Raw genomic sequence first — 115,343 nt, forward strand, 5'->3', positions numbered from 1 at the left:
CCAGGCCGTCCCGACGATCTTCGGCGTGTGGTCCGCGATCTTCGGCGTGTGGTCCGCGACCATCTCAACCACCGTCCCGCGCGCGGAAGGTGCTGCCCGCGTCCTGCTGGTACGGCGTGCCCTGCCACTGCCCGAAGTCGAGCACCCGGCTCGGATCGTGGGCCACGAACTTCCACGGTCCGAGGTAGACGTTGTCATGCCAGCGGTTGTGCTGCTTGCGGGTGATCGCCTCGGCCACCCGCTCGCCCTTGTACGGCGACCAGCGCGGATAGGTGCCGTAGTTGGCCAGCACCGCCATCCGGTCGCACTTCGCCGTGCAGTCGACGACGGACTTGTCCAGCACGAAGCGGTTGTCGTGGATGTCCACTCGCTGGGTCTTCCACCGGCAGTCGGCGTACAGCGGTGCGGTGGCGATCGCCGGCTGTGCGCAGCGGGCGGTGTTCTTCACCAGCAACGTGCAGTCACCGGACGAGGTGTTGGCCGGGCTGTTGCAGAACCGGTCGGCGTTCTCCCACAGGGTGATCCCGGACCAGTTGTTCTCCAGCACGTTCCGGTAGATCTCGATCTTGTCCGTGCGGGCGCGGATCCGTGGTTCGCCGCCGGACTCGGACAGGTAGACGGTCGCGTACGGGAAGTTGTCGCCGCCGTCGGCGGCCCTGCGGCCCTCGACCCAGTTGTTCCGCCGGATCGTGTTCTTCCGGATGACCGCGTTGTAGCTGGTCTCGTAGATCAGCGCGGCGCCGTCGTTGGCCTCGATCACGTTGTTCTCGATACGGAAGTCGTTGTTGTTGGTGTCCGCCCACAACCCGGTTCCGCGGTTGTCGTGCACCCAGTTGCCGCGTACGTCGGCGCCGTTCACGGCCCAGAACTTGATGCCTCCGGTGCAGCCGCAGCCCTCACGCCTGCGTTCCCAGTCGTCGGTGTTGTTGCCCACGATCTCGTTGCCCTCGACCACCAGGTCGGTGATGGTGTCGCCGGACTTGTACGCGTTCAGGCCGTACTGACCGTTGCCGCGCAGGCAGCTGGCGCGGACCTGCTGGCGGGCACCGGCCATCAGCCCGGCACCGGAGTTGTTCTGGATCGTCGCGTGCTCGATCACCCACCCGTCGGCCGAGTCATGGTTGACCACGCCTTCGTTGTGCGGCGGCACGAAACCCTGCACGGTCAGATGGCGGACCGTGACGTCGGCCGCGGTACCGCCGAACGCGTACTGGTTCTTCTTCCGGCCGTCGAGCACCGCGTCGGGCGCGCCGAGGTAGCGGTTCCCCTTCTTCGGGATGACCTGGGCGTAGCGGTCCGGGTCGAGCCGGTGCTTGCCCGGTCGAAGCCAGAACGTGGTGTTCGGGGGACTGCTCTTGGTCTTCGCGGCCAGGTCACCGACCACCGCGGGGTCGACCGTCACCGCGCCGGCCGGTGCTTTCGCCGGCCCGGCCGCGGGCTTGGCACACACCCGGGCCACGGACGTGGACGGCGCCCCGGACATCGAGGGCGCACCGGTCGGCTCCGCCCGGGCATCCGCCGTGCTCGTACAGCCGGTGGTCGCCAGCAGGGCCAGCGCCAGCGGTGCCGCCGCCAACGCCCAGTTCCGCCTCTTGATCCCCACGCGCCCCCCTAGCCGCGGAACCTGAGCAGGGTGGTGAACTCCTCCGTGCCGTCGGCGAAGCCGGTGCCGATCAGCGTGGTGGCGGGTTCCTTGCGCCCGAAGCCGGGGGAGTACCAGCCCAGCGGCGGGTCGGTCTCGCCGCGATGGGCCCGCCAGCTCAGCTGCCCGGGCAGATCGAGCACCGCGGAGCGGTCCTCGCCGTCCCGCGTCCAGGTCAGCACGGCTCGGTTCCCCACCAGGTCCGCGGCGATCGCCGGGCCGAGGTGGAACGCCAGGCGCGCGGCCCGGCGCGCCCCGCGCACCTCGTCGACCACCCTCAACTCCTGGCTCGCAGCGGTCAGTTCCACCCGGCGGCGGTGCACGGAGCCCTGGTAGCCGTCGTGCTCGGCGCTCCAGCGGCCCACACCCTCGTCGGATGTGTCCGCGACCAGGACACGGCTGCGGGCCTGCCGGGTCCACAGGAACGGGCCGCCGGAGACCGACTGGTCAACGCCGTCCAACTGCAGGGTGTTGTGGCCGAGGGTCGACCGGAAGTACTGCCGCCACTGGGGCTGCCCGTGGTAGCAGTACGTCCCCGGGTCGGCGAGCACGTCGACCCCGTCGTGCCGGACCTCCACGGACAGCGCGTCCGCGTGGGCATGCGCGGCGATGGACAGGAAGCCGTGCGGTCCGCCGTCGCAGCGGCACCAGATCTCTCCCGCCCCTTCCGAACCGCGCAGGATGGTCATGCCCGCGTCGGCGAAATGGCCCGGTCGGCTCGCCGGGCGGGACACGGCCGGCGCGGTTGCGTTCTTCGAGTACGGCCGGATGAGCGCGGCCAGCAGCGGGGTGCGTACATCGGTGCCGGTCACCTCCGGCCACCAGGCGAGCCGGCCGAACACGGCGTCCCCGGTGGCCAGCAGCGAGCCCCAGCGGTCGGTGCCCGCGCCGTCCACGACCAGACCGTGCCCGTCGTCCGCGTCCCCTTGGCGCGGCGGCCGTAACCGGCCGTCCACGACGGCCGCGAGGGCGTCGGTCATCCGCAGCAGCACCAGCCGGATCGACGCGGGGACCGGCACGGCGGCGGCATCCGCCTCGGCCACCGCGGCCAGGCCGAGCTCCAGCACCAGCCCGTGGTACTCGGTGGCCAGCTCGCGGTTGAGGCCGGAGCCGAAGGTGTTGCCGCGCAGATGCCGCTCCAGCGACCGCAGCGCGTCGGCCTGCCAACGCGCCGAGGAGGGGAACCACCCGAACGCGCAGGCCGCGGCGAACTGCCCGGCGGCCTCCGCGATGACGTGGTTGTTCGCCGAGGACCCCCGGCTGGGGAAGGCGGCCAGCCAGCGCTGGTGGTGCCAGATCTGTTTCACCGCCACCGGGTTGCCCTCGAACAGCCCGGCCGCGCCCGGCCAGCCGTCGAGCAGCCGGCGGATCCACACCCAGGACAGCAGCCGGATGCCCAGCTCGATGCCGCTGATCCAGTGCACGCCGCGCAGCGGTGGGTTGGCCGCCCACCACGACCGCAGATGCTCGGCCACGCGCTCGGCGTACCGCTCGTTCCCGGTGATCGCGTAGGCGGCGGCGAGCACGGTGAGGTACTGATGCCGGGACAGCTCCCAGATCTGCTTGATGTCCCCGACCGCGTCCTCGCTGCGGTACGGCACGTCGAAGGCGTAGCCCCACGGAGCCCGGCGCCCGGTCTTCGGGTCGCTCCACCAGTCCGGGTCGGTCAGGTCGTCGCGGACCACCCCGAAGTACTCGGCGTGCCCGTACATCAGCCGGTCCGCCTCGGCGACGAGACGCTTCGCGGCGTCCGGGGGGATGGCGGCGATCGTCCCGGCGGGCAGTACCGCGGTGAACCGGGCGCCGGTCACCGTCGGGCAGTTGGGCCGCGCCGACCGCCACCGCCGCCTGCGCACGGCGTCGCTCACCCGGCCCGCGACCTCCTGCGGTCCCATCCGGGAAAGGCGCCGCAGGTACCAGCCCGCGCTCATGGTCATCGCGCCCGCTCCAACGTCACCGGCGCGCCACCGGCCAACCCGGCCTGCACGGCGAGGGTGGCCGCCGTGGTGGCGACCAGCGACTCCAGCGGCACCGGCATCGGCCCGCCGGTCCGCACGGCCTTGATGAACGCGGCCAGTTCGGCGTTCTGCCCCTTGTCCCGGGCCTTGGGCAGCCGCGAACTGACCCACTTCTTGGAGCTGTACACCGAGGCCCGGACGAAGTCGTCGAGCCGCAGCACCTTGCCGTCCGCGACCAGGTCCAGCGTCTCCTTGGGGAAGCCGGGCGCACCGGTGGTGACGTAGCTGATGGTGGCGGTGGACCCGTCGGGGTAGCGCAGGACGACCTGGAGGTCCTCGTTTCCGGACGGGGCGACCGCGTACACCGACACCGGGTCGGCCCCCAGCAGCCAGCTCGCCGTGTCGATGAAGTGCCCGCCCTCGCCGGCGAACCTCGAGCCCTCGGTGCCCTGTTGGAGGTACCAGCTGCCGTGCTGCAGCCTGCCCGCGTTGACCAGGTAGCGCAGGCTCGCGGGACCGGTCCGGGCGCCGAACCGCTTCTTGGCCTCGGTCAGCAGCGGCGCGAACCGGCGGTTGAAGCCCACCTGCAGCCGGTCGTTGCCGGACTCCTCCACCGCGGCGAGCACACCGGCCAGATCGTCCTCGGTGAGCGCCAACGGCTTCTCCACGAACACCGCCTTGCCGGCCCGCAGTGCCCTTTGGGTCAGTTCGGCGTGCGAGCTGTGGCGGGTGACCACGAACACCGCGTCGATGGACTTGTCGCCGAGTACGGCGTCGAGATCGGTGGTCGCCTCGGCGAAGCCGAACTTCCGCTTGGCGTTGGCCGCGGACAGCGCGGTCGTGGTGACGACGGTCGCCAACTCGACGCCGTCGCGCCCGGTCAGGTGCGGTAGCAGCATCGACGTCGCGTAGTTTCCCGCTCCGACGAAGGCGAGGCGCACCGACGCGTTGGCCAACCGGGCCGGGGCGGGCACTTTGCCGCTGCTGCGCACGTTCACCGCGGGCACGGCCACCGCCGGGGCCTTGGCTCCCCCTTCCACCACCTGTTCGGGGTACCGGAACAGCACGGCCACGGCCTTCAACTCGCCGTCCTTCAGGCGCTGGTACGTCTCCACGGCGTCGTCGAAGTCGGCGATGTGCGAGATCAAGGGCTCCACGTCGACGCTGCCGCGGGCGACGAGATCGAGGAAGCACGCCAGGTTGCGGCGCTCGGTCCAGCGCACGTAGCCGATCGGGTAGTCCCGGCCCTCCAGCTCGTACTCCGGGTCGTATCGCCCGGGGCCGTAGGACCGCGAGAACCGGACGTCGAGCTCCTTCTCGTAGTACGCGTTCCACGGCAGGTCCAGGCGGCACTTGCCGATGTCGACGACCCGGCCGCGGTCCCGGCAGAGCCGCGCGGCCAGCTCGACGGGCTGGTTGCTGCCGCCGCCGGCGGCCAGATACACCTGGTCCACGCCGTGACCGCCGGTGAGCTCGGCGACGGCGGCTTCCACGGCCGCGGACGCGGGATCGCCGCAGGCCGCGGCGCCCAGGCGCTCGGCGAGCTCGCAGCGCACCGGGTCGGGGTCGGCCCCGACGACGCGGACCCCCGAGGCGGTGAGGAGCTGCACCACCAGCTGCCCGATCAGACCGAGGCCGATGACCAGCGCCACCTCGCCGAGCTGGGGCTCGCCCTGGCGGACGCCCTGCATAGCGATCGACCCGACGGTGCCGAAGGCGGCGTGCCGCGGAGCCAGGCCGTCCGGCACCGGGACGTAGAGGTTCTTGGGCACCCAGTTCAGCTCGGCGTGCAACGCGTGCTCGTTGCCGGCGCAGGCCACGAGGTCGCCGACCTTCACGTCGTCGATCCCGGTGCCGACCTGCTCGACCACCCCGCACAGCGAGTAGCCCAGCGGCGTGTAGGAGTCCAGCTTGCCCATCACCTTGCGGTAGGTGGCGGGCACCCCGTTGGTGGCCACGCTCTGCATGACCTTGGCCACCTGGTCCGGCCGGGAGCGGGCCTTGCCCAGCATCGACATGCCGGCCTCGGACACCTTCATGAGCTCGGTCCCGGTGGAGATCAGCGAGAAGGCGCTGCGGACCAGCACACCGCCCGGCTTGCACCCCGGCACCGGCACGTCGAGCACCGCCAGCTCGCCGCTCTTGTAGTTCTGCACGACCTGCTTCACCCAAACTCCTCTGAATTTCCTAAGCCGTTGACCGAGTGCGCTGGCCGGACCCGGAGGTCGCGTCGCGATACCAGTACTCGAGGGTCAGCACATGCCACAGATGCTTGGAGAAGTCCCGCTGCCCGGCGGCGTCCTCGGCGACCATCCGCGCCAGCGCGTCGCGCCGCAGGAGCCCGGAGCTGACGAGCACACCGTCGTTGACCACCTCGCGCACCAGCGGTGCCAGATCCCGGCTCATCCAGGCGCGCAGCGGGGCGCTGAACAGGCCCTTGGGCCGGTAGACGATCTCCCGGGGCAGGATCGAGGTGGCCGCCTCCTTCAGGACCGCCTTGCCCTGCCGTCCGACGATCTTGCGATCACCGGGCACGGCGAACGCCGCCTTGACCACCTCGACGTCCACGTACGGCACCCGCACCTCGGTCGAGGCGGCCATGCTGGAGCGGTCCGTGTAGGTGAGGTTCAGACCCGGCAGGAACATCCGGGCGTCGCCCAGGCACATGCGGTTGACGAAGTCGTCGAGGTCGTTGTCCCGGTAGATGTCGGCATGCTCGGTCAGCACGTCGTCGACCGTGCCGGCCAGGTCCGGATCGACCAGGGCGAGCAGCTCGTCCTGGTCGTACATGGTGTAGCTGCGCCGGAACGCGGTCTCCTCCGGCAGATCGGCGAAGGAGAGGAACCGCTTCGCGAACCGCACCGACCGGTACCCCCGGCGGGCCGTGGCGACCGGCAGCCGGTCCACCGCCGCGGACAGGCCGCGCCGCAGGGGCCGTGGGACGCGCTGGTAGCGCAGCGCGAGCAGGTTGGCCAGGTGCTTGCGGTACCCGGCGAAGAGCTCGTCGGCACCCATCCCCGAGAGCATCACCTTGACCCCGGCCTCCCGGGCGGCCGAGCAGATCAGGAACGTGTTGATCGCGGCGGGGTCGCCGATCGGCTCGTCCAGGTGGTACGTCATCTGCGGCAGCAGGTCGAGCACGTTCGGGGCGATCTCGATCTCGTGCAGGTCGACGCCGAACCGCCCGGCCACCTGCCGGGCGTAGCGCAGGTCGTCCGGCATCGCCTCGAACTTCGCGTCCTCGGCCCGGAACCCGATCGTGTAGGCGGAGATCCCGGGCTGGTGACGGGCCGCCAGCGCGGTCAGGTAGCTGGAGTCGAGACCGCCGGAGAGGAAGGTCGCCACGGGTACGTCCGAGAGCATGTGCTGCCGGGTCGACTCCTCGACGATGGCGGCCAGGTCCGGCCGCTCGCCGCTGCGGGCCCGCTCCCGGCCTTCGGCGGCGACGTCCTTCAGATGCCAGTACCGGCCGCGCTCCACCCGGCCGTCGGGCCGGATCCGCAGCCAGCTCCCCGGCGGCAGCTTCTCCGCCTCGCGGAACGCGCACCGCGAGTCCGGCACCCAGTAGTAAAGGAGCGAGGCCACCAGCGCCGCCTGGTCCACCTCCAGCGACCCACCGGTGGCGGTGGCGAGCGCCTTGAGCTCGGAGGCGAACACCAGGCCCTCGCCGCGCCGGAGCAGGAACAGCGGCTTGATGCCCAACTGGTCGCGGGCCAGCACCAGTTCACCGGTCCGCTCGTCGAAGATCCCGAACGCGAACATGCCGCGCAGCCGCGGCAGGCAGTCCGTGCCCCAGCGCCGCCACGCTTCAAGGAGCACTTCGGTGTCGGAAGTACCGCGGAAGCGCACCCCGGCGGCCGCCAACTCGGCTCGCAGCTCGGGCGCGTTGTACAGCTCGCCGTTGTACGTCAGGACGAGGCCGTCCGAGGCCATCGGCTGGGCGCCGGTCTCGGACAGGTCGATGATGGCCAGCCGACGGTGCCCGAGGTGCACTTCGCCGTCACCGGCGGGGTGGCTGTACCGGCCGGCCCCGTCCGGACCGCGGTGGGCGAGGGTGTCGGTGAGCCGGTCGGTCACGACCTTCCCGTCCGGCCATAAGTAGGTGCCTGCAATGCCACACACGTCTTACCGCGCCTCCTGGTCGCTGTCGGGGATTCGTACGGCCCACGACGGCTGCTCCGCCTTCGGCCGGCCCGCAGCCGTGGCGGTCCCGTTCTGCCGGGTCGGCCGCTCGCTCCGGCCGCGCAGCGCGGTGTGCGGCCCGTCCCACAGCGTGCCGTCGGTCCGGTCACGCGGATCGGGGTCGATCAGCACCACACCGATCACCGGGATGCGCTGGTCCGCGAGCTGCCGCGCCACGGTGTGCAGCCATGCGGCGTTGCCGTGTCCGGCACGCACGACGAGCACGGTCCGGGTGCCGAGGTACTGCAGGTCGGTCCACGCCGTGCCGGGCGCCACCGAGCCGACGCCGATCCGGCGCTCCTGATGCGACATGTCCGCGGCACGCTCGCCGCTGACCACGGTCGGGTCTGCGGGCTTCGGGCGGCGGCCTGCGAGCTGCAGACGGGGCAGGCCGTCGATGATGACCACCGGCCCGTCCGCCGTCAGTGCCCGGGCGAGGTCCAGGGCGATCACACTCGCGCTGCGCGCACAGCCCAGTTCCAGCAGCGACAGCCCTTCCGCGGAGCCGCGCACGGTGCGGGCCAGGGACGTGGTGAGCCGTTCGCGTGCCGCCCGGGTCCGTCGGCGCTGCCACAGCCCGGCCGGCCGACGGGGCGTGCGGCGCAGCTCGGCGATGACTGAGGCGCCCAGGTTCGCCGCGATCTCCCGGCGCAGCACGGGGCGGTCCGCCACCACCGAGCCGACGGCGGCCAGCGCGAGCCCGAGAACGAGCCCGAGGACGAGCCCGATCGCGGCGTTGGTGGCAGCGGCCCTGGGCAGGGAGTGCCGCACCGCGCGCGGAGCGTCCACGATCTGTGTGCCGGCGACGAGCCGGGGTGTGCCCGTGCGCGCCTCTGCCGCGCGCTGGTCGAAATCGCTGATCCGCGAGGTGAGTTCGGCCCGGCGGGCGAAGAGCGACTCGAGGTTCGCCGAGCTCTCCGGGCCGCTCTGCGGCGCCCCGTCCTCGATCGCCCTGTTGACCTCGGCGAGTTCGTCCCGCATGCGGTCACGCTGGTCGAGCAGGGTCTTGGCCTCGGCGTCCGCGGCTTCCCGTATCCGCCGCACATGGTCCGCGACGAACGCGTCGGCCAGCGCCTTGGCCCGGGCCACCGCTTCCGCGTCGCTGGCACCTGTCGCATTGATCTGCAGCAGGTTGTTGGTCAAGCCGGTCCCCCCGTAGTCCTCCATGAAGTCCTCAGGTTTTTCCCGGGACTTGAGGGACCGCAGGGCCTTGTCGGCGATCCGCGTGGTCTGCAGCAGCGCGACATCGGTGCGGATCAGCGTTCCGGGGTCGTTCGGCTGGTCCTCCTGATGCGCCACCAGCACCTTGGTCACCGCGGTGGGCGGCGGGGGCATCAGGACCGCCAGCGCCGCGCCGACGAGCAGCCCCAGCAGCGCCATGGAACACCACAGGCGGCGGCGCCTGCGCACCGCGACCACCAGTGCCTGCAGATCGATCAGCGGAGCGGCGGCCGACGACTGCGACGTCGTACTCGTCGTCACCCTGAACCTCCCCTCGCGTCGACGCCGACCGCGATCGGCGGCGCGGCGCCCTCCGGAAGCCGGCCGGCGGACCGCGTCGGACGGGCCCGGACCGAGCCGGCGACGACAGCGCCGACGACCTCATGCCCCGCGTCCGCACACGCCTCGGCGATGCCGGCGAGCTCCTCCGCGGTCCAGCTGCCCGCGCTGAGCGCTACCAGGACACCGGACTCGTTGTCGCGGTCCGGCACCATCGGCTGGGACACCGAAACACCCACGACCCGCAGCAGCGGATCTCTCTCGGCCTCGACGGCGAGCTGCCCCGCGGCCCGGCGGGCGATCTCGTCGCCGTCGGGGACGACGACCAGCAGTCGCCGGGGGGCAGGCAGTTGGTCCCGAAGGCGGGCGCACACCCGCCGGTAGCGGATCTGCCTGCCGGCCTCGTCGCCGGAGAACTGCGGGGTCGGTATGTCCCATCGGATGTCGACGCCCAGCAGCCGGCGGATCCGGGCCGCCCGCGGGTCACGGTCTTCCGGCCGGTGCGCGGTCCGTTCATCGAGTACGTCGACGGTACCCAGCAGCGCCGAGCCCAGTGCCGCGGCGATCTCCGGTTCGGTGCGCAGTCGGCGGCTCACCCGCGCGGCGGCGAGATGACCGACGACCGCGACCAGGAAGAACAGCAGCGCCCCGGCGACGATGAGCTGCGTCCTCGTCGGCGGTGCCTCGCCGGTCGGCCGCGCCGCCGGGCCCATCACGACCATGTTGGCCTCGTTGGTAGCCGGGTCGGCCTGCTCCAGCTTGTCCATGGCCTCCTGCAGGGTGGTGCGCAGCTTCGCGAGCTCGGCGCGGCCCTGCACGCTCTCCACGGTCCGCCCCGGATCGGCCGCCTCCGCGAGGTCGGTGATACGGCGGCTGGTCTCCTCCACCCTCTTGCGCAGCGCCTCGGGCGCCTCCGCTTCGGGGTCGGTGCCGTCGCCCGCGATCCGCGCGGCGAATGCGACGAACTCCTTGGCCACCTGGTCGGAGAGCTGCTGCGCGCGCTTCGGGGTGTCGGCGGTACCCGAGATCTTGATGATGTTCCCGTCGGCGGCCTCGGCGCTCACCCGGTCCCGCAGCTCGCTGCCGCCGACCCCGGTCCAGCCGAGCGTGGCGGCCGCGCGGTCGACCACCACAGAACTGGTCGCGACCTCCGCCTGGGTCAGCAGCTCGCGTTCCTCCCACGCCCCTGGCAGCAGTACCGATGCCGACGTCGTGTAACGCGGGGGGAACAGCAAAGAGGTGCCGTAGCCGACGAGCGCACCCACCAGAGCGAGGATGGTGAGCAGCCGTCGGCGCCGACGGATAATCCGGCCGATCGTGACCAGCCGTATCGTGTCATCGCTCAACGACGCGGCCTCTTCCCTGCCCGTTTCGGGTCGCCCGCCGACACCGCGGCGCGGTCACGGCAGGCGGCGGCGTAGGCGGCGAGCAGCGCAGCCTGCGAGTTCCGCCAGGAGAGCGGCCCGCTGATCCGCTCCTGGCCGATCTTGCCCATCCGGGCCCGCTCCTCCGGATCGTCCAGCAACAGCGCGACGAGCCGGGCGAATTCGGCCTCGTCGTTGGCGGGCGCGTAGACGGCGGCGTCACCGGCGGAGACCCGCGCCTCCCGCAGGTCGAACGAGACGATCGGCCGGCCCATCACCATGTACTCCAGGACCTTGTTCATGGTCGACACGTCGTTGAGCGGATTGCGCGGGTCGGGGGAGAGGCACACGTCCGCGGTGGACAGGTAGCGCACCAGGTCGGCGTCCGGGATGCGCCCGGTGAACTGCACCCGGTCCGCGAGCCCGAGCCGCCGGGACAGCTCCACCATCGCGTCGAACGCGTCGCCGGCGCCGACGAACACCGCATGCCAGTCGGTCCGCCCGAGTTCGTCGCGCAGCTTCGCCAGGGCCCGCAAGGCGTAGTCGACACCGTCCTGCGGTCCCATGACGCCGAGGTAGCACAGCAGATGAGGCTTGCCGCGCTTCAACTCCGGCTCGGGCGGCACCGGATGGAAGCGGTCGATGTCGGGCGCGCTGCGTACGACGAAGACGTCCTCCGGCCGAAGACCGCCCCGGTGCAGTGCGACGTCCCGGTAGCTCTCGTTCGTGGCGAGCACGACGTCCGCGGCCCGGTAGGTCCGCCGCTCCAGCGCGCACACGGCCCGGTAGAGCAGATCCTTGCCCCGGCCGAACCGGGAGAGATACAGCTCGGGCACCAGGTCGTGCTGGTCGAACACGAACCGCGCGCCGCGCCGCTTCATCCACAGCGCGGGCAGGAACAGCAGGTCGGGCGGATTGCAGGCGTGGACCACGTCGACCGGGCCGACCTTGCGGGCCAGCCGGACCGTGTGCCACAACGCCGAACCGTACTCCCGCAGGTAGCCGCGCGGCCCTCCGGTGGCCGCGCGCAACGGGTAGCGGTGGATCCGCACCCCGTCGATCACCGCCTCCGACTCCGTGTCCCGCTTCTCCCCCCGGGGACAGATGACGTGCACCTCCCAGCCCGCGTCGCGCAGCGTCGTGCACTCCTGCCACACCCGCCGGTCGAACGGCACCGACAGGTTCTCCACCAGAATCAGCGCGCGACGGGCAGGCCCGTCGCCGCCGGCTGTCTCACCAAGCAAGGCCCACGTACCCCGGTTCGGCCCGGCGCGCATCGGCGTCGGGAAGGTGGATGAGGTCGACGATCACCGGGCCGTCGCCGTGCGGCAGCGCCGACAGGACGGCCGGATCCCTGGTCCCGACCAGGCACACCTCGGCGTGCTCGAGCACCTCGTCGACGGAGTCCGCGAGCAGTTGCGCGAGGTGTGGCAGCCGGGTCTCGATGTACTCGCGGTTCGCGCCCATCAGCCGGGAGAGGCTCACGTTGGCGTCGTGGATCCGCAGGTCGTACCCCTTGCCGAAGAGCCTCTCCGCCAGCTCGACGAGCGGGCTCTCGCGCAGGTCGTCGGTGCCGGGTTTGAAGGACAGCCCGAACATTCCCACCCGGCGCTTGCCGGTGCGCTCGACCAGCTCCACCGCGCGCTGCAGATGGTCGGAGTTGGAGGGCAGCACGTGGGAGAGGATGGGCACCGAGACGTCGGCCCGCTGTGCCGCGTGGACCAGGCTGCGCAGGTCCTTGGGCAGGCAGGAGCCACCGAAGGCGAAGCCGGGCCGCAGATAGGCGGGGCTGATGTTCAGCTTGCGGTCGGCCAGGAACACGTCCATCACCTGGTGCGAGTCCACCCCGAGCGCCTGGCACACCGCGCCCAGCTCGTTCGCGAAGCCGATCTTGAGGCCGTGGAACGCGTTGTCCGCGTACTTGATCGCCTCGGCCGTCGGGATCGGCACCCGGAACACCTCGCCGGGCAGGCCCTCGTAGAGCGCCGCCACCACATCGCCGCTTGCCGCGTCGAGTTCGCCGATGACGGTCTTGGGCGGGTCGAAGAAGTCCCGCACGCTCGTGCCCTCGCGCAGGAACTCCGGATTGACCGCGACCCCGATGTCCACCCCGGCCGTGCCGCCGACGGACTTCTCCAGGATCGGCACCAGCAGGTTCAGACAGGTGCCCGGGAGCATGGTGCTGCGGAACACGACGGTGTGCCGGCCCCCCTGCGCGGCCTTCTCGGCCAGCGCGGCGCCGATCTGCTCGGTGACCCGCTCCAAGTACGTGGTGCACAGACTGCCGTTGGGCTCCGACGGCGTGCCCACGCATATCAGCGACACCTCGCTGCCCATGACCGCCTCGCGGACGTCCCCGGTGGCGCGTAACGCTCCGGTCCGCACGACGTCGGCGATGAGCTCGCCGATCCGCTCCTCGACCACCGGGGCCAAGCCGCCGTTGACCAGGTCGACCTTCACCTGGTTCACGTCCACCCCGATGACTTCGTGACCCAGGCTCGCCAGGCACGCGGCCGACACGCAGCCCACGTAACCGAGCCCGAAAACGCTGACTCTCATGACCCGTTCCTCCCCCCAGGCAGACCCTTGCGGCCTGCCGTCCGCGCGCCGACCCGACGGCGCCCCCCGCACATCAGTAGGCCCCCTGCCCGTAGAGCACCGCACGCAGCGTCTTCCACAAGATCACTGTGTCCAGGGCGAGCGACCAGTCCTCCACGTACCGCAGGTCCAGCCGGACCGCCTCCTCCCACGACAGGTCGCTGCGTCCGCTGATCTGCCACAGGCCGGTGAGTCCGGGCTTGACCAGCAGCCGCCGCCGGATGTCCGGGCCGTACGCGGCAGACTCCTCCGGTAACGGAGGCCGCGGGCCGACGAGCGACATCGATCCGGTGAGTACGTTGAAAAGCTGCGGGAGTTCGTCGATCGAGTACCGGCGCAGCACTGCTCCCACCCGGGTCACCCGCGGATCCCGGCGGAGCTTGAACAGCAGCCCTGCGCCCTCGTTGCGGTCGGCCAGCTCAGCACGTGCCCCGTGAGCACCGGCGACCATGGTGCGGAACTTGAGAATGGTGAACTCGCGGCCGCCCTTGCCGACCCTGCGCTGGCGGTAGAACACCCCGCCCCGACTGTCCATCAGCACGAGCAGCCCCACGAGCACCATCAGGGGCGCGAACAGCATCAGCAGGATCGCCGCGCCCATCCGGTCGACGACCGCCTTGACCGCCCGGCGGCCCCCGGTGAAGGTCGGCATGCTGACCCGCAGCAGCGGGATCCCGAGCACCGCGTCGATGTGCAGCCGAGGGCCGGCCACCTCCATCAGTACGGGGGCCACGACCATCTCGGTGTCGCTGCCTTCGAGGTTCCAGGCCAGCCGCTGCAGCCGGTCCGGCGACCAGTGCGCGTCCGGGGTGACCGCGACGACACGGTAGCCGTCGTGGCGGACGTGCTTGGCGACGTCCGTCAGTCGGCCGACGACCCGCACTCCCTCCAGTTTGTCCCCGTCGACGCCGCGACCGTCCGTCGTGCACACCCCGTCCACCCGCCAGCCGAGGTGCGGGAACTTGCGGGTCCGGATGATCAGGTCGCGCACGGTGGCCGGGCTACCGGCAGCGAGCACCGGTCTCAAGCACCGTCCTTCCTTGCGCTGTTTGTGCAGCCAGAGGCGGAGCAGATACCGCTCGGTCATGGTGACCAGCGCGATCGCGGGAATCGCGACGAAGATCCAGAGCTTGATGTTGCGCGAAGTGAGGGCGATCCCGCCGAGCGCCAGCACGACGGTCGCCGCGAACAGTGAGCGTCCGAGCCGACGGAATTCCTCGGCGCCCTGGCCGAGAACGGCCGGAGCCCACGCCCGGCCCACCGCAAGAGCCCCCAGCACCAGCAGCTCGGTGCAGAAGGCGAGAATCACCCACTTCTCATGCCAGTTGGCCGCGTCCCGGGCCCCGAAGAAGTTGCCGATCGCCGCCACCACGGTGGCGGTGGCCACGGTGTCGCTGATGATCACGGTACGGCGGTACCGCTGCTCCCAGTCGATCGCGGGCCGGCTGATCGCCCCGTTCGCCAGATGCCCGCGCTCCGACGGAAACGGGCTGACTAATCCCCCTTGCCGCACAGAACCCCCCAGGTTCCCAGTGGTTCGACGTGTTCGCCCAACCCTGTTTCTCCCGACAGGAGGCCCCCGCCCCCCGCGCCGCGCTGTTCCTCCCCGTGGGATGCCCCCGCCTCCCCGCGTATGGCGTCCCGGCTACTTCAGACCTACTGGACACCCCACCCTGGCGGCAGCACGAACATGGCCGGCCAGGCCCTCGAGGTGCGTGGGAACCCGTCGAAACCCCGGATGCTCCCCGCATCCAAGGCCCCTCCCGGGCCAAGAATTGATCACCCCCACGTCTGGCGCCGGGGGTGCGACTGCTGGCTTTCCGTAGCGCCGGACCTATAGATCATTAATGGTCGCCTCGTGATCGAACAGCTGAAGCACGGTCAATCTAGAGCATCGGGGCCAGTGTGTAGAGAGGGTGTGTGTAATTTGTGCTTAACCTTTGAGAATTGATCCATCGATCGGCCACCACCCAGGGGCGCAATGTCGCCACCACCCGCTCCAACAGCCCGCCCGACCCCGGGCACGGCCCGGTAGAACCGGTGTCACACGGCGGGGGAGGGGGTGAGGGCTGCCGCTTCGGCGCATGGGTCCGGCTGGTCCGCCGAGGCCGACGGGCAAGGCGACTACGGTGTTTTGAGGACATGTAAGGGCAGGCACGCGCGTTACGCGTCCTGCCCTTGGCCGACGGTGCGAGCAGTACCGCCGTGTCGTCGGCGACCTGTCCGAAAACATCGGCGAACGGATCTACGTCGAGGTCGTCGACAATGCGACGGGCGGCTGGGGCCGAGGGACAGGGCCGGACTTCAACCGGTCGCCCCCGCGCCGTCGCCGCTTGCGGTGACCCCGCCCGGACGGAGCATCTGGCTCGCGGCCAGCTCGCGATAGAGGGCGCTGCCGGTCAGCAGTTCCTCGTGGCGGCCGGCGGCGGTGGTGCGGCCGTCGTGCAGCACCACGATGTGGTCGGCGTGCTGCACGGTCGACAGGCGGTGCGCGATGACCAGCAGGGCGCATTCCTGGGCGACGTCCTTCATGACGCCGATGAGCGCCGATTCATTGATCGCGTCGAGGTGGGAGGTGGGCTCGTCCAGCAGGAGCAGCGAGGGGCGCGCCAGCAACGCGCGGGCGACGGCGACACGTTGGCGTTCGCCACCGGAGAGGGTGCTGCCGTGTTCGCCGACGACGGTGTCCAGACCGCCGGGCAACCGGGCGACGACCTCTTCGAGCCGGGCCAGTTCCATGACGCGCCGGATCTCCGCTTCCGTGGCGTCGGGCACGGCGTAGGCGATGTTGTCGCGCAGGGTGCCGTGGACGACGTGGGCGTTCTGGTCGACGACGGCGATGCGTCGGCGGCAGGCGTCACGGGTGAGTTCGGTGGCGGGCCGCCCGTCGAAGAGCACGGTGCCGGCGTCCGGCTCGTAGAACCTCGCCACCAGGGCGAACACGGTGCTCTTGCCAGCTCCCGACCGGCCCACCAGTGCCACGTGCTGACGGTGCGCCACGGTGAACGAAACGCCGCGCAGGACCGGCCGTTCGGGGTCGTAGCCGAAGCGGACGTCGCGCAGGGCGAGGGCGGCCTGCTCAGGGGTGGGCTGATCAGAGGCGGACTGTTCGGGGGTGGCGGACGGCCTTGCCGGCTGCGGCGTGTGTGCGTGAACTCCCGGCACCAGCGGTGCACTCGGCTCCACCGGCAGGCCGAGCGCCTCCTCGATGCGCCGGTAGGCGCCCATCCCGCGTTGGATGAGGCCCACGGCACGGAACACGGAGGACAGCGGCAGGACGAGGTACGAGGCGTACAGCAGGAAGGCGACCAGGTCGCCGAGGGAGCCGGCGTGGCCGTTGACGCGCAGACCGCCCACCACCAGGACGATGAGGAAGGAGCCCTGCACGGCGAGTTCCACGGCGGGGCTCATGACCGAGGCGAGCTTCGCGGTGCGTACCCCCGCGCCGTAGGCAGCCTCGACACGTGCGCCGATACCCGCCGCCTCGCGCTCCTCGGCACGATGCACGCGGACCATCGGCAGGGCGTCGAGGGCGCGTGCGAGGTCGGCGGCGATGGCACCGACCGAGTCCTGCATACGTTCGGAAGCGCATCGGATTCCCGTGAGCAGCGAGGCGACGACCACGGACGCCGCGGCCACGGTGCCGGCGACCAGGAGCAGCAGCAGAGGGTCGAGCCACGCCATGAGGACGATCGCCCCGGCGGCGACAAGGCTTCCCGTCACCAGATCGACGAGGGCCTGCGACACGACCTCCCGGAGCACGGTGGTGTCGGTGGTCACCCGGGAGATGAGGTCGCCGCCCCGGTGACGGCCGTACTCCCTCATCTCCAGCCGGAGCAGCCGCCCCACCAGCCCGTGCCGGAGCTGTCGTACGACGCCTTCGCCCATCCGCTCCAGAAGGAAGCGCCCCACGGATCCCGTCGCCGCCTCTGCGACGAACAGCGCCCCGAGGAGCGCCAGCAGCGGCCAGATGACCTGCCCGCGGCCGCTCGCGTCCACGACGTGCTTGGCCACGAGCGGCTGGGCCAGTCCCAGGGCGGAGGCCACGAGGGTCAGCACGGTGGCGACGGCGATGGCACCCCGGTGCCCGGCGGTGAGCCGGTACATCGTGGCCACCGCCGCCCGGGTGGACCTGTCACCGTCGGCGACCGCGGCTCGGCCGTCGTGCGGTTCGGTGGGGCCGGTCGGATGAGTCGTGCCGTGGGGATCGGTCGTGGCGGTCATCGGTCCGACGGTCGGGACAGCGCGCCGACGGTCACCAGCGGGGTGAAGTAGCCCTCCGGCACACCCTCGCCGACGGGCCGGCCTTCGGCCTCGATCCAGGCGTGCGCGGTGAAGGGCGGTACGACGCGTACGCCGGTGCACCAGGTCGGCCAGGTCCCGCCGAGCCGGCACAGCAACGCGGCCCCCAGCGAGCGCGGCAGGCACCCCTTCGGTCCGGCGCAGCGCAGGCTGGCCGCGCACATGGCGTCGCGGGCGGCCTGGGCCTGCGCGGTGGTGGCGGGTGCGGCACCGCGCCGCAGGACGCCGAGGACGGTGCGGATGTGACGGGGCGGCAGGAGGGCGAGGGCGACGGCGGGCAACAGGACGAGGTGGGCGGCCAGGCGTCGGGCCAGGGGCACACCGGTGGGCCGCTCCAGCGCGCTGGGTGTCGTCATGAGGCGAGCCCCGACCTGCGCAGCTCCCCCACGAGCGTCTCGACATCCTGCAACGCCTGCGCCTGGTCGATGTCGAACTCCCGGACCAGGGCGGCGGCCGCCTCCGACTCCTCGCCGCCGGCGAGCAGCGTCCGCACCACCAAGGTGGCGGTCGGATTCAACTCCCAGTATTCGCCGGCGCGTTCGTCCAGCAGCACCGTGCCGTAGTCGGTCTCGGCCGTGGAGACGTTGTCACCGAACCGCAGGGGCATATGAGGGCCTTTCTGACGTGCCTGACGTGCCTGACGTGGCTGACGTGTGTGACGTGTCTGACGTCTTCTGACGAGGGGACGTGGTTGGTCAGGGTTGTGGGACTCGGGCGGGACCGCGGGCCGTTCCCCGCAGCCACACCTCGGCGGCGATCGTGGAGTAGAGGATGGCGTCGGACAGCCCCTTGGAGGCGGGCCGCCGGGCCAGGCGGCGCAACTCGGCGCCGTCGACCAGGCCCAGTGCCGCCAGCCGCGAGTCCTCCCACAGGGCCAACAGGTCGGCGCGGTGTTCGCGCAGTCCGTTGGAGGCGTCCATGGAGGCCGCGGCCTTGTTGGTCCGCCGCAGGCAGGCATCGGGCACGATCCCGCGCATCGCGGCGCCCAGGACGGGCTTGTACCGCCAGGGCGTGACGCGCTCGCTCGGACGTACGGCGAGGCACGCCTCGATGACGCGATCGTCGAGGAAGGGAGAGGCCATGGGCAGGCCGACGCGGGCGGCCATCCGATCCCACTGCCGGATGATGCGGGTGCACGAGCGGATCTGCTCCAGGTCGCTGTGCAGACCACGGTCCGGATGCAGGGGCGAGGCGGTCGCCGCGGCGTCGAGCAGGGCCTGGCGGGCGAGCCGTTCGGCCTCGGGGGTCACCCAGTCGAACAGGCGCGGAGCCATGCCCCAGCCGAGCCCCGTCGCGACGGTCGCGGGCGACGGGCACCGCAGATGGTCGGCGGTGTCGGCGAGCCACTTCCGGTACGGCCGGCAGTCGGAGAGCGCGCGGACCGTGCCGCCGAGCGGCCACTGCCACAGCGCCCGGAATCCCCGCAATTGACGCAGCGCGAACAGCGGCTGGGTGCGCAGCAGTCGGTGGTAGTACGCCTCGGAGCACCATGCCACGTGGTCTCCGCCGATGCCGGTCAGATGCAGTCGGCTGCCGCGCTCGGCGAGGCCGGGCAGATGGTGCAGGACCCGGGAGCGGTCCATGACGCCGATGGTGGGCTCGTCGAGGAGGTCGTCGATGTCGAGCAGATCCTCGTAGACCAGCGGCGAGTCGTCGGCGTCCCAGACCACGTGCTCGACCTCGGGGAGGTGCTCGATCGCCCGCTCGGCCCAGTGCAGGTCGGTGTCCGCCGGATCGCGTCCCGGCCAGGTACTGGCCACCACACGGGCGGGGGAGCGGTCGGCGAGGAAGCAGACGGAGGTCGAGTCCAGGCCGCCGGACAGGTCGCAGCTGACGACGCCGCCCTGTCGGGTACGCGCGTCGACGGCCTCCTGAAGCGCCGTCCGGATCAGGGGCGCCGCCTCGGCGAGCGGCCGGACCGGCTCTGGCGGCGTCCACCACCGGGTGTGCCGTACGGTGCGCCCGTCGGCGGACACGACCAGGGCGTCCTGCGGAGGAACGGCGGTGACCGCACGCCACAGGGACGTCTCGAACAGCGGATACGGGGCGGGCCACAGCAGCCTTACGGCCAACTCCTCGACGTCGGGGTCGAGTCCCAGGGCGGCGGCGAGCGTGTCGGCACGGGTGGCGGCCACTCGTACGCCGTCGATCTCCGCGTGGAAGACCAGTCGCAGTCCGGAGGCCGTGCCCTGGACCCTGATCCGTCCGTCGAGAGCGCCGACGAGGTGGAAACTGCCGGGCAGGGACCGGGCCAGAGCGTCGAGCTCCGCGAGATCACGCAACCGTGCCGCCCGGCGCCGCAGTTCGTCGGCGTCGACGGGACAGCAGCCGACGACGGCAAGGGCCGCGGTGCCGGCGTTCGCCGTGACGACCTCGTCGTCGTGCCAGTGGCCGATCAGCCAGGGCCGTCCCGACGCATGCGTGAGGCTCCGGCTTCCGGGGCGGGCGAAGGAGCGGGCCACGGCGGCCGCGTCCGCACGGTCGGTGAAGACCGTGAAGTGCGCGTCGCCGGGGCCCGTCCCCGCACTTTCGTGCAGTTCAGTCATGACGTCGGGTCAAGGACCGCCGGCCGTCAGTTCTTGCTCAGGATCAGACGGTCGTTGCCGTGGCGCCCGAGGAGCCCCGTCTCCTTCCGGAACGTACCGAGCCGGACGAGCGTCGGCGACTCATATGCCTTCTTCATGACCACTCCTCACATGCGGGTCCCGACCACCTCCCTGACGGCCTCAGGGTTCATCGGGAACCCGGGCCAGGAAGTGGGCGTGGCATTCAGCTAGCTGCAGAACGTGAGCCCATGGCAAGAGCGTTTACGAAGCTCAGATAATATGGAAACTTCCATTTCATGGGGTTGTGCGCCCCCCGCCTTGTGGTTGCTTTTGGCGCTGCGTTCGTTCTGAACCCGTGTATGCGCTCATTGAAAGAAACGTTTTGATGTGTGCCGTAGCAGCGGCCTGCCACGTGTCCCGGGCGCGTTCGGCGACGACCACAGGCGGCGCCGCCAGGCGCACTCCCAGCCCGTGGACATGCGCCGTTTCCTGGAGGAGTCGGGCCCGGCCTGGTTCGGTCTACAGCCAGTCCCGCCGCTTGAAATCACGTACAGGCTGATGCAGACCACGCCCATCAAGCCGACGGCGAACGGGTATCCGAAGCTCCAACTCGGCCTAGGCATGTGCTTGAAGTTCATGCCGTAAATGGCGCTCCCCGGAGGGGCGGCCGCTCCGGGCCCTGGAGCTGTCCTGTAGTCCACGAGGCTGAGGGTCATGCTGTGTCAGGGTCGGTGCCGATCGCACCGGCCGAGCGAAGCGAACGCCCGAGGTCCCCGGTGAGGATTCGGGGATGTCGTCGCCACCACCACAGATCGGGGCCGGGCAGCCTGTGGAACTGGCCGAGTGCTTGGCCGTCGTCGTCGACGGTCACGGCCTTGTACCGTTCGTCCAGAGCTTTGATCTGCGGGGTCCAGAGCGGGCGGGAGGCTCTCATGCCGATTCCGTCCGGGCGACCGAGATATGTCCCGCCGGACCGCATTGCGGCGGGAGGAAACCGATCTGGTGCGCAGAGGTCGCCCCGAGCCTGCCGTTGGAGGGCAGAGTCCTGCTGGTGAACGCGCGGGAGCCTCACAGGGGTGGCTGGCGAGGGATCCGAGATCCGATGAAATACAGGTCCTGGGCGGGGTCGGCCTGTGCCAGGTCGCGGTGCACCTGTCCTACGTGACCACGGACGGCACGCGCTGATCAACCGTCGCCTGTACCTGGGCGAGGACTGGGCCGGTGACGACGAGCGTCGCGAGGTGACCAGGCCATGGTGCCCGTCAGCCCGCGTGAACTCCTCGCCCTGCTCCGGGTCTTCGTCCTTTACCGGCCCGCCAGGACGCCCGATCCCGCGCACGCGCTCAGCCGTCACCTGACAGGACAGGAACCTCACTCCTCACCAACTACAGCTGCCATGTCGGAACTCGAACGAATTGCCCAGTTATGTGCACGTCGGCCTCGATGTGAGCAGCCGTGGCCCGCAGTTCCGGCAAGATGGTCGTGACGCACTCCGCGGCGGGGCGGCGACCGCTGTGCATGGTGACGTTGATCGCCGCCATGAGGCCGCCGTCGCGGTCATGTACCGGTACGGCGATCGAGCGAAGCCCTTCTTCCAGTTCCTCATCGACCAGGGCATAACCGTCCTCACGGACTCGGTCGAGAATCAGCTCGAGGTCGGTGGGCCGGGTGACCGTGCGAGCGGTCAGCGCCCCCATCCGCACGCGCGCCAGCCGGGCAGTGCGCTCCTCGGCCGGCAGCCCCGCCAACAGCACCCGGCCCGTGGAGGTCGCATAGGCGGGCACGCGCGCGCCCACGGCGATATCAGCGTCCATGATGCGTCCCGCGGCGATCGAGGCCGCGCACTGGACATCGTCACCGGCGAGCACTGCCAGGGACGTCGAGTCCTCCACCTTGCGGGTGAGGGCGGCGAGGTGGGGGTGCGCGATCCGGGTGAGTGTCGTCTTGGACAGCGGCGGGAAACCGAGGGCGAGGACGCGTGGAGTGAGCCGGAAGACCCGCCCGTGCCGCGTGACGTGACCGAGGTGTCCCAGGGTTATCAGGGCACGGCGAGCCGTGGCGCGGGACAGCCCCGTGGCTTCGGCGACCTCGGTGAGGGTCAGCTCCGCACGGCCCTCACCGAACGCGGTGACCACGGTCAGGCCGCGGGCCAGGGATTCGATGAACTCCCCGCCCAGTTCCTGTTTGGACGCGCTCGTCCAGGTGGCGAGCCCGACGGCAGTGCTCTTGCTCGGCGGCTCCGGAGGCGGAGCGTCGGCCAACTTCCGCTCCATGACGGTCACGGCAGTACGGAGCCTGGGGAGAAGGGCGTCGCGCAGCGAGTCCGCGCTGTGCCGACTGGTATGGCTCACGACGCTCGCCACACAGGCGATCCGGCCGTCGGGGGCGCGAACCGGAACGGCTGCGGCGACGAGCCCCGGCTCGATCAACTGGTCGTCCATCGCCCAGCCATGGGCGCGCGCCCGTTCCACCCGTTCTTCGAAGTCTGTCGTGGCGGTACGGTGCGATCGAGGGGGGACCGCCGGGAAGCCGAGGTCCTCGGGGTCGGCGTCCTGCCGCTTGTGCCACCGCGCCCAGTCGTCCGTGCTCCACTCGGTTGCCAGCAGCGGGCCTGGCGCGGTGCGTTCGGCGGGCAGCAGGTCGCCGATGCGGAAGCTCAGCGACAGGGCGCGGCGGCGGATCGCTTGGTGGATGAAGCGGATGCCGTCACCGTCCGCCACCGCGAGGGACACCGACTCGTCGAGTTCCTCAGCGAGGGTATCGGCGTGCGCACTCAGCAGCGCGGGAAGGCGCAGGGCGGCCAGGTATGCGTTCCCCAGCTCCATCAGGCGGGGGGCAAGGACGGCGTTGCTGCCGTCCATCCGCATGTACCCCATGCGAGCGAGAGTTCCGGTGACCCGGTCGATGGTGGCGCGGGCCAGGCCGGTGGCCCGTCCCAGATCGCTGAGGCCGGCCGTCCCTCCGGCGTCGGTGAGCTCGCGCAGCACGGCGATACCCCGGATGAGAGGGGCCACGGCTTCCTCGGGTGGCGCGGGAGCCGCCATGGGGTCGGTAGACGTCAGGGCGTGGGGCGATGTCATGGGCTCTCCGCGGCGACTGTCTCAGCACTGCAGTGAATGATGCCTGGTGGGGGCAGAGAGCCGACAGGTCTGGGTGGCCGTGACGAGCCCACGGCAACGCCCGTCGCGCGGGGCGGTGTGTTCCGGCCGGTCGCCAAGGCCGGTGCTGCTCCGTGCTGCCGTCGCGGGGGCACGGCATCAGGACCGGCTAGCCGGGGACCTTCAGCTCGGCCTCGATGTCGGCGGCGGTGGCCAGGAGCGGCGGCAGCAGATCGTGGCGTATCGAGTCCGGCGTTCGCCGGCTGACGTGGGTGGAGAGGTTGATGCCTGCCACCACCCGTCGTGCTTCGTTCCGGATGGGTACGCCGATCGATATCAGGCCCTGTTCCAGTTCCTGGTCCACCAGACACCAGCCCTGTGCCCGCACGTGTTCCAGTTCGGCGGCGAGTGCCTCCCTTGAGGTGATGGTGCGGGGGGTGAGCGGCTTGAGGGAGGCGGTGTCCAGGTAGTGCCGCAGCCGGGGCTCGTCGAGGTGGGCGAGCAGGACCCGGCCGAGGGAGGTGGCATGGGCGGGGAAGCGGGTCCCGATGCTGATGGAGACCGTCATGATCCGCCGGGTGGGTACCCGGCTGACGTACACCACGTCTTCGTCGTCGAGCACCGCCACCGACGAGGACTCGTGGACCTCGGCGACCAGTTGCTCCAGGTGGGGCTGGGCGATCTCCGCCAGGGACATGCTGGACAGGTAGGCGTAGCCCAGTTCCAGGACCCGGGGCGTGAGGCGGAAGTGGCGGCCGTCGGTGGCCACGTACCCCAGGTCGGCGAAGGTGAGCAGGAAGCGCCGTGCGGTGGCACGGCTCGTGCCGGTGATCCTGGCGACCTCCGAGAGGGTCATTTCGGGTGTGTCGGCGGTGAACGCACGGATGACGGCCAGCCCTCGTTCGAGGGACTGCACGAAGTACCGCCCGGGTTCGTTGTCGTCCATGTGCTACGGCCCTTGTGTCGGACGGTGTGTCAGGACTCGGACTTGTGCAGGGCGAGCTCGTCGCTGCGGTCGGCCACTGCTGCATGCGTGTCGCCGTTGTGGTGCTTGGCGCGCTGGATCTGCTCGTAGACGTGGGCGCGCAGTTCGGCGAAGCGGGTGCTGGAGCGGGTGTGCAACTGGTCGCGCTCGTCGGGGAGATCGATCGTCAGATCCTCCAGCACCACGGTCGGTGAGGTGGACAGGATGATGGTGCGCTGGCCGAGATAGACGGCTTCGTCGATGTCGTGGGTGACGAACAGGACGGTGACGCCCAGTTCGCGCCACAACCGCCGGATGAGGTCCTCCAGTTCGGCGCGGGTCTGCGCGTCGACGGCGGCGAACGGCTCGTCCATGAGCAGCACCTTCGGCTCGAAGGCCACGGCGCGGGCGATGGCGACGCGCTGCTGCATTCCGCCGGACAACTGCCACGGGTAGGCCTGGTGGGCGTCGGCGAGCCCGACCACCTCCAGCGCGTGGTCGACCAGTTCCTTCTCGCGGGCCTTGCCGAGCTTCTTGCGGCGCAGGGGCAGGGCGACGTTGTCGCGTACGTTCATCCAGGCGAACAGGGAGCGGCCGTACTCCTGGAAGACGACCGCCATGCCGGGCGGGGGCCCGTCCACCGGGCGGCCGTCCAGGCGCACTTCGCCGTCGGTCGGGTCGATCAGTCCCGCCATGCACTTCAGCAGCGTGGTCTTGCCGCACCCGGACGGGCCGACCAGGCACACGAGTTCGCCGGCACCGATATGGAATGTGAGATTCCGCAGTGCTTCGACGCTGCGGTTACGTCCGGTGTAGATCTTCTGCAGGTTGCGTACGTCGAGCATCGACGTCTCCTTGTCAGGGGTTGCGCTGGGCCCGGCGCAGGCCGTGATACCAGGCCAGAACCCGGTTCTCGGCGACGCGGAAGAGCAGGGAGAGGGCGAATCCGAGCAGGCCGAGCAGCAGCACGCCGCTCCACATCTCGGGGATGGCGAAGGACCGCTGGAACTGCACGATGGTGAAGCCGAGCCCGTTGCTGGCCGCGAACATCTCGCTGATGACCATGAGGATGATGGCAATGGAGAGGGCCTGGCGCATGCCGGTGACGATCTGAGGGCTGGCCGAGCGCAGCACCAGGTGCCACAGCCGGGAGGGCCCGGTGATGCCGTAGGAGCGGCAGGTGTCGCTGAGCACTTCGTCGACGGCTCGGACGCCTTCGACGGTGTTGAGCAGGATCGGCCACATGCAGCCGCTGACGATGACGATGACCTTCATGGTGTCGCCGATGCCCGCGAACAGCATGATGACGGGTACGAGCACCGGGGGCGGGATGGCCCGGAAGAGTTCCAGGACCGGCTCCAGTACGTCGCGCACGCCACGGTGCATGCCGACCACCAGGCCGAGTCCGACACCGACGGCGACGGCGAGGAGATAGCCGGTGAGCAGGCGGACCAGGCTGGGTACGACGTCCGAGAGCAGTCGTTCGCCCGTCCATACCTCCCCGAACTTGCCCAGGATGGTGGACAGGGGGGGAACATAGAAGTCGGTGCTGCCCGCGGTGGCGAACCACCATATGGCGAACAGGACCGCGGGCAGGCCCAGGACCAGCCCGGTCCGCCGGGCGAGTGTGAGGACGGTCATCGCTGTCCCTCCCTGCGCATCGATTGGTGCCAGTGCAGTGCCCGCCGCTCGATCGCCCGGGCCACCAGGTTGACCGCGACCCCGAGGAGTCCGGTGACCAGGACCAGGGCGTAGACCCGCGGTACGGCGCCGGAGGTCTGCGCGACCGCGAGCTGGTTGCCCAGGCCGGGCGAACCGATGACGAGTTCGGCGGTGATCGTCAGGACGAGTGCCACGGTCGCGGCCAGCCGCACGCCGGTCATCACGTACGGCAGCGCGGTGGGCCACAGGACGTACCGAACCCGTCCCCAACTACCCATCCGGTAGCTGCGGGCGGTGTCCTCGGCCACCGGGTCGACGTCCTGCATGCCCGCCAGGACCTGGACGAGCACCTGCCAGAAGGAGGCGTACACGACCAGCAGCAGCTTCGACTCCAGGTCGGTGCCGTACAGCAGCACCGCCACCGGGATGAGCGCCACCGACGGGATGGGGCGCAGGAACTCGATGGTGGAGGCGGTCACCGCCCGCAGCACCGGCGCCGATCCGATCACCACGCCGGCCACCACCCCGGCCACCACCGCGATGGCCAGGCCCAGGCCCCAACCGGTGAGGGTGTCACCGAGCGCGGTCCAGAACGCGTCTTCGCCGAGCAGCTGCCACAGGGCCCGGCCCATCTCGGAGGCGGGCGGAAGGTAGTCGGCGGAGACCACACCGATGTGCGGCAGCACCTCGAGCAACACCACCAGCCCGGCCAGGCCTGCCAGTCCGCGCAACGGGGTGCGCGCTCTGTCCAGAGTGCGCCGCACGCGGCCACCGCCCACCCCGCCGGGACCTGTCGCGGTCCCGGCGGGCTTCGTCAGCACAGGAGTGCTCCCGGACGCGCTCATGAGAACAGGGCATCCAGGTCGGGCTTCTGACCGCCGAAGATGCCGTCCTGCTCGCCGAGCGAGGCCAGCTTCTCCAGGGAGGCCATGTCGTACTCGGCCGGCCAGGTCGGCAGCGTCAGCTTCTTCAGCACCTCGCCGTCGATCTTGGTGTAGGTCGTGACGATCTGACGTGCCTCGTCCGGGTGCTCGGAGGCGTAATTCAGTGACTCGGTCACGGCCTCGGTGAACTTCTTCACCAGGTCGGGGTTCTCCTGGGCCAGCTTGGTGGAGGCGAAGTACGTCGCGATGGTGAGGTTCGGGTCGGTCTCGGCGAACGGCGACGCCACGACGCGGGCGCCCTGGCCCTTGGCGATGGTCAGCGCGGGCTCGCCCACCCACGCGGCGTCCACCTGCCCGCCGTCCAGCGCGGCCGGCATCTGGTCGAACGGCATCTCGACGAACTTGACCTTCGAGGGGTCGCCGCCGTCCTTGCGCACCACCTCACGGACCGTGGTGTCCCCGATGTTCTGCAGGGTGTTGACCGCCACCGTCTTGCCGGCAAGTTCCTTGGCCGACTTGATGGGGCTGTCCTCCTTGACGGCCACCCCGCTGATGTCCTTTCCGGTGTCACCGGTGGAGGCGGTCCCGTTGACCACTGACTTGATCGGCACACCCTTGGTCTGGGCGATCATCAACGACGTGACGTTGCTGAATCCGAACTGGAACTGGCCGCTCACCACGCCGGGGATGATCGCGGCGCCGCCCTGGGCGGTCTCCATTTTCAGGTCGATGCCGCGGCTGCTGAAGAACCCCTTCTGCTGCCCCAGATACAGGGGGGCCACATCGACGATCGGGATGATCCCGACTTTGACCTGGGTGGTCTTGTCCCCGGCCGCGGAGGACGCACCACCGGTCCCGGAAGAAGATCCGCATCCGGCCGCGGCTGCGACCGTCACTACCGCTATGGCAAGCCCGAGAACGCGCCTTTGCATGGGGGCCTCCTGAACAGGAACGAGTGCGTGCGCATTGCGAACATTCGTCCGCGTGCCGAACAAATGCAAGCGGAGATTATGTCCCTGCCCGAATCGCGTCAATGGGTTGCGTCGAGGCTCCTCCCGGAACCGCGCCCTGCCGCCTTCTCCAGATCCAGACATGTTCCGACGGGTGCACCCCGGCAGCAGCAAGCCTGAGGCGCGGACGCGTCCAGCGAAGACCCAGGAGTCCTGCTCCGCGCCGCGGTCGACCACCTTGGTCACCCGCTCGTGGGGGTCCTCGCCCCGGTAGCGGGGTACTTGTCGGCGTGGTGCACGCCCGCGCCGAGGACGTTCGTCACGGCGTCGGAGTTGTCGAGCCGCACCTTGGTGTTCGTGCCCCCCGACCGAGCCGCCCTCGGCGGTCACGTAGAGCTGGGACTCGAAGCGCATCTGGTTGTCGTTCAGGTTGCCCGGGACCGTCACCCGTGCGCCCTCGCGGGTCAGGCGCTGCGCACCGCACACGTCGCCGACTACCGGGGGCTCTTCGACCGGTTTTCCCTGGACCTCGGCCAGTGCCTCCCCGACGCCGCGCGCTCGTCTCCCGCGCCGACAAGGTGATCGTCCACGAAGCCGTCCCCGCTCCCCGGCCGGACGATCGGCACCATGCTGAGCGATGGCACCGCCCTCGACGGCCTGCCTTCGAGTGTGGGCTTCACGACCAGGGCCACCGTCGCGAGCGGCTCTGCCACCTCCATCTCGGGCGCCTTCCAGTCCATGGCCCGAGTGGGATCGTGCTTCGACTGTGAGGATGCTCAGGTGCCGCTCCGGGCGGTGGCCTGACCCGGGTGGTGGTGGCCGACGTCGGCTACGGGCAGAACGCCGACTTCCGCGACGGCCCGCACGGCCGGGGCATCGGCTATGTGGTGGCGATCCGGTCGGACGTGACCGTCCACCCCCTCGACGTGCGGTCCACCGCCCTGGCGTGGGTCCGGAACCGGCCGCAAGCGCAGATCCTTCGAGGTCGTACGCGCCAAGCGGTGGGTCGGCACCGGCAGCCTCCACGTGACCGGCCTCTCCGACCGCGACCCGCAGTACAAACTGCCGGTCGTCGAGCAGCTGCTGGGGGCCGCGCTCCGCACCGACGCCCTGGTCACCCTCGCCGCCACGCGCACCTTCCCGGTGAAGCGGCCGCCCTCGGGGACACTGATGAGCGCCATGCATCACGGCGTCCCCAACCGGCATTGGACCGCCCCGGAGCCGATCACCAATAGTGCTGGGCATGGGCGCAGACGCCGTGACGGAGGTTCGCCGATGACCATCTCCCCACCACCCGCAACCGCCGAGCCGGCCCGTGCCGCCTCGCCGTTGACGATCAGCGAGCAAGGCGCTTTCTGGGTCGGTGTCGGGCGCAAGCCGACCGAGGCCGGGACCGCCGCCCAGGCCGCGATGTACGCCCAGTACCAGATCCCGGCCGATCTCCGGCATCCGCTGCCCGTGGTGATGGTCCACGGGGGCGGCGGCCAGGGCTCGGACTATCTGTCGACGCCGGACGGGCGCCCCGGCTGGGCCACCCGGTTCCTCCAGGCCGGTTACGCCGTGTACGTGGTCGACCGTCCAGGTCACGGGCGCTCCCCGTACCACCCCGATGTCCTCGGGCCCATCGAGGGCGCGGCGCCGACGTACGAGTTCATCCGCTGGCTGTTCTGCGAGGGGGCGGGACGACCGGGCAGCCAGTGGCCCGGCAGCGGCGAGGTCGGCGACGACTCCGCGTTGGACCAGTTGATGGCGAGCCAGGGCCCGACGCTGCCCACCTTCGCCGAGAACGAGGAGCAGATGCGGCGCTGCGGGGCCGAGTTGCTGGACCGTATCGGACCGGCCGTGCTGATCACCCACTCCATGGGTGGGCCGTTCGGCTGGCTGGTCGCCGATGCCCGGCCCGGGCTGGTGAAGGCCGTTGTCTCCATCGAGCCGATCGGGCCGCCGTTCACCGAACTGCCCGGCCTCGGAAAGCTGGAGTGGGGGCTCACCGCCGCCCCGATCACTTACGAGCCGCCGGTAACGACCCCCGACGAACTGCGCCTTCGGCTGCGCGAGGCGGGGGGCGACGGGCTGCAGGACTGTCTCGTCCAGGACGAAGAGGCAGGCGCCGTGCGGTCCCTGCCAGGGCTCCAGGGCTTCCCGATCGCCGTGGTCGCGACCGACCACTCGCCGTTCGCGGCGTTCCAGCACGGTGTCGCCGACTACCTCGTCCAGGCCGGTGCCGACGCCGAGTTGCTGCGCCTGGCGGACCTGGGGCTCACGGGCAACGGTCACCTGCCCATGGGCGAGAAGAACTCCGACGACGTGGCCGAGGCACTGATGGCCTGGCTGAACAAGCGGCTGGCGGCTGTGGAGGAAACGTCCCGATGACAACCGCGACAACCGTGCCGACCGTCGAGACCGATGTGCTCATCGTGGGAAGCGGGCCCGCGGGAGCGAGCGCCGCACTGGCGCTGAGCACCTATGGCGTGCCGAACGTCATGGTCACCCGCTACTCGCGCCTCGCGGACACGCCCCGGGCGCACATCACCAACCAGCGCACCATGGAAGTGCTGCGTGACCTGGGTGTCGAAGAGGATGTGATCGCCCAGGCCACCCCGCAGCATCTGATGGGCAACACCGTCTTCTGCACCGCCCTCGCGGGCGAGGAGCTCGGCCGGCTGAGGTCCTGGGGCAACGAACCGCTCGTGCAGGCCGCGCACGAGCTGGCGAGCCCCACCCGCATGTGCGACATGCCGCAGCACCTCATGGAGCCGGTGCTCGTGAACGCGGCCATAGCACGCGGAAGCCGACTGCGGTTCGGCACCGAGTACTTGTCGCACGAGCAGGACGCGGACGGCGTGACCGCCACGGTCCGCGACCGGCTGCGCGGCGACACGTACACCATCCGCGCCAAGTACCTGATCGGCGCGGACGGCGGCCGCAGCAAGGTGGCCGAGGACGCCGGGCTGCCGATGGGCGGCCAGATGGGCGTGGCCGGCAGCATCAACATCGTCTTCGACGCGGACCTCAGCAAGTACGTGGCGCACCGACCCGCCACCCTCTACTGGGTGCTGGCGCCCGGCGCGACCGTGGGCGGCATCGGCGCCGGCCTGGTGCGCTGCGTACGGACGTGGAACGAGTGGCTGATCGTGTGGGGCTACGACGTCGACGCCGGGCCGCCGGACCTCACCGAGGAGTACGCCCTGTCCGTCGTCCGCAAGCTGATCGGCGACGACGAGATCCCGGTGACCATCAAGTCGTCCTCCGCGTGGACGGTCAACGAGATGTACGCCGAGACCTACTCCAACGGCCGTGTCTTCTGCGCCGGTGACGCCACGCACCGCCACCCGCCGTCCAACGGCCTCGGCTCCAACACCTCCATCCAGGACTCCTACAACCTCGCCTGGAAGCTCAAGCTCGTCCTCGACGGCACCGCCTCCCCGAAGCTCCTCGACACCTACACCGCCGAACGCGCCCCGATCGGCCGCCAGATCGTCACCCGCGCCAACAAGTCCATCGGCGAGACGGCACCCGTCTTCGAGGCGCTCGGCGGCCTGGCGCCGCAGACCCCCGAGCAGCTGTGGCGGAACATCGCCGCCCGCAAGGACGCCACCACGGAGGCCGAGGAGCAGCGGGCGCGGCTGCGGGAGGCGATCGCCTTCAAGGCGTACGAGTTCAACGCCCACGGCGTGGACCTCAACCAGCGCTACACCTCCGCCGCGATCGTCCCGGACGGCACCGAGGACCCCGGCTTCGCACGCGACCCCGAGCTGCACTCCCAGCCGAGCACCCGCCCCGGCGCCAAACTCCCGCACGCCTGGCTCTGCGCGGGCATCCGCAACCTGTCCACCTTGGACCTGGGCGGAAACGGCCGGTTCACCCTGGTCACCGGCATCGGCGGCGAGCCCTGGACGGAGGCCGCCCGCATCCTCGGCAAGGAGTTCGGCCTGGAGATCGCCACGGCGCTCATCGGCCCCGGCCAGGAGTACGAGGACCCGTACGGGGACTGGGCCCGGCTGCGGGAGATCGGCGACTCGGGCGCGCTGCTGGTGCGGCCGGACAACCATGTGGCCTTCCGCCGCCAGGACGCCACCGGTGACGTCACGGCCGCACTGGGCGACGCGCTGCGGCAGATTCTCGGATGGGGCTGAGCGGCCATGGACCTCACCGCGAAGACCGGGACGACCGAGAAGACCGCGACGACGACGTCGGTGCTGGAAAGCTTCGCCCACACCTCCGATCCCCGACTGCGCGAGGTGCTGGCCTCCCTGACGCGTCACCTGCACGATTTCGTACGGGACATCGAGCCGACCCAGGCCGAGTGGGAGCGGGCGATCGACTTCCTCACCGCAACCGGGCACATGTGCGACGACACCCGGCAGGAGTTCATCCTGCTGTCGGACGTCCTGGGTGTGTCGATGCTCGTCGAGACGATCAACGACCACAAGGCCGCCGCCGCGACCGACTCGACGGTGCTCGGCCCCTTCCACATGACCGAGTCCCCGGTCCGTGAACTCGGGGCGAACATCGATCTGGTCGGCGGCGGCGAGCCCTGCGTGATCAGCGGACGGGTCGTCTCCGTCGACGGCACCCCGCTGCCCGGCGCGACGCTGGACGTGTGGCAGGCCGACGACCAGGGCTTCTACGACGTCCAGCAGCCGGAGAAGCAGCCGCCGGGTAATGGGCGCGGGCTGTTCACAGCGGACGCGGAAGGGCGGTTCTGGTTCCGCTCGTGCGTTCCGAGCCCGTATCCGATTCCGACGGACGGACCGGTCGGCTCGCTGCTGGAGGCGACCGGCCGCCACCCCTACCGTCCGGCCCATGTCCACTTCATCGTGGGCGCCGAGGGGTACAGCCCGGTGACGACGCACATCTTCGTGGCGGGCAGCGACTATCTGGAGTCGGACGCCGTCTTCGCCGTGAAGGAGAGCCTGGTCGAGGAGTTCGTCGAGGTGGACTCCCCCGAGGAGGCCGCGGAGTTGGGCCTGGCCAACCCCTTCCGCCGGGCGCGCTTCGACATCGTGCTGCAACCGGTGATCGCGTGAGGGAACGCGCCCTGGACTTCACCCACCAGGCCCAGCCGATGCGCGTCCTCTTCCGGTCGGGTGCCGTCCCGGACGCGGTGCCCGACGAGGTCGCGCTTCTCGGCCTGCGCCGCGTCCTCGTGCTGTGCGACCACCATGGCCTGGACACGGCCCGTGCCGTCGCCGCGTCTCTAGGCGACGCCTGCGCCGGGCTGCACGCGGGGGCGGTGACGCACGTCCCGGTGGAGGTCGCCGACCTGGCCGTCGAAGCGGCTCGCGAAGCCCAGGCGGACGGCTGCGTGGCGGTCGGCGGCGGTTCCGTGACCGGCCTGGCCAAGGCCGTCGCGCTCAGGACCGGCCTGCCCATCGTCGCCGTCCCGACGACGTACGCCGGATCGGAGATGACACCCGTCTGGGGCCTGACCGAGGGCGCGGTCAAACGCACCGGGCGCGACCCGAAGGTGTTGCCGCGCAGCGTCGTGTACGACCCGCTGCTCACGCTCACCATGCCGCCCGTGGGGTCCGCGACGAGCGGCATGAACGCGATCGCGCACGCCGTCGAGGCTCTGTACGCCCCGGACTCCACTCCGATCGTCTCCCTCATGGCGGAGGAGGGTGTGCGGGCGCTGGCCGCGGCCCTTCCCGAGATCGTCGCCGACCCCTCGGGGCATGACGCGCGCAGCCGCGCGCTGTACGGGGCGTGGCTGTGCGGTGCCTGTCTCGGCGCCACCACCATGGGGCTGCACCACAAGCTCTGCCATGTGCTCGGCGGCACCTTCGACCTGCCGCACGCCGAGACACACGCCGTCGTCCTGCCCCATGTGCTGGCCTTCAACGCGCCGGCGGTTCCCGAGACACTGTTGGCGCTGCGCCGGGCGCTCGATGTCCCGGATCCGGTACGGGAGTTGCACGAGCTGGGCGAGCGTCTTGGCATCCCGCGATCGCTCGCCGAGCTGGGCCTGACCGCCGCCGACGTGGACCGTGCGGTCGATGTCGCTCTCGGGGCGCCGTACGCGAATCCCCGCCCGGCCTCCGCCGACGATCTGCGCGCCGTCCTGCACGCGGCCTGGGCGGGCGAGCCGCCGTACGGCGGCTGACCGCTTCTACCGGGCGAGTTCGGCGTACGGAACGCCGCTCGCACGTCGGGCCACCCGGCGTGCGACCTCGGCGAACGCCGGGGCGGCGGGCGAGTGACCGGCCTCCGGAAAGGCGACGGCGGCCACCAAGCCGAGGGTCTCCTTCGGAGCGACGTTCTCCACTCCCGGGTGCGGGAACATCCGGGTGGCCGACAGCGGCATCAGTCCCACCATGTGCTGGTAGGCGATCTTCAAGGACACGTCCTGGGCCGAGCGGGCGTGGAAGCCGACCGTCGGGGCGTCGTCCCCGTTTCGTCCGCCCAGCCAGAAGTCGAGGCCCGGCTCGGGGGTGACCCAGGGCTGATCGAAGACCTCGGTCACGTCCACCGCGGCTGCCCCAGCCAGCGGATGCCCCTTCCACAGCGCGAGGGAAGCGGGCTCGGTGAAGATCGGTACGCGTGTCACGCCCGGCATGTCGACGTTCAGGGGCAACAGCGCCACGTCGTGCTCGCCGGCCAGCAGCGGGTCGAGCCCCTGGTGGAAGTCCGCTTCGTGCACCCGGATCGTGGCTCTGGGATACCGCTCGCAGAACGCCTCGATGACCGGATGCGTCAGCTCCGCGAGAGCCACCCCGTAGAGCGCGACCCGCACCTCGTCCCGTTGCCTGGCCCTGATGGCGTCCGCGGCGGCGGCGAGCCGCTCGGCATCGGCCAGCACGTCGCCCGCCCGTTCGAGCAGTTCCGCGCCGTCGGCGGTGAGCGCCACATGCCGTTTGTCGCGGTCGAACAGCTGGACGCCCAGCTCACGCTCGAGGGCGGCGATCGATCGCGTCAGCGCGGGCTGGGTGAGGTGCAGACGCTCGGCGGCGACCCGGTAATTCAAGATCTCGGCGAGCGCCGAGAAATGGCGCAGGTTCCGGAGTTCCACTCAGCCCTCCAGAAAGGCGGGGTCCACGACGTTGTGGTCCGCGCCAGGTTACAGCGCGCTTCCCCGCACGTCACCAGGCAGAAATGTGCGGCATTCCCGTCACCTCCTCCGACCTGCTGTGATGCACGACACTCATCAAGCCCCGGGTTACCGGCATTGGACGGTCCTTCGCCGCGCTGCCAACACTCCTTTCAGGCCGACCCAGAACACCAGCGGATGGGGTGCGAATTGTCCGAGACAACCGAGACAACCGAGGCAGCCGAGAAAATCATCGAGATTCCGCAGCCGGAGCCGGACCTGACACCGGAGGAACTCGTGCGCCGGGCCGCCGGCATGAGGACCTGGCTTCGTGATCACCAGGACGAGACCGAACAGCGGACCGGTATCCCCGAGGACACGCACAAGGCGTTCCTGGAGGCGGGTTTCTACCGGTCCCTCCAGCCACGCCGCTTCGGCGGCTACGAGTTCGACCTGCGGACCTACTCCCGGATGGTCACCGAGCTGGCCCGCGGCTGCCCGTCCAGCGGCTGGAACCTGTGTCTGGCCGCCTCCCACAGCCTGGTGGTGGCCGGCCGCTTCCCCGAGAGCACCCAGCGCGAGGTGTTCGGGCCGGACGGTGACTTCCGGGCCCCGCTGCCGATCGCCCCGAGCGCCACCGCGACGAGGACCCCCGACGGGTACCTGGTCAACGGCCGCTGGGACTACTCCTCCGGAGTCAACGTCTCCACGCACTTCCTGGGTGGCGTACTCATCATCGACGAAGAGGGCGGCATCCCCACGCCGGGCATGGTGCTCGTGCCCTCCGGCTGGCGGATGCTCGACAACTGGGGCGAGATCCTGGGCTTCCGCGGCAGCGGCTCCAACAGCGTCGTGGCCGAGGACGTCCTCGTACCGTACGAGTACGTGTCCAGGACCCACCTCGCGGCGAGCGACGTCACCGACGGGCCGGGTGTGGAACTGCACGGCAACCCGCTGTACGCGGGCCGGCTGATGTCGTTCTTCAACATCCAGCTGTGTTCGATCGTGGCGGGCACCGCCTGGGCCGCGGTCGACGAGTACCGGCGGATCATCACCACCAAGAACACCACGCTGCCGCCCTTCAAGCCACGCAGCCACGATCCGGAACACCAGCGCAACCTCGGCCTGGCCACGGCCCTGGCCGACAGCGCGCAGCGGATCATCCTGTCGGTCGCCGACGACTACATCGCGTACGCCGCCCGGGGCCTGGCAGGGGGCGAGCCCTTCTCCGAACTGGACGACCAGGCCCTCTCCGTCACGGCCCGGCAGTCCGGCCAACTCGCCTGCCAGGCCGTCGAGATGCTGGCCTTCGCCAGTGGCTCCAGCGCGCTGGCGAACGGCGAGCGCATGCAGCGGTACCTGCGCGACGTCGCCACGTACAAGACACACATCAACGCGCAGCACGGCTCGTGGGCCACGGGGTACGCCCGTTCTCTGCTCGGGCTGGAGACCGCGGCGTGAACCGGCAGACGCCCGCCGCGACGGCGCCCGGCGGTGGCCCGGCGGACGACCCCGGCCAGTTCCGGCACGTGCTCGGCCACTACCCGACGGGTGTCACGGTGGTCACCGCGAAGGAACCCGACGGCACCCCGGTCGGCATGGTGATCGGCTCGTTCACCTCGGTGTCCCTGGACCCTCCGCTCGTCGCGTTCCTCCCCGGCCGCTCCTCCACGACCTGGCCCAGGATCATGGCCGGCGGCGCCTTCTGCGTGAACGTGCTGGCCGCCGTCCAGGAGGACCTCTGCCGGGACGTCAGCGCCAAGGCACCCGACGTCTTCGACCGCCACCCGTGGCGCGGCGCGGCCTCGGGCAGCCCCGTCCTGGCGGGCGTCGCCGCCTGGATCGACTGCGACATCGCCGACGTGTGGACCCTCGGCGACCACTACTTCGTCCTCGGCCGCGTCCGGGAACTCGGGGTGGAGAAGACCGGCACCGCACCGCTGGTCTTCTCCCGGGGGCGGCTCACCCCGTTGCCGCCCCGCCGGGACCACGACGACTCGGCCGCCTACACCTGGCCCGACTGGTTCTGAGAGCTTTGAGAGCTTTGAGAGAGGAGAGGCGCACCATGCGCGATCAAGGGCTCGGCTCGTGGCCCGCGCGGCGTGCCCGCATGGCACCGGAGGCCACCGCCGTCGTGCACGACGGTGGATCCCTGTCCTACGGAGAGCTGGCGGCGCGCGTGACGCGGCTCGCGCACGCCCTGCGTGCCCTGGGGGTCGGCCACGGCGACCGGGTGGCCTACCTCGGCGCGAACCATCCGGCCCTGGCGGAGACGCTGTTCGCCGCGAACGCGCTGGGCGCCGTCTTCGTCCCGCTCAACACCCGCCTCGCGGCACCCGAGTTGGCCTTCATCCTGGGCGACTCGGGAGCGACGGTGCTGGTTTTCGGGGCCGAACTCACCGACACCGTCGACGCGTTCAGGGACGACGTCGAGGTGAAGCACTACGTCGAGGTGGGGAGCGCGTACGAGGAGCTGCTCGCGAACGCACCCGACGACCCCCTGGACGAGACGGTCGGCCTCGACGAGGTGTGCATGATCCAGTACACCTCCGGCACCAGCGGCCGTCCCAAGGGGGTCATGCTCACCCACGCCAACATCGCCTGGAACTGCTTCAACATCCTGCTGGAGGTGGACATCACCTCCGACGACGTCGCTCTGGTGGTGGCACCGATGTTCCACACCGCCGCCCTCAACGCCGTCTTCCTGCCGGGCTTCCTCAAAGGAGGGACGTCGGTGCTGATGCGCGGTTTCGACCCGGAACGGGTGCTCGACGTCATCGCCGAGCACCGGGTGACGAGGATGTTCGGCGTGCCCGCGATGTACCAGGCCATGACCCGGTCGTCGCGGTGGGCGACGGCCGACCTGTCGTCGATCCGGATCCTGATGTGCGCGGCGGCACCCGTACCCAAGGCCCTCATCCACACCTACCAGGACCGTGGCCTGACCTTCCTCCAGGAGTACGGCCTGACCGAGACCGCTCCCGCCGCGCTGGGCCTGCGCGCACAGGACAGCATCCGCAAGGCCGGCTCGGCCGGCAAACCCTGCTTCTTCACCGACGTACGCGTGGTGCGGCCCGACCTCACCGATGTCGCACCGGGCGAGGTCGGCGAGGTGATCATCGAGGGCCTCAACGTGATGAAGGGCTACTGGCAGTGGCCCGAAGCGACCGAGGACGCCTTCGTCGAAGGAAGCTGGTTCCGCTCCGGAGACGCGGCCACGGTCGACGAGGAGGGGTACGTCACGATCGTCGACCGCATCAAGGACATGTACATCTCCGGCGGGGAGAACGTTTATCCGGCCGAGGTCGAGCAACTCCTCTACCAGCATCCCGCGGTCGCCGAATGCGCGGTGATCGGCGTACCCGACGAACGATGGGGCGAAGTGGGCAGAGCGCTGGTCGTGCCCCGCGCGGGCGCCGACGTGTCGCCCGACGACATCATGGACTCCCTGTCCGGCCGACTCGCCAAGTACAAGCTCCCCAAGTCGGTCGTCCTCGTCGACGCCCTGCCCCGCAACGCCACCGGCAAGATCCTCAAGGCCCGCCTGCGCAGCCAGTACGGCTCCGTGCCGGCCCGCGGCGCCGAGGAGGCATGACGCCAGGCTCCGTGCGTAGGACGCGGGCCCAGCCCCGGCCCACCGCACGGGATCTTCTCGATGCCTCCCAGCGCGTGCAGCTCACCAGCGGAGACCACGGCGGGCCGAAGGACAAAAGTCGAAAGGCCGGTGTAAGACCAGCAGCCTCGACGGCAAGGCCTCACGCGCCGCCCGGCTGCGCAGGGCACCGAACTTGCCCAGCTCAGGAGCCTTCGGGTTCTTGTAGAAGTCGGTCGTGTCCCGGAGTCGAATGCGGTCAGCATGAGCACCCGTGGTGGCGCCGGCCGGGTGAGGACGTGCTGTGGGAGTTCGGCTTGGCGACGCTCGCCGTCCAGGTGGCCTTGTGGACCGTCTTCGGGCTCGTCCTCGGGGTGTTCGCGGAGCGGGTACTGGTTCCCCGGGCGGCAGCCGCCGTGGAGCAGGCTGGGCGTGCGGCTCCCGTACCGCACTGAGAACATCCGCTCCGAAGGCCCCGACCGGCAAGCTCCGGCGGGGCCTGGCGGAAGCCTTCTGAGAGGTCAAGCCCCCTTCGCGAAGACGAGTACTTCCGTGGAGGCGACGCCCATGGGCGCCAGGAAGCTGGCCTCCAGGCTGCAGCCGAGGGTCGCGAAGAGGTCCACGCATGTCCGGCGAGGCATGGCGGCGGGGTAGGAGTCGTGCCCCGCGCCGCCCTTCGTCGCCCAGGCCTGCACCGCGGCCGGGTCCAGGCAGGTCTCCGTCATGACGTCGAAGACGATCCGACCACCGGGTCGCGTGACACGCGCCATCTCGAAGAAGTAGCGGGAGGCGCAGAGGAAGGTCACGGTGTTGAAGACCTTGTGGGCCTGAACGAGATCGATGCTGCCGTCGGGTGTCGGAGCGAGACTGGATCCCGCGGTCGGTTGGGCGACCACGCCGAATGTGTCCACCAGGTAGTCGGCCCAGGGCGCCGCCGTCTCGTAGATCTCGTAGCGGCCCGGTGAGCACTCCTTCAGCGTCTTCTCCAGGTACCGTCCGGACCCCGGGCCGATCTCCAGCACCGTGTGCGGGTTGGCGGCGAAGACGCCCACCGCGCGTAGTTCATCGACGGTGGACTGGGTTGCGCCAGGCGTCCCGTTCATGACCTCGTCGATGTGGTCACCGACCGACAGACCGGACGCGCGGGCAGCCCGCATCGTTGCCTCGAAGGGAAGGAAGTCGTCTACGCCCCCCAGGTTGTTGGTGCTGCGCACGATGTCGAATCCAGCACGTCCCAAGAGCCGCTTGACCCCCGACTTCACTACGGACGTTCCCCTGCCGACTGCCCCCATCAGGCATGACCCCCCCAGGTCGTCTCCACCCTGGATATCAGCATAGGACCGCGGACACGGAGACGCAGCGGGACGGCGACAAGGCTGCTGTTCTCGTCCTCCTGGCCATCACAGCGGGTATGGTGCGCGGCAACCTGACCCGAGAGGCCACCGGCCCCGCCCTGGACGCGGATGCGGGCAAGGGTGCCCTCAGGATGGGGATCGAAGGGGTAGGTGACGTGCATCGGCATCGGGCCCACCACCGAGATCATGTCCCCACGCGATATCCCCCGTTGTCTGCCTCCCGCCTTCCTCGCTCCCGCCCTGCGTCACCACCCGGTGAGCAGCAGATGGTTGAGGAGCAGCGCGAGTACCGCCTGGGCGGCGAGCCAGGGACGGGGTCGGGTGAGGAACGCGCAGGCAGGCAGCAGCCACACGGCAAAGGGGAGCCAGATGCGCTCCGTCTCCGCCTTGCTCATGCCGGACAGGTCGGCGACCAGGAGAGCGAGGAGGGCCGCGGACACGAGAAGGGCAAGGTCGACGTGGCCGGGGGGTTCGGAGTGCCGCCGGAGCAGCACGGCACCCGTCCGCCGTAGCCCCGGTGCCGTCGCCAGGCCCGTGATCATCACCGCGCAGGCGAGGTTCGCCCATACCCAGTAGCCGTAGGGGCGGATGCCGCCCACGCCCTGGTGGTAGCGCGTGACCAGCAGGCGGTACGCCTCCCACCAGTCGAACCCGGCGAGGGTGAAGGCCGTCGGCACCACGGCCAGGCCTGCGAGCAGTGCCGCGAGCAGCATGGGGCGTGCCCGGACATGTCGTCGGCCGAGCAGCAGCACCGCCGCGCCGATGAGGGCGACGAGGGTGAGGCCGTACGAGAGGTAGCAGGTGAGCCCGAAGAGGAGTCCGGCTGCTGCCGCCCACCACAACGACCGGCCGGTGACCGCGAGTGCCAGCAGCGCAACCGCCCACGCCGCGACCGCCGCGAAGTACGCGTCGGCCGAGGTGCCCATCCACACCGCGGCCGGGGCCAGGACCAGGAAGGGCGCCGCTCGTCGCGCGAGGCTCTCACCGGCCAGTGCCCGCAGCGCGACCAGCACGGCCACGCATGCCGTCGCGCCGACGGCGATGCACCACACCCCTGCCCAGCCGCCGCCCCGCAGGCCGATCCGGTCGAGGAGGACGAAGGTGAGCGTCGCCGCCGGGGGGTGCCCGGCGACATGGGCGGGCCAGTTGTCGGGGGACTCCAGAAGGATGTGGTGAGTGAAGTCCCGCAGGGTTGCCGGAATGTCGTCGAAGCGGTCGATGACCTGGAGGTACTCGTGGGGGGTGGTGAGGCGGCCCGCGATGCCTCGCTGCCAGCCGTCGATCAGTGCGAGGGAGGCGATCCAGGCCGTTGCCGTCGCCCAGGCCGTCGCCAGCAGGGCCCGCCAGGGCAGCCGGGCGGCGAGGACGGGGCCGTATGCCACCACGGCCGCCGACACAAGGAGGGCGGTCGGTGTGCCGGGGCCGACGTGCGGGGACCAAGTGGCCAGCAACGGTGGCCAGTTGACGAACAGTGTGTGGTGGGAGCTCTGGATGTGCCGTCCGACCAGTACGGCCGCCGTGACGAGGAGGGCGGCGGCCAGGGCGGCGTACAGATCGCGCAGGAGGGGGCGGGTCACATCCGCACGCTAGGCCGGGCGATGGGTTGAAGTACCTCCGTCCGGGCCGGACGTCAGCGTTTCGTCATGGGTCGTGGGGCCGTTCCGGGGGTGTCCCGGACCTACGGTCGAGCCATGACACGGTCTCCTTCCTCGCCGGGTTTCTGGCGCAGTCCCCTGCGCGGCCCCTGGCTGACCTCGGTGCTGGGTGTCGTCCTGCTCGGCGGGATCACGGTGCTGTTCGTGACCGGGCTGGTGTCCTACGCCGCCTACAACCCGAATCTGGCGCCGGTGAACGACAAGACCCCGGACAAGGGGATCCTCGGCTTCTATCTCTTCCCCTGGCCCACCGATCCGCACTGGCTGTACCGGCTCAACCAGGGTGTCCACGTCACGCTCGGCATCACCCTGATCCCCGTGCTGCTGGCCAAGCTGTGGTCGGTGATCCCGAGGCTGTTCGCCCTGCCGCCGGCCCGCTCGCTCGCGCACGCGCTGGAGCGGATCTCGCTGCTGTTGCTGGTCGGCGGCGCGCTGTTCGAGTTCGTGACGGGCGTGCTCAACATCCAGCTGGACTACATTTTCCCGGGGTCCTTCTACACCCTGCACTTCTACGGGGCGTGGGTGTTCTTCGCCGCGTTCATCGTCCACCTCGTACTGAAGACGCCCATGGCGCTGCGCAATCTGCGGCACCTGCGGGAGGAGAAGGACGACCTGGTCTCCCCACGCCCGGATCCGCCGACCGTCTCGCGGCGCGGTGCCCTGTGGTTCGTCGGCGGCGGCTCGCTGCTGCTTTTCGTGACCACGGTCGGGCAGAGCTTCGACGGGCTGCTGCGGCGCACCGCCCTGCTGGCCCCGCACGGTGGGGGCGACCCGGGCAGCGGTCCGAACGGCTTCCAGATCAACAAGACGGCCCGGTACGCCGGAATCGATACGGCGGAGACGGCCGAGGACGCCTGGCGCCTCGTCGTGACCGGACGCACCGGCACCGTCCGCCTGAGCCGCGCCGAACTGGCCCGACTTCCCCTGCACAGCGCGGCGTTGCCCATCGCCTGCGTCGAGGGCTGGTCGACCTCCGACCAGTGGTGGCGCGGGGTGCGGCTGCGTGATCTCGCCGCGCTCGTCGGGTACGACGACGATCCGCCGGACGTGCTCGTAGAGTCCCTCCAGCGGCGCGGAGCCTTCCGCCGCGCCGCCCTGCGGGCCAACCAGGTCGCCGACCCGCGCTCCCTGCTCGCCCTGTACGTCAACGGCGAGGATCTGTCCCCCGACCACGGCTTCCCGGCGCGGATCATCGTGCCGGCGGCGCCCGGCGTGCTGAACACCAAGTGGGTGGTCCGTATGACGTTCGGAGATCTCTGATGCGCCGACCGATGCCTCGACCGACGCTCCGATCGCGGATCCCTGTCGGAAGTCCGTTCCAGCTTCTGCTGCTCGCCGCCTCGTTCGCCCTCGCCGGCTACGCGGGCGTCCGCCTCCTCGCCGACGACTGGTTCGGGGTGGCGGTGTGGTTCGTGGGGGCGGCGCTGCTGCACGACCTCGTCCTGCTGCCGCTGTACGCGCTGGCGGACCGGTCCGTCGTGCAGGGGCTCGGCGCGACAGGACGACGGGACTGGGCGATGTACGTCCGGGTCCCGGCAGCGCTGTCCGGCCTGCTCCTGCTCGTGTGGTTCCCGCTGATCAGCGGCATGGTGGACCGGCGTTACCGGCTGGGCACCGGACTGTCTCCGGAGGGCTTCCTGGCCCGCTGGCTGCTGATCACCGCCGTGCTCTTCGGCGCCTCGGCGCTGCTGCTGGCGCTGCGGCTGCGCAGGGCGGCGAAGCAGCGCCCCCCGGCCGTCCACTGACCGACAGCCCTCCACCCGGCCCTGCGTGCGTGCCGCAGCAGGGCCGGGGTGCCGAGCCGCGCCCAGGGGAACGCGCCGTCCGATCCGCAGCCGTGGGTGACGTCGACGACCTGCACCTCGACACGTTCGTCGATGTCCACCGGCGCGGTCTCGGCGATCAACAGGCCGCCGGGGGAGAGGAGCCGGGCCACCCGGTCCAGCAGGGCGCGCGGATCGCCGCCGATACCGACGTTGCCGTCCATGAGCAGCACGGTGCCCCAGCGGCCCTCACCGGGCAGGGAGTCGAAGACGGAGCGGCGCAGTGCCTGGCCCCCGAGCCGTACGGCGTGGTGGACGGCGGTCTCGCTGACGTCGATACCGAGGGCCGTCCGGCCACGCGCGGCGAGTTCCGCGACCAGCCGCCCGGGCCCGCAGCCGACATCCAGCACAGCGCCCTCGCACCGGTCCAGGACGTCCAGGTCGACCGGGTCGGCGTGCGCGCACCAGCGTTCGACGTCGAGCGGCAGCAGCCAGCCGTCGGCGCGGCGCAGGAAGAGCGGGCCGCGACCGGCGCGCAGGGCGGTGGCGTACGGGTCGGCGACCGCCCAGGCGGCAGGCGTCGTGGTCATGGGCGGGTCACCGCCCGGCACCGGGCCAGCCGTGCCGCGAACTTCCCGCGCGGGGCGAGCGCGGCGACGGCGTCCGCATCAGCGGCTGTGTCTACGTCCCGAAGCCGGGGCAGGTCCCGTACCCGCAGTCCCGCCCGCACCAGCCGCTCCCGTTGTGCGGCGCCCGTGACCGGCGTCGACATGGGCACGCCCCGGAGCAGGGCGGGGTCGGGCTCGGCCAGCCCGAGGGCCCAGAAGCCGCCGTCCTCGGCCGGTCCGAAGTACGCGTCGCAGTCCGTGAAGTCGACGGTGAGCAGCCGGGGCGTCACCTGCGGGGTGTCCATGCCGATCAGCAGGGCCGGGCCGTCGCACCCGGCGAAGGCGGCCGCGAGCCGTTCGTCGAGACCGCCCGCGCCCTGCCGTACGACGTCGAAACCGGGCGGAAGCCAGGGACCGGGAGCGCCGTCCAGTACGAGGACGCGGCGGGCGGCGGGCGTCGCCGCCACGGCCCGCAGGGTGTCGGCGAGGGCCGCCTCCGCGAGCGCCGCGGCTTCCGACGGCGTGAACGGCGGGGTGAGCCGGGTCTTGACCCGGCCCGGCACAGGCTCCTTGGCGATGACGAGAAGGGTGGTCACCGGGCCGCCGTCCTCTCGCGTACGGGGGCTTCGTTCAGCACGCGGCTCATGTCCCGTACCGCCTGCCAGGTGCCGCGCCAGGTGCCCGTCACCTTCGAGGCGCCGGTGCGGGGCAGGTAGGGCACGTCGTGCTCGGTGATGCGCCAGCCCGCGTCGGCGGCGCGCACCACCATCTGGAGCGGGTAGCCGGAGCGCCGGTCGGTGAGGCCGAGCGCGAGCAGAGGCTCTCGGCGGGCTGCGCGCAGCGGTCCGAGGTCGTGCAGGCGCAGACCGGTGCGGCGGCGCAGCAGCAGGCTGAGCGCGAGGTTGCCGGCGCGGGCGTGCGCGGGCCACGCGCCGCGACCGCTGGGCCGCCTGCGCCCTAGTACGAGGTCGGTTGCGCCCTCACGCACTTCCTGCACGAAGGGCGCGAGCAGTGTCGGGTCGAGGGAGGCGTCGCAGTCGCAGAAGCAGACGACGTCGGCGGTCGCCGCGCCGAGCCCGGCGTGGCAGGCGGCGCCGAAACCCCGGCGAGGCTCGTGCACGACGGTCGCGCCGAGTGCGCGGGCGATGTCCGCGGAGCCGTCGGTGGAGCCGTTGTCGACGACGAGGGCCCGCCAGCCTGCCGGGATGCGGGCCAGGACCCAGGGGAGGGCCTCGGCCTCGTCGAGGCAGGGGAGCACGACGTCCACGGTGTTCGTGTCGGTGGTCACGGCTTTCACCCTACGAACCTGAACGGGACATATCGGGCTCCGGCTCCTTACGAAACAGGGACGTCGAAGGCGGTGGGGGACTTCGGGGGCCGTGCGGTGCGAGGCTGGAGGCATGCAACAGTCGTACGAGGTCACAGGGCAGGCCGGGCGGATCCTGGTGGTCGACGACGACCCCACGGTCGCGGAAGTCGTCGCCGGTTACCTGGACCGGGCCGGATACACCGTGGACAGGGCCGACGACGGTCCGGCAGCCCTGACCCGGGCCGCCGCGCACTGGCCGGACCTTGTCGTCCTGGATCTGATGCTGCCCGGCATGGACGGGCTGGAGGTGTGCCGCCGGATGCGCGGCCACGGGCCCGTGCCGGTCATCATGCTCACCGCGCGCGGCGACGAGGACGACCGCATCCTCGGCCTGGAGGTCGGCGCCGACGATTACGTCACCAAGCCGTTCAGCCCGCGTGAACTCGTCCTCAGAGTGGAGTCGGTGCTGCGCCGCGCACGGCCCGGCGCGGGCACACGGGCGCTGAGCGCGGCCGGCCTGACCGTCGACCCGGCCGCCCGCCGCGCCACCAAGAACGGCATCGAACTCGCCCTCACCCTCCGGGAGTTCGACCTCCTCGCCTTCTTCCTGCGCAATCAGGGACGGGCGTACGGCCGCGAGGACCTGATGCGCGAGGTGTGGGGCTGGGACTTCGGCGACCTGTCCACGGTCACCGTCCACGTCCGCCGGCTGCGCGGCAAGGTCGAGGACGACCCGGCCCGGCCCCGGCTCATCCAGACCGTGTGGGGCGTGGGCTACCGCTTCGAACCCGGCGACGGGGAGGGGGACTGACCGTGCGCGACATGCTCCTCATCGCCCTGTACGCCTTCGCCGGTGCCGCCGTCACCGGCCTGGCCGGAGCCGGTGCGCTGCGCCTGCTGCGCCGCCGCTCGCTCACCGCGTCGCTCACCGTGGTCGCCGCGGTCGCAGTGGTCGCCATGCTCGCGGGCACGCTCGCCGTCGCCTGGGCGATGTTCCTGTCACCGCACGACCTCACCGTGGTGACGACCGTGGTGGCGATGGCGGCCGTGGTCTCCCTCGCGACCGCGTTGCTGCTGGGCCGCTGGGTCGTCGCCCGCAGCCGCGAACTGGCCCTCGCCGCCCGCTCGTTCGGCGACGGCGGCGACTTCTCCGCTCCCGACGTCCCGGCCACCGCCGAACTGGAGTCACTCAGCCGGGAGCTGGCGGCCACCAGCGCGAAGCTCGCCGAATCCCGCGACAGGGAACGCGCGCTGGAGACCTCCCGGCGCGAACTGGTCGCCTGGATCTCCCACGACCTGCGCACCCCGCTGGCCGGCCTGCGAGCGATGTCCGAGGCGCTGGAGGACGGGGTCGCCGCCGACCCCGACCGGTACCTGAGGCAGATCCGCACCGAGGTCGAACGCCTCAACGGCATGGTCGGCGACCTCTTCGAACTCTCCCGCATCCACGCCGGAACCCTGCCCCTGAACCCCGCCAGGATCTCCCTGTACGACCTGATCGGCGACGCCCTCGCGGGTGCGGACCCGCTCGCCCGCGAGCACGGCGTGCGGCTGGTCGGCGTCGACGCGAACGCCGCCGCCGTCCCGGTCGAGGTCGACGGCAAGGAGATGAGCCGCGTCCTCGGCAACCTCCTGGTCAACGCCATCCGCCGCACCCCCGCCGACGGCACGGTCGCGGTCGCCGCCGAGCGCTCGCCCGACGGCGTGGTCGTGTCCGTGACGGACGGCTGCGGCGGCATCCCCGAGGAAGACCTGCCGCGGGTCTTCGACACCGGCTGGCGCGGCACGCATGCCCGCACGCCCCCGGCCGGCGCGGGTCTGGGTCTGGCCATCGTCCGCGGGATCGTGGAGGCCCACCACGGGCGGGCCACGGTACGCAACATCCCGGGCGGCTGCCGCTTCGAGGTGGTGCTGCCCGCCGCCGCTTCCTGAACGCGGGCAGCACCACCGGTCCTACGCCCGCCGCATCCCGGCCCGCGCGAACTCCGCCATGCCCTCCTCGAAACCGACCCGGGGCTTCCAGCCGAACTCGTCCCGCAGCCGTGCGGAGTCCGCGGTGATGTGCCGGACGTCGCCCAGCCGGTACTCGCCGGTGACGACGGGCTCGGGTCCGCCGCACGCGTCCGCGAGCGCTCGCGCCATCTCGCCCACGGTGTGCGGCTCACCGCTGCCGGTGTTGTACGTGGCCAGCACCCCTGTCCGAGCCTCGCCCTCCAGCGCGGCCACGTTGGCGGCGGCCACGTCCCGCACATGCACGAAGTCCCGCCGCTGACGGCCGTCCTCGAAGACACGCGGCGCCTCGCCCCGGGCGAGTGCGGACCGGAAGAAGGAGGCGACCCCGGCGTACGGGGTGTCGCGGGGCATCCGGGGGCCGTACACGTTGTGGTAGCGCAGCGACACCGCCGAGCAGCCCGTCGACCGGGCCCAGGCGGCGGCCAGGTGCTCCTGCGCGAGCTTGGTCGTGGCGTACACGTTCCGGGGGTCGACCGGCGCGTCCTCCCCGACCAGCCCGGGGGCCAGCGCCTCCCCGCACACCGGACACGGCGGCTCGAACCGCCCCGCGTCCAGATCGACGACGTCGCGCGGCCCCGGCCGCACCACGCCGTGCCGCCGACACTCGTACCGCCCCTCCCCGTACACGACCATCGACCCGGCCAGCACGAGACGCCGTACTCCCGCGTCGGCCATCGCGGCGAGCAGGACGGCGGTGCCCAGGTCGTTGCGCGAGACGTACTCCGCCGCGTCGGCGACCCCGTTGCCGAGCCCGACCATCGCCGCCTGGTGGCATACGGCGTCGACTCCGGCCAGCGCGCGGGCGACCGCCTCCGGGTCCCGCACATCGGCGCCGGGATCCGCCCGGACGTCGTACACGACCGGCTCGTGCCCGTGGGCCGTGAGCGCCTCGACGACATGGGACCCGATGAACCCGGCACCGCCGGTGACCAGTACACGCATACGGCCACGCTAGGTCCGTGGAGGTGCCGCGCCCCCGTGACCGGCCCGGCATGTCATCACTCCGTAAGGCGTCGAAGGAGCGTGGGAAGGCGCGTCGGAAAGGGACAAACCGGCACCTCCGCGAGACGCTGCCGTACGCGCCCCTCATCGCCGCCCAGGGAGACCGTCATGACAACGCCGCCTTCCCCCTCCGCGAACGACTCCTACCGCTTCGACGACCTCACCGCCCTGTTCATCAACTGCACGCTCAAGCCGTCCCCGCAGCTCAGCCACACCCAGGGACTGATCGACAAGAGCGCGGCGGTCATGATGGAGCGCGGGATCACCACATCCGAGATCCGGGCCGTCGACCACGACATCGCCCCCGGTGTGTATCCGGACATGACCGAGCACGGCTTCGCGGCCGACGAGTGGCCCGCGCTGTACGAGCAGGTGATGGCCGCCGACATCCTGGTCCTGGCCGGCCCGATCTGGCTCGGCGACAACAGCTCCGTCACCAAGAAGGTCATCGAGCGGCTCTACGCCTGCTCCTCGCTGCTCAACTCCCAGGGCCAGTACGCCTACTACGGCCGAGTCGGAGGCTGTCTGATCACCGGAAACGAGGACGGCGTGAAGCACTGCGCGATGAACGTCCTCTACAGCCTCCAGCACCTCGGCTACACGATCCCGCCCCAGGCCGACGCCGGGTGGATCGGCGCGGCCGGCCCCGGACCGTCGTACCTCGACCCGGATTCCGGCGGCCCGCAGAACGACTTCACCAACCGCAACACCGCCTTCATGACCTGGAACCTGATGCACCTTGCAGCCCTGCTCAAGCGCTCGGGCGGCATCCCCGCCCACGGCAACCAGCGCTCCGAGTGGGACGCCGGCTGCCGTGCCGACGCGGCCAACCCCGAACACCGCTGAGACGGGCACGCCCGAGGCGTAAGACTTCCGTCATCCCTCCCGCGCTGTATGAGAGCCGTCCGATCCGTTGAACTGGGAAGCGACAGGAAATCCTCAGGAGGCGAGGCAGGAATGGGACGGATGCGGAAGAGGCAGCGCGGACCGCTGATCGTCGGCGCCCTCGCAGTGGCCATGGCCGCGACGGGGTTCGGGCTGTACTGGTTCCAGCCCTGGAAGCTGTGGCAGGACGAGACCGTGGAAGAGGCGCTGCCCGGCATCGTGGAGACCTCCGGGACTCCCGCGACGGCGCCTTCGCCCACTGTCTCCGCGGTCACCGCCCCGCAGACGCTGGCGAGCGGCGAGTTGGTCAGCCACGAACACGCGACGTCGGGCACGGTGAAGCTGCTGCGGCTCGCGGACGGCACCCACGTCGTCCGGCTTGAGGACCTCGACACGAGCAACGGACCGGACCTGCGGGTATGGCTGACCGACGCACCGGTGAAGGAGGGCAGGGGAGGCTGGCGCGTCTTCGACGACGGGGAACACGTCAGTCTCGGCCGACTCAAGGGCAACAAGGGAAGCCAGAACTATCGCCTGCCCGACGACATCGACCCGGCTCGCTTCACCAGCGTCAGTATCTGGTGCGACCGTTTCGACGTGTCCTTCGGTGCCGCGGGACTCGCGCGTGCCTGACATCGGGGCACGCTTTGGCGGCGCTTGGTGGTCCGACGAAGCGCACCGGTACTCGTACGCTGTGACAGCAACTCGCTGCCCGCATCCCAGTGATCGTAGCGACGGTCTGCCGAGCATGAACGACGCTCCAACCGCATGGCCCGCGTCCCACCAAGGTCGGCGCACGGTGCCTGGCGGAGATCGATTCCGTGCGTGTGGCCCCGGCTTTCGGCCGGCGTGGGTGAGCCGCCTAAGACCTGGGCGCCGGTTGTTCCCCCGAGCCCCGGACGATCAGCCGCGTGGGCACGGTGATGGTGCGAGCCCGGGTGCGGTCGCCGTCGAGGCGGTCCAGGGCGGTGGCCGCGGCGCTGCGGCCGATTTCTTCGGGGTCCTGGGCGACGACGGTCAGAGCCGGTTCCAGTGCTTCGGCGAGTGATACGTCGTCGAAGGCGACGACGGCCACGTCCTTGCGCTTGCTGCGGGCGAGTTCGGCGACGATGCCGAGCGCCATGATGTTGTTGCCGGCGAACAGGGCGGTGGGAGGCTCAGCCAGCTCGAGGAGCTGGGCGGTCGCGGCCTGGGCGCCTGGCTGGTCGTGGGCGTTGGCGACGAGCGAGCGGTCGTAAGGGATGCCGGCTTCCTGCAGGGCCGCGCGGTATCCGGCCAGGCGTTCGCGGCGGGTGTACAGCTTGACGGGCAGGTCGCCGACGAATCCGATGCGTCGGTGGCCGTGGGTGATCAGGTGGGCGACGCCCTCTTGGGCCCCCGCACGGTTGGAGCTGACGATGCTGTCCGTGGACAGGCCGACTCCCGGTCGGTCGAGGAAGACGATGGGCAGTCCCGCCGTGCGGTGCGACTTGAGGTGGGCGTGGTCGGCGCCGACGGACGGAACGACGATCAGGATGCTGACGCGGCGGGCGAGGAACTTGTCCGTCAGGGCGCGCTCGCGGTCGGGGTCGTCGGTGGAGGAGCCCATGAGCAGGGTCAGTCCGCGTTCGCGGACGGTGTCCTCGATGGCGCGGGCCACTGCTCCGAAGAAGGGGTTGGCAAGGTCGGGGATGACCAGTCCGATGGTGGTGTCCGGGCCGCCGACGCGGATGTTGCGGGCCATGAGGTTCGGTTGGAAGCCGAGCTTGGCGACGGCGGCGAGCACCTGTTCCCTGGTCTCGGCCGAGGCGTATCCGTCCTCGTTGAGAACCCGGGAGACGGTCTTGGCACTGACGCCCACTTCACGTGCGACGTCTGCCATGGTCGGGCGGCGGTTCGCTGCCATGGAGGAAACGGTCTCCTGTGCTCGTCGGTCCCGGCCTCGGCCTCGGCCGGAACCTGTGAGTGCTTCGGTCCTGTCGTCAGTCGGCCTGGACTCCCGCAGCCTTCGCGGCCTCGGAATCCGCGACGACAGTACCTCCGGCCGCATCGACGGTGAGCGCGCCGGTCATGATGGCGACGACCTCCGCCATGGAGTAGTCCGACGGCTTGATCACGGCAGCGCGCTTCCCCAGCCGGTGGACGTGGATCCGGTCGGCGATCTCGAAGACGTGCGGCATGTTGTGGCTGATCAGGACGACCGGCATGCCCTTGTCCCGGACGCGGCGGATGAGGTCGAGGACCTGCCCGGACTCCTTGACGCCGAGGGCGGCGGTGGGTTCGTCCATGACGACGACGCTGCGGGCCCAGGCCACGGCGCGGGCGACCGCCACGGCCTGCCGCTGTCCGCCGGAGAGGGTCTCGACCGACTGGGTCAGCGAGCGCAGGCCGATCTTCAGGTCGGCCATGTGCTCGGCGGCCTCCTGGCGCATGCGCTTCTTGTCGAGCATGCGGAAGGCGCTGCCGAGGATGCCGGGGCGGCGGAGCTCGCGCCCGAGGAACATGTTCGAGGCGATGTCCATGGAGGCGGCCACCGCGAGGTCCTGGTAGACCGTCTCGATGCCGTGGGCACGGGCACTTTGCGGGCCGGAGAAGGTGATGGGTTCGCCGCCCAGGCGGATTTCGCCCGCGTCGGGGACCACCGCGCCGGTGAGGGCCTTGATGAGGCTGGTCTTGCCCGCGCCGTTGTCGCCGATGACGGCGAGGACCTCACCGGGCATCAGATCGAAGTCGGCGCCGTCGATGGCGGTGACGTGGCCGTAGCGCTTGACGAGGCCGCGGGCCTGCAGAACGGGCGTCGCAGTGGTGGTGGTCATCGGGCCTTCTTCCGGGAAATCTGGTCGACGGTCACCGCGAGGATCACCAGGACTCCGGTGATCAGGGTCTGGTAGATGGAGGCGACGCCCATCAGCTGCAGGCCGTTGCGGAACACACCGACGATGAGGACGCCGATGAAGGTGCCCAGCACCGAGCCGCGTCCGCCGAAGAGGCTGGTGCCGCCGAGGACGACGGCGGTGATGCTGTCGAGGTTGTCGGTCTGCCCGGCCTGCGGGTCGCCGACCCCGGTACGGGAGATGAGCAGCAGGGCGGCGATGCCGTACAGGAGGCCGGCCACGGTGTAGACGCCGATGGTCAGGCGGGAGGTGCGGATGCCGTTCAGCCGGGCCGCTTCCGGGCTGTTGCCCAGGGCGTATACGTGCCGGCCCCAACTCGTGCTGCTCAGGGCGTAGGCGAGGAGCAGGAACAGGGCGATCGTGACCAGCGAGCCGTAGGTGATGTCGGTGTTGCCGAGCGGGAAGGTCTGCCCGAGGGCCGTCAGCGGGCCGGGCAGGTTGGTGACCGTCTGCTCCTCGGAGTAGATGTGGGTCAGCGCGAACGCCACGTTGAGCATGCCGAGGGTGACGATGAACGGCGGCAGCGGGATCTTCTGCACCAGCGCCCCGTTGAGCAGGCCGAAGCCGCCGCAGACGACCAGGCCCAACGCGATCGCGGCCAGCGGAGGCAGGGAGCCCTCGGCCGCCATCTTGGCGATCATGATGCTGCCGAACGCCATCACCGCTCCGCAGGACAGGTCGATGCCCGCGGTGAGGATGATCAGGGTCTGGCCGATGGCCAGGGTGCCCACGACCATGACCTGCTGCACGATCAGCGAGAAGTTCCCGCCGGTGAGGAACTGGTCGGTCGACATGGAGAAGAAGGCGCAGGCCAGGAGGAGGGCGACGAGGGGGCCGGTGGTCGGTTGCGTGAGCAGTCTGCGGACCGTGGTCGGTGCTTTGAGGTCGGCGTACGCCTTGGACGTGGAGGGTGTGGAGGGTGGCGTGGACGTGGCAGTCATGCGAGGTCCTTGTCGGAAGACTCAGGTCCTTGTCGGTCCTTGTCGGACGGCAGGAGGACGAGGGGGCGGCCGAGCCCGGTCGGGGAGGAGGGGACGGCCGCCCCGCTGAGGGAGAGGCGGCGAACGTACGGTCGTCGGGGGCAGCTCAGCCCCAGCAGTTCTCCAGGCCGAAGGCGGTGTCCTTGGAGGTGACGCCGTCCTGCGCCTTGTCGGTGATCAGCGTGACGCCGGTGTCGGTGTAACCGGAGGCCTTCTTGCCGTCCTTGGCGTACGTCGCGACGGCCTTGACGCCCTCGGCGGCCATCTTCAGCGGGTACTGCTGCGAGGTCGCGGCGATCTTGCCGTCCTTGACGGCCTGGGTGCCGGTGCAGCCGCCGTCGACGGAGACGATCAGCACGTCCTTCTCCCGGCCCTTGGCCTTCAGCGCGGTGTACGCGCCCAGCGCGGCGGGCTCGTTGATGGTGTAGACGACGTTGATGTCGGGCGACTTCTGCAGGCAGTTCTCCATGGCGGTCTGGCCCTTGGCCTGGTCGCCGCCGGTGTCCTGCGAGCAGACGACGGAGGGGTCGCCCTCCTTGACGCCGAAGCCCTTCAGGAAACCGTCGTGCCGCTGGACGCCGACGGAGACGCCCGGCGCGAGGTCGAGGGTGGCTATCTTCGCCGCCTTGCCCTTCATGGCGGCCTTGGCGTACTCGCCGATCAGCTCGCCGGCCTTGAGGTTGTCGGTGGCGAACAGGGCGTCGACCGCGCTCTCCGGGTCGGTCGGGGTGTCCAGGGCGATGACCAGAACGCCCTTGGCCTTGGCCTTCTCGATCGCCGGCACGATCGCCTTGGAGTCGCTCGGCGTGATCAGGATGCCCTTCACCCCGGCGGCGACCATGTTCTCGATGGCGGTGACCTGACCGGCGTTGTCCCCGTCGAACTTGCCGGCCGCGGTGGACAGCTCGACACCGTTCTCCTTGGCGGCCTTCTCCGCGCCCTCCTTCATCTTCACGAAGAACGGGTTGGTGTCGGTCTTGGTGATCAGACCGACCTTGACGCTGCCCGATCCGGCGTTCGCCGTGCCCGATCCGGATCCGGATCCACAGGCGGTCAGGGCGAGGGCTGCGACACCCGTGCAGGCAGCGGCTCTGAGCAAGGAGACGGGCAGACGAGAGATGCGAGACATGAACAACTCCTGCGGGATTGCGGGCGAGCGGCCGGCATCGGGCATGCCGTCCCGGAGGTGTCATCGTTGACTTATGTCATCGTTGACACTTCATGGCGAGGATGATGGACTCCGCCTCCAGGCAACGTCAATGCCTTGCACTCGTCACAAATCGGCAACGCCCGGGGCCGTCGCCCGCCCGAACCCGCTCAGCGGCTGCCCGTGAAGTGCCCGTTTCGCCCGCGCGTTCTCAGAGAAGAGCAGCCCATGAGCCCGCATCAGATCACCGTCCTGGGGGAGTGCGTCGCGGACGCGTTCACCGAACCCGCAAGTGCCCGCAACGAGCTCGCGCTGCGGGTGCTGCCGGGCGGCGGACCTGCGAACACGGCCGTGTCCCTGGCCAGGCTGGGCACACCGGCCCGATTCCTCGCGCGGCTGTCCGGCGACGTGTTCGGCCGCTTGTTCCGGACGCACCTGGAGGCGTCGGGCGTGGACCTGTCGTACGCCGTGGCGGCGGCCGAGCCCAGCACGCTGGCCGTGGCCGAGCTGGACGCCCACGGGCAGGCCGCCTTCTCCTTCCACGCGCAGAACACGGCCGACTGGCAGTGGACCTCCGGGGAACTGGCGGGGCTGGACCTGTCCGAGACGGCCTGTGTGCACACCGGGTCGCTGGCCCTGGTCCGTGAACCCGGCGCGGCGGTGGTGGAGGAGTTCCTGGCGACGGCCTCACGTCAGGCCACCATCAGTATCGATCCCAACGTCCGGCCGCTGCTGGTGCACCCCGACGTGTACCGCGCCAGGCTGGCGCACTGGTGCGCCCTCGCCGACATCCTGCGACTGAGTAAGGACGACCTGGAACTGCTCCTGCCGGGCACCCCGCCGGAGCAGGCATGCGACACCTGGCACGCCGCAGGGGCACGGCTCGTCATCATCACCCTCGGCGCCGACGGAGCCCTGGCCTCACTCGACGGCGAACGGCTGCGGGTGCCGGCGGTGACGACCCAGGTGGTCGACACGGTGGGGGCGGGCGACTCCTTCACCGCCGGGCTGCTGCACCATCTCGCGACTCGCGGCAGCCTCGGTGGCCGGCTGACCGGTCTCGGTCTCGACGAAGTCGCGGAAGCCTGCCGGTTCGCCACCCGGGTCGCCTCCCTGACGTGCTCGGTCGCCGGCCCCAACCCGCCATGGCGCGACCAGCCGGCACTGCTCGCGACCGCCGGCGACGCCTGAGGGACCGTACGTTGCCCACCACCCCGACTCCACCCACTGACGAGGAGACGAAACCATGACGAAAACCCTGCTCGCCGAGTTCACCGCCCGAGAGGGAGCGGAGGACGAGGTCGCCCGCCTGATCCGGGACTACGCCCTGAAGGTGCGCGAAGAGGAAGGCAACCTGACCTTCGACGTCTACACAAAGGCGGCCACCCCGCGCGCCTACTGGATCTTCGAGGTCTACCGGGACGAGGACGCCTTCAAGGCACACCTGGACGCCCCGTACGGCCCCCCGTTCAACGCCGCCCTCACGCCGCTGATCGAGGAAGACGCCTCCGTCCTGACGTTCCTCGATCCGCTGGCCACGCATCCTTAGCGAGTGTTGAACGGAGCAGTCGTGGCGGAATGCCCCACCGGGTGACGTCGGACGACGTCGCCGCCGGGTGCCGGTGGCGGAGGGACTCCAGGTTGTCAATGTCCGTAGTCAAGTGACCACATTTGACTGGAGGTTCCCGGAAGAAGACAGACCTTGGATTCGCCAGGCCGGCGGGCCCCAAGTGACCGGCTTGCACCTGGACTGCTACGCCCACGTCATCCCAGAGGCCGGACGCCAGAGACTCAGAGCCAATCGCGCCGCTTGAAGATGACGTACAAACTGGTACAAACAATCCCCATCAGGGCGATTGCGAAGGGGTATCCGAACACCCAGCCCAACTCCGGCATGTGCCGGAAGTTCATCCCGTAGATCGTCCCGACCAGCGTCGGCGCGAACAGAATCGCCGCCCACGACGAGATCTTCTTGATCTCCTCGTTCTGCTCGAACCCCGCCTCCGCCAGCGCCCGCATCTCCGCGTTCTGCTGCTGGGTGACCAGCGTCGCGTTGACCGTGAGGATCTCGGTGAGGGCCTGACGGAAGCCGTCGACGCGCTCGCTGGTGTGGGTGACGTGGTCGGCCACGTCGCGGAGGTAGCGCTGGAGTTCCTCGTCCGTGCCGTACTTGGAGAAGCCCGCCATCAAACCGTGCAGCATGCCGACCAGCGGGCGGGTGGCGCGCTGGAACTCGACCATTTCGCGGGAGAGTTCGTAGATACGGCGGGAGACCTCGGGGTCGCCGCGGAAGACCTCGGTCTCGATCTCGTCGATGTCGTTCTGGACGCCCACCACCACCGGCTCGTAACCGTCGACGACCGCGTCCAGTATCGCGTAGAGCACCGCCTCCGGGCCGAGTTTGAGCAGCTCCGACGTCTCCTCCATGCGCCGGCGCACCGCCGACAGATCGGGGGCCGCGCCATGGCGGACCGTGATCACGAAGTCGGGGCCGACGAACACATGGAGCTCGCCGAAGTCGACCTCCTCGGGCGCGTCCAGGTAGCGGGCCGCGCGCAGGACCACGAAGAGCGTGTCGCCGTAGCGCTCCAGCTTGGGCCGCTGGTGCGCCTCCATCGCGTCCTCCACCGCGAGGGGATGCAGGTCGAACTCCGCGGCCAGGGAGAGGAGCTCCGCCTCGGTGGGGCGGGCCAGGCCGATCCATGCCATGCCGGACGGCTGGTCGCGCAGCTCGCGGTAGGTCTCGGCGAGGGTGGCGGGCGAGGACACGCGGACGCCGTCCCGGTACAGCGCCGCCTGCACGACGCTCGCCACCTCGGAGGAGTCAGGGGGCACGGAGCGGGCCGGAGGTGCCGGCGGCTCTGGCTCCGGTGGCGACGGGGGAGTGAGGGCTCGGCGCCAGACGGACTTCATGGCGTTCTTCGAGGCGGGGCGGGCGCGTCGCTCGGACATCGCGGCTGCCTCCCGGTCGGGACGACGAGTACGTGATCTCGGAGCAGGATATACGGGGCGAATCGCATGGGCGGGGCGGGACCCCTCTCTGGATTCCGCGACAGTCGCGGACGGAAGCTGTCCGCAACTCTCGCTAGCGTGCCCGGTATGACGAAGCGCAGCACCAACAAGACGAAGGCCGCAGCAGGCCCTGTGCTCAGCACCCGCGCCCTCAACCGCGCCACCCTCGACCGGCAGCTGCTCCTGCGCCGCTCCCCGCTCACCGCCCTGGCCGCCGTGGAGCACCTGGTCGGCCTCCAGGCCCAAGAGGTCAAGCCGCCGTACTACGCGCTCGCCGCCCGCCTCGAAGGCTTCACGCCCGAGGAACTGTCGGGACTGCTGGCCGACCGCGCGGCCGTGCGCATCGTCACCATGCGCTCCACGATCCATCTGCACACCGCCGACGACAGCCTCACCCTGCGGCCGCTGGTGCAGCCCGCCCGGGACCGCGAGATCAACTACTTCCGCAAAGGTCTCGTCGGCGTCGACCTGGACCGGCTCGCCCTGCTCGCCCGCGACCTCGTCGAGGCCGAGCCCCGCACCATGAAGCAGCTCCGCGAGGCCCTCGGTGGCGAGTGGCCGGACGCCGACCCGCAGTCCCTGGCCGTCGCCGCACGCTGCAAACTCCCCCTCGTCCAGGTCACCCCGCGCGGCATGTGGGGCCGCAGCGCCCAGGTCGCCCTCACCACCGCCGAGCACTGGCTGGGCCGCCCCGGCGAGCCGGCCGCATCAGCCGACGCCACGGTCCTGCGCTACCTGGCCGCCTTCGGGCCGGCCTCGGTGAAGGACATGCAGACCTGGTCCGGCCTCACCAGGATGCGCGAGGCCTTCGAACGGCTCCGCTCCGAGCTGGTCACCTTCCGCGACGACAAGGACGTCGAACTCTTCGACCTCCCCGACGCCCCGCGCCCGGACCCGGACACCCCGGCCCCGCCCCGCTTCCTGCCCGAGTTCGACAACCTCCTCCTGTCCCACGCCGACCGCACCCGCGTGATCCCGCCCGCGAACCGCGGCCGCACCTGGCAGGTGAACACGGTCTACTGCCCGTTCCTCGTCGACGGCTTCCTCGCCGGCGTGTGGCGGATCCTGGACGACGCCCTCGTCATCGAGGAGTTCACCGAGCTCACCAAGGGACAGCGCGCGGAGGTGACCGAGGAGGGGGAGCGGATGCTGAAGGTCCTGCATCCGCAGACGCCGTACGACATCCGGTTCGGGACTGTCATCCCCTAGCCCTGCCGCTGGCCCCTGCCGCCGGCCCCTGCCGTCACTCCGCCCGGCCCGTCACCGCGACCGTCACCCCGAGGCCGATCATCGTGCACCCGCCCGCGCCGCCTATCAGCGACAGTCTGCGGTCGGAGCGGGCGAACCAGGAGCGGGCCGCCGACGCGGTCAGGCCCCACAGGGTGTCCGTGACCAGGCCGATGGTGATCGGGACCAGGCCCAGCAGGAGCATCTGCAGCGGGACGTGGCCCGCCGAGTGGTCCACGAACTGGGGGAGTACGGCGGCGAAGAACACCACACCCTTGGGGTTGGTGACACCGACGAGGGCGCCGTCGAGGACCGTACGGAGATCACCGCGTGCCGGGCCCGGCGGCCGGGACTGTATCGCCGCCGCCTTCAGTTCCTTGCGGTGCCGGAACGCCTGTACGCCCAGGTAGACCAGGTAGGCAGCGCCGGCCAGCTTCACCGTCAGATAGACCGTCACAGACCGCTCCACCAGGGAGCCGATCCCCACCGCGACCGCGACCACCAGCAGATACGAGCCGAAGACATTGCCGAGCGCGGTGGCCACGGCGGTGCGACGGCCGTGCGCCAGGGCGCGGCCGATGACGAACAGGACGCTCGGCCCCGGAATCACGATCACCAACACCGACATCGCCGCGAAGGCGAGCAGACGGTCTGCGGACACCATGCCCATCACCCCCATCCGGCAGCCATTCAAACAGGCGCCACTGGCAATGGACATGGATAGGGGGCGTTGCGGGCCGCTCGTGGAGGCCCGCAACGCCCCCTGGTCTTTCACCTGAGGTGTGCTCAGGAGACCTTCTGGGCGCCGATCCCGGCTACGACTGGACCTGTTCGGTCACCTCGTCCGAGAAGGTGGTCAGCCGGGTGTAGACACCCGGGTAACCGGCCTGGGCGCAGCCCTCGCCCCAGGAAACTATCCCTGCCAGGACGCCCCCGATGAGCAGGGGACCGCCGCTGTCGCCCTGGCAGGTGTCAACGCCGCCGGAGGTGTATCCGGCGCAAACCATGTCGGACTGGATGAAGTCCGAACCGTACGAGCTGCGGCAGCTGGAGTCGGAGACGGTCGGCACCGTCGCCGTGCGCAGCTGGTTGGAGGAGCTGCCGCCCGAGGAGGTGGTGCCCCAGCCCACGATGCGGGCGGTGGTGCCGGCCGCGTACACACCCGTGTCCGAGGAGTCGACGTACGAGGCCGTCGTGTACGGCATCGAGGTCGACAGGGTCAGCACGGCCACGTCGTTGCCCTCGGTGGCGGTCGTGTAGTCGGGGTGGATCCAGATGTCGCTGACCCGGCTGACCGTGCCGTTCGTGCCGTTGCGGTAGGTGCGGCCGCCGACGACGCGGACGCTGCTGGTGGTCTCGTCGACCAGACAGTGCGCGGCGGTCACGACCTTGGTCGCGGAGACGAGCGTGCCACCGCAGAACTGGCTCTGCGAGGCGTCCGTGATCTGCATCATGAACGGGTACGCGGACGCCGTTGTCGTCGTACCGCCAACGATGCGCGAGTCGGCGGCCTCAGCGGTGGGGGCGCTGAGCAGTGCGGCCGCGGCGGCGGCTGCGGTCGCCGTGACAACGGCGGTCTTTCTGGCACGGGTGAGCCCGAACATGAGTCTCCTCATTGCGGATTGCCGGTGGGGGGTCGCGCGGGTGTGGGGGGTTGAGCACGGGGGCCGCGGGACCGACCCCCGTGTGCCCGGCGAGCGGCACATCCATAAGGTAGGTCCCGGCAGTTCCCCTTCCCAATGAGGGAACCCCCTAAGGGAGTTGGGCAGGGAAAACCCTCGGTCGTGCCGGATAAACCCGCGCGGACCGACAAAGACGGGTGAACCTACGCCTCACGGCATGCCGAACGTGCCTCGCGCGGTGCCTCGAACGCGCGGAGCCAGGTGTCCCGAACGCACGTATCCCGGCGCCCCGAAATCAGGTCGTACGACGTCCCGCCGCGAGTCTGACGATGTCGACCCGCGATCGGATCCCCAACTTGCGATAGACCCGGGTAAGTGTCGCTTCGACCGTTTTGACGCTGATGAACAGGCGTGCGGCGATCTCGCGATTGGTCGCGCCCTCCATGACGAGCGCGGCGACCTGACGCTCCATCGAGGCGAGCCCGTCCAGCCCGTCAAGGCCGTCCGGCGCGGCGGCGGGGGTGGGGGCCACCTCCGCGGGGCGTGTCTCGGCGGCCGCCTCGACCTGCCGCAGCCAGGGCAGCGCCCGGCAGCGGCGGAACAGCCGGGCCGCCTCGTCGTACGACGTCGGCCCGGGCGCGCCCGGGCGCAGCTGGGCCAGGGCGAAGGCGGCCCGGGCCTCCTCCAGGCCGTAGCCCAGCTTGCCGAGCCGGTCCTGTGCCGAGGTCAACTGGGCCATCGCCGCGTCCTGTTCGCCCCGTGCCGCGCGGATCAGCGCCTCGGCGCGGTCGAGGACGGCCAGCACGCTCCCGCGGTCCAGCCGCAGCGCCTGCTCGCGCGTGACGTCGATGACGTCCTGGGCCTCCGCGAACTCGCCGCTGCGCACCAGGGCCTCGGCGAGGTCGCCGTGCCAGCGGCCGCGCGCCGGGTCGGTGATGCCGAGGCCCTGCTCGACCTCACGCACCCGGCGCAGCGAACGCACCGCCGCCGGTGTGTCCCCCGCCACCAGCTGGGCGTGGCCGAGGGCGGTCAGGGCGCGGGAGACGTACATCTGGTCGCCGTCCTCCTCGGCGTGCTCCACCGCTTCCCGGGCGAGCGCGAGGGCCCGGTCCACCTCCCCGCCCGCGGCCTCGGCGAACGAGGTGAGCACCGCGGAGGCCACCTCGCCGATGCCGGTGTCGCGGGCCAGCCGCAGGCTCTCGCGGGCCAGGTCGAGGGCGCGCCCGCAGTGGCCGGAGTGCAGTTCGGTCTCGGCGATCCCGCGCAGGAAGTGCACCTCGCTCTCCACCCACCCGTGCCGGCGCACCTCGCGCAGCAGCGCGGTGACCGCGGCGCGCGCCTCGGGCAGCTGGTCGCTCATGACCAGCCAGCGGAAGCGGGAGTACCCGGCCCCGTTGTGATGGCAGGCCACCCTCGGGTCCTGGGGCTCCTGCAGCGCACGCCGGATGGTCGCGGGGGCGTCCGGGTGGCCCATGAGGGTCTCGATCTGGGCCCGGAAGGCGAGCGCCATGAGCTCCGTGTACCGGTCGCCCGCCCGCGCGGCCAGCTCCGCCGAGTACGCGGCCTCCTCCCGCGCCTCGTCGAAGTCGCCCTTGACGAGCAGGGCGCGCCAGGTCAGCTGGTAGTGGACCAGGGCGAGCAGCTGCGGGTCGTCGCCCGCGTCGGCCAGTGCCTGCGGGAAGATCGCGTCGACCTCGTTCATCGCGTGGCCCGCCGTGTCGATCACGGCGATCCAGGCCCGTACCCGCTCCGCGGGGACGGTCGTACGGGCGAGCACCTCGCGGGCGATGTCCCGGGCGAGGTCCAGCTCGCCCGCGGTGATCGCGTCCTCGACGGCCTGCAGCCTCAGGGCCTCGGGGCTCGGGTCACCGTCCGCCGGGGTGTGCCGGGCGGCGAGCAGGCAGAGCTGGGCGGAGACCGAGGGCGCTCCGCGGTCCCGGGCCTGGGTGGCCGCCTCGGCGAGACGGGCGGCGACCTCCGGGTCGGTGCCGGTGGTGGCGAGGGCCAGGTGTCGGGCGCGCTCGATGGGGTCCGAGGCGGCCGTGGACAGCGCGGCGTGAGCGGCCCGGCGTTCCTGTGCGGGCGCCTCCGCGTACAGCGCGGCGGAGATCATCGGGTGCGCGAACCGTACGGCGGGACCCTCGGGCTCCGTCGCCAGCAGTCCGAGCCCGGCGGCCTGGGCGGTCTCCGCCTCGGCGTTGTCACGGCCGGCCGCGTGCAGCAGGGCAAGGGTGGGGCGGGCGCCGGCGCTCGCGACCAGGAGGGTGCGGCGGGCCTCCTCCGACAGCATCTCCAGGCGGTTCAGCACCAGGGCGCGCAGCGAGGTGGGCACCGGCAGGGGCTCGCCCGGGCGGGGCGGGGTGGGGTTCTCGGCGAGGGCGCGGCCCAGTTCGAGGGCGAACAGGGCGTTGCCGCCGCTGGTGCGGTGGATGTCCCGGACCGTGGAGCGGGGCAGGCCGGTGAAGCCGCGGTGGTCCAGCAGGACGGACATCTGGGCGCGGGAGAGGGGGCCCAGCCGTACGGCGAGGGTGTCCGGCGGGCACGCGCGTAGATGGCGGTCGTACTCCTGGCCATCGGTCCGTACCGCGCACAGCATCCGCACCGGGGTGTCCCCGAGGCGGCGGGCGGCGAAGCCGAGGAGCTCGGCGCTGGCCGGGTCGAGCCACTGGAGGTCGTCGGCGACGACGAGGACGGGGCCGGTGTCGGCGAGGGCGCGCAGGGCGGACAGCACGGCCAGGCGCAGGGCGAGGCCGTCGCGCTGAAGGGTGGACTCGCCGCGGCCGGTCAGTGCCGACTCCAGGGCGGTGAGCTGGGCGGTGGGGAGCCGGTCGGACACCTCGTCCAGGACCAGGCCGAGCAGGTCGGCGAGGGCCAGGAAGGGCAGATGGGATTCGGACTCCGTGGGCGAGCAGCGCAACACGGTGCGGGCCGCCGCGCCGTAATCCGCGGCCAATGCCCGCAGGACGGTCGACTTCCCAATTCCGGCAGGCCCGTGAAGCAGCACGCTGCCGCCCCGTCCGAGCTGCTCACGCGCCGCGCTGAACGGCTCCTCCCTGCCGATGACCTGGTCGGGGCGGCAGCTGGCAGGCTCCTTGAAGTCCCGTCGCACGGTCACCGCTCCCCTCCGTGTGTCGTGTTCGGGCCAATATTAGGCAACGGATCTTTGAAATTCGGACCGAAGACATGGTGAGGCAAATAACAACGGTGGAGCATGGGGAAATTCAAGGGTCGGGTGAATGAATGATGCTCGTCGGAGCCGGACGGCCCGAGGGGGCGACCTGCGGCCCTGCGCTGCCCCTGTCGGCGGCGGGCGGCCTACGGCCCTCGCGGATCAGCAGGCGTACTGCCCCGCGGACCTACGGCAGCAGCCCCGCCCTGCGTGCCGCGGCCACCGTCTCACCGCGGGTGTGCGTGCCCAGCTTGCGCATGGCCGAGCGCAGATAGCCCTTGACCGTCTCCGCCCGCAGCCCCAGCCGCTCGGCCGTGGCCGCGTTCGTCGCGCCCGAGGCCACGCATGCCAGCACGTCCAGTTCGCGGGGCGCCAGCTGCACGTCGGCGCGCCGGGGCCCGTCCGTCAGCAGGCCGCAGGCGGCGAGGAGCTCCGCGCGCAGGGCGGGGTCGCCGATGCGCGGGGCCAGCGCCCGCAGCGCGGCGTGGGCCTCGCGGACCTGCTCCCACGTGGCGCCCCGGTCGGACGGCACCGTCTGCGGACGCGCCGTCTCCTCCAGCAGCCCGCGCGCCGCGTCCCGCACGACCAGCGCCTGCTCCACGTCCCGCGCCGCGTCCACGGCCGCCGTCAGCGTGCGGTCGCCCAGCGGCTGGGCCGTGCGCAGGGCGCCGTACAGGACACCGCGCACCCGGCGCCGTACGACGACCGGGACCGCCACCACCGAACACAGCCCCTCCATCGCGACGGCGGCGTCGTACTCATGGGTGATCTGCCGTGAGGCCGAGTAGTCCGTGACCGCGCAGGGCCGGGCGAGGGCGACGGCCTTGCCGCCCAGGCCGTTTCCGGCGGTCACCGCGAGCCTGCTCAGGGAGTCGGTGGCCGTGCCGCTCAGTTCGCTGATGCGCATCCGCCGGTGCCCGGCCTCGACCAGGCCGCCGAACGCGACCGGGAGGCCGGTCGAGCGGCGCAGGCGCAGCAGCGCGCTCCTTATCTCCACCGATCCGGCCGCGTTCACTGCCACGCTCTCGCCCTTTCACCGCTGTTTCCGGAGCGCACACCCCCGTTCGGGGGTAGTGAGACCCACGTCACGGATTACACGATGGCAGAGAGCCGCCCGGCAAGGTCCGGTATCTAGGAGGACAGATGACCACGGGGACGGAGTCGTTCCGCAGCGCGCGGGACTTCCTGCTTGACCACCGCGAGGACTACGCCACGGCCTACGCGGGCTTCGTCTGGCCCCGGCCGGACCGTTTCAACTGGGCGCTCGACTGGTTCGACGTGATCGCCGCGGGGAACGACCGCCCCGCGCTGCACATCGTCGAGGAGGACGGCAGCGAGGTCCGGCTGTCCTTCGCCGAGATGGCCGAGCGGTCCGACCGCGTCGCCAACTGGCTGCGGGCGCGGGGCGTGCGGGCCGAGGACCGCGTCCTCGTCATGCTCGGCAACCAGGCCGAGCTGTGGGAGACCGCCCTCGCCGCCATGAAGCTGCGCGCCGTCGTCATCCCGGCCACCCCGCTGCTCGGCCCGGCCGACCTGCGCGACCGGGTGGAGCGGGGACGCGTCCGGCATGTGCTCGTGCGGGCCGAGGACACCGGGAAGTTCGACGACGTGCCCGGCCGCTACACGCGCATCGCCGTCGGCGGGGAGCGGGCGGGATGGCAGACGTACGAGGACGCGTACGCGGCGTCCGCCGACTTCACCCCCGACGGGCCGACCGCGTCCGACGACCCGCTGATGCTCTACTTCACCTCCGGCACCACTGCCCGCCCCAAGCTGGTCGAGCACACCCACACCTCGTACCCCATCGGGCACCTGGCCACCATGTACTGGATCGGCCTCAAGCCCGGCGACGTGCACCTGAACATCTCCTCGCCCGGCTGGGCCAAGCACGCCTGGTCCAATCTCTTCGCGCCGTGGAACGCCGAGGCGACCGTCTTCATCCACAACTACACGCGCTTCGACGCGGCCCGGCTGATGGCGGAGATGGACCGCGCGGGCGTCACCACCTTCTGCGCGCCGCCCACCGTCTGGCGCATGCTCATCCAGGCCGACCTCGGCGCGCTGCGCACCCCGCCGCGTGAGGTCGTGGCGGCGGGAGAGCCGCTGAACCCCGAGGTCATCGAGCAGGTCCGGCGCGCCTGGGACGTGACCATCCGGGACGGCTTCGGGCAGACCGAGACCTGCGTCCAGGTCTCCAACAGCCCCGGCCAGCCCCTGAAGACCGGCTCCATGGGCCGCCCCAGCCCCGGCTTCCGCGTCGAACTCCTCGACCCGGTCTCCGGCGCGCCCGGCGCCGCTGAGGGCGAGATCGCGCTGGACCTGGCCGCCCGCCCCGTCGGCGTGATGACCGGCTACCACGGCGACGCCGACCGTACGGCGGAGGCGATGGCCGGCGGCTACTACCGGACGGGGGACATCGGCTCGCGGGACGCCGACGGATACATCACCTACGTGGGGCGCGCCGACGACGTCTTCAAGGCGTCGGACTACAAGATCAGCCCCTTCGAGCTGGAGAGCGCCCTGCTGGAGCACGAGGCGGTGGCCGAGGCGGCCGTCGTGCCCGCGCCGGACGAGCTGCGGCTCGCGGTGCCGAAGGCCTACATCGTCCTCGCGGAGGGCTGGGAGCCGGGTCCCGACACGGCCAAGGTGCTCTTCGAGCACTCGCGGGAGGTCCTCGCGCCGTACAAGCGCGTGCGCCGCCTGGAGTTCGCCCCGCTGCCCAAGACCGTCTCCGGCAAGATCCGCCGCATCGAGCTGCGCGAGGCGACGGCGGCGGGCTCGGACGCCGAGTACCGCGAGGAGGACTTCCGGTGACCGCACAGCTGTCGTACACGCACGGCACGAGCGGGACCGCCCTGCTCGGGGACACGATCGGGGCCAACCTGGACCGGGCCGTGGCCGCGTGGCCGGACCGGGAGGCGCTGGTCGACGTTCCGTCCGGAAGGCGCTGGACCTACGCCCGGTTCGCCGCAGACGTCGACGAGCTGGCGTACGCGCTGCTCGCGAGCGGGGTCGGCAAGGGCGACCGGGTGGGAATCTGGGCGGTGAACTGCCCCGAGTGGGTTCTCGTCCAGTACGCCACCGCCCGCATCGGCGCGATCATGGTGAACATCAACCCGGCCTACCGCACCCATGAGGTCGAGTACGTCCTCAACCAGGCCGGCATCTCCCTGCTCTTCGCCTCCCTCAGCCACAAGACGAGCGACTACCGGGCGATGGTGGAGCAAGTGCGGGGCAGGTGCCCGCGGTTGCGGGAGACCGTGTTCATCGGGGACCCGAGCTGGCAGGCACTGATCGCGCGGGGGACCCCTGTCCCGTACGAGGACCTGTCCTGCGACGACCCGATCAACATCCAGTACACGTCGGGCACGACGGGCTTCCCCAAGGGGGCCACCCTCTCCCACCACAACATCCTCAACAACGGCTACTTCGTGGGCGAGATGATCGCCTACAGCGAGCAGGACCGGGTGTGCATCCCCGTGCCCTTTTATCACTGTTTTGGGATGGTGATGGGTAATTTGGCGGCCACCTCCCACGGCGCCTGCATGGTCATCCCGGCCCCCTCCTTCGACCCGAAGGCCACGCTGGAGGCCGTCCAGCAGGAGCGCTGCACATCGCTCTACGGCGTCCCGACCATGTTCATCGCGGAGCTGAACCACCCCGACTTCGCGACGTACGACCTCTCCTCCCTGCGCACCGGCATCATGGCGGGCTCGCCCTGCCCGGTGGAGGTGATGAAGCGGGTGGTCAGCGAGATGAACATGGCTGAGGTGTCCATCTGCTACGGCATGACGGAGACGTCGCCCGTCTCCACCCAGACCCGGCGCGAGGACGACCTGGAACACCGCACCGGCACGGTCGGCCGAGTGCTGCCGCACGTCGAGGTGAAGATCGTCGACCCGGCGACCGGGGTGACCCTGCCGCGCGGCACGGCGGGCGAGCTGTGCACCCGCGGCTACAGCGTGATGCTGGGCTACTGGAACGAGCCCGAGAAGACCGCCGAGGCCGTCGACGCCGGCCGCTGGATGCACACCGGTGACCTCGCGACGATGCGGGAGGACGGCTACGTCGAGATCGTCGGCCGCATCAAGGACATGATCATCCGGGGCGGCGAGAACATCTACCCGCGCGAGATCGAGGAGTTCCTGTACGCCCACCCGAAGATCGCGGACGTCCAGGTCGTCGGGGTCCCGCACGAGAGGTACGGCGAGGCGGTGCTGGCGTGCGTCATCCCGCGCGATCCGGGTGACCCGCTGACACTGGAGGAGCTGCGGGCCTTCTGCGACGGGCGACTGGCGCACTACAAGGTCCCGAGCGGCCTGCGCATCCTCGACTCGTTCCCGATGACGGTGTCCGGGAAGGTGCGGAAGATCGAGCTGCGGGAGCGGTACGCCACGGACGGCTAGGTCCGTCCGCCGGACCGGCTCCGGTCGCGGCGCATACAGGCCCGGGGCCACTGGTCGAGGCCGAGTTCTGCTTCGTGGGCGCGGATCTTCCGTAGTCCGGGGGTGAGCTCGGTCTCGTCGAGGGGGCGAAAGCCCAGCCGTGCGTAGTACGGGGCGTTCCACGGGACCTCGGTGAAGGTGGTCAGGGTGACACCGGTCAGGCCCTGTTCGGCTGCGCGGTCGGACGCGTGGCCGAGGAGGGCGCGGCCCACGCCGCGGTGTGCGAAGTCCGGGTGTACCGAGACCTGCTCGATGTGGAGCGAACCGTCGACGGGCTCGCAGATCAGGTAGGCCATGGGCCGGTCGCCGTCGGCGCAGGCGACCCAGGCGCGACCCGCCCGGCGGTAGCGGTCCAGGACGCCCAGGGCAGGCGGGTCGTCGTCGGCGATCGCCGACATGCCGAGGTCGCGGAAGGCGGCGCCCGCCGCGCGTTCGATGTCCTGGAGGGCCGGGAGCTCGTCCGGCGCGGCGGGGCGGATGCGCATGTGCCGAGTGTCCGTCGAGGACCGCAGGGGGCGCGAGCGGATTACCGCGCGCCCGTCGCGTCCAGCTCGTCGGCGAGGCTGTTGACCGGCTGCGGGGTGCCGGTGAGGTCCAGGACGAACAGGGGGACGCCCAGGGCGTCGGCGCGGGTGCGGGCGTCGGGGGCGTATCCGGCGAGGGAGAAGTAGACACAGGTCGCGGACTCCGTCATGGCCGTCAGCCACAGACACTCCACGTCCCGCAGCGAGGCCGGGCTCACGGTCGGGTCGACCTGGGCGAGCAGGCCGTGGGCGGCGATGCCGATGCCGGTCGGCGGCCGCTGGTCGGCGCGGCGGATGTCCCGGTAGCCGAGCCAGCGCAGATAGACGGCGGCCGCCGTCACCGCGTCGCGCGCGGTGCGGATCGTGACGGGCTGGAAGGCGCGGCGCGCGGCGGGCTCCTTGCGCCGCGGCGCGTCGTCCGCGGCCGTCCGCGCCACCGGGACGAGCAGTACCGTCCCGCAGGAGCAGCCCAGCTCCGGACGGGGCCACTCGCCGTCCCGGCCGCACGCCGTACAGCGCACGCTGATCCATTCGTCGTCCCAGGCGCGCCGGGTGACCGCCGACGCGATCCCGTCCGGGTCGAGTGGCATCGAGACGGGCGCCCCGCACGCGCAGGGATAGGCGGGCGCCTCGTATACATGCTCGCGCCGGCAGGCCGGGCAGCGCACCGACACGCTCTCGGACATGGCCACTCCAGGACGACCTCGCATCGGGACAGCGGTCCCATCGTCCTCCAGGACCCGCCTGGTTGTCCGCCCCTTGACGGTCTTCACCGGCACACCTACATTGCTTCCAGATAGTAGAAAACAGTTTCCGCGATACGGAATAACGGCTCGCGGGATTGTCATCGTCACGGAATTGCTCACCGCGGGGCGCGACGGGGGTGCGAATCCGACAGCCGAAGCAGGAGTAACCAATGGCTCGTATGACCGCTGCCCGAGCGGCAGTCGAGATCCTCAAGCGCGAGGGCGTCAGCAACGCGTTCGGCGTGCCGGGCGCGGCGATCAACCCGTTCTACGCGGCGCTCAAGGCCTCCGGCGGAATCCAGCACACCCTCGCCCGCCATGTGGAGGGTGCCTCGCACATGGCCGAGGGCTACACCCGTACGCACCCCGGCAACATCGGCGTCTGCATCGGCACGTCCGGCCCCGCCGGCACCGACATGATCACCGGCCTGTACTCCGCGATCGGTGACTCCATCCCGATCCTGTGCATCACCGGCCAGGCGCCGACCGCCGTGATCCACAAAGAGGACTTCCAGGCCGTCGACATCGCCTCGATCGCCAAGCCGGTCACGAAGATGGCGGTGACCGTCCTGGAGGCCGCGCAGGTCCCCGGCGTCTTCCAGCAGGCCTTCCACCTGATGCGCTCCGGCCGTCCCGGCCCGGTCCTCATCGACCTGCCGATCGACGTCCAGCTCACGGAGATCGAGTTCGACCCGGAGACGTACGAGCCCCTCCCGGTCTACAAGCCCGCCGCGAGCCGCGCCCAGATCGAGAAGGCGATCGGGATGCTGAACGCGTCCGAGCGTCCGCTGATCGTGGCCGGCGGCGGTGTCATCAATGCCGACGCCGCCGAACTCCTCGTCGAATTCGCCGAGTTGACCGGCACCCCGGTCGTCCCGACCCTGATGGGCTGGGGCCTGCTGCCCGACGACCACGAGCTGAACGCCGGCATGGTGGGCCTGCAGACCTCGCACCGCTACGGCAACGCGACCTTCCTGGAATCCGACTTCGTCCTCGGCATCGGCAACCGCTGGGCCAACCGCCACACCGGCAAGCTGGACGTCTACACGGCCGGGCGCAAGTTCGTGCACGTCGACGTCGAGCCCACCCAGATCGGCAAGATCTTCGCCCCGGACTACGGCATCGCCTCCGACGCGAAGGCCGCGCTGGAGCTGTTCGTCGAGGTGGCACGGGAGTTGAAGGCGGCCGGCAAGCTGCCCGACCGCTCCGCCTGGGCCGCGTCCGCGCAGGAGAAGAAGGCGACTCTCCAGCGCCGTACGCACTTCGACGACATCCCGATCAAGCCGCAGCGCGTCTACGAGGAGATGAACAAGGCCTTCGGCCCTCAGACCCGGTACGTCTCCACCATCGGCCTCTCGCAGATCGCGGGCGCCCAGATGCTGCACGTCTTCAAGCCGCGGCACTGGATCAACTGCGGCCAGGCGGGCCCGCTGGGCTGGACGATCCCGGCCGCGCTGGGCGTCGCCCAGGCCGACCCGGAGGCGCAGGTCGTCGCCCTGTCCGGCGACTACGACTTCCAGTTCATGATCGAGGAGCTGGCGGTCGGGGCGCAGCACAGGATCCCGTACGTCCATGTCCTGGTGAACAACTCCTACCTGGGCCTGATCCGTCAGGCGCAGCGGGCGTTCGACATCGACTTCCAGGTCAAGCTGGAGTTCGAGAACATCAACTCGCCCGAGCTCGGCGTCTACGGCGTCGACCACGTCAAGGTCGCCGAGGGCCTCGGCTGCAAGGCGATCCGGGTGACCGACCCGGCAGAGCTCGGCGCCGCCTTCGAGCAGGCGAAGAAGCTCGCGCAGGAGTACCGGGTCCCGGTGGTCGTCGAGGCGATCCTGGAGCGCGTCACCAACATCTCCATGTCGACCACGAACGACATCAGCAACGTCGTCGAGTTCGAGGAGATCGCGACGGAGCCGGGCCACGCGCCGACGTCGCTCAAGACGCTGAAGGTCTGACGGGGCAGGGCCTGACGCCTCCCGACAGCGAGGGGCGGTCCAACCGAGAGGTTGGGCCGCCCCTTTGGTGTCCCCCGTTGTGGTGCTCCCCCGTTCACGGAACCCGCCGCCCCCGTGTCGGCGGGTCCCACGTGACGAGAATGTGCCCACCACGAGGGGTGGTTGAAGCCTCCCGGCGTGGGTTCAGAGGTTGATCTGAGGGTTCCGTAGCCGGCCTACGACCGATGGCGTACGCGGCCATGGCGCCGGATCAGGTTCACGGTCAGTCCGAAGAGCGGAGGCAGTTGCTCGGTCCTGCGGATGCCGCCGCCGACGACCACCACGTCTCACGGAAGCTCGGCGAGGGACACGACGGGGTGCACTCGGCCGAGAGGCCGGATATGACCCGCGGGTCGTCAGCGACCACCGGTACGGCAGACACGGCGCCGACCCACGCGGCCCCAGGACGCCGAAGAGCGCCGGGTACGGGACCGTCCGTACCCGGCGCTCTTCAGCCGGTGAGGTATTCGGTTGTGGCCGTCCGACGGCGCGAGGCTGGGCGCGACAGGACATTCGCGCCGCCGGACGGTGCCTTCGGGGGAGGCTTGGGACCGCGGCGGCAGCGATGGAACCGGGGGCTCCTTCCCTCAGGTCGAGAAGGAGGCCGGGACCTTCACCACCGCACTGGCTCGCACGCCGCCGCGGTCCTCACGTTGCCCGCGCCGGTCTCCGAGCGACCACCCCTCATCCGGGTCGATCGGCGTGTGGCACGGGCGATGCGTCCGGCTCCTGACCTCCCGTCAGGAGGCGGACGCAGTCCGGGGGTTCAGTCCTCGCGCAGGGCGCGGACCGCCTCTTCCACGCGCTTGCCGTACTCCGGGTCGGCGGCGTGGAAGTGGGCCAGGTTCTTCTCGATCACGTCGTCGCGGGAGACCTGCGAGAGGCCACCGGCGATGTTGGCGATCAGGCGGGACTTCTCCTCGGCGGACATCAGGCGGTACAGCTCGCCGGCCTGGAAGAAGTCGTCGTCCTTGGTGTGCAGGGGCGCCACGTGGGTGCCCGTGTGGCCGGCCACCGCGAGGGGGGCCGACAGGGGGCGGCCGGTCTCGACCGGGCCGTCGTAGGAGTTGGGCTCGTAGTTCTTCGCCGCGCGGCCCTGGGAGTTGGTGGCCATGAAGCCGTCGCGGCCGTAGTTCTGCGCGGTCGTCGCCTTCGGGGCGTTCACGGCCAGCAGGGTGTGGTTGACGCCCAGGCGGTAGCGGTGCGCGTCCGCGTAGGCGAAAAGGCGGCCCTGCAGCATCTTGTCCGGCGAAGGGCCGATGCCCGGCACGAAGTTGTTCGGGGAGAACGCGGCCTGCTCGACCTCGGCGAAGACGTTGTCCGGGTTGCGGTCCAGGACCAGGCGGCCCACGCGCTGCAGCGGGTAGTCCTTGTGCGGCCAGACCTTGGTCAGGTCGAAGGGGTTGAAGCGGTAGTCGGCCGCCTCGGCCGCCGGCATGAGCTGGACGTACAGCGTCCAGGACGGGTGCACGCCCCGCTCGATGGCCTGGAGCAGGTCCGTCTGGTGGGAGTTGGGGTCCTTGCCCGCGAGCTCGGCGCCCTGCTCGGCGCTCAGGCAGCGCACGCCCTGGTTCGTCTTGAAGTGGTACTTGACGAAGAAGGCCTCGCCCTCGGCGTTCGTCCACTGGTAGGTGTGCGAGCCGTAGCCGTTCATGTGGCGGTACGACGCCGGGATGCCGCGGTCGCCCATCAGCCAGGTCACCTGGTGCGTGGCCTCGGGGGCGTGCGCCCAGAAGTCCCAGACGTTGTCCGGCTCCTGGCGGCCGGTGAACGGGTCGCGCTTCTGCGAGTGGATGAAGTCGGGGAACTTGATCGGGTCCTTGATGAAGAACACCGGGGTGTTGTTGCCGACGAGGTCGTAATTGCCCTCCGCCGTATAGAACTTGACCGCGAAACCGCGCGGGTCACGGACGGCGTCCGCGCCGCCGAGGCTGTCGGCCACGGTCGAGAAGCGCAGGAACACCTCGGTCCGCTTGCCGACCGCGCTGAGGAAGTCGGCGTGGGTGAAGCCGGTGACGTCGTCGGTCACCTCGAAGTGGCCGTACGCCCCGGAGCCCCGGGCGTGCACCACGCGCTCCGGAATGCGCTCACGGTTGAAGCGGGCCAGCTTCTCCAGCAGGTGCTGGTCCTGGAGCAGGAGCGGGCCGCCGACGCCGGCGGAGGCGGAATTCTGGTTGTCTGCGACCGGGGCGCCGGACTCCGTGGTGAGTGTTCGAGCGGTGAGCGCGCGCTTCGACATCGTGGACCTTCCGTGCGGGTTTCAGCGGAAAACTGTTTCCGCTTTGTGGAGCCTAGGAGGGGGCGATCTGGACGTCAACAGTTTGTTGAAGCCAACTCGACGATTTGTTGAAGATGATTCCGGGCCGTGGCGACGCCTGGGCGCGACAGGACAAGTGTCAGCGGCGCCACGGCCCGGAAGTCTGGGGCGGGCTGGCTCAGACCTGGGCGCCGGAGAGGCGCTCCACGGCCCGCAGCAGGGCCGAGTGGTCGAGGCCGCCGTCGCCCTGCGCACGCAGGGACGCGACCAGCTGGGCCACCACGGCGCCGACCGGCAGCGCGGCGCCGACGTTGCGGGCGGCGTCCGTGACGATGCCCATGTCCTTGTGGTGCAGGTCGATGCGGAAGCCGGGCTTGAAGTCACGGTTCAGGAAGTTGTCCTTCTTCCGCGTCAGCACGGTCGAGCCCGCCAGGCCGCCGTTGAGGACGTCCAGCGCCGCCTGGAGGTCCACGCCGGACTTCTCCAGGAAGACCACGGCCTCGGCGCACGCCTGGATGTTCACGGCGACGATCAGCTGGTTGGCCGCCTTCACGGTCTGGCCCGAGCCGTGCGGACCGCACAGCACGATGGTCTTGCCGAGCGCCTCGAGGATCGGCTTCGCGGCGTCGAAGTCGGCCTGCTCGCCACCGACCATGATCGACAGTACGGCCTCGATGGCGCCGGCCTCACCGCCGGACACGGGCGCGTCCAGGACGCGGATGCCCTTGTCCTTCGCCGCCTTGGCCAGGTCGACCGAGGTCTGCGGGGTGATCGAGGACATGTCGATCAGCAGCGCGCCGGACTTCGCGTTCTCCAGGATGCCGTCGGGGCCGTAGGAGATGGCCTCGACCTGCGGGGAGGCCGGCACCATCGTGATGACGACGTCGGCGTCCTTGACGGCCTCGGCGATCGAGCCGGCGACGGTGCCGCCCGCGGCGGCGAGCCGGTCCAGCTTGTCCTGCTCCAGGGTGAAGCCGGTGACCTGGTAACCCGCCTTGATCAGGTTCTCGGACATGGGGGAGCCCATGATGCCGAGGCCTATCCAGGCGATCTTGGGGAGGTTGCTCATGATGGGGTGCCTCTCAAATGCGGGTATGTGTTCAGCGGGCGGCGCGCGCTGCGCGGGGCAGCCACTCGAAGGCCTCGGAGCTCGGCTTGTCGCCCGGCTTGTACTCCAGGCCGACCCAGCCCTCGTAGCCCGCCTTCGTCAGCTGGTCGAGCAGCTCCTTCAGCGGGAGCGAGCCCGTACCCGGGGCGCCGCGGCCCGGGTTGTCGGCGATCTGCACATGGCCGGTCTTCGCGGCGTACCGCTCGATCACCGACGGCAGGTCCTCGCCGTTCATGGACAGGTGGTAGAGGTCCATGAGGAAGCGGGCGTTGTCCAGCCCCGTCGCCTCGTTGACCTTGTCGACGATGCCGACGGCGGCCGGCGCCGAAACCAGCGGGTACAGCGGCGACTCGGGCTTGTTCAGGGCCTCGATCAGCAGGATCGCCCCGATGCGGTCGGCGGCCCGGGCGGCGAGCACCAGGTTCTCCAGTGCCAGCGCGTCCTGCTCGGCCGGGTCCACGCCCTCGACGCGGTTTCCGTACAGGGCGTTGAGCGCCTTGGTGCCCAGCGACTGGGCGAAGTCGGCGGCCACGTCGATGTTGGCGCGGAACCGCTCCGACTCCTCGCCCGGGAGCGACAGGGCGCCCCGGTCGGGTCCGGGCAGCCGGCCGGCGTAGAAGTTCAGCCCGGTGAGCTGGACGCCCGCCTCCTCGATCGCCTTCTTCAGGGCGTCGAGCTCGGACTGCTCGGGGGTGGGGGAGTCGACCCAGGGCCACCACAGCTCGACCGCGGTGAAGCCGGCCGCGGCGGCTGCCGCGGGGCGCTCCAGGAGCGGGAGTTCCGTGAAGAGGATCGACAGGTTGACGTTGAAGCGCTGGTCTGCGGCAGTGCCCAATTCAAAGCCCGGCATCGGGGTCCGCGCTCCTTCCGTGGTTGAAATTCCGTATTACGGAAGTTGTTTTCTGCTTACTGGAAGATTGCCGCCGTGTGTCGCGGCTTGTCAAGAGGGCGCGTGGGCCGTGCGGGGCGATCGCCGACCTGCTGTGACTTCCCCCACCCGCCCTTGCCGCGGCCAGGAAGGCTTACCTACGTTCGATCGCATGTCCTCCCACGGCCCCGCTCCGGTCGAGTTCGCCGTCGACCTGAGCGCACACGAAATGCTCCGGCGGGCTCACGTCCTGGACGCCCTCGGCCCCGACTGGGACCCCGGCGAGGCGCTGCGCGGTGAGGAGGAGGCGTACGCGCTGCTGTACTCCGGCCTCGACGCGGAGCAGCAGCGCGTGTACGACGAACTGGTCTCGGCCGGTGTGCTCCCGCCGCGAGGGGAGGGGCATGCTGCCCCGTGACCCGCAGGCGGACATCGGCCGCCGCGCGTGGGTGGCCTGCCCGAACTGCAGCGACCATCGCGGGTGCGGCGACTGCGAGCAGTCCCGCACCTGCTCCGAGCACTGGCGCTACCTGCTCTCCAACACGGGCAGCCTGCTGCACCTGCAGTGCCGCTCGTGCACCCATGTGTGGACGCACGAGACGGGTTTCGGTGCCACCCGCTCCCTCTGGCAGCGCATGACCGGCACCTGGTGAGGCCGGTCGGCGGATCGCCCCCCGCTTTTCGGATGACCTCACCGTCTGTCACCACCGACCGCAGGCCGACCTGACCGAAGATCGCGGTCGGCGGTCATCCCCGGCCGCCGACCGTCCGCCCGGAGGCAGCCGTGCAGATCCTGCTCGTGGCCAGCGCGTTCAACAGCCTCACCCAGCGTGTCCATGCGGAGCTGCGCGACCGCGGCCACCGGGTGGCGGTGGAACTCGCCCTGCCGGACGGTTCGTTGGCGGACGCCGTACGGCGGCACGCGCCTCAGCTCGTCGTGGCGCCGATGCTGAGGACCGCGATCCCCGAGGAGGTGTGGGCGGCACACACCTGCCTCGTCGTCCATCCGGGGCCGGTGGGCGACCGGGGACCTTCCTCCCTGGACTGGGCGATCCACGAGGGCGCCGACCGGTGGGGCGTCACCGTCCTGCAGGCCGACGCGGAGATGGACGCGGGTGACGTGTGGGCCTCCGTGCTGTGCCGGGTTCCGCCCGGGGCAAAGCGGGACCGGTGCCGGGTTCCGTTGGCCAAGAGCGACCTGTACCGAGGCGAGGTCGCCGACGCCGCGCTCGCGGCCGTCCTGCTCGCCGTGGAGCGCTTCGCGAGCGGATCCCACGTTCCGTGCAAACAGGACGAGGCGGGCCTGGCGGGCACGCCCTTGCGTGTCCGGCCGTACCTCGACCAGGGCGTGCGGCGGATCGACTGGGCCGTGGACTCCATGGAGACGGTCGTCCGCAAGCTGCGGGCGGCGGACTCGCAGCCCGGTGTCCTGGACGTGCTGCTCGGCGGCGAGTGGTACCTGCACGGCGGCCACCCCGAGAGCGCGCTGCGCGGCGCCCCGGGTGAGCTCCTGGCCACCCGGGCCGGGGCGATCTGCCGGGCCACCACGGACGGCGCCGTGTGGATCCCCGAACTGCGGCCCCGACGCCTGCCCGGGCAGCCTCCCACCTTCAAGCTCCCCGCCGTGCGGGCCCTGGGTGACCGGCTGCCGCCCCTGCCCGAGCACGCACCGCCCCCGCTGCCCGATGCGCGGGAGTCCACCTGGACGGACATCCGCTACCGGGAGGACGGCAGCGTCGGCCTCCTCTCGTTCTCCTTCCCGGGCGGAGCCATGAGCACCGAGCAGTGCCGGCGCCTCCTGGACGCCTACCGGGAGGCGTGCGCCCGACCCACCTCCGTGCTGGTGCTGGGCGGTCAGCGGGACTTCTTCTCCAACGGGATCCATCTCGGCGTCATCGAGGCCGCCGCCGACCCCGGCGCCGAGTCCTGGGCGAACATCAACGCCATCGACGACCTCGTCGAGGCGATCCTCACCACCACCGACCGGCTCGTGATCTCGGCCGTCGCGGGCAACGCCGCGGCGGGCGGGGTGATGCTCGCCCTCGCCGCCGACGAGGTGTGGTGCCGCTCCGGGGCCGTACTGAACCCCCACTACCGCCTGATGGGGCTGTACGGCTCGGAGTACTGGACGTACACGCTGCCCCGCAGGGTCGGGCAGGGCGCGGCCGAGCGGCTGATGCGGGAGGCGCTGCCCGTGAGCTCGGCGGGCGCCCTGCGGCTCGGGCTGGCCGACCGGGTGATCGACTGCGGTCCCGGCGAGTTCGCGCACGAGGCCGGCGCCCTGGCCGCGCGGCTCGCGGCACTGCCCGCGACGGCGTCCCGGATCGCCACGAAGAAGGCGGAGCTGGACCGGCGGGAGGCCACGACCCCGCTCGCCGCCTTCCGCGAGCGGGAGCTGGCCCGCATGCGCCGCACCTTCGACGACCCGGACGCCCCGTACCACGCCCTGCGCCGCGCGTTCGTCCACAAGCGGCGGCCCCCGTGCACCCCGCCGCACCTCGCTCCGCCCCCGGTTGCGTAAACCGGCTCTCCCACCACTGCCGCTCCTGTCACCGGAATGGCCCACAGTCGCGTTTCACCCCCACCGGACGGCTGATACGAAGAATCAGAGGGTCCGAAATGCAGGCCTTCATCCCTTACCTCCCCGGGAGGCGGTCTCATGACTGAGGCGACGCCGGACACGGTCGGCGCTGCGCGCACCACGGGCACGCCCGCCGACGAGACACCCACGATCCACATCCTCTGGATCAACGCGGGTCTGAGCTGCGACGGCGACTCGGTCGCGTTGACGGCCGCCATGCAGCCGAGCATCGAGGAGATCGTCCTCGGCGCGCTGCCGGGCCTGCCGAAGATCGCCGTCCACTGGCCGCTCATCGACTTCGAGTGCGGCCCGGTCGGCGGTGCGGACACGTTCATCGAGTGGTTCTTCAAAGGCGAGCGGGGCGAGATCGACCCGTTCGTGCTGGTCGTCGAGGGGTCCGTCCCCAACGAGGCGATCAAGCCCGAGGGCTACTGGTGCGGCTTCGGGGACAACCCGGAGACCGGCCAGCCCATCACCACCAGCGAGTGGATCGACCGGCTCGCGCCCAAGGCCCTGGCCGTGGTCGCCATCGGCACCTGTGCCACGTACGGCGGCATCCACGCGATGGCCGGCAACCCGACCGGCGCGATGGGCGTCCCGGACTATCTCGGCTGGGACTGGAAGTCCCAGGCCGGCATCCCCATCGTCTGCGTCCCCGGCTGTCCGATCCAGCCCGACAACTTCGCCGAGACGCTCACCTACCTGCTCTACCAGGCGACCGGCGCCGCCCCGATGATCCCGCTGGACGACAAGCTGCGCCCGACCTGGCTGTTCGGGGCCACCGTGCACGAGGGCTGCGACCGGGCGGGCTACTACGAAGAGGGCGAGTTCGCGGAGTCGTACGACTCACCGAAGTGCCTGGTCAAGATCGGCTGCTGGGGCCCGGTGGTCAAGTGCAACGTCCCCAAGCGCGGCTGGATGAACGGCATCGGCGGCTGCCCGAACGTCGGCGGCATCTGCATCGCCTGCACCATGCCCGGCTTCCCTGACAAGTTCATGCCGTTCATGGACGAGCCCCCCGGCGCCAAGGTGTCCAGGACGGGCAGCAGCGTCTACGGCGCCGTGGTCCGCAGGCTGAGGACGATCACGGCCCGCACGGTGGACAAGGAGCCCAAGTGGCGCCGTACCGGAGAGCGGATCACCACCGGCTACCGGCCGCCCTGGTGACGCCCCGCCACCCCTGATCCACCACGGCTTCGCGCACCCCCTGGCACACAACCCGAACCTCCCGCACGACGAAGGGCACGGCAAAAGACGATGGCAGCGAGGACGAAGGCGGCCGGCGACGGCAGCGGCCTGGTGGAGATGTCCTGGGACCCGATCACCCGGATCGTCGGCAGCCTGGGCATCCACACGAAGATCGACTTCAAGCAGAAGCGGGTCGCGGAGTGCTACAGCACCTCGTCGGTCTTCCGCGGCTACAGCGTCTTCATGCGCGGCAAGGACCCGCGCGACGCCCACTTCATCACCAGCCGCATCTGCGGGATCTGCGGCGACAACCACGCCACCTGCTCGGTGTACACGCAGAACATGGCGTACGGCGTGAAGCCCCCGCACCTCGGTGAGTGGATCATCAACCTCGGCGAGTCCGCCGAGTACATGTTCGACCACAACATCTTCCAGGAGAACCTGGTCGGGGTCGACTACTGCGAGAAGATGGTCAAAGAGACCAACCCCGGCGTCCTCGAACTCGCCGAGCGCACCGAGGCCCCGCACGCCGCGGAGCACGGCTACCGCACGATCGCCGACATCATGCGCTCACTGAACCCGCTGGAAGGCGAGTTCTACCGCGAGGCGCTCCAGGTGAGCCGCTACACCCGGGAGATGTTCTGCCTCATGGAGGGCCGCCATGTGCACCCCTCCACGCTCTACCCGGGCGGCGTCGGCACGGTCGCCTCCGTGCAGCTCTTCACGGACTACATGAGCCGCCTCATGCGGTACGTGGAGTTCATGAAGCGGGTCGTGCCCCTGCACGACGACCTGTTCGACTTCTTCTACGAGGCCCTGCCCGGGTACGAGGAGGTCGGCCGCCGGCGTGTCCTGCTCGGCTGCTGGGGCGCGCTCAACGACCCCGAGTACTGCGACTTCACCTACGCCAACATGACGAACTGGGGCCGGCGCATGTTCGTCACGCCCGGCGTCATCGTCGACGGCAAGCTCGTCACCAACGACCTCACCGAGATCAACCTCGGCATCCGCATCCTGCTCGGCAGCTCCTACTACGAGGACTGGCAGGGCCAGGAGCAGTTCGTCACCCAGGACCCGCTCGGCAACCCGGTGGACCCGCGCCACCCGTGGAACCAGCACACCATCCCCGCCCCGCAGAAGCGGGACTTCGACGACAAGTACAGCTGGGTGATGTCCCCGCGCTGGTTCGACGGCAAGGACCACCTCGCCCTGGACACCGGCGGCGGCCCCATCGCCCGCCTGTGGTCCACCGCCCTGTCCGGGCTCGTCGACATCGGGTACGTCAAGGCAACCGGCCACAGCGTGGTCATCAACCTGCCCCGCACGATGACCAAGCCCGAGACCACCTTCGAGTGGAAGATCCCGGAGTGGAGCAACGCGCTCGAACGCAACCGCGCGCGCACCTACTTCCAGGCGTACGCCGCCGCGGTCGCCCTGCACTGCGCGGAGATGGGCCTGGAGGAGGTCCGGGCCGGACGCACCCAGACCTGGGAGAAGTTCGAGGTCCCGGACGAGAGCATCGGCTGCGGCTTCACCGAGGCCGTCCGCGGCGTCCTCTCCCACCACATGGTGATCCGCGACGGCAAGATCGCCAACTACCACCCCTACCCGCCGACCCCCTGGAACGCCAGCGTGCGTGACAGCTACGGCACCCCGGGCCCGTACGAGGACGCCGTGCAGAACACCCCGATCTTCGAGGAGAACTCCCCGGAGAACTTCAAGGGCATCGACATCATGCGCACCGTCCGCAGCTTCGACCCCTGTCTGCCCTGCGGCGTCCACATGTACGTCGGCGGCGGCAAGACGGTGAAGAGCCTGCACATGCCCACCGGCCTGAGCGGACTGGGCGGATGAGCGCGACGACGACGGCGCGGCCGGTGTCCGCGGAGGAGACCGGCCGCCGGGTCGAGGAGGTGCTCGACCGGCTGACCGCGAACGGCGACCCGGCCGTCGCCGCCGCGGCCGAGGAACTCGTCCGGTCCCTCATGGACTACTACGGCTCCGGACTGGCCCGCGCCCTCCACCTGCTGTCGGCCGCGCCCGGCGACCCGCTGGCACGGCTCCTCGGCGACGAACTCGTCGCGAGTCTGCTCGTCCTGCACGACCTGCACCCCGAGGACCGCGACACCCGGATCGGCCGCGCCCTCGACAGCGTGCGCGAGCACGACCTGGACGTCGTGGGCTTCGACGAGGACAGCGGCACCCTGACGCTGCGGGCGGCCGCGGCGGGCGGCGGCTGCGGCTGTGGCTCCGGCGCGGGCGCCCGCGAGGCCGCTCAGGCGGCGCTCGCCTGTTTCGCACCGGAGGTCAGGGCCGTCGAGGTGGAGTCGGCGCCGGCCCTGTTGCAGATCGGGACGAAGACCCGGTGACCGCGGCCACGGTCGGCCTGCGGAGATTCCTCACCGAGCGTCCGCCGCAGCCCGAGCGGTGCGAACTGTGCGCGGTCGTGGTGCCCGAGGACCACCGCCACATGGTCGACACCGAGAAGCGTGCCCTCGTCTGCGTCTGCACCGCCTGCGCGGTGCTCATGGAGCGGCCGGGGGCTGCCGCGGGCCGCTTCCGCGCGGTCCCGGCCCGCTACCTCACCGACCCCGGCCACCGCCTCGACGAGCGGGCGTGGGAGGCGCTGCGGATCCCGGTCGGCGTCGCCTTCTTCTTCCGCAACGCGGCGCTCGACCGGCTGGTCGCCCTCTACCCCAGCCCGGCGGGCGCCACCGAGAGCGAACTCGAACCGGACACCTGGACCGAGGTCCTCGGCGGCAGCAAGCTCGCCGCGCTCCTCGAACCCGACGTCGAGGCGCTCCTGCTGCGCCGCACCGACGGCCGGGTCGAGTGCCACCTCGTCCCGATCGACGTCTGCTACGAACTCGTCGGCCGGATGCGCCTGTTGTGGCAGGGCTTCGACGGCGGCGCCGAGGCCCGGGCCGCCCTGGACGCCTTCTTCGCGGACGTCCTGCGCCGAGCCCGGCCCCTGGACGAGGCGGAGCGGCCGTGACGGGGTTCACCTTCGCCTGCACCGGCGTCCGCGCCGACCGGTACGCCGCCGGACCGACCCTCGTCTTCCGGCTGCGCGTCACCGCGTCCGGCGACACCCCTGTGCACGCCCTCGCGCTGCGCTGCCAGATCCGCATCGAACCCGCCCGCCGCGGCTACGCCCGTGCCGAGGCCGACGGGATCACGGACCTCTTCGGCGAGCGCTCCCGCTGGGGCGCCACGCTCCAGCCCGTGCAGTTCGCGCAGGTCCCGCTGATGGTCTCCGCGTTCACCGGCGAGACCGAGGCCGACCTCGTCGTCCCCTGCACCTACGACACGGACATCGCCGCGCCCCGCTACCTGGACGCCCTCACCGACGGAGAGGTCCCGCTGCTGATGCTGTTCTCCGGGACGGCGTTCACCGGAAGCGGCGGCTTCCAGGTGGAGCCCGTGCCGTGGGACCGCGAGGCGGCCTTCAGGATGCCGGTCGCCACCTGGCGGGAGGCCATCGAGCAGCACTTCCCCGGCTGCGGCTGGATCCGGCTGCCCCGCGACATCATGGACGCCCTCCTCGCCTACCGCTCCCGGCACGCGCTGCCCTCCTGGGAGGCGACGCTGAAGGCGCTGCTCGACACGGCCGCCCCGCCGGGAAACGACCCGCTGCGCGCGCTCACCGCCACCGTCGGAAGGACCGATCCGTGACCGCCCCCGCGTTCGCCCCCGAGACCGAGGAGCGCCTCGCCCTCGCCCGGCAGGTGGCCGACGCCGTGCTCTTCGAGGGCTACGTGCTCTACCCGTACCGCGCCTCGGCCGCCAAGAACCGGCTGCGCTGGCAGTTCGGAGTGCTGGTGCCGCCCGCCTGGGGCGCCGAATGCGAGGAGCACGACTTCCAGCACACGGAATGCCTGATGGAACCGAAGCAGGGCGCGACCCTCGCGGTCGAGGTCCGCTTCCTGCACGCCCGGCGCCGCACCGTGCAACGCGTCCGGCCCGACGGCGACTTCGAGACCGTGTCCGAACTCCACCTCGATGACCGGGTGCTGGTGCCCTGGGACGAAGGAGCCGAGGAACGCGTCGAGTTGGTCGCGCCGGTCGGACAACTGCTCGGCGACGGGATCGAGTTCCCCTTCCGGAGACAGGCCGCCGAGGACACCGAGCCCGTCCTGGACGCGGCAGGCCGGACCGTGGGCCGACTGGTCCGGCGCAGCGCCGAGGTCAGCGGGGTGGTGCGGCTCTCCGCCCGCGAACTCGACGGCCCCTACCGGACGATGCGGCTCACCGCCGTCGTCGAGAACACCACCCCGTGGGCGCCCCCGGAGGACGGAGCCGCCGACCGGGACGCGGCGCTGCCGCACTCCCTGGTCGCCACCCACCTCCTCATGGCCCTGGACGCCGGCTCGTTCCTGTCGATGACCGATCCCCCCGAGTGGGCGAAGGCCGCCGTCGCCGCCTGCCGCAACCTGCACACCTGGCCCGTCCTCGCCGGCGAACCCGGCCGTACGGACCTGGTGCTCTCCTCGCCGATCATCCTGGAGGACCACCCGGCCATCGCCCCCGAAAGCCTGGGTGCCCTCTACGACGCCACCGAGATCGACGAGATCCTCGCCCTGCGCACCGCCGCCCTCACCGACGAGGAGAAACGCGAGGCCCGCGGCACCGACGCACGGGCCGCCGCGGTCATCGACCTCGCGGACTCGATGCCGGCCGAGGTGCTGGAACGCCTGCACGGCGCGGTGCGCGGCCTGCGGGAAGTCACCGGGGAGTCCGCCGGATTCCCCGACGAGTTCGCAGTGCAACGCCCCGACACGCCCTGGTGGGACCCGGCGAGCGACGCGGGATTCGACCCGGAGCACGACCGGGTCATGGTCGACGGCCGGTCCGTCGGCAAGGGCAGCCGCGTCGAGCTGCGCCCCGGCCTGCGGCACACCGACGCCCAGGACCTGTTCCTCCAGGGCCGCGCCGCGACCGTCGAGGCGGTGCTGCACGACGTCGACGGCGCGGTGCACCTCGCCGTGACCGTCGACGGCGACCCCGGCGCCGACATCCGACGCGAGCAGGGCCGCTATCTGTACTTCCAGCCGGACGAAGTCGTACCACTGGAGGATCCCCGATGACACGGACGCTCGTGGCCGGCATCGGCAACATCTTCCTGCGGGACGACGGCTTCGGCGTGGAGACCGCACGCCGGCTGTCCGAACGGCCCCTGCCCGCACACGTCGAGGTCGTCGACATCGGCGTACGCGGCGTGCACCTCGCATACCAGCTCCTCGACGGCTACGACACCCTCGTCCTCGTCGACGCCACGGCACGCGGCGAGGCCCCGGGCACGCTGTACGTGATCGAGTACGACGGTCCCGGCGCCGGTGACGGCGGCGATGCCGCTCCGGCGATCGACGGCCACCGCATGACCCCCGACACCGTGCTGGCGCTGCTGGACACCCTCTGCGCCGGCACGGGCGGGCAACCGCCGGAGCGTGTCCTGATCGTCGGATGCGAACCGGCCTCGATCGACGAGGGCATGGGGCTCAGCGCACCGGTGTCCGATGCCGTTCCCCGGGCCGTTCGGCTGATCGAAGAGTTGTTGCAGGGCGGCGAGCCGGCTGTCGCACAGGCACCGGGCGCCGAGGCTTCGACATGAGGAGAGACGGGATGAAGAAGATCATCGCTGCCGGGGCCGCCGGTGCCGCCATGGCGGCTGCGGCCGCCGTCGCCGCGCAGGTGCTGCCCGACCTCAGGCGCTACCTGCGGATCCGCCGGATGTGAACCACTGGCCGCAGGGCGACCGCCGGGTGCGCTCCGCCTTGCGTCGAACGGCGTACCCGGCACCCCGGCCTCGGCGTGCCGGGCCGTCGCTTGCGGGGCGCGTGTCTCTAATGAAGACCGGCCCCGGGAGGACGAGGACCCATGCACGAGATGTCCGTCGCGCTGGCCGTGATCGACCAGGTGGAAACCGCCGCCGCACAGACCCCGGACGTCACGGCGGTGCGTTCGGTACGGCTCAGGGTGGGCGAACTGGCCGGTGTCGTACCCGACTCCCTCGCCTTCTGCTTCGAACTCGCCTGCGCCGGAACCCTGCTGGAAGGCGCCGAGCTGGTCACCGAACCGGTGCCCGGACGGGCCCGCTGCACGCCCTGCGCGCATGAATGGGCCGTCGGCATGCCGCCCAGCCTGACCTGCCCGGAGTGCCAAGGCGCCGACGTCGAGCTGATCTCGGGCCGGGAGCTGCGGATCGCCGACGTGCGGTGGGAGGACGGCGACCCCACACTCGCGGCCACCCCTGTACCGATCGCCGAGGAGTGCTGAACCATGTGCCGTGTCGTCGACCTGCAGCAGGCCGTGCTCGCGAAGAACGACGCGACCGCCCACCTCCTGCGCACCCACCTCCACACCCGGGGCACCACGGTCGTCAACCTGCTGTCCAGCCCCGGCAGCGGCAAGACCGCGCTGCTGGAAGGCGAACTGCTGCGGGCCCGGGAGCGGTCCGTGGCGGTCGCGGCGCTCAGCGCCGACCTCGCCACCGAGAACGACGCGACGCGGCTGGCACGTTCCGGAGTTCCGGTCAAGCAGGTGCTCACCGACGGGCTGTGCCATCTGGAGGCGGCGATGCTCGCCGGGCACCTGGACGGATGGCTGCCCGACGACACCCGGCTGCTGTTCGTGGAGAACGTCGGCAACCTGGTCTGCCCCGCCTCCTACGACCTGGGGGAGACCCTGAGGGTCGTCCTCGCCTCCGTGACCGAGGGCGAGGACAAGCCGCTGAAGTACCCCACCGCCTTCGGACTGGCCCATCTGGTCATGGTCACCAAGACCGACATCGCCGAGGCGGTGGAGTTCGACGAGCGCGCCTTCCGCGCGAACGTGGAGCGGGTCAACCCGGGCGTGGAGGTGGTCCTGACCTCGGCACGGCGGGGCCGGGGCACCGGCGCACTGCTCGACCGCGCGCTCGCCGCGGCCGAGGGCGCGCCCCTGCACACACCGGTCATGGCCCGCCGGGCGGACGCCGGTCACACGCACGCCCACTCGGGCGCGGCGGAGTCCGGTCACACGCACGCACACACGGGCGCCGAGGGCGCCGGCCACGCACACGTACACACGGACGCGGCTGACGCCGTCGCCCCGGCCGCCCCTCGCTCGTGAGCGCTCCGGCACAGGCCGCCGTCGCCGCGGACCCGCCGAACCGCCGTCGGGTGGTCGTGCGGGGCGTGGTGCAGGGCGTCGGCTTCCGGCCGTACGTGTACGGCCTCGCCACCGAACTCGCCCTGGTCGGACACGTGACCAACACGCCGGAGGGCGTCGTCGCCGAGGTCGAGGGCACTGCCTCGGCCGTGGCCCGCTTCTGCGACCGGCTCGCGGTCCAGGCACCGCCGCTGGCCCGCGTGGAGTCCGTCCACCACCAGGAGCTGCCCGCCGCCGGGGGCGAGGCGTTCACCATCCTCGCCTCCCGCACCGGCGGCCCGGCCCGCACCCTGGTCTCCCCGGACACCGCCACCTGCGCCGACTGCCTCGCCGAGCTGGCCGACCCGGCCGACCGGCGCCACCGCCACCCCTTCGTCAACTGCACCCACTGCGGGCCGCGCTTCACCATCGTCACCGGCGTGCCGTACGACCGGGCGAACACCACGATGGCCGGGTTCCCGATGTGCCCCGACTGCGCCCGCGAGTACGGCGATCCGGCCGACCGGCGCTTCCACGCGCAGCCGGTCGCCTGCCCTTCCTGCGGACCCCGGCTGCGCCTGATCGTCCCGGGGGCCGGGAGCGCCGCCGGGGAGGACCCGGTCACCGAGGCCCGCGCCCTGCTCGCCCGCGGCGCGATCCTCGCCGTGAAGGGACTTGGCGGCTACCACCTCGCCTGCGACGCCACCGACGACACCGCGGTCCGTCTGCTGCGCCACCGCAAGGCGCGGGGCGACAAGCCGTTCGCCCTCATGGCGAGGAGCGCGGGCGAGATCGAGCACCTCGTCCGGCTGGGACCCGAGGAACGGAGCCTCCTCGAGGGCGCCGCCCGGCCCGTCGTCCTGCTGCGCAGGCGCCCGGACCCGTCGTACCCCGCGGGGGCGGCGCGACCCGCCGAGGCCGTCGCGCCCGGCAGCCCCGACCTCGGTGTGATGCTGCCGTACACGCCCGTGCACCATCTCCTGCTCGGGCTGCCCGGCGACCCGGTCGGCCCCCGGCTGCTCGTCATGACCAGCGGCAACCTCTCCGGCGAGCCCATCGTCACCGACGACGCCGAAGCCCTGGAGCGACTCGCGCACCTGGCCGACGCCTGGCTCACGCACGACCGGCCGATCCACGTGCCGTGCGACGACTCCGTGGTCCGCGTCTGCGACGGAGAGCCGCTGCTGATCCGGCGCTCACGCGGCTACGCCCCGCTGCCGCTCGCCCTCCCGCTGCCCGTCCGCCCCGCCCTCGCCGTCGGCGGCGACCTCAAGAACGCCTTCTGCCTCGGCGAGGGGCGGCAGGCCTGGCTGTCGGCGCACATCGGCGACATGGACGACCTCGAAACGCAGGGCGCCTTCGAACGCGCCGTGCGGCAGCTGGAGTCCATCACGGGTGTACGGCCGAAGAGCCTGGCGGGCGACCGGCATCCCGGTTACCGCTCCGCCGGGTGGGCCGACCGGAACGCGGCCGGCCGGACCGTCGTACGCGTCCAGCACCACCACGCCCACATCGCCGCCGCGATGGCCGAGCACGGGCTGGACGGCACCCGGCCGGTGATCGGCGTCGCCTTCGACGGCACCGGCCACGGCGACGACGGCGCCGTGTGGGGCGGGGAGTTCCTGCTCGCCGACTACGACCGCTTCACACGGTTCGGGCATCTCGCGTACGTCCCCCTGCCCGGCGGTGACACGGCGGTGCGCAGGCCGTACCGGATGGCGCTGGCCCAACTGCGGACGGCCGGGCTCGCCCTATCCGCCGACCTCGCGTGTACGGCCGCCTGCCCGCCGGACGAACTGCGGCTGCTGGAACGGCAGTTGGAGCGCGGCCTGAACTGCGTCCCCACCTCCAGCATGGGCCGGCTCTTCGACGCCGTGTCCTCGCTGGCCGGGGTCTGCCACGTGGCCGGCTACGAGGCGCAGGCCGCCGTGGAGCTGGAGGGCGCCGCACTGCGCGCGCCCGCCGGGGACACCGTCGCGTACCCCTTCGAGCTGCGGGGCGGCGACCCCGTGCGCGCCGACCCGGCGCCTGTCTTCGCGGCGATCGTCGCCGACCTGCGGGCGGGCGTCGAACCGGCACTGGTGGCGGCCCGCTTCCACCGCGCCGTGACCGCACTGGTGCGCCGGATGTGCCTGCGGGCGCGGGAGCGGTACGGGCTGGACACGGTGGCCCTCACGGGCGGGGTGTTCGCCAACACGCTGCTCTCCTCGGCCTGTTCGGCCGGCCTGCGCGAGGACGGCTTCACGGTCCTGCGGCACCGCCTGGTGCCACCCAACGACGGCGGCCTGGCGCTGGGCCAGCTGATGGTGGCCGCCCGCAAGACGACCCACGACTGAGCGACCCGCGACCCCACAGCGAGGAGAGGCCCATGTGCCTGGCGGTACCCGGCAGAGTGCTGGACATCGAGGAACGCGACGGCACCCGGATGGCCGACGTCGATTTCGGCGGCGTGGTCAAGGAGGTGTGCCTGGAGTACCTGCCGGACCTCCAGGTGGGCGAGTACGCCATCGTGCACGTCGGGTTCGCCCTGCAACGGCTGGACGAGGACTCGGCGAAGCAGACGCTGGAGCTCTTCGCCGAACTCGGCATGCTCCAGGAGGAGTTCGGCGACGCCTGGGAGATGGCGGCGGCGGAGGCGGGAGTGGAACCGGTGGAACCGGTGGAAGGGGCGCGTGGCCAGTGAAGTACATCGAAGAGTTCCAGGACCCGGAGCTGGCCCGCCGGCTCCTCGACGACATCCACGCCACGGTGACCAGGCCGTGGGCGCTGATGGAGGTGTGCGGAGGACAGACGCACAGCATCATCCGGCACGGCCTCGACCAACTCCTGCCGAAGGAGGTCGAGTTGATCCACGGACCCGGCTGTCCCGTCTGCGTGACCCCGCTGGAGGTCATCGACAAGGCGCTGGAGATCGCCTCCCGGCCGGAGGTGATCTTCTGCTCCTTCGGCGACATGCTGCGCGTGCCGGGCACCGGCCGGGACCTGTTCCAGGTGCGCGGCGAGGGCGGCGACGTACGCGTCGTCTACTCACCGCTCGACGCCCTGCGGGTGGCGCAGCAGAACCCCGACCGCGAGGTGGTGTTCTTCGGCATCGGCTTCGAGACGACCGCGCCGCCCAACGCCATGACGGTCCATCAGGCCCGCAGGCTGGGCATCAGGAACTTCAGCATGCTGGTCTCCCACGTCCGCGTCCCGCCCGCCATCGCGGCGATCATGTCCTCGCCGCGGTGCCGGGTGCAGGGCTTCCTCGCGGCCGGGCACGTGTGCAGCGTGATGGGGGTGGAGGAGTATCCGGAGCTGGCGGAACGCTTCCGGGTGCCGATCGTCGTGACGGGCTTCGAGCCGCTCGACATCCTCGAAGGCGTACGCCGGACCGTACGGCAGCTGGAACGCGGCGAGCACACCGTCGACAACGCCTACGCCCGCGCCGTCCGGGCCGAGGGCAACCCGGCCGCCCGGGCCATGCTGGAGGACGTCTTCGAGGTCACCGACCGTGCCTGGCGGGGCATCGGGGTCATCCCCGACAGCGGCTGGCGGCTGTCGCCGAAATACCGCGACCACGACGCCGAGCACCGCTTCTCCGTCGAGGGGATCCGGACCGAGGAGCCGGCGGAGTGCCGCAGCGGGGAGGTCCTGCAGGGCCTGCTCAAGCCGCACGAGTGCGAGGCCTTCGGCACCCTGTGCACCCCTCGCACGCCGCTGGGCGCCACGATGGTCTCCAGCGAGGGCGCCTGTGCGGCGTACTACCTGTACCGGCGGCTGGACGTGCCCGCCACCGCGAAGGCCCGGGAGGCGAGCCCCGTTGTCTGACACGACCGATCTCCCCGCCCCGTCCCTCGACGTCGAAGGGTGGACGTGCCCGGCCCCCCTGCGCGACCGGCCCCGCGTCGTCATGGGCCACGGCGGCGGCGGAGCCCTCTCCGCCGAACTCGTCCAGCAGATCTTCGCCCCTTCGTACGGCGGCGAGGCGCTCTCGCAGATGGGCGACGCGGCCGTGCTCTCCCTGGGCGGAGCACGGCTGGCGTTCTCCACGGACTCCTATGTCGTACGGCCGCTGTTCTTCCCCGGCGGCAGCATCGGCGACCTGGCGGTCAACGGGACCGTCAACGACCTCGCCATGAGCGGGGCCCGGGCCGCCTACCTCTCCTGCGGGTTCATCCTGGAGGAGGGCGTCGAGCTGGACACGGTCACCCGGGTCGCCGAGGCGCTGGGCGCGGCCGCGCGCACCGCCGGGGTGGAGGTGGCGACCGGGGACACGAAGGTGGTGGAGGCCGGGCACGGCGACGGGATCTACCTCAACACGGCCGGCATCGGTGTCGTCCCCGCGGGCGTCGACCTGCGTCCGCAGCGGGTCGTCCCCGGCGACGTCGTGATCGTCAGCGGCGCCATCGGCGTCCACGGGGTGGCGATCATGAGCGTCCGTGAGGGCCTGGAGTTCGGGGTCGAGATCGAGAGCGACTGCGCGGCGCTCGGCGGCCTGGTCGAGGCCATGCTCGCGGTCACCCCGGATCTGCACGTGCTGCGCGATCCCACCCGGGGCGGCCTCGCGGCCTCGCTCAACGAGATCGCGGCGGCGTCCGGCGCGGGGGTGGTCATCCGGGAACGCGACGTCCCCGTGCCGCCCGCCGTGGCCAACGCCTGCGCCATCCTCGGCCTGGACCCCATGTACATCGCCAACGAGGGCAAGCTGGTGGCCTTCGTCCCACGCGAGCACGCCGACGCCGTACTGGCCGCGATGCGGGCCCACCCCCTGGGCACGGACGCCGCGATCATCGGCGAGGCCGTCGACTCCCACCCCGGCATGCTCGTGGCCCGAACCGGCCTGGGCGGAACCCGCGTGGTCGACCTGCCCCTCGGGGAGCAGCTGCCGCGGATCTGCTGAACCGGGAGGCGGGCGGCGGGGTGGCCGGCGGTCGGGGCGGTGGGGCAGCCGGCCGTCCGGGCACCGCGCCGTGGGCGTGCCGGGACACCTGCGTCGGCAGGGTGTCGGTTCGCGGTCGGCTCCGTCGGTGAGGGGTGTGGCGCCGGCAGGCTGGGGCCATTGGGCAGGCGGGCGGCGGCGCATCGGTGGCGGTGTCGCAGCGGTCGTCGGTGAGGGTGAGGTGGAGCGCGGCGCGTCGGTGCAGGGGGGTGGATCGGCGGTGGATGCCGGGTGGGGCTGCGGGGCTGGGTGGCCGACCGGTGGGGTGCGCAATCGAGGGAGTGGGTGGGCCGCGGTGCCCGCGTCCGCCGGGTGTCGGTTCGCGGCTCGGAGTGGTGGAGCCACGTGGTGTGAACGGTGCTCAAGTGATGTCTCTCGAACCCGTCAGGTGGGTCCTGCGTCGGCTACAGTCGCAGCTGGGCGGACGACCCGGCTCCGCCGCCGTGAAAGTGATCGGCCTGCGGTGCATCGTGGCCCTGGTGCTGTCGATCGGTGCCTCCTGTAGAGCCCTGATGTGCCCTCGCGGTGGGCAATCCGGCTGAAGTGCAGGTCAGAGGGGTGTCATGGGGGCAGCATGCGATTGAGAGTGGAGTTCACCACCGAACCCTTCGACCTCGACGAGGCGCCCGCGCACGCGCTGGTGGCCCGCGAGGTCATCGAGGCGGCCGAGCTCGACGAGGTGGACGTCGGCCCGTTCGGCAACACGGCGGAGGGCGGTGCCGACGCCGTGCTCACCGCCCTGGACGCCCTGCTGCGCAAGAGCCTGGAGGCCGGCGCCACCCGGATCTCCCTCCAGGTCAATGTGATCGGGGAGGGCGAGCAGTGACCGGCACCGGCGAGGAGCCCTTCATCGCGGCCGTGAAGCCGCTGGTCGACGCCATGGGCGGGGAGATAATCGCGCCGGACGAGGCCGGCCCGGAGGACGTCGTGCTCTCCTGGGACGGCGCCGACGTCCTCGCCGTACGCCTGCCCCAGCTGGCCGACTCCCTGGACCACATCCTGGCCGCCATGGAGCGCCGCAAGGGCAAGCCGCTGGCCGATCTGGACCGCAAGGCCAAGCAGGAGGTCGTGCGGATACTCGAGGCGCGCGGCGCCTTCTCCGTGCGGCACGGCGTGGAGACCGTGGCGAGCGCGCTCGGCGTGAGCCGCTTCACGGTCTACAACTACCTCAACCGTGAGAAGAACGCCTGAGGCAACGGGCCATGAGGACACGTGGGCGGCCCGCCCGGTTTCGTTACCGCGAATTTTCAACAAAGTGTTGACGTCTCGTCGTCGTAGGGCGTTAGCTAGCGGCACGCCCGTTCAGTACGAAGGCCGCCCGCCGCGGCCACGGAGGCTCCCGTGACGTCGTATTCCACGCCCCCGGGCCTGGCCCGGTTCAACGCCCTGGAGGAGCACGCGGCCCACGCCGCTCTCCACGAGGCGTGCGCCTCCACGGCGTGGGGGAAGCGGCTGCTCGCCGCCCGCCCCTACGCCACCGCCGACGACCTCTACGCCGCAAGCGACGCCGCCACGGCCGAGCTGACCGCCGAGGACCTGGCCGAGGCCATGGCCGGGCACCCGCCGATCGGCCGCCCCAAGCCGGGCGACCCGACCTCGGCCCGGGAGCAGCGCGGCATGGCCGGCGCCTCCGAGGAGCTCAAGGCGGAGATGCTCGAACTCAACCTGGCCTACCAGGACCGGTTCGGCCATGTCTTCCTGATCTGCGCCACCGGCCGCACCGGCGAGCAGATGCGCGACGCGGTCAAGGAACGGATCGGCAACTCGCCGGAGCAGGAGCGGGAGATCGTCCGTGTCGAACTGGGCAAGATCAACCGTATCCGGCTCGCCCGCCTCGTCGAAGAAGACTGAAGAGGACGCCTGACCATGAGCACCAGCACCACCGCCTCCGTGTCCACGCACATCCTGGACACCAGCATCGGCCGCCCCGCCGAGGGCGTCGCCATCCAGCTCGCGGCCCGCAGCGGCCGCGACGCGGACTGGCAGGCGCTCGGCGGCTCCGCGACCGACGCGGACGGGCGGTGCAAGGACCTCCCGGCGCTGCCGGAGGGGACCACACACGTACGGCTCGACTTCGCGGTGGAGCCGTATTTCGAGAAGAAGCAAGCCGATGCGCAGCAGGACGCCCCCGCGAATCGGGACAGCGGTGCCGTGTTCTTCCCCGAGGTGGCGATCACCTTCGCCGTGAAGCCCGGGGAGCATTACCACGTACCGCTGCTGCTCAACCCGTTCGGCTACTCCGTTTACCGAGGGAGCTAGCAGACACATGACACTCAATTCCCGCCCTGCCCGCCCTGTGATCCTGGGACAGAACCAGTACGGCAAGGCCGAGAACCGAGTCGTAAAGATCACGCGGGACGGCGCCACCCATCACATCAAGGACCTGAACGTGTCCGTCGCGCTGAGCGGCGACATGGAGGAGGTCCACTACTCCGGCTCCAACGCCAACTGTCTGCCGACCGACACCACCAAGAACACGGTGTACGCGTTCGCCAAGGAGTACGGCATCGAGTCGGCCGAGCAGTTCGGCATCCACCTCGCGCGCCACTTCGTGACGTCGCAGGAGCCGATCAAGGTCGCCCGCATCCGGATCGAGGAGTACGCCTGGGAGCGCATCGCCGCCTCCGACGCCAACTCCCAGTTCATCGGCGCGGACGAGGTCAAGCACTCCTTCGTCCGCAAGGGCCAGGAGATCCGGGTCACGCAGATCACCTACGACGGTGAGAAGTGGGAGGTCGTCTCCGGCCTCAAGGACCTCATCGTGATGAACTCGACCAACTCCGAATTCTGGGGCTACGTCAAGGACAAGTACACGACCCTCCAGGAGGCGTACGACCGCATCCTGGCCACCCAGGTCTCGGGCCGCTGGCGGTTCAACTGGACCGACGACGAGCAGCGGATGCCCAACTGGGAGAAGTCCTACGAGCAGGTGAAGAAGCACATGCTCCAGGCCTTCGCCGAGACCTACTCGCTCTCGCTCCAGCAGACCCTGTACCAAATGGGTTCGCGGATCATCAACAACCGCAGCGAGATCGACGAGGTCCGCTTCTCCCTCCCGAACAAGCACCACTTCCTGGTGGACCTGGAGCCGTTCGGGCTGAAGAACGACAACGAGGTGTACTACGCCGCCGACCGGCCCTACGGCCTGATCGAGGCGACCATCCTGCGGGACGGCTGTGAGCCGAAGATCCCGGTGGACCTCACCAACCTGTAAGCAGGCAACTCCCTTTCGGCACCCGCGGCCGGCGGGCCGGGCTGTGAAGGCCCACCGGCCGCGGTACTCAAATTCCCAGGGTCCTGCCGTGCCCTCTCCAACCCGGCACCCCCTCAGGGAAAGGGACGAATCATGGCAGCAGCCCAGCGCATCGTCATCGAGAACTGTTCGATCGCGACAGTGGACGCGAACGACACCGAGTACGCCACGGGCCATGTCGTCGTCGCGGACAACCGCATCGAGTCGCTCGGCGCGGGCAGGGCTCCCGAGGGCCTGGAGAACGTCGTACGCCGTATCGACGCCACCGGGCACCTGGTGACCCCCGGCCTGGTCAACACCCACCACCACTTCTACCAGTGGATCACCCGCGGCCTGGCCACGGACCACAACCTCTTCGACTGGCTCGTCGCCCTCTACCCGACCTGGGCGCGCATCGACGAGCCGATGGTGCGCTCCGCCGCGCAGGGCTCGCTGGGGATGATGGCCCGCGGCGGTGTCACCACCGCCATGGACCACCACTACGTCTTCCCGAAGAACTCCGGCGACCTGTCCGGTGCCATCATCGGCGCCGCCCGTGACATGGGGGTCCGCTTCACCCTCGCCCGCGGCTCCATGGACCGCAGCGAGAAGGACGGCGGGCTGCCGCCGGACTTCGCCGTCGAGACGCTCGAAGGCGCGCTGGCCGCCACCGAGGAGACCGTCAAGGAGCACCACGACGCCTCCTTCGACGCGATGACCCAGGTCGCCGTCGCCCCGTGCTCCCCCTTCTCCATCTCCACCGAGCTGCTCAGGCAGGGTGCCGAGCTCGCCCGCCGCCTCGGCGTGCGCATGCACACCCACGGTTCGGAGACCGTGGAGGAGGAGAAGTTCTGCCACGAGCTGTTCGGCATGGGCCCGACCGACTACTTCGAGTCCACCGGCTGGCTCGGCGAGGACGTGTGGATGGCGCACTGCGTCCACATGAACGACTCCGACATCGCCGCCTTCGCCCGTACGAAGACGGGTGTCGCCCACTGCCCGTCCTCCAACGCCCGCCTCGCGGCCGGTATCGCCCGCGTCCCCGACATGCTCGCGGCCGGCGTCCCGGTCGGCCTCGGCGTCGACGGCACGGCCTCCAACGAGTCCGGCGAACTCCACACCGAGCTGCGCAACGCCCTGCTCATCAACCGCCTCGGCGCCCACCGCGAGGCCGCCCTGAACGCCCGGCAGGCGCTGCGCCTCGGGACGTACGGCGGCGCCCAGGTCCTCGGCCGCGCCCGGGAGATCGGCTCCCTCGAGCCGGGCAAGCTGGCCGACTTCGTGCTGTGGAAGCTGGACACCCTCGCCCACGCCTCCATCGCCGACCCGGTGACCGCACTGGTCTTCGGCGCGGCGGCGCCGGTCACGGCGTCGTTCGTCAACGGCCGCCAGATCGTCGAGGACGGCCGGCTGCTCACGGCCGACGAGGACGCGATCGCCCGCTCGACGCGGGAGGAAGCGCAGCGGCTGGCGAGGATCGCCGCGCAGTAACTTCGTACCGCCGTACGGCACTTGATCTCCGGCCAGGAGGGACGGCTCCCGGCCGGTAGCCGTGGACCCGAGCGGGGTCCATGGCGGCCGTCGCCGGGGCGCGTGTTGGACGCACGCGCCCCGGAACGGTCTCCGTTTCCCCCAGAACGGGCCCGTCCCCGGTCCCGCACGACCACTTGCACCACCTCCAAGAACCCGCGTCAGAGCCGACGTGTTCAACCGACCGGAGGAGAGCCGCAGTGTCCGCCCAGAAGTCCGCTCACCCAGTCGACGAGAAACTCCCCGCCCTGAAGATGGCGACCACCGGTCTTCAGCACGTGGCCGCCATGTACGCGGGAGTCGTCGCCCCACCCCTGATAGTCGGCGCGGCCATAGGCCTGTCCGCCACCGAACTGACCTTCCTCACCGGCGCCTGCCTCTTCACGGCGGGCCTCGCCACCTTCCTCCAGACCCTCGGGATCTGGAAGATCGGCGCCCGGCTGCCGTTCGTCAACGGCGTCACCTTCGCCGGCGTCGCCCCCATGACCGCGATCGCCGCCTCCACCGAGGACAAGTCCGACGCGCTGCCGATCATCTTCGGCGCGGTCATCGTCGCCGGCCTCCTGGGCTTCCTCGCCGCCCCGTTCTTCAGCAAGGCCGTGCGGTTCTTCCCGCCGGTCGTGACCGGTACGGTCATCACGCTGATCGGCATCTCCCTGCTGCCGGTCGCCTTCGGCTGGGCGCAAGGCCCCAACCCGGCGGCGGACGACTACGGTTCGGCGACGAACCTGGGCCTGGCGGCCGGGACTCTGCTGATCGTCCTGCTCCTGCGCCGCTTCACCCGGGGCTTCGTCAAGCAGATCGCCGTACTGCTCGGCCTGGTCATCGGCACGCTGATCGCGATCCCGTTCGGCGTCACGGACTTCGGCCCGGTGGCGGACGCGGACGTCATCGGCTTCCCCACCCCGTTCCACTTCGGCGCCCCGCAGTTCCAGCTCGCCGCGATCATCTCGCTGTGCGTGGTGATGGTGGTGTCGATGACCGAGTCGACCGCCGACATGCTGGCGCTCGGCGAGATCGTCGAGCGCCCGGCCGACGAGAAGACCATCGCGGCGGGCCTGCGCGCCGACACCCTGGGCTCGGCGATCAGCCCGCTCTTCAACGGCTTCATGTGCAGCGCCTTCGCCCAGAACATCGGCCTGGTCGCGATGACGAAGATCCGCAGCCGGTACGTCGTCGCCGTGGGCGGTGGCTTCCTGGTGCTGATGGGCCTGTGCCCGATGGCCGCGTCGCTCATCGCGGTCGTACCGCGCCCCGTGCTCGGCGGCGCGGGCGTGGTCCTCTTCGGCTCGGTGGCCGCCAGCGGCATCCAGACCCTCGTCCGGGCCGGCCTGGAGAAGGACAACAACGTCCTGATCGTCGCCGTCTCGCTGGCCGTCGGCATCGTCCCGATCACGGCGCCGGAGTTCTACCACGCCTTCCCGGAGACGGTGCGGATCGTGCTGGACTCGGGCATCTCGACCGGGTGCGTTGCGGCGGTGGCGCTGAACCTCGTCTTCAACCACCTGGGCAGGAGCGGCGACGCCCAGGACGTGACCCATCCGATGGAGGCAGGGGAGGAGATCACCGGGGCGACCCGGGCCCCGGCCACGCCATGAGGTTGGCGAACAGCTCGGCCTGCTCGATGGCGTCGTCCAGCGCATGGTGGGTGTGACGGCGCCTCGACAGCAGTTCGCGCGGCATGGTGCCCTTGGCCACGGCCCGCAGCGGCAGCCCGGCCTTCGTCGCGTACAGCGTCTTCATGTCCAGGCAGCCGGAGTGCCCGAAGGGACTCGCACCGGTGAAACGGATCAGATACCAGTACAGGAAGGTCCAGTCGTAGGACGCCGGATAGCCGGCCATCACCGGCTGGGCGCCCGCGCTCACCTCGCGCACCCAGGCGGTGAACTCGGTGAGCGCGGCGGCCGGTTCGGTGCCCTCGGTGCGGAGCCGCTCCCGGTCCAGGCCGCTCACCGCCAGCGCCTCGGGCACGAACTCCTCGCTGATCGGCCGGAGCTCACGGTAGAAGGTCCGCTGCTCGGGATCGGCCGGGGTGAACCCGTCGGCGTCCTGCACCCCGGCGACCGCCGCGCCCATGCTCAGCATGGAGTACGGCCCCGGGATCGGGCCGTCCGCCTCGATGTCGACGGAGATGTAGAGGCTGGCTTTGACACGTCGTGCGGCCATGGAGCGGGAGCTTCCCAGGTGACCGGGGCTTCCCGCATCCGAATTCCGCTCGCCGGCCTCTCCCGGCGGCACGCGTTCGCCCTGGCGGAACTCCGGGAGTCCTGCCAGGGCGACAGTCGTGGCGCCGTGCCGGGTCAGCGGGTGTAGGTGACCCGGTTCTCCTTCAGGGAGCCGCAGTTGGAGCCCGTCACCTGCACGTACACGTTGCTGATGTGGCCGCCCCAGTCGACGCAGTGGCCCTTGCCGTAGACGTAGGTCGGTCCGGCGTACGACGTGTACTGACCCCAGTCGTCGTCCCCTTCCTCGGTGTCGGGGACGTAGACCCACGCGGACATCTCCCGGACGGTGCCCGGGTTGGTGCGGATGGTCGCCACACAGTTCTCGCCGTTGGAGGCGTTGTACGTCAGATAGACGGTGCCCAGCGAGCCGACCGGCGCCGAGTTGACGGTCTTGTAGCCGCTTCCGCAGACCTTCTGCGGGGTGGTGTTGGGCGCGGCGGAGGCGGGCGCCGCGAGGGCGGCCGTGGTCCCCACCGTCAGGGCCGCTAACGCGGTGGCGGACAGTGCAGAACGGATCAATCGCATATTTCCCCCTAGTGACCATTGCGGGTGGTTGCTCCTGCATGGTGTGACCCGCGGGGTATGCGAATGGTTGCGCTCAGTTCTGCCGCTTCCTCAGCACCGCCGCCGCCAGCACCAGCGCCCCCACCGCGACCACCGTTGCCACCCGGAACGCCAGTTGATAGCCCTCCGCCGTGGCCGCCACCAGTTCCGCGCCCCGGTCGAGCAGCCCCTCGGTGCGGCTCGCCGCCAGGACGGACAGTGCCGCCAGCCCCAGCGAACCGCCCACCACCTGCGTGGTGTTGAACAGCCCCGACGCCAGCCCCGCGTCCTGCGCGCGCGCCCCCGCCATCGCGAGCCCGGTCAGCGCGGGCATCGCGGCGGCGAAGCCGGTGGCCAGCAGAAGCAGCGGCGGGAGGACGTCCGTGACGTACGAGCCGTCGACCGGTGCGCGGCTCAGCAGAGCCATTCCGGCGACGATGAGCGCCAGCCCGGCCAGCAGTACGCGGTAGGCGCCGAAGCGGCCGACCGTCCTCGCCGACAGGCCCAGCATCAGCACCCCGATGGCGACCGGCGCCGGCAGGAACGCCGTGCCGGTGAGCAACTCGCCGTAGCCGAGGACCCGTTGGAGGTAGAGCGCGCCGATGAACTGGAAGCCGTACATCGTCGCGATCATCAGGATCTGCACCGCGTTGGCCCCGCTCAGCAGCCGGGAGCCGAACAGGCGCAGCCGCAGCAGCGGACGCGTGGCCCGCGCCTGGCGCAGGGTGAACGCCGTGAACAGGGTGAGGGCCAGGGCCGCCAACAGGAGGGTGGTGGTGAGGTCGCGGTCGCCCGCGCCGACGATGGCGTACACGGTGAGCATCAGCGCGGCGGTGACCAGCGCCGCGCCCGGGTAGTCGGCGCCCTTGCCGAGCCCGGCGCCGCGGTCCGGCTCCAGCACCCGCACGGCCATGATCAACGCCCCGATGCCGATGGGGAGGTTGATGAGGAAGATCCAGTGCCAGTCGAGGAGCTCGGTCAGCGCCCCGCCCAGAAACGTCCCGAGCGCTCCGCCCGCCGCGCCGACCGCGCTGAACACCGCGATGGCGCGGGCCTGTTCACGCGGCTCCGGGAACATTGCCACCAGCATGCCGAGCACGACGGCCGAGGTCATCGCTCCGCCCACGCCCTGCAACGCGCGTGCCGCGATCAGCATGCCCTGCGCGGTCGCCACCCCGCACAGCACGGAGGCCGCGGTGAACACGGCGAGCCCCGCCGTGAACATCCGCTTGCGGCCGATCAGATCGCCGAGCCGCCCGACGAGGAGGAGTAGACCGCCGAAAGGGATCAGATAGGCGTTGACGACCCAGGCGAGGCCCGGCCCCGAGAAGCCCAGGTCGCTCTGGATGGCCGGCATGGCGACCGTGACGATGTTGCCGTCCAGGATCGTCATCAGCGTCCCCGCGCACAGGACGACGAGGGATGCCTGGCGGGAGTAGGTTCGCTGCGGCGGGTGGGGTGTGCGCGTCGGGGTCTCGACGATGGCCGTCATGGCGGCGCTGCCTCCGGGTTCTCCAATGGTGCACGACTTGTAACGGGGTACATCGTGAGTGACCATGGAGGGCGGCGTAAGGAGGCAGTCCGATGTCCCAGAGGAACACCGGTGTTACCGTCCAGGCAGTGAACGCGCACGCGTGCCCGGTCCGCGAGGTTCTTGACAGGGTCTCCGGGAAATGGAGCGTCCAGATTCTCGTCGCGGCCGCCCACGGGCCCATCCGCTTCACCGAGTTGGAGCGCAGCATCGAGGGAATCAGCCGCCGGATACTGACTCTCACCCTGCGTAATCTGGAGCGCGACGGTCTCGTCACCCGTACCGTCCATCCGACGGTGCCGCCGAAGGTGGAGTACGAACTCACGCCGGTGGCACGGGAGTTGCACGAGACCCTGCAACGCCTGACCGACTGGGCCGAGCGCAACAGGGTCTACATCGCCGAGTCGCGGGCGGCCTACGACGAGGAGCACGCACCGGAGCCGGTGTGACCGGAGGCCGGGCGTGGCAGGCGGTGACCGGAGTTCTGACAGGCGTTGATCAGAGCCCGAACAGGCTCGGGTCCGCGGCCAGTTCCTTGAAGTAGTCCTGCGGGTTCGCCACCATCCGGCGTTCCTTGAGGTCCAGCAGGCCGCCGACCGCCGTGAGCTCGGCCGCCACGGTGCCGTCCGCCTTGCTCATGATCTGCCGAATACGGAAGGTCTTGCCGCCCGACCACTCGAAGGCGCAGGTCACGTCGACCTCGTCGCCGGCGAGGAGCTCCCGCTTGTAGCGGATGGTCGTCTCCAGCGCGACCGGACCCACCCCCTTGCCTATGAGCCCCGTCTGGGTGATGCCCGCGGCCTGCAGCAACGACCAGCGGGCGTGCTCCGCGTAGTTGATGTACACGCTCTGGTTGACGTGCCCCTGCACATCGGTCTCGTAGCCGCGCACGGTGACCCGGACGGAGAACGGCTCGCTCACGGTTTCCCCTTCTCGTGTTCGATGCTCTGTGCACCGATCTTGGCATGGCCATCACGCCCGGCGCGGGGATGCCAGCAGATAGCGCGCTCTGGTCCGCGGCTCGGTGTGTTCGCCGACCTGCCAGCCCGCCTCTTCCAGTGTGGTCGCGCAGGCCCGCAGCCGCTCGCCGTCCGGCTCGTGCACGGAGACGGCCTCCGGTTGCACAGTGGCCCGCACCCGGTACCCCTCCTCGGAGTCCCGCTCGGCCGGACGGTGCCCGGCGGCCTCCAGGGCGAGCGCGGCGGCCCGCACCAGATGCGTACGCTCCCACGCGCACGGCCGGTCCACCGCCCCGTCCGCATTGGTCATCCGGCGCAGCTCCAGCAGCCCCTGCCAGGCGCTGTGCACCTCCCGGACGCGGGCCGGGCCCGGCACCGGCGCGTCCTCCTCACCGCCGATCCGCGCCGCGAACACCCCGCCGGCCGCCGGAGCCTCGGACTCCGCGGCCGGCGCCGGCTCCGCGTCCCGTATCCGATGCCCCGCAGGCGTCAGAAAGTGAGCGTGCGGCGGCCGCGGGTGCCGGAAGGCGAGGCCTCGCTTCACCAGCGCCGCGAGCTGCGCCTCCGTACCTCTGACCCGTCCGGTCACGGGATCGGCGGCATCGATGACACGCCGCTGGGCCGCGGTCGGTGGTCTCGTCACGGCGTGCTCCTCCCCGGGCGTTCGGGCACCCGCCCCACCTCCTCGGCAGGCACTCGCCCTGTCTGCTGGGAAGGCTACGACCCGGGTCTGACATTCCACTCGGCGATCACCGGCCGCCCGTGCTCCGTGCCCAGCCGGCACAGCGCCCCCGTGGCCAGTTGGAACAGCGCCCCGTCCGTCGCCGGCAGCCCGAGCCGCCGGGCCGTGAGCACGCGCAGGAAATGCCCGTGCGCCACGAGCATCACGTCCCCGTCGTGGGCGGCGGCTGCCGCTTCCACCCGGGCCAGCACCCGGTCGGCACGCTCGCCGACCTGCTCCGGGCTCTCCCCGGGATGGTCGGGCGGCCCGGGCGCGACCCCGTCCGTGAACAGGAACCAGCCCGGCCGTTCGTGCTGGATCTCGACGGTCGTGATCCCTTCGTACCCGCCGTAGTCCCACTCCCGCAGATCGGCGTCGACCCGACCGTCGCGCAGGCCGATCAGCTCGGCCGTCTCCCGCGCCCGCTGCAGAGGGCTGACGAACGCGGCCGCGATCCGGTGCGAGCGGACCAGCGGCACCAGCCGGCGCGCCTCGTCCCGTCCGTGCTCGGTCAGGGGCACGTCCGTCCATCCCGTGTGCCGCCCGGACCGCGACCACTCGGTCTCACCGTGCCGGACGAGAAAGAGGTCAGCCACGTGCGCACCCTTCCAGCTCGCCTCCCCGGCACCCTGCCACAGCGGCGCGGCGGCCCGCCCGGCGGACTGGGCCGGACGGCCGTCCAGTGGCCGCGTAACGGATGACCCGCCCGCCGTCAAGTGACGAACAGTCGGGGCTGGGGCGCCTCCCCGGGCGCGGGAGACCGTGGCAGACATCCGCCCGTGCGACCGCCGCAGCGGGACGCGAACCGGAGAGGAGGACGGATGTACCGCTGGCTGGGTGCCGTGGCGACCCGTCGTCCCCGACTGGTCCTGCTCGCCGCGCTGGGCTTCCTCGTCCTTGCGGTGGTGGTCGGCGCGGAAGCGACGGGCCGCCTGAAGACGCAGGGGTACGACGACCCCTCGTCCGACTCGAGTTTCGCGGCCCGCATGACCGCCGAGTACCGGGGGACGGCGTCGAACCTGATCGTGGTGGCGCGGGCCCCGCACGACGGTGTCGACGGCGACGCCGCCCGCGATGCCGGGCGGGAACTGACCCGGCGACTCGCCGCCCAGCCGCATGTGAGCGACGTGTCCTCGTACTGGAGCGGCGGAGCGGCCGAGCTGCGCAGCCGGGAGGGCCGCTCGGCCCTGCTGCTCGCGCACATCGACGGCGAGGCGGAGCAGCTCGGCCCCCGCGCTGAGCAGGTGCGCGAGACCCTGTCAGCCCGGCCCGCGGACGGACCGTCCGCCCTGACGGTGCACGTGGGCGGTGCGGCCCTCGCCGAGGCCGAGATGCAGGAGATCACCGCCGCCGACCTGAAACGGGCCGAGGCCGTCGTCCTGCCGGGCACCCTCGTGCTGCTGATCCTGGTGTTCGGCAGTGTGGTGGCCGCGGCCCTGCCCCTGCTCATCGGGGTCCTGGCCATCGGCGGGACCCTGCTGATCCTCAGCCTGCTCGGCAGCGTCACCGATGTGTCGGTGTTCGCGCTGAACCTCACCACCGCGCTCGGCCTCGGCCTCGGCATCGACTACGGGCTGCTCATCGTCTCCCGGTTCCGGGAGGAGCTCACCGCCGGACACCCGCCGCGCGACGCCGTCCGGCGGACGGTGAACACCGCGGGACACACCGTCTTCTTCAGCGCCGCGACGGTCTGTGCGGCGCTGTCGACCCTGCTGGTCTTCCCGCCGTACTTCCTGCGCTCCTTCGCCTACGCGGGCATCGCCGTGGTGGTCCTCGCGGCGGTGGCGGCCACCACGGTCCTGCCGGCGCTGCTGGTGCTGCTCGGACGGCGCGTGAACGCCTGGGCGGTGCCGTGGCGCCGCAGGGCCAGGGCCGGCTCCGCCTCGCGGTTCTGGGAGCGGCTGGCCCGGATCGTCGTACGCCGTCCGCTGCTCGCCGCGCTGCCGGTCCTGGCCCTGCTGGCGGTGCTCGCGGCGCCGTTCACGCACGCGGGATTCGCCACCCCCGACGACCGGGCGCTGCCGCGAAGCGCGTCCAGCCGGCAGGCCGGGGACCTCGTGCGCGGCGAGTTCGGCGGCGGGAACGCCGGTGCCCTCACCGTGTTCACCACCAGCCCCACCCCCGAGGTCGCGCTCGACTACGCCCCGAGGCTGTCCGCCCTGCCGGGCGTGGCCGAGGTCACGGGGCCGTCCGGAGTGTGGCGGGACGGCGAGCGGGTGACCGGGCCCGGCAGCGCCGCGAACGGCCTCGTGCTGTCCGGTTCCGGCGCTCCGGCGATCCTCTCGGTGGTGCCGTCGGCCGACCCCCGCTCGGACGCCGCCCAGCGGCTGGTCCGTGACATCCGCAGGACGCCCACGCCCGCGGGCACCGACATCCACGTCGGCGGTCCCAGTGCGGTGCTCGTCGACGCCAAGGACACGATCGCCCGGCGGCTGCCCCTGGCGGGCGCCATGATCACCACCGGCACGTTCGTGCTGCTGTTCTGCTTCTCCCGCAGCCTGCTCCTTCCGCTCAAGGCGATCGCGCTGAACTTCCTGAGCCTCGCCGCGGTGCTCGGCACCATGGTGTGGATCTTCCAGACCGGACACCTGCAGACCCTGCTCGGCTTCACCCCCGGACCGCTCAGCACCACCATGCCGGTGCTGTTGTTCTGCATCGTCTTCGGGCTCTCGGTCGACTACGAGGTCTTCGTCCTGGCCCGCATCAAGGAGGCGCACGACGCCGGGCAGGACACCGCCGACTCGATCGTCACCGGGGTCGCCCGCACCGGCGGCATCGTCACGGCCGCCGGCGCCCTGCTCGCCTTCACCCTGCTGGGCTTCGGCACCTCCGAGGTGGCCCTGCTGCAGTTCTTCGGAATCGGCGCGGGCTTCGGCGTCCTCCTCGACGCGACCCTCGTGCGCGGCGTCCTCGTACCGGCGCTCATGCGGCTCGCCGGCCGCCTGAACTGGTGGGCGCCGCGTGCCCTCGGAGGCAGGACGCCGGCCCGCCCGCCCCCGCCCGGGCCCCCGCCGCCGCCACCCCCGATCCCCTCTCCCACGCCCCCTCCCGCACCGCCCGCCCGCCTCGGGCCACCGAACCAAAGCAGGTCTCCCCATGAATGACATCGCCATGAATGACATCGCCGTGAACGGCACCGCCGTGAATGACACCGCCCTCAATGACATCGCCATCGTCGGACTCGGCTGCCGCTTCCCCGGCGCCCGGGACAGCCAGGCCTACTGGCAGCTCCTCCTCGGCGGAGAGCGGCAGTTCGCCCCGGTGCCCGAGGACCGCTGGAACCACGACACGTTCCACGCCCCCGCCGACCGCCGCGCCGCCGACTCCGCCTACACCGACCAGGTCGCCTTTCTGGACGAGGTGGACCGCTTCGCCGCCCTGCACTACGGCCTGCCGCCACGCCGCGTCGAGGCCATGGACCCGCAGCACCGGCTGATGCTCGACGTGACCCGCGAGGCCCTCGACGACGCCGGGATGGGCCGGGGCGGCTTCGACCGGGAGAACACCGGCGTCTTCTTCGGCCTGTCGGTGTCCGACTACAAGGAGCTCATGACGGCCCGCCTACGGGCCATCGCCCTCGCCGACGGGTCGCTCGGCGGCTTCGCCGACTCCGGCCTCGTGCAGGCGCTGAAGGACCGGGCCAACGAGCAGCTCGGCCCCGTCCAGACCTTCGCCCTGCCGGGGAGCCTGCTCAACATGGCGCCCGCCACCGTCAGCCGGCACTTCGGCCTCGGCGGCCCCAGCTTCGCCGTCGACGCCGCCTGCTCCAGCGCCCTGATCGCCCTCGACCAGGCCGTACTCCACCTGCGCAGCGGGTCCTGCACGACGGCCGTGGTCGGCGGTGTGTACCTCAGCCTCACCCCGGACAGCCTCGTCGGCTTCTCCCGCCTGGGCGCGCTGTCGGCCAACGGGGTGTGCCGCCCGTTCGACGAGCGGGCCGACGGCTTCGTCCTCGGCGAGGGCGCCGGCGCCGTCGTCGTCCGGCCGCTGCGGGACGCACTCGCCGCCGGTGACCGGGTCTACGCCGTCATCAAGGGCATCGGCTCGGCGAACGACGGCACCGCCCCCGGGCCCCTGGTGCCCACCGCCGACGGCCAGCTGCGGGCCATGCGCCGCGCCTACACCGACGCGGGCGTCTCGCCCTCCGCCGTGGGCTTCATCGAGGCCCACGGCACGGGCACCTCCGTCGGCGACCGCGTCGAGGTGGAAGCGCTGCGTCGGCTGCGGACCGAGCACGCGGACGGGGACCCCGCCCCCTGCCACCTCTCCTCGGGCAAGGCACTCATCGGGCACTCGCTGTCCGCGGCCGGTATCGCCGGGCTGATCAAGACGGCCCTGGTCGTGCACCACCGTACGGTCGTGCCGCAGCCCGACTTCAGCCCCCACCCGGAGCTCGGGCTGGACGCCGCGGGGCTGCGTGTCGCCGACACCGCCCGGCCGTGGCCGGGCGGCGACGTCCCGCGCCGCGCGGCCGTCAGCTCGTTCGGCTTCGGCGGTACGAACGTCCACGTGGTCCTCCAGGAGGCCCCGGCACCGGCCCCCGCACCACGGCCGGTCCGCACCAGGTCCGCGGCCGAGCCCCACCTCGCCCTGATCTCGGCAGGCGGGCAGGAGGCGCTCCAGGAGCACATCGGGGCGCTGCTCGACACCCTGGAGCACACACCCGCGCCGTCGATGGCCGCGGTGGCCCACACCCTGGGCGGCCGCGAGCCGCTGCCGAGCAGGCTCGCGATCGTGGCCGCCGACCCGGCCGAGTTCACCGAGCGGCTGCGGCGGGCACGTCGGCAGCTGGCCGACGGCGCCCGGGGCGATCTCGGCGACGGTGCCTACGCCGCCGACGCTCCGCTGCCGCCCGCCGAACGGCGCCTCGCCCTCCTCTTCCCCGGCCAGGGCAGTCAGCGGCCGGGCATGATGCGCGACCTCCACCAACGGTTCCCCGAGTTCCGGCGGACCGTCGACCAACTGGGCGCCGTGGCCCGGCAGGCCGCCGGCGTGGATGTCGCCGGTCTGCTGTACGGCGGGACGTCCGACGGCGTCGACGAGGACACGGAACTCGGGCTGCGGCTGACCGGCACGGAGGTGTGCCAGCCCCTGCTGGGCACCGTGCAGATCGCCGCCACCCGGCTGCTGGCCGCGTGCGGGGTCGCTCCCGACCTCGTACTCGGCCACAGCGTCGGGGAGTTCGCGGCGGCCGCGGCGGCCGGCGTCCTCACCGACGACGAGACCGTACGGCTGCTGGCCCACCGCGGTGCGGTGCTCCGAGAGGCGGAGGCCGAGCCCCGCGGCGGGATGCTCGCCGTGCAGACCGATGAGGAGACCTGCCGTGAGCTCGTGCGGGACATCGACGACGTCTGGCTCGCCTGCTTCAACCAGCCGCGGCAGATCGTGGTCAGCGGCAGTGCGGAGGGGCTCGGCGCGCTGCGACGCGTCTGCGCGGAGGCAGGCGTCGTGACGGCGCCGCTGAACGTGTCGAACGCCTTCCACTCCCCGCGGCTCGCGAGGGCCGACGACGTCATGCGCGCGGACCTCGCGCGGCGTCCCCTCGCCGCTCCCCGCCTGCCGTTCGTCTCGGCGGTGAGCGGGACGGTGTGCGAGGAGCCCGGGCGGCTGCGCGAACTGTGGGCACGTCACGCGTCCGCGCCGGTCCGCTTCGGCGACGCCGTGCGCAGCGCCTACGACACGGGAGCCCGCGTCTTCCTCCAGGTGGCGGGCGGCGGTTCGCTCCTCACCTCGGTCCGCCGCAATCTCGCGGGCCAGGGCGACGTGCATGTCGTGGCCGCCGACGGCACGGCGCCGGACGACGCGTACGGATTCCTGCGGGCCCTTGGCCGGCTCGCGGTCCTGGGCGTCCCGGTCGACCCCCGGGCCCTGGTGCGGGAGCGGGACCGCCGGCTGCTGGACCTGCCGGTGGCGCGGCTGGAGGCACGGTCCTACTGGGTGCGGCAGCCGAAGCCCGCGTGCGACGAGCCCCGCCCCATTGCCTCGGTTCCGAACCCGACCGACACGTCGACAAACGACCCGAACAAGGAAAACCCCATGTACGAACTGCTCGACCTGATCCAGCAGCAGGTGTCGGCTCTCAGGCGCCTCAGCGAGACACTGCCCGCGGCCGTTGCTCCCGCTCCCGTTCCCGCCCCCGCACCCGCCCCCGCCCTCGTTCCGGCCCCCGTTCCCGCCCCGTCCTCCCAGCCGTGCGCCCCACCGGACGCCGAACCCCGCGCCGAGGCGGAGGACGCCGTGTTCGAACAGGTCGCCCGCATCAGCGCGTACCCGGTGGACCATCTGCGCCGCGACCAACTGCTGGTCGAGGAACTCGGCTTCGATTCGCTGATGCTGACCGACCTGTTCGCGTCGCTCAAGCGTCGGTGGCCGTCCCTGACGGTCGACGAGGGAAGCGCCCGGCCGACGGTCGGAAGCGTCGTCGCGATGATCACGGGCACCGCCGAGACGGCCGAACCGGTCACACCGCCCACTCTCACGGTGGCTGCCCCCGCTGCCCCCGCTGCCCCCGCTGCCCCCGCAGCCCCCGCCCCAGCGGTCCCCGCACCCGCCGACGAGCAGACCCGCATCGAATGCTTCCCGGAGGTCACCGCACACCGGGACCGCATGGACATACTGGGCCGACTCCAGCTGCCCAACCCCTACTTCCTGGTCCACGAGGGCGGCATGACGGACCGTACGGTCGTAGACGGCCGGGAACTCATCTCCTTCTCCGGCTACAACTACCTGGGCCTGGCCACGCACCCCCAGGTGAGCGAGGCGGCCAAGGAAGCCGTCGAACGGTGCGGCACGTCGGCGTCCGCCAGCCGGCTGCTGTCCGGCAGCCGTCCGCTCCATGTGCGGCTGGAGACCGAACTCGCCCGCACACTCGGGACCGAGGACGCCATCACGATGGTGAGCGGACACGCCACCAACGTCACCGTGATCGGGCATCTCGTCGGGCCGGACGATCTGATCGTCCACGACGCGCTGGCCCACGACAGCGTCCTGCAGGGCTGCCGGCTCTCCGGCGCGACCCGGCGCCCCTTCCCGCACAACGACGCCGCCGCCCTGGACGACCTCCTGGCCCGGGTCCGCCACCAGTACCGCCGGGTGCTCGTCGTGGTCGAGGGCGTGTACAGCATGGACGGCGACATCGCCGCCCTGCCGGACCTCATCGAGGTCAAGCGCCGGCACGGGGCGCTGCTGATGGTCGACGAGGCGCACAGCGTCGGGGTGCTCGGAGCCCGCGGACGCGGCGTCGGCGAGTACTTCGGCGTCGAGCGGGCGGACGTCGACCTGTGGATGGGCACGCTGTCCAAGGCGCTGGCCGGATGCGGCGGGTATGTCGCCGCGAACCGCACCGTCGTCGAGTACCTCCGGTACACCGCGCCGGGCTTCGTCTACAGCGCGGGCATGACGCCCGCCAACGCGGCCGCCTCCCTCGCCGCACTGCGGCTGATGCGGGCCGAGCCGGAGCGGCTCGCACGGCTGAGGGAGAACTCCGCGCTGTTCGTGCGCCTGGCCCGCGAGGCGGGCATCGACACCGGGGACAGCCAGGACACACCGATCGTGCCGTGCGTCGTCGGGGACTCGGAGCGCACGCTGCGGCTGTCCCGGGCGCTCTTCGGGCTGGGCGTCAGCGTCAACCCGATCCTGTACCCGGCGGTCCCCGAGGAGTTGGCCCGGCTGCGGTTCTTCGTCACCCGCGACCACACGCCCGACCAGATCCGGTTCACCGTGGGGGCGCTGGAGCGGGAGCTGCGGGACGTCGGCGTCGCCCGCGCCGCGTGACTTGCCGGCCCCGCCCCGCGCCGTCGTCCGCGCACCGCGCTATTGACGGTACCCGCTCAGGAACCGTCCGATCCGCCCGATGGCCGCCTCCAGGTCCTCCGCGTACGGCAGGGTCAGGATCCGGAAGTGGTCGGGGGTCGGCCAGTTGAAGCCCGTACCCTGCACCACCTGGATCTTCTCCCGCAGCAGCAGGTCCAGGACGAACTTCTCGTCGTCGTGGATCTTGTACACCTTGGGGTCGAGACGGGGGAACGCGTACAGCGAGCCCTTCGGCTTCACGCACGAGACGCCGGGGATCTCGTTGAGCTTCTCCCAGGCCACGTTGCGCTGTTCGTAGAGGCGGCCGCCGGGGGTGGTCAGCTCCCGGATCGACTGGCGGCCGCCGAGGGCGGCCTGGATGGCGTACTGGGCGGGCGCGTTGGCGCACAGCCGCATGGAGGCCAGCATCGTCAGGCCCTCCAGGTAGTCCTTCGCGTGCTGCTTCGGGCCGGTGACGACGAGCCAGCCGGAGCGGAAGCCCGCCACCCGGTACGTCTTCGACAGGCCGCAGAAGGTGAGGACCACCAGGTCGGGGGCGAGGGCGGCGGCCGAGTGATGCACCGCGTCGTCGTAAAGGATCTGGTCGTAGATCTCGTCGGCGAACACCATCAGGCCGTGGCGGCGGGCGAGGTCGAGGATCCCCTCGATGACCTCCTTGGGGTAGACCGCGCCGGTGGGGTTGTTCGGGTTGATGATGACCACGGCCTTGGTGCGATCCGTGATCTTCGACGCCATGTCGTCCAGGTCGGGGTACCAGTCGGCCTGCTCGTCGCAGAGGTAGTGCACGGCCTTGCCGCCGGCGAGGGTCGTCACCGCCGTCCACAGCGGGAAGTCCGGGGCGGGGATGAGGATCTCGTCGCCGTCCTCGATCAGCGCCTGTACGGCCATGGAGACCAGCTCGGACACACCGTTGCCGAGGAAGACGTCGTCGACACCCACCTCCAGGCCGAGCGTCTGATAGCGCTGGGCCACGGCCCGGCGGGCGGAGAGGATGCCGCGCGAGTCGGTGTAGCCGTGCGCCTGGGGGAGCATCCGGATCATGTCCTGGAGGATCTCCTCCGGCGCCTCGAAGCCGAAGAGCGCGGGGTTGCCCGTGTTCAGGCGCAGGACGCTGTGGCCCGCCTCTTCCAGCGCGTTCGCGTGCTCGATCACCGGGCCGCGGATCTCGTAACAGACCTCGCTCAGCTTGCTCGACTGCCGGAACTCCATGCGCGCTCGCCCTCCGGTTTCGTGTGTTGCTTGGTTTTACCAAGTTCCGGCTTGGAAAGTCCAACGACATGTCTAGACTGCGTCGCATGTCACCTCGCCGAAGCTACGACCAGTACTGTTCCGCCGCCCGCGCGCTCGACGTCGTCGGCGACCGCTGGACCCTGCTGATCGTCCGGGAGCTGCTGGCCGGCCCGCGGCGCTACACCGACCTGCACGCCGATCTGCCGGGCGTCAGCACGGACGTACTCGCCTCTCGGCTGAAGGACATGGAGCGCGACGGCCTCTCCACGCGGCGCAAGCTGCCCCCGCCCGGAGCGGCGTACGTGTACGAACTCACCCGGCGCGGGCGGGAGTTGCTGCCGGTGCTCCAGGCGCTGGGGGAGTGGGGCCGGGCAGAGCTCGGCGAGCGGCGCCCCACCGACGCCGTGCGCGCGCACTGGTTCGCGCTGCCGCTGCTGCGAGCCCTTCCGGCAGGCGGGGCGGGGGAGGGGGTCGTCGAGGTCCGGCTGGAGGAGGGGGACTTCCATCTGTACGTCGGCGCCGAGGACGGGCCGGTCTACGGCGACGGGCCCGCTCCGGGGGAGCCGGACGCGCGACTGGTCCTGGACGCCGGGACGTGCGAGGCGCTCGCGCGAGGGGAGTTGAGTGTGGCCGACGCCGTGCGGGGCGGGCGGATCACGGTGAGCGGTGACGGCACGGTGGCCAAGGCCCTGCTCGCCGTCTGAGCAGCGCAGAGCCCGCCGTGCGGATGCGCACGGCGGGCTCTGCACATCGTTGACGATCCGTCAGGCTCCCGGCGGCACCCGGGACGGCCGTCCCGACCCGCGCGTCAGCGCGTACCCGCCTATTCCCGCGAGCGCGGCCAGCACGCCGCCGAACGCCGTCCACACCCACCGGTCGGACCACCAACCGGAGGACCAGCCGTCACTGGGCTCGAGGCTCGCGAGCAGCGCCTCCTTGGTCGACTCCTCCTCGTCGCCCTGGGAGAGGACCCCCGCCCCCGGCACGAGCGGTGCCGCCAGGGCCCCGTCCACCGCCGCCGCGCCGCCGATGTCCTTGGAGTCGACCCGCACCTCGGCGTCGACCGGCAGCCCGAGGTCGGAGGTGGGCACGTCCACGGCCGTCAGCCGGAGGTAGTACGTGCCCGGCAGCGGGTCGTCGGCCCAGGGCTCCGACCAGGCCCGGACGGTGCGCAGCACGCAGGTCAGCTCCACCGAGGCGGCGTCCGCCGCGGCGGTGCGCGTCTGGGCCCCGTACTGGCAGGACTGGCGGCGCCGCAGGCCGTCGTACACGTCGATCTGCCATGCCTCCGTGGCGTGCGTGTCCGGCAGCTTCACCGTGGCCTTGACGGTGGGGCGCTGCCCGGCGTCCGCGGGGAACGACCAGTACAGGTAGTCGCCGGTGGAGGCGCTCGCGGTGGCCGTCTGCCCCTGCTCGATCTCGGTCGCCGTACGGAAGGAGGTGCCGGCCTCGGTCGGCGCGCCACTGTCCTGCGACGCGCTCGGGGACGGCGAGGAGTCGGCCGCGGCAGGGCCGGCGGCCAGCCCGAGCGTCAGCAGGGCCGCGCTCAGCACACGTGTGATCCGCATCAGTTGGTCCTCCAGACAGCGATCCGCCAGCGCGACACCCAGCCCCAGACAAGCCCGGCGAGGAAGCCGGCGAGGACCAGCGCGCCCAGCAGCCACCAGCCGCGCCCGAGCCCGAAGGCGGCCACGTCGCTCGACTCCGACGGCCCCTCCACGACGTCGACCGTCAGCTCCAGCGGCAGACCGGGCGAGGCCTGCACACCCGAGCCCGCCGAGAAGGAGTGGGTCACCTGGAGACACACGGTCTCGGGCGCGAGCTCGCCCTCCGCGCCCTCCTGTTCGGCCTTCGGGTAGCGCAGGCCCGTCGAGATCACATCGGTACGGCCGTTGCCCGCCGCCTCACCGCGGACGATCTCCCGGCCGCGTTCGGTCACCGCCCGCAGCAGCACACCGTACGAGGGGTTCACCGCCCGGTCGGCCGAGACGCTCACCGAGGCGCGCAGCTCCCAGCCGTGCGGGACCTTGACGCGGTACCAGCGCTGCTGCCCGAACTCCTCGCGGTCGGTGTACAGGCCGGACTTCAGCTCGGGCGCCTTCGCGCACTGGTCCGCGCCCGTCGTCGCGACCGGCGTCACCACCGGGTCGGCCGCCCGGTCCACCAACTGGTTGACCTTGTCGGCGAGTTCCTCGGTGTGCTCGACCGAGGTGAACGTCCCGCCGGTCGCCTCGGCGATGCAGCTCAGCTGCTGCCGCATCTTGGTGTTCGGGACCAGGCCGAGCGTGTCGATGGTCAGGCCGATGCCCTTGGCGGCGATCTCCCGGGCCACCTCGCACGGGTCGAGCGGGGCGCAGGTGTCCTCGCCGTCGCTGATCAGCACGATCCGCTTGGAGCCCTCGCCGCCGTCCAGGTCGTCGGCGGCCTTCAGCAGCGCGGGGCCGATCGGCGTCCAGCCGGTGGGCGCCAGGGTCGCCACCGCCGCCTTCGCCTCGGTGCGGTCGAGCGGGCCGACCGGGTAGAGCTGCGCGGTGTCCTTGCAGCCCGTCTTGCGGTCGTCGCCCGGGTAGTCGGCGCCCAGCGTGCGGATGCCGAGCTGGACCTCCTCGGGTGTCGCGTCGAGCACCTCGTTGAACGCCTGCTTCGCCGCGGCCATCCGCGACTGGCCGTCGATGTCCCGGGCCCGCATCGAGCCGCTCACATCGAGGACGAGGTCGACCTTCGGCGCGGTCGCACTGGTCTCATCGGCAACCGCCCCGGCCGGGAACGCCATCCCGGCCGCGAGCGCGGCGAGCAGGGCGCAGGCCCCGGTCGCCAGCCGTGTTCTTGTGATCATCGGCGGATCTTATTGATCAGAGGTGTCCTGCTTCAAAACGAGCTCAGAACACCTCGGTGACCAGCGGATTGGGCAGCCGTGCCCACTGGTCCCCGGGTGTGCCGGGCGACAGCCGCATCAGCGTCAACGCCTTCGTGGGCAGCGCCTCCTCGCGAAACGCGGCCAGATCCACGGTGCCCGGCAGTTCCCCTACGACCGCCTCCAGCGCCCCGCGCAACGCCGCCCCCGACCCCGCCGTCCCCGCGAGCGCCCCCGCCACCAGCGAACCGAACAGCTTGCGGCGCAGGGCCGGTACGTCGTCCGTGACGATCCGGCCGGTCAGCTCCGGCACCGCGATGCCGTGCCGGGCCAGCCGCCCCGGGCTGACCCGGATGTCGGCGAGGTCGCGGTAGACCAGCCGCACCGGGGAGCCGGTCGGCGACAGCACCACGAGCAGGTTCTGGCCATGGGCTTCGAGCGCCACGCCCAGCTCCAGCAGCCGCAGCCCCACGGTGAGCGCGAGACGCGTGAACTCGGCCCGCCATGCGGGGGATTCGGGCAGGTCCGTGGTGGAGAGCGCGGCCACCGGTACGACCCGTTCGCCGGGACTCGCGTACACCTGCGGCGACTCGCGCAACACGGCCGCCAGATCGGGGGAGTTGGCCGTGACGGCCCCCAGCGTGCGGGTGACGTGCAGAAGTCCGTCCATGCGGGCCGCCAGGGTCTCCGCGAAGTCCGACAGCTTGGCCGACAGGCCGATGGAGTACACCGAGATGTCCCGCACCGAGGACGTCAGCCGGGCGCTCAACGCGGTCTTGACGTGCGGTCCTTCGGGGAGGGCGAGCGTGCGCAGGGACATCAGCGGGTGGGCGTCGATCCCGTCGCCCTGAGGATCGCGGGGGCGCTTGAGCACATGCTCGGCCTGCCACGGGTGCACCGGGATCAGCAGCCGCTCCCTGTCCCGCATCCCCTGCGGCCACCCGCCGGTCACCAGGCACTCGTCCGCCCGCGCCGGCACCAGCCCCAGCCTGACGACCGCCCGGTGCTCCGGACCGTAGGCCAGTTGCTCGGCGACCGAGAAGCCGGGCCGGGAACGGCAGTTGGGATGGAACGGATGCCCGTCGACCACCCGCTGCTCCCACTCCCGGTCGTGCCCGGGCCACTCCTTCGAGCGGTCATCCTGCCCCGCCCGTGACAGCGCCAACGAGGCGACGCTGTGGCCGAGTTCGGCGGCGAAGGACGTACCGTGCGGTACGGAGAGGTCGGTCAGCAGCCGGGCCGGATCCTCGTACGACGTCTCGTCGAGGCGTACGGCGGTGACGTACGCGGTGGTGGCGAACGGGTCGGCGTGCGGACCGTACAGTCGGCGGCCGTCGGAAAGACGCAGGGTGAGGCCCTCCCGGCCGGCCTCCCGGCGCGCGACCCAGGGCAGGGGCTCGTACGCGAGCGCCCGCCACAGCCGGGTCAGCACGGCAGCCCGTGCCCCGGGGAGCTCGGCGGCATACCGCGAGGCGAGTTCGGGGCGTACATCGGCCAGTTCGGCGGCGACCTCGGCCTCGGCGCTGGGGGGACGGTGCACGGGCGGGCTCCTCGGGTACGAGTAGGGCGTCGGGGCAGGCACCGACGACAGACATACTGATCGTCTTCCCGCCTGAACGGACCGTAGAGACCGTCCTGAACGGACCGTAGAGAACGAGTGGATCGCGTGCACCTCAACCCTCCACCCGCCGCCGACGTCGCGGAACACGCCGACGCCCTGGCGGTCGCGCCCCTGCTCAACTGCCTGCTGCGCGAGGTGGCCGAACCGCACGGAGGGTCCGGCGGGCGGCGGGTCCACCGGCTGCCCGGGTCGGGCCGCCTGCTGCGGGTGCGCGGCGAGCGGCGGCCCGCCGACCCCGAGGTGCACACGGGCGGCACCTGGCAGCGCATCGGGCACCCGGAGCTCGTCAAGCTCGTGGCCGACGAGCTGCGCCGCCACACCGGTCAGTCCAACCACGAACTGCCCGCCGAGATGATCGACAGCCGGGAGACGGTCGCCGCGTTGCTCACGGCACGCGCGCGTGCGACGCCGCCGGACGACCCGTACCTCCGCT

General features: G+C 71.3%; 103 protein-coding genes and 2 pseudogenes (2 of these 105 running past the window's edge). 51 read left to right on the forward strand and 54 right to left on the reverse strand.

Annotation, left to right across the window (positions count from 1 at the left end; genetic code table 11):
* The 23 genes and pseudogenes from EJ357_RS37110 to EJ357_RS37220 form a co-directional block, all read right to left on the reverse strand.
* Positions 1–63, reverse strand: partial view of an O-antigen ligase domain-containing protein gene (locus EJ357_RS37110; RefSeq protein ID WP_126396041.1) — the 5' portion only. 1,215 nt of this gene lie to the left of the window's left edge; the window shows 63 of its 1,278 coding nt (coding positions 1–63); the start codon lies at positions 61–63; its stop codon lies beyond the left edge, outside the window.
* 1 nt (position 64) lies between these two features.
* On the reverse strand, positions 65–1,603 hold the full coding sequence (locus tag EJ357_RS37115; RefSeq protein WP_126396042.1) for a right-handed parallel beta-helix repeat-containing protein: 1,539 nt from the start codon (positions 1,601–1,603) through the stop codon (positions 65–67).
* 8 nt (positions 1,604–1,611) lie between these two features.
* Positions 1,612–3,579, reverse strand: a complete 1,968-nt coding sequence (locus EJ357_RS37120) for an alginate lyase family protein (protein WP_126396043.1) — start codon at positions 3,577–3,579, stop codon at positions 1,612–1,614.
* Entirely contained in the window at positions 3,576–5,768 is a 2,193-nt protein-coding gene (locus EJ357_RS37125; protein ID WP_126396044.1) for a bi-domain-containing oxidoreductase, read from the reverse strand. Before EJ357_RS37125 ends, EJ357_RS37120 begins: the two co-directional genes overlap by 4 nt.
* Positions 5,769–5,787: 19 nt before the next feature.
* Positions 5,788–7,722, reverse strand: a complete 1,935-nt coding sequence (gene asnB, locus EJ357_RS37130; protein ID WP_126396045.1) for an asparagine synthase (glutamine-hydrolyzing) — start codon at positions 7,720–7,722, stop codon at positions 5,788–5,790.
* Between the two features lie 3 nt (positions 7,723–7,725).
* On the reverse strand, positions 7,726–9,264 hold the full coding sequence (locus EJ357_RS37135) for a Wzz/FepE/Etk N-terminal domain-containing protein (RefSeq protein WP_126396046.1): 1,539 nt from the start codon (positions 9,262–9,264) through the stop codon (positions 7,726–7,728).
* Positions 9,261–10,628 carry a Wzz/FepE/Etk N-terminal domain-containing protein gene (locus tag EJ357_RS37140; RefSeq protein WP_126396047.1) on the reverse strand — a complete coding sequence of 456 codons (1,368 nt, stop codon included), beginning with the start codon at positions 10,626–10,628 and terminating at the stop codon, positions 9,261–9,263. The genes EJ357_RS37135 and EJ357_RS37140 overlap by 4 nt, the downstream gene beginning before the upstream one ends.
* On the reverse strand, positions 10,625–11,923 hold the full coding sequence (locus EJ357_RS37145; RefSeq protein WP_126396048.1) for a glycosyltransferase family 4 protein: 1,299 nt from the start codon (positions 11,921–11,923) through the stop codon (positions 10,625–10,627). The genes EJ357_RS37140 and EJ357_RS37145 overlap by 4 nt, the downstream gene beginning before the upstream one ends.
* Positions 11,880–13,205 carry a nucleotide sugar dehydrogenase gene (locus EJ357_RS37150; protein WP_126396049.1) on the reverse strand — a complete coding sequence of 442 codons (1,326 nt, stop codon included), beginning with the start codon at positions 13,203–13,205 and terminating at the stop codon, positions 11,880–11,882. Before EJ357_RS37150 ends, EJ357_RS37145 begins: the two co-directional genes overlap by 44 nt.
* Positions 13,206–13,278: 73 nt before the next feature.
* Positions 13,279–14,757, reverse strand: coding sequence for a sugar transferase (locus EJ357_RS37155; protein ID WP_126396050.1), 1,479 nt, complete (start codon positions 14,755–14,757; stop codon positions 13,279–13,281).
* A 791-nt stretch (positions 14,758–15,548) separates the two neighbouring features.
* A complete protein-coding gene (locus tag EJ357_RS37160; RefSeq protein ID WP_126396051.1) occupies positions 15,549–17,468 on the reverse strand; it encodes an ABC transporter ATP-binding protein in 1,920 nt (639 codons plus the stop codon).
* Positions 17,465–17,902, reverse strand: a complete 438-nt coding sequence (locus EJ357_RS37165; RefSeq protein WP_126396052.1) for a lasso peptide biosynthesis B2 protein — start codon at positions 17,900–17,902, stop codon at positions 17,465–17,467. Before EJ357_RS37165 ends, EJ357_RS37160 begins: the two co-directional genes overlap by 4 nt.
* Positions 17,899–18,153 carry a lasso peptide biosynthesis PqqD family chaperone gene (locus tag EJ357_RS37170; protein ID WP_126396053.1) on the reverse strand — a complete coding sequence of 85 codons (255 nt, stop codon included), beginning with the start codon at positions 18,151–18,153 and terminating at the stop codon, positions 17,899–17,901. The genes EJ357_RS37165 and EJ357_RS37170 overlap by 4 nt, the downstream gene beginning before the upstream one ends.
* 88 nt (positions 18,154–18,241) lie before the next feature.
* Positions 18,242–20,092, reverse strand: coding sequence for a lasso peptide isopeptide bond-forming cyclase (locus tag EJ357_RS37175; RefSeq protein ID WP_126396054.1), 1,851 nt, complete (start codon positions 20,090–20,092; stop codon positions 18,242–18,244).
* Between the two features lie 26 nt (positions 20,093–20,118).
* Positions 20,119–20,229, reverse strand: coding sequence for a keywimysin-related RiPP (locus tag EJ357_RS37180; RefSeq protein ID WP_126396055.1), 111 nt, complete (start codon positions 20,227–20,229; stop codon positions 20,119–20,121).
* 382 nt (positions 20,230–20,611) lie between these two features.
* Positions 20,612–20,739: pseudogene (locus EJ357_RS50825) on the reverse strand (CorA family divalent cation transporter); the annotation flags it as partial.
* 65 nt (positions 20,740–20,804) lie between these two features.
* Positions 20,805–21,026 (reverse strand): hypothetical protein, encoded by a 222-nt coding sequence (locus tag EJ357_RS37190; RefSeq protein WP_228472726.1) that lies wholly within the window; start codon positions 21,024–21,026, stop codon positions 20,805–20,807.
* A 451-nt stretch (positions 21,027–21,477) separates the two neighbouring features.
* The gene (locus EJ357_RS37195) at positions 21,478–23,172 is read right to left on the reverse strand and encodes an IclR family transcriptional regulator domain-containing protein (protein ID WP_126396056.1); all 1,695 of its coding nucleotides are present in this window, start codon (positions 23,170–23,172) and stop codon (positions 21,478–21,480) included.
* Positions 23,173–23,359: 187 nt separating this feature from the next.
* Positions 23,360–24,136, reverse strand: a complete 777-nt coding sequence (locus EJ357_RS37200; RefSeq protein ID WP_126396057.1) for an IclR family transcriptional regulator — start codon at positions 24,134–24,136, stop codon at positions 23,360–23,362.
* 29 nt (positions 24,137–24,165) lie between these two features.
* On the reverse strand, positions 24,166–24,999 hold the full coding sequence (locus EJ357_RS37205; RefSeq protein ID WP_126396058.1) for an ABC transporter ATP-binding protein: 834 nt from the start codon (positions 24,997–24,999) through the stop codon (positions 24,166–24,168).
* A gap of 13 nt (positions 25,000–25,012) precedes the next feature.
* Positions 25,013–25,795 carry an ABC transporter permease gene (locus EJ357_RS37210; protein ID WP_126396059.1) on the reverse strand — a complete coding sequence of 261 codons (783 nt, stop codon included), beginning with the start codon at positions 25,793–25,795 and terminating at the stop codon, positions 25,013–25,015.
* Positions 25,792–26,661 carry an ABC transporter permease gene (locus tag EJ357_RS37215; RefSeq protein WP_228472727.1) on the reverse strand — a complete coding sequence of 290 codons (870 nt, stop codon included), beginning with the start codon at positions 26,659–26,661 and terminating at the stop codon, positions 25,792–25,794. The genes EJ357_RS37210 and EJ357_RS37215 overlap by 4 nt, the downstream gene beginning before the upstream one ends.
* Positions 26,658–27,632 (reverse strand): ABC transporter substrate-binding protein, encoded by a 975-nt coding sequence (locus tag EJ357_RS37220; RefSeq protein WP_126396060.1) that lies wholly within the window; start codon positions 27,630–27,632, stop codon positions 26,658–26,660. Before EJ357_RS37220 ends, EJ357_RS37215 begins: the two co-directional genes overlap by 4 nt.
* A gap of 375 nt (positions 27,633–28,007) precedes the next feature.
* On the opposite strand from EJ357_RS37220, the gene EJ357_RS37225 reads away from it, so the two are divergent.
* The 7 genes and pseudogenes from EJ357_RS37225 (at position 28,008) to EJ357_RS37250 (ending at position 33,756) form a co-directional block, all read left to right on the forward strand.
* Positions 28,008–28,232, forward strand: coding sequence for a hypothetical protein (locus tag EJ357_RS37225; RefSeq protein WP_126396061.1), 225 nt, complete (start codon positions 28,008–28,010; stop codon positions 28,230–28,232).
* Between the two features lie 45 nt (positions 28,233–28,277).
* Entirely contained in the window at positions 28,278–28,454 is a 177-nt protein-coding gene (locus EJ357_RS48590) for a hypothetical protein (RefSeq protein WP_175647223.1), read from the forward strand.
* An 11-nt stretch (positions 28,455–28,465) separates the two neighbouring features.
* Positions 28,466–28,567, forward strand: a pseudogene (locus tag EJ357_RS50830) (transposase); the annotation flags it as partial.
* Positions 28,568–28,676: 109 nt separating this feature from the next.
* Complete coding sequence (locus EJ357_RS37235) at positions 28,677–30,023, forward strand: alpha/beta hydrolase (RefSeq protein WP_407698437.1); 1,347 nt, start codon at positions 28,677–28,679, stop codon at positions 30,021–30,023.
* The gene (locus EJ357_RS37240; RefSeq protein WP_126396064.1) at positions 30,020–31,786 is read left to right on the forward strand and encodes an FAD-dependent oxidoreductase; all 1,767 of its coding nucleotides are present in this window, start codon (positions 30,020–30,022) and stop codon (positions 31,784–31,786) included. Before EJ357_RS37235 ends, EJ357_RS37240 begins: the two co-directional genes overlap by 4 nt.
* Before the next feature lie 6 nt (positions 31,787–31,792).
* Entirely contained in the window at positions 31,793–32,680 is an 888-nt protein-coding gene (locus EJ357_RS37245; RefSeq protein WP_126396065.1) for an intradiol ring-cleavage dioxygenase, read from the forward strand.
* Between the two features lie 38 nt (positions 32,681–32,718).
* Complete coding sequence (locus EJ357_RS37250; protein ID WP_126400523.1) at positions 32,719–33,756, forward strand: maleylacetate reductase; 1,038 nt, start codon at positions 32,719–32,721, stop codon at positions 33,754–33,756.
* Between the two features lie 6 nt (positions 33,757–33,762).
* Here the strand turns inward: EJ357_RS37250 and EJ357_RS37255 are convergent, their stop codons facing one another.
* The gene (locus tag EJ357_RS37255) at positions 33,763–34,662 is read right to left on the reverse strand and encodes a LysR family transcriptional regulator (protein WP_126396066.1); all 900 of its coding nucleotides are present in this window, start codon (positions 34,660–34,662) and stop codon (positions 33,763–33,765) included.
* Positions 34,663–34,890: 228 nt separating this feature from the next.
* Between EJ357_RS37255 and EJ357_RS37260 the strand changes: the two genes are divergently transcribed.
* The 4 genes from EJ357_RS37260 to EJ357_RS48595 all read left to right on the forward strand — a co-directional run bounded on the left by EJ357_RS37260 (position 34,891) and on the right by EJ357_RS48595 (position 38,727).
* Positions 34,891–36,141 carry an acyl-CoA dehydrogenase family protein gene (locus EJ357_RS37260; RefSeq protein ID WP_175647655.1) on the forward strand — a complete coding sequence of 417 codons (1,251 nt, stop codon included), beginning with the start codon at positions 34,891–34,893 and terminating at the stop codon, positions 36,139–36,141.
* On the forward strand, positions 36,138–36,710 hold the full coding sequence (locus EJ357_RS37265) for a flavin reductase family protein (RefSeq protein ID WP_126396068.1): 573 nt from the start codon (positions 36,138–36,140) through the stop codon (positions 36,708–36,710). The genes EJ357_RS37260 and EJ357_RS37265 overlap by 4 nt, the downstream gene beginning before the upstream one ends.
* Before the next feature lie 35 nt (positions 36,711–36,745).
* Complete coding sequence (locus EJ357_RS37270; protein WP_126396069.1) at positions 36,746–38,275, forward strand: acyl-CoA synthetase; 1,530 nt, start codon at positions 36,746–36,748, stop codon at positions 38,273–38,275.
* Between the two features lie 314 nt (positions 38,276–38,589).
* The gene (locus tag EJ357_RS48595; protein WP_175647656.1) at positions 38,590–38,727 is read left to right on the forward strand and encodes a hypothetical protein; all 138 of its coding nucleotides are present in this window, start codon (positions 38,590–38,592) and stop codon (positions 38,725–38,727) included.
* A gap of 66 nt (positions 38,728–38,793) precedes the next feature.
* On the opposite strand, the gene EJ357_RS37275 is transcribed toward EJ357_RS48595, so the two are convergent.
* Positions 38,794–39,564: a methyltransferase domain-containing protein gene (locus tag EJ357_RS37275; protein WP_126396070.1), complete on the reverse strand. Its 771-nt coding sequence runs from the start codon at positions 39,562–39,564 to the stop codon at positions 38,794–38,796.
* 308 nt (positions 39,565–39,872) lie between these two features.
* Positions 39,873–41,204 carry a hypothetical protein gene (locus EJ357_RS37280; protein WP_126396071.1) on the reverse strand — a complete coding sequence of 444 codons (1,332 nt, stop codon included), beginning with the start codon at positions 41,202–41,204 and terminating at the stop codon, positions 39,873–39,875.
* 114 nt (positions 41,205–41,318) lie between these two features.
* Between EJ357_RS37280 and EJ357_RS37285 the strand changes: the two genes are divergently transcribed.
* Complete coding sequence (locus EJ357_RS37285) at positions 41,319–42,542, forward strand: molybdopterin-dependent oxidoreductase (protein WP_228472728.1); 1,224 nt, start codon at positions 41,319–41,321, stop codon at positions 42,540–42,542.
* Positions 42,543–42,882: 340 nt separating this feature from the next.
* Here EJ357_RS37285 and EJ357_RS50595 read toward each other — a convergent pair whose 3' ends face one another.
* Genes EJ357_RS50595 through EJ357_RS37305 form a run of 3 tightly spaced genes read right to left on the reverse strand, consistent with a single transcriptional unit; the run spans position 42,883 to position 44,950 of the window.
* Entirely contained in the window at positions 42,883–43,635 is a 753-nt protein-coding gene (locus tag EJ357_RS50595; protein WP_126396073.1) for a class I SAM-dependent methyltransferase, read from the reverse strand.
* Positions 43,632–44,249 carry a TIGR04282 family arsenosugar biosynthesis glycosyltransferase gene (locus EJ357_RS37300; protein ID WP_126396074.1) on the reverse strand — a complete coding sequence of 206 codons (618 nt, stop codon included), beginning with the start codon at positions 44,247–44,249 and terminating at the stop codon, positions 43,632–43,634. The genes EJ357_RS50595 and EJ357_RS37300 overlap by 4 nt, the downstream gene beginning before the upstream one ends.
* The gene (locus EJ357_RS37305; RefSeq protein WP_126396075.1) at positions 44,246–44,950 is read right to left on the reverse strand and encodes a glycosyltransferase family 2 protein; all 705 of its coding nucleotides are present in this window, start codon (positions 44,948–44,950) and stop codon (positions 44,246–44,248) included. The genes EJ357_RS37300 and EJ357_RS37305 overlap by 4 nt, the downstream gene beginning before the upstream one ends.
* Before the next feature lie 103 nt (positions 44,951–45,053).
* On the opposite strand from EJ357_RS37305, the gene EJ357_RS37310 reads away from it, so the two are divergent.
* Positions 45,054–45,773 (forward strand): response regulator transcription factor, encoded by a 720-nt coding sequence (locus EJ357_RS37310; protein WP_126396076.1) that lies wholly within the window; start codon positions 45,054–45,056, stop codon positions 45,771–45,773.
* 2 nt (positions 45,774–45,775) lie between these two features.
* Positions 45,776–46,894: a sensor histidine kinase gene (locus EJ357_RS37315; protein WP_175647657.1), complete on the forward strand. Its 1,119-nt coding sequence runs from the start codon at positions 45,776–45,778 to the stop codon at positions 46,892–46,894.
* 21 nt (positions 46,895–46,915) lie between these two features.
* Here the strand turns inward: EJ357_RS37315 and EJ357_RS37320 are convergent, their stop codons facing one another.
* Entirely contained in the window at positions 46,916–47,917 is a 1,002-nt protein-coding gene (locus EJ357_RS37320) for an NAD-dependent epimerase/dehydratase family protein (RefSeq protein ID WP_126396077.1), read from the reverse strand.
* A 168-nt stretch (positions 47,918–48,085) separates the two neighbouring features.
* Here EJ357_RS37320 and EJ357_RS37325 point away from each other — a divergent pair, with 168 nt between their 5' ends.
* Complete coding sequence (locus EJ357_RS37325; protein WP_126396078.1) at positions 48,086–48,823, forward strand: flavodoxin family protein; 738 nt, start codon at positions 48,086–48,088, stop codon at positions 48,821–48,823.
* A 111-nt stretch (positions 48,824–48,934) separates the two neighbouring features.
* Positions 48,935–49,495: a DM13 domain-containing protein gene (locus EJ357_RS37330; RefSeq protein ID WP_126396079.1), complete on the forward strand. Its 561-nt coding sequence runs from the start codon at positions 48,935–48,937 to the stop codon at positions 49,493–49,495.
* 229 nt (positions 49,496–49,724) lie between these two features.
* On the opposite strand, the gene EJ357_RS37335 is transcribed toward EJ357_RS37330, so the two are convergent.
* From EJ357_RS37335 to EJ357_RS37350, 4 genes are all read right to left on the reverse strand, one after another.
* On the reverse strand, positions 49,725–50,747 hold the full coding sequence (locus EJ357_RS37335; protein WP_126396080.1) for a LacI family DNA-binding transcriptional regulator: 1,023 nt from the start codon (positions 50,745–50,747) through the stop codon (positions 49,725–49,727).
* Positions 50,748–50,823: 76 nt separating this feature from the next.
* Positions 50,824–51,657, reverse strand: coding sequence for an ATP-binding cassette domain-containing protein (locus EJ357_RS37340; protein WP_126396081.1), 834 nt, complete (start codon positions 51,655–51,657; stop codon positions 50,824–50,826).
* Positions 51,654–52,676 carry an ABC transporter permease gene (locus tag EJ357_RS37345; RefSeq protein ID WP_126396082.1) on the reverse strand — a complete coding sequence of 341 codons (1,023 nt, stop codon included), beginning with the start codon at positions 52,674–52,676 and terminating at the stop codon, positions 51,654–51,656. The genes EJ357_RS37340 and EJ357_RS37345 overlap by 4 nt, the downstream gene beginning before the upstream one ends.
* Before the next feature lie 145 nt (positions 52,677–52,821).
* The gene (locus EJ357_RS37350; RefSeq protein ID WP_126396083.1) at positions 52,822–53,844 is read right to left on the reverse strand and encodes a sugar ABC transporter substrate-binding protein; all 1,023 of its coding nucleotides are present in this window, start codon (positions 53,842–53,844) and stop codon (positions 52,822–52,824) included.
* Between the two features lie 246 nt (positions 53,845–54,090).
* On the opposite strand from EJ357_RS37350, the gene EJ357_RS37355 reads away from it, so the two are divergent.
* The gene (locus tag EJ357_RS37355; protein ID WP_126396084.1) at positions 54,091–55,053 is read left to right on the forward strand and encodes a carbohydrate kinase family protein; all 963 of its coding nucleotides are present in this window, start codon (positions 54,091–54,093) and stop codon (positions 55,051–55,053) included.
* 55 nt (positions 55,054–55,108) lie between these two features.
* A complete protein-coding gene (locus EJ357_RS37360) occupies positions 55,109–55,411 on the forward strand; it encodes a putative quinol monooxygenase (protein ID WP_126396085.1) in 303 nt (100 codons plus the stop codon).
* A gap of 242 nt (positions 55,412–55,653) precedes the next feature.
* On the opposite strand, the gene EJ357_RS37365 is transcribed toward EJ357_RS37360, so the two are convergent.
* Complete coding sequence (locus tag EJ357_RS37365; protein ID WP_126396086.1) at positions 55,654–56,814, reverse strand: magnesium and cobalt transport protein CorA; 1,161 nt, start codon at positions 56,812–56,814, stop codon at positions 55,654–55,656.
* 147 nt (positions 56,815–56,961) lie between these two features.
* Between EJ357_RS37365 and EJ357_RS37370 the strand changes: the two genes are divergently transcribed.
* A complete protein-coding gene (locus EJ357_RS37370; protein WP_126396087.1) occupies positions 56,962–58,083 on the forward strand; it encodes a winged helix DNA-binding domain-containing protein in 1,122 nt (373 codons plus the stop codon).
* A 34-nt stretch (positions 58,084–58,117) separates the two neighbouring features.
* Here EJ357_RS37370 and EJ357_RS37375 read toward each other — a convergent pair whose 3' ends face one another.
* The 4 genes from EJ357_RS37375 to EJ357_RS37390 all read right to left on the reverse strand — a co-directional run bounded on the left by EJ357_RS37375 (position 58,118) and on the right by EJ357_RS37390 (position 63,907).
* Positions 58,118–58,765, reverse strand: coding sequence for a LysE family translocator (locus EJ357_RS37375; protein ID WP_126396088.1), 648 nt, complete (start codon positions 58,763–58,765; stop codon positions 58,118–58,120).
* Positions 58,766–58,916: 151 nt separating this feature from the next.
* Positions 58,917–59,705 (reverse strand): S1 family peptidase, encoded by a 789-nt coding sequence (locus EJ357_RS37380; protein ID WP_126396089.1) that lies wholly within the window; start codon positions 59,703–59,705, stop codon positions 58,917–58,919.
* 313 nt (positions 59,706–60,018) lie between these two features.
* Positions 60,019–62,838: a helix-turn-helix transcriptional regulator gene (locus EJ357_RS37385; protein ID WP_126396090.1), complete on the reverse strand. Its 2,820-nt coding sequence runs from the start codon at positions 62,836–62,838 to the stop codon at positions 60,019–60,021.
* A 241-nt stretch (positions 62,839–63,079) separates the two neighbouring features.
* The gene (locus tag EJ357_RS37390; RefSeq protein ID WP_407698533.1) at positions 63,080–63,907 is read right to left on the reverse strand and encodes a response regulator transcription factor; all 828 of its coding nucleotides are present in this window, start codon (positions 63,905–63,907) and stop codon (positions 63,080–63,082) included.
* Between the two features lie 128 nt (positions 63,908–64,035).
* Between EJ357_RS37390 and EJ357_RS37395 the strand changes: the two genes are divergently transcribed.
* Together EJ357_RS37395 and EJ357_RS37400 are read left to right on the forward strand one after the other, a co-directional pair.
* Positions 64,036–65,706, forward strand: a complete 1,671-nt coding sequence (locus EJ357_RS37395; protein WP_126396092.1) for an AMP-binding protein — start codon at positions 64,036–64,038, stop codon at positions 65,704–65,706.
* Positions 65,703–67,298, forward strand: coding sequence for an AMP-binding protein (locus tag EJ357_RS37400; protein WP_126396093.1), 1,596 nt, complete (start codon positions 65,703–65,705; stop codon positions 67,296–67,298). The genes EJ357_RS37395 and EJ357_RS37400 overlap by 4 nt, the downstream gene beginning before the upstream one ends.
* Here the strand turns inward: EJ357_RS37400 and EJ357_RS37405 are convergent.
* Positions 67,295–67,822, reverse strand: a complete 528-nt coding sequence (locus tag EJ357_RS37405) for a GNAT family N-acetyltransferase (protein ID WP_126396094.1) — start codon at positions 67,820–67,822, stop codon at positions 67,295–67,297. The two genes, EJ357_RS37400 and EJ357_RS37405, sit on opposite strands and share 4 nt — an antisense overlap.
* A gap of 41 nt (positions 67,823–67,863) precedes the next feature.
* Positions 67,864–68,547, reverse strand: a complete 684-nt coding sequence (locus EJ357_RS37410; protein ID WP_175647658.1) for a hypothetical protein — start codon at positions 68,545–68,547, stop codon at positions 67,864–67,866.
* Positions 68,548–68,777: 230 nt separating this feature from the next.
* Here EJ357_RS37410 and gcl point away from each other — a divergent pair, with 230 nt between their 5' ends.
* Entirely contained in the window at positions 68,778–70,562 is a 1,785-nt protein-coding gene (gene gcl, locus EJ357_RS37415) for a glyoxylate carboligase (protein WP_126396096.1), read from the forward strand.
* Positions 70,563–71,367: 805 nt separating this feature from the next.
* Here the strand turns inward: gcl and EJ357_RS37420 are convergent.
* The 3 genes from EJ357_RS37420 to EJ357_RS37430 all read right to left on the reverse strand — a co-directional run bounded on the left by EJ357_RS37420 (position 71,368) and on the right by EJ357_RS37430 (position 74,816).
* Positions 71,368–72,840, reverse strand: a complete 1,473-nt coding sequence (locus EJ357_RS37420) for a catalase (RefSeq protein ID WP_126396097.1) — start codon at positions 72,838–72,840, stop codon at positions 71,368–71,370.
* A 196-nt stretch (positions 72,841–73,036) separates the two neighbouring features.
* Positions 73,037–73,927, reverse strand: a complete 891-nt coding sequence (locus tag EJ357_RS37425) for a 2-hydroxy-3-oxopropionate reductase (protein ID WP_126396098.1) — start codon at positions 73,925–73,927, stop codon at positions 73,037–73,039.
* 31 nt (positions 73,928–73,958) lie between these two features.
* Entirely contained in the window at positions 73,959–74,816 is an 858-nt protein-coding gene (locus EJ357_RS37430; protein WP_407698438.1) for a TIM barrel protein, read from the reverse strand.
* A gap of 190 nt (positions 74,817–75,006) precedes the next feature.
* Between EJ357_RS37430 and EJ357_RS37435 the strand changes: the two genes are divergently transcribed.
* The 24 genes from EJ357_RS37435 to EJ357_RS37545 all read left to right on the forward strand — a co-directional run bounded on the left by EJ357_RS37435 (position 75,007) and on the right by EJ357_RS37545 (position 97,012).
* The gene (locus EJ357_RS37435; protein ID WP_126396099.1) at positions 75,007–75,252 is read left to right on the forward strand and encodes a DUF6400 family protein; all 246 of its coding nucleotides are present in this window, start codon (positions 75,007–75,009) and stop codon (positions 75,250–75,252) included.
* Positions 75,239–75,487, forward strand: a complete 249-nt coding sequence (locus EJ357_RS37440; protein WP_126396100.1) for a hypothetical protein — start codon at positions 75,239–75,241, stop codon at positions 75,485–75,487. The genes EJ357_RS37435 and EJ357_RS37440 overlap by 14 nt, the downstream gene beginning before the upstream one ends.
* A gap of 131 nt (positions 75,488–75,618) precedes the next feature.
* Positions 75,619–77,355 carry a hydrogenase maturation protein gene (locus tag EJ357_RS37445; protein WP_126396101.1) on the forward strand — a complete coding sequence of 579 codons (1,737 nt, stop codon included), beginning with the start codon at positions 75,619–75,621 and terminating at the stop codon, positions 77,353–77,355.
* Between the two features lie 138 nt (positions 77,356–77,493).
* Positions 77,494–78,582, forward strand: coding sequence for an NADH-quinone oxidoreductase subunit B family protein (locus EJ357_RS37450; protein WP_126396102.1), 1,089 nt, complete (start codon positions 77,494–77,496; stop codon positions 78,580–78,582).
* Between the two features lie 90 nt (positions 78,583–78,672).
* The gene (locus EJ357_RS37455; RefSeq protein ID WP_126396103.1) at positions 78,673–80,457 is read left to right on the forward strand and encodes a nickel-dependent hydrogenase large subunit; all 1,785 of its coding nucleotides are present in this window, start codon (positions 78,673–78,675) and stop codon (positions 80,455–80,457) included.
* Positions 80,454–80,972, forward strand: coding sequence for a hypothetical protein (locus EJ357_RS37460; protein ID WP_126396104.1), 519 nt, complete (start codon positions 80,454–80,456; stop codon positions 80,970–80,972). Before EJ357_RS37455 ends, EJ357_RS37460 begins: the two co-directional genes overlap by 4 nt.
* On the forward strand, positions 80,969–81,598 hold the full coding sequence (locus EJ357_RS37465) for a DUF5947 family protein (protein ID WP_126396105.1): 630 nt from the start codon (positions 80,969–80,971) through the stop codon (positions 81,596–81,598). The genes EJ357_RS37460 and EJ357_RS37465 overlap by 4 nt, the downstream gene beginning before the upstream one ends.
* On the forward strand, positions 81,595–82,278 hold the full coding sequence (locus EJ357_RS37470; RefSeq protein ID WP_126396106.1) for a DUF6084 family protein: 684 nt from the start codon (positions 81,595–81,597) through the stop codon (positions 82,276–82,278). The genes EJ357_RS37465 and EJ357_RS37470 overlap by 4 nt, the downstream gene beginning before the upstream one ends.
* Positions 82,275–83,690 carry a hypothetical protein gene (locus tag EJ357_RS37475; protein ID WP_126396107.1) on the forward strand — a complete coding sequence of 472 codons (1,416 nt, stop codon included), beginning with the start codon at positions 82,275–82,277 and terminating at the stop codon, positions 83,688–83,690. Before EJ357_RS37470 ends, EJ357_RS37475 begins: the two co-directional genes overlap by 4 nt.
* Entirely contained in the window at positions 83,687–84,214 is a 528-nt protein-coding gene (locus EJ357_RS37480) for a hydrogenase maturation protease (RefSeq protein WP_126396108.1), read from the forward strand. The genes EJ357_RS37475 and EJ357_RS37480 overlap by 4 nt, the downstream gene beginning before the upstream one ends.
* A gap of 11 nt (positions 84,215–84,225) precedes the next feature.
* Positions 84,226–84,339 (forward strand): DUF6893 family small protein, encoded by a 114-nt coding sequence (locus EJ357_RS50835; protein WP_384778025.1) that lies wholly within the window; start codon positions 84,226–84,228, stop codon positions 84,337–84,339.
* A 141-nt stretch (positions 84,340–84,480) separates the two neighbouring features.
* Positions 84,481–84,879, forward strand: a complete 399-nt coding sequence (gene hypA / locus EJ357_RS37485; protein ID WP_126396109.1) for a hydrogenase maturation nickel metallochaperone HypA — start codon at positions 84,481–84,483, stop codon at positions 84,877–84,879.
* 3 nt (positions 84,880–84,882) lie between these two features.
* Positions 84,883–85,713: a hydrogenase nickel incorporation protein HypB gene (hypB, locus tag EJ357_RS37490; protein WP_126396110.1), complete on the forward strand. Its 831-nt coding sequence runs from the start codon at positions 84,883–84,885 to the stop codon at positions 85,711–85,713.
* Positions 85,710–88,067: a carbamoyltransferase HypF gene (hypF, locus tag EJ357_RS37495; RefSeq protein WP_126396111.1), complete on the forward strand. Its 2,358-nt coding sequence runs from the start codon at positions 85,710–85,712 to the stop codon at positions 88,065–88,067. Before hypB ends, hypF begins: the two co-directional genes overlap by 4 nt.
* Positions 88,068–88,099: 32 nt before the next feature.
* Positions 88,100–88,414 (forward strand): HypC/HybG/HupF family hydrogenase formation chaperone, encoded by a 315-nt coding sequence (locus EJ357_RS37500; RefSeq protein WP_126396112.1) that lies wholly within the window; start codon positions 88,100–88,102, stop codon positions 88,412–88,414.
* Complete coding sequence (hypD, locus tag EJ357_RS37505; protein WP_126396113.1) at positions 88,411–89,541, forward strand: hydrogenase formation protein HypD; 1,131 nt, start codon at positions 88,411–88,413, stop codon at positions 89,539–89,541. The genes EJ357_RS37500 and hypD overlap by 4 nt, the downstream gene beginning before the upstream one ends.
* Complete coding sequence (gene hypE, locus EJ357_RS37510) at positions 89,534–90,613, forward strand: hydrogenase expression/formation protein HypE (protein ID WP_126396114.1); 1,080 nt, start codon at positions 89,534–89,536, stop codon at positions 90,611–90,613. Before hypD ends, hypE begins: the two co-directional genes overlap by 8 nt.
* A 613-nt stretch (positions 90,614–91,226) precedes the next feature.
* The gene (locus tag EJ357_RS37515) at positions 91,227–91,478 is read left to right on the forward strand and encodes a hypothetical protein (RefSeq protein ID WP_126396115.1); all 252 of its coding nucleotides are present in this window, start codon (positions 91,227–91,229) and stop codon (positions 91,476–91,478) included.
* Positions 91,475–91,843: a helix-turn-helix domain-containing protein gene (locus EJ357_RS37520; protein ID WP_126396116.1), complete on the forward strand. Its 369-nt coding sequence runs from the start codon at positions 91,475–91,477 to the stop codon at positions 91,841–91,843. Before EJ357_RS37515 ends, EJ357_RS37520 begins: the two co-directional genes overlap by 4 nt.
* Positions 91,844–91,993: 150 nt before the next feature.
* Positions 91,994–92,503 carry a 2-oxo-4-hydroxy-4-carboxy-5-ureidoimidazoline decarboxylase gene (gene uraD / locus EJ357_RS37525; RefSeq protein ID WP_126396117.1) on the forward strand — a complete coding sequence of 170 codons (510 nt, stop codon included), beginning with the start codon at positions 91,994–91,996 and terminating at the stop codon, positions 92,501–92,503.
* Positions 92,504–92,518: 15 nt separating this feature from the next.
* Positions 92,519–92,911, forward strand: a complete 393-nt coding sequence (uraH, locus tag EJ357_RS37530) for a hydroxyisourate hydrolase (RefSeq protein ID WP_126396118.1) — start codon at positions 92,519–92,521, stop codon at positions 92,909–92,911.
* A 7-nt stretch (positions 92,912–92,918) separates the two neighbouring features.
* Positions 92,919–93,866, forward strand: a complete 948-nt coding sequence (pucL, locus tag EJ357_RS37535; protein WP_126396119.1) for a factor-independent urate hydroxylase — start codon at positions 92,919–92,921, stop codon at positions 93,864–93,866.
* Positions 93,867–93,998: 132 nt separating this feature from the next.
* Entirely contained in the window at positions 93,999–95,375 is a 1,377-nt protein-coding gene (locus EJ357_RS37540; protein ID WP_126396120.1) for an 8-oxoguanine deaminase, read from the forward strand.
* Between the two features lie 80 nt (positions 95,376–95,455).
* A complete protein-coding gene (locus tag EJ357_RS37545) occupies positions 95,456–97,012 on the forward strand; it encodes a nucleobase:cation symporter-2 family protein (RefSeq protein ID WP_267132819.1) in 1,557 nt (518 codons plus the stop codon).
* Here the strand turns inward: EJ357_RS37545 and EJ357_RS37550 are convergent.
* The 3 genes from EJ357_RS37550 to EJ357_RS37560 form a co-directional block, all read right to left on the reverse strand.
* A complete protein-coding gene (locus tag EJ357_RS37550) occupies positions 96,978–97,580 on the reverse strand; it encodes a 3'-5' exonuclease (protein ID WP_126396121.1) in 603 nt (200 codons plus the stop codon). The two genes, EJ357_RS37545 and EJ357_RS37550, sit on opposite strands and share 35 nt — an antisense overlap.
* Before the next feature lie 134 nt (positions 97,581–97,714).
* On the reverse strand, positions 97,715–98,164 hold the full coding sequence (locus EJ357_RS37555) for a spore-associated protein (RefSeq protein WP_126396122.1): 450 nt from the start codon (positions 98,162–98,164) through the stop codon (positions 97,715–97,717).
* 73 nt (positions 98,165–98,237) lie between these two features.
* Positions 98,238–99,674, reverse strand: a complete 1,437-nt coding sequence (locus EJ357_RS37560) for an MFS transporter (protein WP_126396123.1) — start codon at positions 99,672–99,674, stop codon at positions 98,238–98,240.
* A gap of 92 nt (positions 99,675–99,766) precedes the next feature.
* Between EJ357_RS37560 and EJ357_RS37565 the strand changes: the two genes are divergently transcribed.
* The gene (locus EJ357_RS37565) at positions 99,767–100,162 is read left to right on the forward strand and encodes a winged helix-turn-helix transcriptional regulator (protein WP_126396124.1); all 396 of its coding nucleotides are present in this window, start codon (positions 99,767–99,769) and stop codon (positions 100,160–100,162) included.
* Positions 100,163–100,211: 49 nt separating this feature from the next.
* Here EJ357_RS37565 and EJ357_RS37570 read toward each other — a convergent pair whose 3' ends face one another.
* The 3 genes from EJ357_RS37570 to EJ357_RS37580 form a co-directional block, all read right to left on the reverse strand.
* Positions 100,212–100,634 carry an acyl-CoA thioesterase gene (locus EJ357_RS37570; protein WP_126396125.1) on the reverse strand — a complete coding sequence of 141 codons (423 nt, stop codon included), beginning with the start codon at positions 100,632–100,634 and terminating at the stop codon, positions 100,212–100,214.
* 51 nt (positions 100,635–100,685) lie between these two features.
* Positions 100,686–101,315 (reverse strand): hypothetical protein, encoded by a 630-nt coding sequence (locus tag EJ357_RS37575; RefSeq protein ID WP_126396126.1) that lies wholly within the window; start codon positions 101,313–101,315, stop codon positions 100,686–100,688.
* A 74-nt stretch (positions 101,316–101,389) separates the two neighbouring features.
* Positions 101,390–101,989 carry a histidine phosphatase family protein gene (locus EJ357_RS37580; protein WP_126396127.1) on the reverse strand — a complete coding sequence of 200 codons (600 nt, stop codon included), beginning with the start codon at positions 101,987–101,989 and terminating at the stop codon, positions 101,390–101,392.
* A 225-nt stretch (positions 101,990–102,214) separates the two neighbouring features.
* Between EJ357_RS37580 and EJ357_RS37585 the strand changes: the two genes are divergently transcribed.
* Complete coding sequence (locus EJ357_RS37585) at positions 102,215–104,497, forward strand: MMPL family transporter (RefSeq protein ID WP_126396128.1); 2,283 nt, start codon at positions 102,215–102,217, stop codon at positions 104,495–104,497.
* The gene (locus tag EJ357_RS50315; protein WP_267132820.1) at positions 104,490–109,166 is read left to right on the forward strand and encodes a type I polyketide synthase; all 4,677 of its coding nucleotides are present in this window, start codon (positions 104,490–104,492) and stop codon (positions 109,164–109,166) included. The genes EJ357_RS37585 and EJ357_RS50315 overlap by 8 nt, the downstream gene beginning before the upstream one ends.
* Before the next feature lie 39 nt (positions 109,167–109,205).
* Here EJ357_RS50315 and EJ357_RS37595 read toward each other — a convergent pair whose 3' ends face one another.
* On the reverse strand, positions 109,206–110,414 hold the full coding sequence (locus tag EJ357_RS37595) for a pyridoxal phosphate-dependent aminotransferase (RefSeq protein WP_126396129.1): 1,209 nt from the start codon (positions 110,412–110,414) through the stop codon (positions 109,206–109,208).
* Positions 110,415–110,500: 86 nt separating this feature from the next.
* Here EJ357_RS37595 and EJ357_RS37600 point away from each other — a divergent pair, with 86 nt between their 5' ends.
* The gene (locus tag EJ357_RS37600; RefSeq protein ID WP_126396130.1) at positions 110,501–111,139 is read left to right on the forward strand and encodes a winged helix-turn-helix transcriptional regulator; all 639 of its coding nucleotides are present in this window, start codon (positions 110,501–110,503) and stop codon (positions 111,137–111,139) included.
* Between the two features lie 60 nt (positions 111,140–111,199).
* Here the strand turns inward: EJ357_RS37600 and EJ357_RS37605 are convergent, their stop codons facing one another.
* The 3 genes from EJ357_RS37605 to EJ357_RS37615 are packed head-to-tail and all read right to left on the reverse strand — an operon-like array spanning position 111,200 to position 114,829.
* The gene (locus EJ357_RS37605) at positions 111,200–112,003 is read right to left on the reverse strand and encodes a hypothetical protein (protein ID WP_126396131.1); all 804 of its coding nucleotides are present in this window, start codon (positions 112,001–112,003) and stop codon (positions 111,200–111,202) included.
* Positions 112,003–113,271 (reverse strand): VWA domain-containing protein, encoded by a 1,269-nt coding sequence (locus tag EJ357_RS37610; protein WP_126396132.1) that lies wholly within the window; start codon positions 113,269–113,271, stop codon positions 112,003–112,005. The genes EJ357_RS37605 and EJ357_RS37610 overlap by 1 nt, the downstream gene beginning before the upstream one ends.
* A gap of 43 nt (positions 113,272–113,314) precedes the next feature.
* Positions 113,315–114,829 (reverse strand): IucA/IucC family protein, encoded by a 1,515-nt coding sequence (locus EJ357_RS37615; protein WP_126396133.1) that lies wholly within the window; start codon positions 114,827–114,829, stop codon positions 113,315–113,317.
* Positions 114,830–114,955: 126 nt separating this feature from the next.
* Between EJ357_RS37615 and EJ357_RS37620 the strand changes: the two genes are divergently transcribed.
* Positions 114,956–115,343 carry the start of an IucA/IucC family protein gene (locus EJ357_RS37620; protein ID WP_407698439.1) on the forward strand. 1,085 nt of this gene lie beyond the right edge of the window, so the window shows 388 of its 1,473 coding nt (coding positions 1–388); the start codon lies at positions 114,956–114,958; its stop codon lies off the right edge, out of view.

Source organism: Streptomyces cyaneochromogenes (assembly GCF_003963535.1).
Classification (GTDB): domain Bacteria; phylum Actinomycetota; class Actinomycetes; order Streptomycetales; family Streptomycetaceae; genus Streptomyces; species Streptomyces shaanxiensis.

Coding starts and splice junctions, on each gene's coding strand:
- EJ357_RS37395 (WP_126396092.1), top strand. CDS start 64,036: ATGACCACGGGGACGGAGTCGTTCCGCAGCGCGCGGGACTTCCTGCTT.
- EJ357_RS37595 (WP_126396129.1), bottom strand. CDS start 110,414: ATGGAGTTCCGGCAGTCGAGCAAGCTGAGCGAGGTCTGTTACGAGATC.
- EJ357_RS37420 (WP_126396097.1), bottom strand. CDS start 72,840: ATGTCGAAGCGCGCGCTCACCGCTCGAACACTCACCACGGAGTCCGGC.
- EJ357_RS37440 (WP_126396100.1), top strand. CDS start 75,239: ATGCTGCCCCGTGACCCGCAGGCGGACATCGGCCGCCGCGCGTGGGTG.
- EJ357_RS37170 (WP_126396053.1), bottom strand. CDS start 18,153: ATGCCCCTGCGGTTCGGTGACAACGTCTCCACGGCCGAGACCGACTAC.
- EJ357_RS37360 (WP_126396085.1), top strand. CDS start 55,109: ATGACGAAAACCCTGCTCGCCGAGTTCACCGCCCGAGAGGGAGCGGAG.
- EJ357_RS37215 (WP_228472727.1), bottom strand. CDS start 26,661: ATGAGCGCGTCCGGGAGCACTCCTGTGCTGACGAAGCCCGCCGGGACC.
- EJ357_RS37610 (WP_126396132.1), bottom strand. CDS start 113,271: ATGATCACAAGAACACGGCTGGCGACCGGGGCCTGCGCCCTGCTCGCC.
- EJ357_RS37375 (WP_126396088.1), bottom strand. CDS start 58,765: ATGGTGTCCGCAGACCGTCTGCTCGCCTTCGCGGCGATGTCGGTGTTG.
- EJ357_RS37240 (WP_126396064.1), top strand. CDS start 30,020: ATGACAACCGCGACAACCGTGCCGACCGTCGAGACCGATGTGCTCATC.
- EJ357_RS37600 (WP_126396130.1), top strand. CDS start 110,501: ATGTCACCTCGCCGAAGCTACGACCAGTACTGTTCCGCCGCCCGCGCG.
- EJ357_RS37480 (WP_126396108.1), top strand. CDS start 83,687: ATGACACGGACGCTCGTGGCCGGCATCGGCAACATCTTCCTGCGGGAC.
- EJ357_RS37450 (WP_126396102.1), top strand. CDS start 77,494: ATGACTGAGGCGACGCCGGACACGGTCGGCGCTGCGCGCACCACGGGC.
- EJ357_RS37320 (WP_126396077.1), bottom strand. CDS start 47,917: ATGCGTGTACTGGTCACCGGCGGTGCCGGGTTCATCGGGTCCCATGTC.
- EJ357_RS37380 (WP_126396089.1), bottom strand. CDS start 59,705: ATGTTCGGGCTCACCCGTGCCAGAAAGACCGCCGTTGTCACGGCGACC.
- EJ357_RS37355 (WP_126396084.1), top strand. CDS start 54,091: ATGAGCCCGCATCAGATCACCGTCCTGGGGGAGTGCGTCGCGGACGCG.
- EJ357_RS37555 (WP_126396122.1), bottom strand. CDS start 98,164: ATGCGATTGATCCGTTCTGCACTGTCCGCCACCGCGTTAGCGGCCCTG.
- EJ357_RS37370 (WP_126396087.1), top strand. CDS start 56,962: ATGACGAAGCGCAGCACCAACAAGACGAAGGCCGCAGCAGGCCCTGTG.
- EJ357_RS37120 (WP_126396043.1), bottom strand. CDS start 3,579: ATGACCATGAGCGCGGGCTGGTACCTGCGGCGCCTTTCCCGGATGGGA.
- EJ357_RS37220 (WP_126396060.1), bottom strand. CDS start 27,632: ATGCAAAGGCGCGTTCTCGGGCTTGCCATAGCGGTAGTGACGGTCGCA.
- EJ357_RS37245 (WP_126396065.1), top strand. CDS start 31,793: ATGGACCTCACCGCGAAGACCGGGACGACCGAGAAGACCGCGACGACG.
- EJ357_RS37270 (WP_126396069.1), top strand. CDS start 36,746: ATGCGCGATCAAGGGCTCGGCTCGTGGCCCGCGCGGCGTGCCCGCATG.
- EJ357_RS37180 (WP_126396055.1), bottom strand. CDS start 20,229: ATGAAGAAGGCATATGAGTCGCCGACGCTCGTCCGGCTCGGTACGTTC.
- EJ357_RS37190 (WP_228472726.1), bottom strand. CDS start 21,026: ATGAGAGCCTCCCGCCCGCTCTGGACCCCGCAGATCAAAGCTCTGGAC.
- EJ357_RS37455 (WP_126396103.1), top strand. CDS start 78,673: ATGGCAGCGAGGACGAAGGCGGCCGGCGACGGCAGCGGCCTGGTGGAG.
- EJ357_RS37210 (WP_126396059.1), bottom strand. CDS start 25,795: ATGACCGTCCTCACACTCGCCCGGCGGACCGGGCTGGTCCTGGGCCTG.
- EJ357_RS37275 (WP_126396070.1), bottom strand. CDS start 39,564: ATGGGGGCAGTCGGCAGGGGAACGTCCGTAGTGAAGTCGGGGGTCAAG.
- EJ357_RS37500 (WP_126396112.1), top strand. CDS start 88,100: ATGTGCCTGGCGGTACCCGGCAGAGTGCTGGACATCGAGGAACGCGAC.
- hypB (WP_126396110.1), top strand. CDS start 84,883: ATGTGCCGTGTCGTCGACCTGCAGCAGGCCGTGCTCGCGAAGAACGAC.
- uraH (WP_126396118.1), top strand. CDS start 92,519: ATGAGCACCAGCACCACCGCCTCCGTGTCCACGCACATCCTGGACACC.
- EJ357_RS37365 (WP_126396086.1), bottom strand. CDS start 56,814: ATGTCCGAGCGACGCGCCCGCCCCGCCTCGAAGAACGCCATGAAGTCC.
- EJ357_RS37405 (WP_126396094.1), bottom strand. CDS start 67,822: ATGCGCATCCGCCCCGCCGCGCCGGACGAGCTCCCGGCCCTCCAGGAC.
- EJ357_RS37330 (WP_126396079.1), top strand. CDS start 48,935: ATGGGACGGATGCGGAAGAGGCAGCGCGGACCGCTGATCGTCGGCGCC.
- EJ357_RS37565 (WP_126396124.1), top strand. CDS start 99,767: ATGTCCCAGAGGAACACCGGTGTTACCGTCCAGGCAGTGAACGCGCAC.
- hypA (WP_126396109.1), top strand. CDS start 84,481: ATGCACGAGATGTCCGTCGCGCTGGCCGTGATCGACCAGGTGGAAACC.
- EJ357_RS37345 (WP_126396082.1), bottom strand. CDS start 52,676: ATGACTGCCACGTCCACGCCACCCTCCACACCCTCCACGTCCAAGGCG.
- EJ357_RS37250 (WP_126400523.1), top strand. CDS start 32,719: ATGCGCGTCCTCTTCCGGTCGGGTGCCGTCCCGGACGCGGTGCCCGAC.
- EJ357_RS37515 (WP_126396115.1), top strand. CDS start 91,227: ATGCGATTGAGAGTGGAGTTCACCACCGAACCCTTCGACCTCGACGAG.
- EJ357_RS37310 (WP_126396076.1), top strand. CDS start 45,054: ATGCAACAGTCGTACGAGGTCACAGGGCAGGCCGGGCGGATCCTGGTG.
- EJ357_RS37165 (WP_126396052.1), bottom strand. CDS start 17,902: ATGACGACACCCAGCGCGCTGGAGCGGCCCACCGGTGTGCCCCTGGCC.
- EJ357_RS37550 (WP_126396121.1), bottom strand. CDS start 97,580: ATGGCCGCACGACGTGTCAAAGCCAGCCTCTACATCTCCGTCGACATC.
- EJ357_RS37175 (WP_126396054.1), bottom strand. CDS start 20,092: ATGACTGAACTGCACGAAAGTGCGGGGACGGGCCCCGGCGACGCGCAC.
- EJ357_RS37460 (WP_126396104.1), top strand. CDS start 80,454: ATGAGCGCGACGACGACGGCGCGGCCGGTGTCCGCGGAGGAGACCGGC.
- gcl (WP_126396096.1), top strand. CDS start 68,778: ATGGCTCGTATGACCGCTGCCCGAGCGGCAGTCGAGATCCTCAAGCGC.
- EJ357_RS37145 (WP_126396048.1), bottom strand. CDS start 11,923: ATGCGCGCCGGGCCGAACCGGGGTACGTGGGCCTTGCTTGGTGAGACA.
- EJ357_RS37605 (WP_126396131.1), bottom strand. CDS start 112,003: ATGCGGATCACACGTGTGCTGAGCGCGGCCCTGCTGACGCTCGGGCTG.
- EJ357_RS50595 (WP_126396073.1), bottom strand. CDS start 43,635: ATGACCACGACGCCTGCCGCCTGGGCGGTCGCCGACCCGTACGCCACC.
- EJ357_RS37205 (WP_126396058.1), bottom strand. CDS start 24,999: ATGCTCGACGTACGCAACCTGCAGAAGATCTACACCGGACGTAACCGC.
- EJ357_RS37160 (WP_126396051.1), bottom strand. CDS start 17,468: ATGACCGCCACGACCGATCCCCACGGCACGACTCATCCGACCGGCCCC.
- EJ357_RS37425 (WP_126396098.1), bottom strand. CDS start 73,927: ATGAGCAACCTCCCCAAGATCGCCTGGATAGGCCTCGGCATCATGGGC.
- EJ357_RS37200 (WP_126396057.1), bottom strand. CDS start 24,136: ATGGACGACAACGAACCCGGGCGGTACTTCGTGCAGTCCCTCGAACGA.
- EJ357_RS37350 (WP_126396083.1), bottom strand. CDS start 53,844: ATGTCTCGCATCTCTCGTCTGCCCGTCTCCTTGCTCAGAGCCGCTGCC.
- EJ357_RS37410 (WP_175647658.1), bottom strand. CDS start 68,547: ATGTCCGAGAGCGTGTCGGTGCGCTGCCCGGCCTGCCGGCGCGAGCAT.
- EJ357_RS37285 (WP_228472728.1), top strand. CDS start 41,319: ATGACACGGTCTCCTTCCTCGCCGGGTTTCTGGCGCAGTCCCCTGCGC.
- EJ357_RS37545 (WP_267132819.1), top strand. CDS start 95,456: ATGGCGGCCGTCGCCGGGGCGCGTGTTGGACGCACGCGCCCCGGAACG.
- EJ357_RS37150 (WP_126396049.1), bottom strand. CDS start 13,205: ATGAGAGTCAGCGTTTTCGGGCTCGGTTACGTGGGCTGCGTGTCGGCC.
- EJ357_RS37435 (WP_126396099.1), top strand. CDS start 75,007: ATGTCCTCCCACGGCCCCGCTCCGGTCGAGTTCGCCGTCGACCTGAGC.
- EJ357_RS37585 (WP_126396128.1), top strand. CDS start 102,215: ATGTACCGCTGGCTGGGTGCCGTGGCGACCCGTCGTCCCCGACTGGTC.
- EJ357_RS37340 (WP_126396081.1), bottom strand. CDS start 51,657: ATGACCACCACCACTGCGACGCCCGTTCTGCAGGCCCGCGGCCTCGTC.
- EJ357_RS37560 (WP_126396123.1), bottom strand. CDS start 99,674: ATGACGGCCATCGTCGAGACCCCGACGCGCACACCCCACCCGCCGCAG.
- EJ357_RS50835 (WP_384778025.1), top strand. CDS start 84,226: ATGAAGAAGATCATCGCTGCCGGGGCCGCCGGTGCCGCCATGGCGGCT.
- EJ357_RS37430 (WP_407698438.1), bottom strand. CDS start 74,816: ATGCCGGGCTTTGAATTGGGCACTGCCGCAGACCAGCGCTTCAACGTC.
- EJ357_RS37195 (WP_126396056.1), bottom strand. CDS start 23,172: ATGACATCGCCCCACGCCCTGACGTCTACCGACCCCATGGCGGCTCCC.
- EJ357_RS50315 (WP_267132820.1), top strand. CDS start 104,490: ATGAATGACATCGCCATGAATGACATCGCCGTGAACGGCACCGCCGTG.
- EJ357_RS37540 (WP_126396120.1), top strand. CDS start 93,999: ATGGCAGCAGCCCAGCGCATCGTCATCGAGAACTGTTCGATCGCGACA.
- EJ357_RS37325 (WP_126396078.1), top strand. CDS start 48,086: ATGACAACGCCGCCTTCCCCCTCCGCGAACGACTCCTACCGCTTCGAC.
- pucL (WP_126396119.1), top strand. CDS start 92,919: ATGACACTCAATTCCCGCCCTGCCCGCCCTGTGATCCTGGGACAGAAC.
- EJ357_RS37335 (WP_126396080.1), bottom strand. CDS start 50,747: ATGGCAGCGAACCGCCGCCCGACCATGGCAGACGTCGCACGTGAAGTG.
- EJ357_RS48590 (WP_175647223.1), top strand. CDS start 28,278: ATGCTGAGCGATGGCACCGCCCTCGACGGCCTGCCTTCGAGTGTGGGC.